Annotated in this window: 112 protein-coding genes, 1 tRNA gene and 1 riboswitch (1 of these 114 running past the window's edge); of the genes, 67 read left to right on the forward strand and 46 right to left on the reverse strand. The window is 56.5% G+C overall.

Annotated elements, in window-relative coordinates:
* The coding region (locus DSM25558_RS00005; protein ID WP_143239965.1) for an IS110 family transposase at positions 1–418 on the reverse strand (418 nt) is incomplete at its 3' end.
* 397 nt (positions 419–815) lie between these two features.
* Here DSM25558_RS00005 and DSM25558_RS00010 point away from each other — a divergent pair.
* The 6 genes from DSM25558_RS00010 (at position 816) to DSM25558_RS00035 (ending at position 7,592) form a co-directional block, all read left to right on the forward strand.
* Positions 816–2,012 carry a beta-ketoacyl-ACP synthase gene (locus DSM25558_RS00010; protein ID WP_077100589.1) on the forward strand — a complete coding sequence of 399 codons (1,197 nt, stop codon included), beginning with the start codon at positions 816–818 and terminating at the stop codon, positions 2,010–2,012.
* Positions 2,013–2,023: 11 nt separating this feature from the next.
* Positions 2,024–3,310 carry a beta-ketoacyl-ACP synthase gene (locus DSM25558_RS00015; protein WP_077100592.1) on the forward strand — a complete coding sequence of 429 codons (1,287 nt, stop codon included), beginning with the start codon at positions 2,024–2,026 and terminating at the stop codon, positions 3,308–3,310.
* Positions 3,311–3,364: 54 nt separating this feature from the next.
* Positions 3,365–4,393 (forward strand): zinc-binding dehydrogenase, encoded by a 1,029-nt coding sequence (locus tag DSM25558_RS00020; protein ID WP_077100594.1) that lies wholly within the window; start codon positions 3,365–3,367, stop codon positions 4,391–4,393.
* Positions 4,394–4,404: 11 nt separating this feature from the next.
* On the forward strand, positions 4,405–5,334 hold the full coding sequence (locus DSM25558_RS00025; RefSeq protein ID WP_077101392.1) for a lipid A biosynthesis lauroyl acyltransferase: 930 nt from the start codon (positions 4,405–4,407) through the stop codon (positions 5,332–5,334).
* 242 nt (positions 5,335–5,576) lie between these two features.
* Positions 5,577–6,269 (forward strand): hypothetical protein, encoded by a 693-nt coding sequence (locus tag DSM25558_RS00030; protein WP_077100596.1) that lies wholly within the window; start codon positions 5,577–5,579, stop codon positions 6,267–6,269.
* Positions 6,270–6,875: 606 nt separating this feature from the next.
* On the forward strand, positions 6,876–7,592 hold the full coding sequence (locus DSM25558_RS00035; RefSeq protein WP_077101394.1) for a PAS domain-containing protein: 717 nt from the start codon (positions 6,876–6,878) through the stop codon (positions 7,590–7,592).
* A gap of 4 nt (positions 7,593–7,596) precedes the next feature.
* On the opposite strand, the gene DSM25558_RS00040 is transcribed toward DSM25558_RS00035, so the two are convergent.
* Positions 7,597–8,400 (reverse strand): TSUP family transporter, encoded by an 804-nt coding sequence (locus tag DSM25558_RS00040; RefSeq protein WP_077101396.1) that lies wholly within the window; start codon positions 8,398–8,400, stop codon positions 7,597–7,599.
* Between the two features lie 176 nt (positions 8,401–8,576).
* On the opposite strand from DSM25558_RS00040, the gene DSM25558_RS00045 reads away from it, so the two are divergent.
* From DSM25558_RS00045 to DSM25558_RS00080, 8 genes are all read left to right on the forward strand, one after another.
* Entirely contained in the window at positions 8,577–9,536 is a 960-nt protein-coding gene (locus tag DSM25558_RS00045) for a nucleoside hydrolase (protein ID WP_077100598.1), read from the forward strand.
* A 247-nt stretch (positions 9,537–9,783) separates the two neighbouring features.
* Positions 9,784–11,004, forward strand: coding sequence for an LL-diaminopimelate aminotransferase (locus DSM25558_RS00050; RefSeq protein WP_077100601.1), 1,221 nt, complete (start codon positions 9,784–9,786; stop codon positions 11,002–11,004).
* A gap of 63 nt (positions 11,005–11,067) precedes the next feature.
* On the forward strand, positions 11,068–12,378 hold the full coding sequence (locus DSM25558_RS00055; RefSeq protein WP_077100603.1) for a homoserine dehydrogenase: 1,311 nt from the start codon (positions 11,068–11,070) through the stop codon (positions 12,376–12,378).
* A 162-nt stretch (positions 12,379–12,540) separates the two neighbouring features.
* Positions 12,541–12,915 carry a YciI family protein gene (locus tag DSM25558_RS00060; RefSeq protein ID WP_077100605.1) on the forward strand — a complete coding sequence of 125 codons (375 nt, stop codon included), beginning with the start codon at positions 12,541–12,543 and terminating at the stop codon, positions 12,913–12,915.
* Positions 12,912–14,159, forward strand: coding sequence for an RNA polymerase sigma factor (locus DSM25558_RS00065; RefSeq protein WP_077100607.1), 1,248 nt, complete (start codon positions 12,912–12,914; stop codon positions 14,157–14,159). The genes DSM25558_RS00060 and DSM25558_RS00065 overlap by 4 nt, the downstream gene beginning before the upstream one ends.
* An 89-nt stretch (positions 14,160–14,248) precedes the next feature.
* Complete coding sequence (locus tag DSM25558_RS00070; RefSeq protein WP_077101398.1) at positions 14,249–14,719, forward strand: SRPBCC family protein; 471 nt, start codon at positions 14,249–14,251, stop codon at positions 14,717–14,719.
* A 25-nt stretch (positions 14,720–14,744) separates the two neighbouring features.
* Positions 14,745–15,164: a DoxX family protein gene (locus DSM25558_RS00075; RefSeq protein WP_077100609.1), complete on the forward strand. Its 420-nt coding sequence runs from the start codon at positions 14,745–14,747 to the stop codon at positions 15,162–15,164.
* Positions 15,165–15,235: 71 nt separating this feature from the next.
* Positions 15,236–15,745 (forward strand): GNAT family N-acetyltransferase, encoded by a 510-nt coding sequence (locus DSM25558_RS00080; RefSeq protein ID WP_077100611.1) that lies wholly within the window; start codon positions 15,236–15,238, stop codon positions 15,743–15,745.
* On the opposite strand, the gene DSM25558_RS00085 is transcribed toward DSM25558_RS00080, so the two are convergent.
* Positions 15,727–16,059 (reverse strand): DUF1294 domain-containing protein, encoded by a 333-nt coding sequence (locus tag DSM25558_RS00085; RefSeq protein WP_077100613.1) that lies wholly within the window; start codon positions 16,057–16,059, stop codon positions 15,727–15,729. The genes DSM25558_RS00080 and DSM25558_RS00085 overlap by 19 nt on opposite strands.
* A 149-nt stretch (positions 16,060–16,208) precedes the next feature.
* Here DSM25558_RS00085 and gatB point away from each other — a divergent pair, with 149 nt between their 5' ends.
* The 5 genes from gatB (at position 16,209) to DSM25558_RS00110 (ending at position 19,826) form a co-directional block, all read left to right on the forward strand.
* A complete protein-coding gene (gatB, locus tag DSM25558_RS00090) occupies positions 16,209–17,711 on the forward strand; it encodes an Asp-tRNA(Asn)/Glu-tRNA(Gln) amidotransferase subunit GatB (RefSeq protein ID WP_077100615.1) in 1,503 nt (500 codons plus the stop codon).
* A gap of 70 nt (positions 17,712–17,781) precedes the next feature.
* Positions 17,782–18,279 (forward strand): GNAT family N-acetyltransferase, encoded by a 498-nt coding sequence (locus DSM25558_RS00095; protein WP_077100617.1) that lies wholly within the window; start codon positions 17,782–17,784, stop codon positions 18,277–18,279.
* Positions 18,276–18,749: a GNAT family N-acetyltransferase gene (locus DSM25558_RS00100; RefSeq protein ID WP_077100619.1), complete on the forward strand. Its 474-nt coding sequence runs from the start codon at positions 18,276–18,278 to the stop codon at positions 18,747–18,749. The genes DSM25558_RS00095 and DSM25558_RS00100 overlap by 4 nt, the downstream gene beginning before the upstream one ends.
* Positions 18,750–18,860: 111 nt before the next feature.
* Complete coding sequence (locus DSM25558_RS00105; RefSeq protein ID WP_067642723.1) at positions 18,861–19,259, forward strand: NADH:ubiquinone oxidoreductase subunit NDUFA12; 399 nt, start codon at positions 18,861–18,863, stop codon at positions 19,257–19,259.
* 129 nt (positions 19,260–19,388) lie between these two features.
* Positions 19,389–19,826, forward strand: a complete 438-nt coding sequence (locus DSM25558_RS00110) for a DUF2155 domain-containing protein (RefSeq protein ID WP_077100621.1) — start codon at positions 19,389–19,391, stop codon at positions 19,824–19,826.
* A 166-nt stretch (positions 19,827–19,992) separates the two neighbouring features.
* Here DSM25558_RS00110 and aat read toward each other — a convergent pair whose 3' ends face one another.
* From aat to DSM25558_RS00135, 5 genes are all read right to left on the reverse strand, one after another.
* Positions 19,993–20,604, reverse strand: coding sequence for a leucyl/phenylalanyl-tRNA--protein transferase (gene aat, locus DSM25558_RS00115; RefSeq protein WP_077100623.1), 612 nt, complete (start codon positions 20,602–20,604; stop codon positions 19,993–19,995).
* Between the two features lie 3 nt (positions 20,605–20,607).
* Positions 20,608–21,951, reverse strand: a complete 1,344-nt coding sequence (gene accC / locus DSM25558_RS00120) for an acetyl-CoA carboxylase biotin carboxylase subunit (RefSeq protein ID WP_077100625.1) — start codon at positions 21,949–21,951, stop codon at positions 20,608–20,610.
* Positions 21,952–21,962: 11 nt separating this feature from the next.
* Complete coding sequence (accB, locus tag DSM25558_RS00125; protein ID WP_077100627.1) at positions 21,963–22,442, reverse strand: acetyl-CoA carboxylase biotin carboxyl carrier protein; 480 nt, start codon at positions 22,440–22,442, stop codon at positions 21,963–21,965.
* Between the two features lie 26 nt (positions 22,443–22,468).
* Entirely contained in the window at positions 22,469–22,906 is a 438-nt protein-coding gene (aroQ, locus tag DSM25558_RS00130) for a type II 3-dehydroquinate dehydratase (protein ID WP_077100629.1), read from the reverse strand.
* Between the two features lie 180 nt (positions 22,907–23,086).
* Positions 23,087–23,854 carry a DsbA family protein gene (locus tag DSM25558_RS00135; RefSeq protein WP_077100631.1) on the reverse strand — a complete coding sequence of 256 codons (768 nt, stop codon included), beginning with the start codon at positions 23,852–23,854 and terminating at the stop codon, positions 23,087–23,089.
* 170 nt (positions 23,855–24,024) lie between these two features.
* Between DSM25558_RS00135 and DSM25558_RS00140 the strand changes: the two genes are divergently transcribed.
* The 4 genes from DSM25558_RS00140 (at position 24,025) to DSM25558_RS00155 (ending at position 27,502) form a co-directional block, all read left to right on the forward strand.
* The gene (locus tag DSM25558_RS00140) at positions 24,025–25,182 is read left to right on the forward strand and encodes a pyridoxal phosphate-dependent aminotransferase (protein WP_200800711.1); all 1,158 of its coding nucleotides are present in this window, start codon (positions 24,025–24,027) and stop codon (positions 25,180–25,182) included.
* A gap of 87 nt (positions 25,183–25,269) precedes the next feature.
* On the forward strand, positions 25,270–25,974 hold the full coding sequence (locus DSM25558_RS00145; protein WP_077100635.1) for an SDR family oxidoreductase: 705 nt from the start codon (positions 25,270–25,272) through the stop codon (positions 25,972–25,974).
* Between the two features lie 175 nt (positions 25,975–26,149).
* Entirely contained in the window at positions 26,150–26,527 is a 378-nt protein-coding gene (locus tag DSM25558_RS00150) for a response regulator (protein WP_077100637.1), read from the forward strand.
* Positions 26,528–26,665: 138 nt separating this feature from the next.
* Positions 26,666–27,502, forward strand: coding sequence for a response regulator (locus tag DSM25558_RS00155; protein WP_077100639.1), 837 nt, complete (start codon positions 26,666–26,668; stop codon positions 27,500–27,502).
* Between the two features lie 55 nt (positions 27,503–27,557).
* On the opposite strand, the gene DSM25558_RS00160 is transcribed toward DSM25558_RS00155, so the two are convergent.
* The 3 genes from DSM25558_RS00160 to DSM25558_RS00170 all read right to left on the reverse strand — a co-directional run bounded on the left by DSM25558_RS00160 (position 27,558) and on the right by DSM25558_RS00170 (position 30,040).
* The gene (locus DSM25558_RS00160; RefSeq protein WP_077100641.1) at positions 27,558–28,148 is read right to left on the reverse strand and encodes a carboxymuconolactone decarboxylase family protein; all 591 of its coding nucleotides are present in this window, start codon (positions 28,146–28,148) and stop codon (positions 27,558–27,560) included.
* 84 nt (positions 28,149–28,232) lie between these two features.
* Entirely contained in the window at positions 28,233–29,735 is a 1,503-nt protein-coding gene (locus tag DSM25558_RS00165; RefSeq protein ID WP_077101400.1) for a phospholipase D family protein, read from the reverse strand.
* Between the two features lie 113 nt (positions 29,736–29,848).
* Positions 29,849–30,040, reverse strand: a complete 192-nt coding sequence (locus DSM25558_RS00170) for a hypothetical protein (protein ID WP_244554079.1) — start codon at positions 30,038–30,040, stop codon at positions 29,849–29,851.
* Positions 30,041–30,140: 100 nt separating this feature from the next.
* Positions 30,141–30,322, forward strand: a riboswitch (cobalamin riboswitch).
* 73 nt (positions 30,323–30,395) lie between these two features.
* Here DSM25558_RS00170 and bluB point away from each other — a divergent pair.
* Positions 30,396–31,082 carry a 5,6-dimethylbenzimidazole synthase gene (bluB, locus tag DSM25558_RS00175; RefSeq protein ID WP_077100643.1) on the forward strand — a complete coding sequence of 229 codons (687 nt, stop codon included), beginning with the start codon at positions 30,396–30,398 and terminating at the stop codon, positions 31,080–31,082.
* 201 nt (positions 31,083–31,283) lie between these two features.
* Here bluB and DSM25558_RS00180 read toward each other — a convergent pair whose 3' ends face one another.
* Positions 31,284–32,444 (reverse strand): DUF2865 domain-containing protein, encoded by a 1,161-nt coding sequence (locus DSM25558_RS00180; RefSeq protein WP_244554080.1) that lies wholly within the window; start codon positions 32,442–32,444, stop codon positions 31,284–31,286.
* Positions 32,445–32,563: 119 nt separating this feature from the next.
* Positions 32,564–34,879, reverse strand: a complete 2,316-nt coding sequence (locus DSM25558_RS00185) for an NADP-dependent malic enzyme (RefSeq protein ID WP_077100656.1) — start codon at positions 34,877–34,879, stop codon at positions 32,564–32,566.
* Positions 34,880–35,095: 216 nt separating this feature from the next.
* Here DSM25558_RS00185 and DSM25558_RS00190 point away from each other — a divergent pair, with 216 nt between their 5' ends.
* Positions 35,096–35,923 carry a UDP-2,3-diacylglucosamine diphosphatase gene (locus DSM25558_RS00190; protein ID WP_077100658.1) on the forward strand — a complete coding sequence of 276 codons (828 nt, stop codon included), beginning with the start codon at positions 35,096–35,098 and terminating at the stop codon, positions 35,921–35,923.
* Between the two features lie 4 nt (positions 35,924–35,927).
* On the opposite strand, the gene dgcA is transcribed toward DSM25558_RS00190, so the two are convergent.
* Positions 35,928–36,911: an N-acetyl-D-Glu racemase DgcA gene (gene dgcA, locus DSM25558_RS00195; RefSeq protein WP_077100660.1), complete on the reverse strand. Its 984-nt coding sequence runs from the start codon at positions 36,909–36,911 to the stop codon at positions 35,928–35,930.
* Between the two features lie 143 nt (positions 36,912–37,054).
* Between dgcA and DSM25558_RS00200 the strand changes: the two genes are divergently transcribed.
* The 4 genes from DSM25558_RS00200 (at position 37,055) to DSM25558_RS00215 (ending at position 41,065) form a co-directional block, all read left to right on the forward strand.
* Positions 37,055–38,215, forward strand: coding sequence for an ABC transporter permease (locus tag DSM25558_RS00200; protein WP_077100662.1), 1,161 nt, complete (start codon positions 37,055–37,057; stop codon positions 38,213–38,215).
* Entirely contained in the window at positions 38,196–39,056 is an 861-nt protein-coding gene (locus tag DSM25558_RS00205; RefSeq protein WP_077100664.1) for an ABC transporter ATP-binding protein, read from the forward strand. Before DSM25558_RS00200 ends, DSM25558_RS00205 begins: the two co-directional genes overlap by 20 nt.
* A gap of 3 nt (positions 39,057–39,059) precedes the next feature.
* Positions 39,060–40,430, forward strand: a complete 1,371-nt coding sequence (locus DSM25558_RS00210; RefSeq protein WP_077100666.1) for an MlaD family protein — start codon at positions 39,060–39,062, stop codon at positions 40,428–40,430.
* Between the two features lie 71 nt (positions 40,431–40,501).
* Positions 40,502–41,065, forward strand: coding sequence for an ABC-type transport auxiliary lipoprotein family protein (locus tag DSM25558_RS00215; RefSeq protein ID WP_371479339.1), 564 nt, complete (start codon positions 40,502–40,504; stop codon positions 41,063–41,065).
* Between the two features lie 103 nt (positions 41,066–41,168).
* Here DSM25558_RS00215 and DSM25558_RS00220 read toward each other — a convergent pair whose 3' ends face one another.
* From DSM25558_RS00220 to DSM25558_RS00225, 3 genes are all read right to left on the reverse strand, one after another.
* Entirely contained in the window at positions 41,169–41,606 is a 438-nt protein-coding gene (locus DSM25558_RS00220; protein ID WP_077100670.1) for a PACE efflux transporter, read from the reverse strand.
* 178 nt (positions 41,607–41,784) lie between these two features.
* Positions 41,785–42,123 (reverse strand): hypothetical protein, encoded by a 339-nt coding sequence (locus DSM25558_RS29745; RefSeq protein ID WP_371479212.1) that lies wholly within the window; start codon positions 42,121–42,123, stop codon positions 41,785–41,787.
* On the reverse strand, positions 42,111–48,554 hold the full coding sequence (locus DSM25558_RS00225; RefSeq protein WP_371479214.1) for an apolipoprotein A-IV repeat region-like domain-containing protein: 6,444 nt from the start codon (positions 48,552–48,554) through the stop codon (positions 42,111–42,113). Before DSM25558_RS00225 ends, DSM25558_RS29745 begins: the two co-directional genes overlap by 13 nt.
* A 480-nt stretch (positions 48,555–49,034) precedes the next feature.
* On the opposite strand from DSM25558_RS00225, the gene DSM25558_RS00230 reads away from it, so the two are divergent.
* Together DSM25558_RS00230 and DSM25558_RS00235 are read left to right on the forward strand one after the other, a co-directional pair.
* Positions 49,035–49,403, forward strand: coding sequence for an Hpt domain-containing protein (locus tag DSM25558_RS00230; RefSeq protein WP_077100672.1), 369 nt, complete (start codon positions 49,035–49,037; stop codon positions 49,401–49,403).
* Between the two features lie 122 nt (positions 49,404–49,525).
* Positions 49,526–49,846: a 2Fe-2S iron-sulfur cluster-binding protein gene (locus tag DSM25558_RS00235; protein WP_077100674.1), complete on the forward strand. Its 321-nt coding sequence runs from the start codon at positions 49,526–49,528 to the stop codon at positions 49,844–49,846.
* Positions 49,847–50,130: 284 nt separating this feature from the next.
* On the opposite strand, the gene DSM25558_RS00240 is transcribed toward DSM25558_RS00235, so the two are convergent.
* Positions 50,131–50,757: a DUF922 domain-containing Zn-dependent protease gene (locus DSM25558_RS00240; RefSeq protein WP_077100676.1), complete on the reverse strand. Its 627-nt coding sequence runs from the start codon at positions 50,755–50,757 to the stop codon at positions 50,131–50,133.
* 248 nt (positions 50,758–51,005) lie between these two features.
* On the opposite strand from DSM25558_RS00240, the gene folP reads away from it, so the two are divergent.
* The 3 genes from folP to folK are packed head-to-tail and all read left to right on the forward strand — an operon-like array spanning position 51,006 to position 52,679.
* Positions 51,006–51,797, forward strand: coding sequence for a dihydropteroate synthase (folP, locus tag DSM25558_RS00245; RefSeq protein WP_083716251.1), 792 nt, complete (start codon positions 51,006–51,008; stop codon positions 51,795–51,797).
* Positions 51,794–52,159 (forward strand): dihydroneopterin aldolase, encoded by a 366-nt coding sequence (gene folB, locus DSM25558_RS00250; protein ID WP_077100680.1) that lies wholly within the window; start codon positions 51,794–51,796, stop codon positions 52,157–52,159. The genes folP and folB overlap by 4 nt, the downstream gene beginning before the upstream one ends.
* Positions 52,160–52,163: 4 nt before the next feature.
* Positions 52,164–52,679 carry a 2-amino-4-hydroxy-6-hydroxymethyldihydropteridine diphosphokinase gene (folK, locus tag DSM25558_RS00255; protein WP_077101406.1) on the forward strand — a complete coding sequence of 172 codons (516 nt, stop codon included), beginning with the start codon at positions 52,164–52,166 and terminating at the stop codon, positions 52,677–52,679.
* A gap of 15 nt (positions 52,680–52,694) precedes the next feature.
* Here the strand turns inward: folK and DSM25558_RS00260 are convergent, their stop codons facing one another.
* The 4 genes from DSM25558_RS00260 to DSM25558_RS00275 form a co-directional block, all read right to left on the reverse strand.
* The gene (locus DSM25558_RS00260) at positions 52,695–53,249 is read right to left on the reverse strand and encodes a hypothetical protein (RefSeq protein WP_077100682.1); all 555 of its coding nucleotides are present in this window, start codon (positions 53,247–53,249) and stop codon (positions 52,695–52,697) included.
* Between the two features lie 129 nt (positions 53,250–53,378).
* Entirely contained in the window at positions 53,379–54,452 is a 1,074-nt protein-coding gene (locus tag DSM25558_RS00265) for a YcjF family protein (protein ID WP_077100684.1), read from the reverse strand.
* Complete coding sequence (locus DSM25558_RS00270; protein WP_077100686.1) at positions 54,449–55,924, reverse strand: YcjX family GTP-binding protein; 1,476 nt, start codon at positions 55,922–55,924, stop codon at positions 54,449–54,451. The genes DSM25558_RS00265 and DSM25558_RS00270 overlap by 4 nt, the downstream gene beginning before the upstream one ends.
* Before the next feature lie 105 nt (positions 55,925–56,029).
* Positions 56,030–56,539: a SixA phosphatase family protein gene (locus DSM25558_RS00275; RefSeq protein ID WP_077100688.1), complete on the reverse strand. Its 510-nt coding sequence runs from the start codon at positions 56,537–56,539 to the stop codon at positions 56,030–56,032.
* 268 nt (positions 56,540–56,807) lie between these two features.
* Here DSM25558_RS00275 and dksA point away from each other — a divergent pair, with 268 nt between their 5' ends.
* On the forward strand, positions 56,808–57,227 hold the full coding sequence (gene dksA, locus DSM25558_RS00280) for an RNA polymerase-binding protein DksA (RefSeq protein WP_067644141.1): 420 nt from the start codon (positions 56,808–56,810) through the stop codon (positions 57,225–57,227).
* Positions 57,228–57,286: 59 nt separating this feature from the next.
* Here the strand turns inward: dksA and DSM25558_RS00285 are convergent, their stop codons facing one another.
* Both DSM25558_RS00285 and DSM25558_RS00290 read right to left on the reverse strand, forming a co-directional pair.
* On the reverse strand, positions 57,287–57,904 hold the full coding sequence (locus DSM25558_RS00285; protein ID WP_083716252.1) for a demethoxyubiquinone hydroxylase family protein: 618 nt from the start codon (positions 57,902–57,904) through the stop codon (positions 57,287–57,289).
* A gap of 124 nt (positions 57,905–58,028) precedes the next feature.
* Entirely contained in the window at positions 58,029–60,971 is a 2,943-nt protein-coding gene (locus tag DSM25558_RS00290) for an Rne/Rng family ribonuclease (protein ID WP_077100692.1), read from the reverse strand.
* A 761-nt stretch (positions 60,972–61,732) separates the two neighbouring features.
* Here DSM25558_RS00290 and DSM25558_RS00300 point away from each other — a divergent pair.
* From DSM25558_RS00300 to DSM25558_RS00315, 4 genes are all read left to right on the forward strand, one after another.
* Complete coding sequence (locus DSM25558_RS00300) at positions 61,733–62,890, forward strand: N-acetylmuramoyl-L-alanine amidase (RefSeq protein WP_244554088.1); 1,158 nt, start codon at positions 61,733–61,735, stop codon at positions 62,888–62,890.
* A gap of 333 nt (positions 62,891–63,223) precedes the next feature.
* On the forward strand, positions 63,224–65,659 hold the full coding sequence (locus DSM25558_RS00305; protein WP_077100694.1) for a penicillin-binding protein 1A: 2,436 nt from the start codon (positions 63,224–63,226) through the stop codon (positions 65,657–65,659).
* 111 nt (positions 65,660–65,770) lie between these two features.
* A protein-coding gene (gene prfB, locus DSM25558_RS00310; protein WP_181013690.1) for a peptide chain release factor 2 occupies positions 65,771–66,902 on the forward strand; the annotation gives its coding sequence in 2 pieces (ribosomal slippage) (positions 65,771–65,839 and positions 65,841–66,902; 1,131 coding nt in all).
* A gap of 75 nt (positions 66,903–66,977) precedes the next feature.
* Positions 66,978–67,448: an isochorismatase family protein gene (locus tag DSM25558_RS00315; protein ID WP_077100698.1), complete on the forward strand. Its 471-nt coding sequence runs from the start codon at positions 66,978–66,980 to the stop codon at positions 67,446–67,448.
* On the opposite strand, the gene DSM25558_RS00320 is transcribed toward DSM25558_RS00315, so the two are convergent.
* Positions 67,445–67,933 (reverse strand): hypothetical protein, encoded by a 489-nt coding sequence (locus DSM25558_RS00320; RefSeq protein ID WP_200800707.1) that lies wholly within the window; start codon positions 67,931–67,933, stop codon positions 67,445–67,447. The genes DSM25558_RS00315 and DSM25558_RS00320 overlap by 4 nt on opposite strands.
* An 11-nt stretch (positions 67,934–67,944) precedes the next feature.
* The gene (locus DSM25558_RS00325) at positions 67,945–68,718 is read right to left on the reverse strand and encodes an NAD kinase (RefSeq protein ID WP_077101412.1); all 774 of its coding nucleotides are present in this window, start codon (positions 68,716–68,718) and stop codon (positions 67,945–67,947) included.
* A 209-nt stretch (positions 68,719–68,927) separates the two neighbouring features.
* Here DSM25558_RS00325 and DSM25558_RS00330 point away from each other — a divergent pair, with 209 nt between their 5' ends.
* Together DSM25558_RS00330 and DSM25558_RS00335 are read left to right on the forward strand one after the other, a co-directional pair.
* On the forward strand, positions 68,928–69,839 hold the full coding sequence (locus DSM25558_RS00330; RefSeq protein ID WP_077100700.1) for a PhzF family phenazine biosynthesis protein: 912 nt from the start codon (positions 68,928–68,930) through the stop codon (positions 69,837–69,839).
* A 395-nt stretch (positions 69,840–70,234) separates the two neighbouring features.
* Entirely contained in the window at positions 70,235–70,483 is a 249-nt protein-coding gene (locus DSM25558_RS00335) for a hypothetical protein (protein ID WP_077100702.1), read from the forward strand.
* Positions 70,484–70,608: 125 nt separating this feature from the next.
* Here DSM25558_RS00335 and DSM25558_RS00340 read toward each other — a convergent pair whose 3' ends face one another.
* The 3 genes from DSM25558_RS00340 to DSM25558_RS00350 all read right to left on the reverse strand — a co-directional run bounded on the left by DSM25558_RS00340 (position 70,609) and on the right by DSM25558_RS00350 (position 71,711).
* Complete coding sequence (locus tag DSM25558_RS00340; protein WP_077100704.1) at positions 70,609–70,794, reverse strand: hypothetical protein; 186 nt, start codon at positions 70,792–70,794, stop codon at positions 70,609–70,611.
* A 290-nt stretch (positions 70,795–71,084) separates the two neighbouring features.
* Positions 71,085–71,228, reverse strand: a complete 144-nt coding sequence (locus DSM25558_RS00345) for a DUF1127 domain-containing protein (RefSeq protein WP_077100706.1) — start codon at positions 71,226–71,228, stop codon at positions 71,085–71,087.
* A gap of 336 nt (positions 71,229–71,564) precedes the next feature.
* The gene (locus DSM25558_RS00350; RefSeq protein ID WP_077101415.1) at positions 71,565–71,711 is read right to left on the reverse strand and encodes a DUF1127 domain-containing protein; all 147 of its coding nucleotides are present in this window, start codon (positions 71,709–71,711) and stop codon (positions 71,565–71,567) included.
* 499 nt (positions 71,712–72,210) lie between these two features.
* On the opposite strand from DSM25558_RS00350, the gene DSM25558_RS00355 reads away from it, so the two are divergent.
* The 3 genes from DSM25558_RS00355 to DSM25558_RS00365 all read left to right on the forward strand — a co-directional run bounded on the left by DSM25558_RS00355 (position 72,211) and on the right by DSM25558_RS00365 (position 75,080).
* Positions 72,211–72,295: transfer RNA gene (locus DSM25558_RS00355), tRNA-Leu, on the forward strand.
* A gap of 192 nt (positions 72,296–72,487) precedes the next feature.
* On the forward strand, positions 72,488–73,960 hold the full coding sequence (gene tig, locus DSM25558_RS00360; RefSeq protein WP_077100708.1) for a trigger factor: 1,473 nt from the start codon (positions 72,488–72,490) through the stop codon (positions 73,958–73,960).
* A 463-nt stretch (positions 73,961–74,423) separates the two neighbouring features.
* Entirely contained in the window at positions 74,424–75,080 is a 657-nt protein-coding gene (locus DSM25558_RS00365) for a hypothetical protein (protein WP_077100710.1), read from the forward strand.
* A 15-nt stretch (positions 75,081–75,095) separates the two neighbouring features.
* On the opposite strand, the gene sthA is transcribed toward DSM25558_RS00365, so the two are convergent.
* The 3 genes from sthA to DSM25558_RS00380 form a co-directional block, all read right to left on the reverse strand.
* A complete protein-coding gene (sthA, locus tag DSM25558_RS00370; protein WP_077100712.1) occupies positions 75,096–76,511 on the reverse strand; it encodes a Si-specific NAD(P)(+) transhydrogenase in 1,416 nt (471 codons plus the stop codon).
* Between the two features lie 245 nt (positions 76,512–76,756).
* The gene (locus DSM25558_RS00375; RefSeq protein WP_077100714.1) at positions 76,757–77,296 is read right to left on the reverse strand and encodes a DUF1003 domain-containing protein; all 540 of its coding nucleotides are present in this window, start codon (positions 77,294–77,296) and stop codon (positions 76,757–76,759) included.
* A 113-nt stretch (positions 77,297–77,409) separates the two neighbouring features.
* Complete coding sequence (locus DSM25558_RS00380) at positions 77,410–79,344, reverse strand: LTA synthase family protein (protein ID WP_077100716.1); 1,935 nt, start codon at positions 79,342–79,344, stop codon at positions 77,410–77,412.
* A 224-nt stretch (positions 79,345–79,568) separates the two neighbouring features.
* Here DSM25558_RS00380 and DSM25558_RS00385 point away from each other — a divergent pair, with 224 nt between their 5' ends.
* The gene (locus DSM25558_RS00385) at positions 79,569–81,248 is read left to right on the forward strand and encodes an NAD+ synthase (RefSeq protein ID WP_077100718.1); all 1,680 of its coding nucleotides are present in this window, start codon (positions 79,569–79,571) and stop codon (positions 81,246–81,248) included.
* A 40-nt stretch (positions 81,249–81,288) separates the two neighbouring features.
* Here DSM25558_RS00385 and DSM25558_RS00390 read toward each other — a convergent pair whose 3' ends face one another.
* The gene (locus tag DSM25558_RS00390; protein ID WP_077100720.1) at positions 81,289–81,666 is read right to left on the reverse strand and encodes a glyoxalase superfamily protein; all 378 of its coding nucleotides are present in this window, start codon (positions 81,664–81,666) and stop codon (positions 81,289–81,291) included.
* A gap of 186 nt (positions 81,667–81,852) precedes the next feature.
* Here DSM25558_RS00390 and DSM25558_RS00395 point away from each other — a divergent pair, with 186 nt between their 5' ends.
* Positions 81,853–82,680, forward strand: coding sequence for a TolB family protein (locus tag DSM25558_RS00395; protein WP_077100722.1), 828 nt, complete (start codon positions 81,853–81,855; stop codon positions 82,678–82,680).
* Between the two features lie 68 nt (positions 82,681–82,748).
* On the opposite strand, the gene DSM25558_RS28060 is transcribed toward DSM25558_RS00395, so the two are convergent.
* Positions 82,749–82,916, reverse strand: a complete 168-nt coding sequence (locus tag DSM25558_RS28060) for a Thivi_2564 family membrane protein (protein ID WP_103584017.1) — start codon at positions 82,914–82,916, stop codon at positions 82,749–82,751.
* 127 nt (positions 82,917–83,043) lie between these two features.
* On the opposite strand from DSM25558_RS28060, the gene DSM25558_RS00400 reads away from it, so the two are divergent.
* Positions 83,044–83,466, forward strand: a complete 423-nt coding sequence (locus tag DSM25558_RS00400; protein ID WP_077100725.1) for an OsmC family protein — start codon at positions 83,044–83,046, stop codon at positions 83,464–83,466.
* Here DSM25558_RS00400 and DSM25558_RS00405 read toward each other — a convergent pair whose 3' ends face one another.
* Genes DSM25558_RS00405 through DSM25558_RS00415 form a run of 3 tightly spaced genes read right to left on the reverse strand, consistent with a single transcriptional unit; the run spans position 83,467 to position 86,609 of the window.
* Positions 83,467–83,958, reverse strand: a complete 492-nt coding sequence (locus DSM25558_RS00405; protein WP_077100727.1) for a peptide deformylase — start codon at positions 83,956–83,958, stop codon at positions 83,467–83,469. It abuts the gene before it with no gap.
* A gap of 15 nt (positions 83,959–83,973) precedes the next feature.
* Positions 83,974–84,306 carry a hypothetical protein gene (locus DSM25558_RS00410; RefSeq protein ID WP_077100729.1) on the reverse strand — a complete coding sequence of 111 codons (333 nt, stop codon included), beginning with the start codon at positions 84,304–84,306 and terminating at the stop codon, positions 83,974–83,976.
* A complete protein-coding gene (locus DSM25558_RS00415; protein ID WP_077100731.1) occupies positions 84,303–86,609 on the reverse strand; it encodes an FdhF/YdeP family oxidoreductase in 2,307 nt (768 codons plus the stop codon). Before DSM25558_RS00415 ends, DSM25558_RS00410 begins: the two co-directional genes overlap by 4 nt.
* Positions 86,610–87,019: 410 nt before the next feature.
* Here DSM25558_RS00415 and DSM25558_RS00420 point away from each other — a divergent pair, with 410 nt between their 5' ends.
* The 3 genes from DSM25558_RS00420 to DSM25558_RS00430 all read left to right on the forward strand — a co-directional run bounded on the left by DSM25558_RS00420 (position 87,020) and on the right by DSM25558_RS00430 (position 90,908).
* Positions 87,020–88,783, forward strand: a complete 1,764-nt coding sequence (locus DSM25558_RS00420) for a peptidoglycan D,D-transpeptidase FtsI family protein (protein WP_077100733.1) — start codon at positions 87,020–87,022, stop codon at positions 88,781–88,783.
* A 202-nt stretch (positions 88,784–88,985) separates the two neighbouring features.
* Positions 88,986–90,356, forward strand: coding sequence for a magnesium transporter (gene mgtE, locus DSM25558_RS00425; protein ID WP_181951732.1), 1,371 nt, complete (start codon positions 88,986–88,988; stop codon positions 90,354–90,356).
* A 165-nt stretch (positions 90,357–90,521) separates the two neighbouring features.
* Complete coding sequence (locus DSM25558_RS00430; protein WP_077100736.1) at positions 90,522–90,908, forward strand: MerR family transcriptional regulator; 387 nt, start codon at positions 90,522–90,524, stop codon at positions 90,906–90,908.
* Here DSM25558_RS00430 and DSM25558_RS00435 read toward each other — a convergent pair whose 3' ends face one another.
* Positions 90,909–91,880: an acetyltransferase domain-containing protein gene (locus DSM25558_RS00435; RefSeq protein ID WP_077100738.1), complete on the reverse strand. Its 972-nt coding sequence runs from the start codon at positions 91,878–91,880 to the stop codon at positions 90,909–90,911.
* 72 nt (positions 91,881–91,952) lie between these two features.
* Positions 91,953–92,639, reverse strand: coding sequence for a DUF599 domain-containing protein (locus DSM25558_RS00440; protein ID WP_077100740.1), 687 nt, complete (start codon positions 92,637–92,639; stop codon positions 91,953–91,955).
* A gap of 526 nt (positions 92,640–93,165) precedes the next feature.
* Here DSM25558_RS00440 and cobU point away from each other — a divergent pair.
* On the forward strand, positions 93,166–93,690 hold the full coding sequence (gene cobU, locus DSM25558_RS00445; RefSeq protein ID WP_077101417.1) for a bifunctional adenosylcobinamide kinase/adenosylcobinamide-phosphate guanylyltransferase: 525 nt from the start codon (positions 93,166–93,168) through the stop codon (positions 93,688–93,690).
* A 64-nt stretch (positions 93,691–93,754) separates the two neighbouring features.
* Here cobU and DSM25558_RS00450 read toward each other — a convergent pair whose 3' ends face one another.
* Positions 93,755–94,156: an SRPBCC family protein gene (locus tag DSM25558_RS00450; RefSeq protein ID WP_077101419.1), complete on the reverse strand. Its 402-nt coding sequence runs from the start codon at positions 94,154–94,156 to the stop codon at positions 93,755–93,757.
* A gap of 172 nt (positions 94,157–94,328) precedes the next feature.
* Between DSM25558_RS00450 and gndA the strand changes: the two genes are divergently transcribed.
* The 11 genes from gndA to lipA all read left to right on the forward strand — a co-directional run bounded on the left by gndA (position 94,329) and on the right by lipA (position 104,337).
* Positions 94,329–95,759, forward strand: coding sequence for an NADP-dependent phosphogluconate dehydrogenase (gene gndA / locus DSM25558_RS00455; protein WP_077100742.1), 1,431 nt, complete (start codon positions 94,329–94,331; stop codon positions 95,757–95,759).
* A gap of 135 nt (positions 95,760–95,894) precedes the next feature.
* Positions 95,895–96,212 (forward strand): FtsB family cell division protein, encoded by a 318-nt coding sequence (locus DSM25558_RS00460; protein WP_077100744.1) that lies wholly within the window; start codon positions 95,895–95,897, stop codon positions 96,210–96,212.
* Between the two features lie 152 nt (positions 96,213–96,364).
* Positions 96,365–97,411, forward strand: a complete 1,047-nt coding sequence (gene pdhA, locus DSM25558_RS00465; protein ID WP_077100746.1) for a pyruvate dehydrogenase (acetyl-transferring) E1 component subunit alpha — start codon at positions 96,365–96,367, stop codon at positions 97,409–97,411.
* Between the two features lie 18 nt (positions 97,412–97,429).
* Positions 97,430–98,857 (forward strand): pyruvate dehydrogenase complex E1 component subunit beta, encoded by a 1,428-nt coding sequence (locus DSM25558_RS00470; protein WP_077100748.1) that lies wholly within the window; start codon positions 97,430–97,432, stop codon positions 98,855–98,857.
* 11 nt (positions 98,858–98,868) lie between these two features.
* On the forward strand, positions 98,869–99,156 hold the full coding sequence (locus tag DSM25558_RS00475; RefSeq protein ID WP_077100750.1) for a hypothetical protein: 288 nt from the start codon (positions 98,869–98,871) through the stop codon (positions 99,154–99,156).
* A 2-nt stretch (positions 99,157–99,158) separates the two neighbouring features.
* Positions 99,159–100,550 (forward strand): pyruvate dehydrogenase complex dihydrolipoamide acetyltransferase, encoded by a 1,392-nt coding sequence (locus DSM25558_RS00480; protein WP_077100752.1) that lies wholly within the window; start codon positions 99,159–99,161, stop codon positions 100,548–100,550.
* Between the two features lie 59 nt (positions 100,551–100,609).
* The gene (locus DSM25558_RS00485; protein ID WP_077100754.1) at positions 100,610–101,254 is read left to right on the forward strand and encodes an SGNH/GDSL hydrolase family protein; all 645 of its coding nucleotides are present in this window, start codon (positions 100,610–100,612) and stop codon (positions 101,252–101,254) included.
* 61 nt (positions 101,255–101,315) lie between these two features.
* Positions 101,316–102,761 (forward strand): dihydrolipoyl dehydrogenase, encoded by a 1,446-nt coding sequence (gene lpdA, locus DSM25558_RS00490; RefSeq protein ID WP_077100756.1) that lies wholly within the window; start codon positions 101,316–101,318, stop codon positions 102,759–102,761.
* 55 nt (positions 102,762–102,816) lie between these two features.
* Positions 102,817–103,071 carry a GlsB/YeaQ/YmgE family stress response membrane protein gene (locus DSM25558_RS00495; RefSeq protein WP_077100758.1) on the forward strand — a complete coding sequence of 85 codons (255 nt, stop codon included), beginning with the start codon at positions 102,817–102,819 and terminating at the stop codon, positions 103,069–103,071.
* Between the two features lie 15 nt (positions 103,072–103,086).
* Positions 103,087–103,335: a GlsB/YeaQ/YmgE family stress response membrane protein gene (locus tag DSM25558_RS00500; protein ID WP_042619429.1), complete on the forward strand. Its 249-nt coding sequence runs from the start codon at positions 103,087–103,089 to the stop codon at positions 103,333–103,335.
* A gap of 30 nt (positions 103,336–103,365) precedes the next feature.
* Positions 103,366–104,337, forward strand: a complete 972-nt coding sequence (lipA, locus tag DSM25558_RS00505) for a lipoyl synthase (RefSeq protein ID WP_077100760.1) — start codon at positions 103,366–103,368, stop codon at positions 104,335–104,337.
* A gap of 254 nt (positions 104,338–104,591) precedes the next feature.
* On the opposite strand, the gene DSM25558_RS00510 is transcribed toward lipA, so the two are convergent.
* The 3 genes from DSM25558_RS00510 to DSM25558_RS00520 form a co-directional block, all read right to left on the reverse strand.
* The gene (locus DSM25558_RS00510; RefSeq protein ID WP_077100762.1) at positions 104,592–105,524 is read right to left on the reverse strand and encodes a DMT family transporter; all 933 of its coding nucleotides are present in this window, start codon (positions 105,522–105,524) and stop codon (positions 104,592–104,594) included.
* A 62-nt stretch (positions 105,525–105,586) separates the two neighbouring features.
* Positions 105,587–106,327 carry a helix-turn-helix transcriptional regulator gene (locus DSM25558_RS00515; RefSeq protein WP_077101421.1) on the reverse strand — a complete coding sequence of 247 codons (741 nt, stop codon included), beginning with the start codon at positions 106,325–106,327 and terminating at the stop codon, positions 105,587–105,589.
* 100 nt (positions 106,328–106,427) lie between these two features.
* The gene (locus DSM25558_RS00520; RefSeq protein WP_045230436.1) at positions 106,428–106,610 is read right to left on the reverse strand and encodes a hypothetical protein; all 183 of its coding nucleotides are present in this window, start codon (positions 106,608–106,610) and stop codon (positions 106,428–106,430) included.
* 121 nt (positions 106,611–106,731) lie between these two features.
* Here DSM25558_RS00520 and DSM25558_RS00525 point away from each other — a divergent pair, with 121 nt between their 5' ends.
* Positions 106,732–107,301 carry a P-loop NTPase family protein gene (locus DSM25558_RS00525; RefSeq protein ID WP_077100765.1) on the forward strand — a complete coding sequence of 190 codons (570 nt, stop codon included), beginning with the start codon at positions 106,732–106,734 and terminating at the stop codon, positions 107,299–107,301.
* A gap of 9 nt (positions 107,302–107,310) precedes the next feature.
* The gene (locus DSM25558_RS00530; RefSeq protein ID WP_077100767.1) at positions 107,311–107,760 is read left to right on the forward strand and encodes a type II toxin-antitoxin system RatA family toxin; all 450 of its coding nucleotides are present in this window, start codon (positions 107,311–107,313) and stop codon (positions 107,758–107,760) included.
* Here DSM25558_RS00530 and DSM25558_RS00535 read toward each other — a convergent pair.
* Positions 107,748–108,251: a CinA family protein gene (locus tag DSM25558_RS00535; RefSeq protein ID WP_077100769.1), complete on the reverse strand. Its 504-nt coding sequence runs from the start codon at positions 108,249–108,251 to the stop codon at positions 107,748–107,750. The genes DSM25558_RS00530 and DSM25558_RS00535 overlap by 13 nt on opposite strands.
* Positions 108,248–109,435, reverse strand: a complete 1,188-nt coding sequence (locus tag DSM25558_RS00540; protein ID WP_077101423.1) for a bifunctional 2-C-methyl-D-erythritol 4-phosphate cytidylyltransferase/2-C-methyl-D-erythritol 2,4-cyclodiphosphate synthase — start codon at positions 109,433–109,435, stop codon at positions 108,248–108,250. The genes DSM25558_RS00535 and DSM25558_RS00540 overlap by 4 nt, the downstream gene beginning before the upstream one ends.
* Positions 109,436–109,674: 239 nt before the next feature.
* On the opposite strand from DSM25558_RS00540, the gene dusB reads away from it, so the two are divergent.
* Genes dusB through ntrC form a run of 3 tightly spaced genes read left to right on the forward strand, consistent with a single transcriptional unit; the run spans position 109,675 to position 113,284 of the window.
* Complete coding sequence (gene dusB / locus DSM25558_RS00545) at positions 109,675–110,691, forward strand: tRNA dihydrouridine synthase DusB (RefSeq protein ID WP_077100770.1); 1,017 nt, start codon at positions 109,675–109,677, stop codon at positions 110,689–110,691.
* The gene (locus tag DSM25558_RS00550) at positions 110,688–111,836 is read left to right on the forward strand and encodes a two-component system sensor histidine kinase NtrB (RefSeq protein ID WP_077100772.1); all 1,149 of its coding nucleotides are present in this window, start codon (positions 110,688–110,690) and stop codon (positions 111,834–111,836) included. The genes dusB and DSM25558_RS00550 overlap by 4 nt, the downstream gene beginning before the upstream one ends.
* Positions 111,833–113,284: a nitrogen regulation protein NR(I) gene (gene ntrC, locus DSM25558_RS00555; protein ID WP_067643079.1), complete on the forward strand. Its 1,452-nt coding sequence runs from the start codon at positions 111,833–111,835 to the stop codon at positions 113,282–113,284. The genes DSM25558_RS00550 and ntrC overlap by 4 nt, the downstream gene beginning before the upstream one ends.
* A gap of 87 nt (positions 113,285–113,371) precedes the next feature.
* Here ntrC and DSM25558_RS00560 read toward each other — a convergent pair whose 3' ends face one another.
* Positions 113,372–113,468, reverse strand: the 3' portion of a protein-coding gene (locus DSM25558_RS00560) for an enoyl ACP reductase FabMG family protein (protein WP_077100774.1). It continues 1,271 nt past the right edge of the window; 97 of the gene's 1,368 nt are visible here — the last part of the coding sequence; its start codon lies off the right edge, out of view — the gene reads right to left on this strand; the stop codon is at positions 113,372–113,374.

The raw sequence follows: 113,468 nt of genomic DNA on the forward strand, positions 1-113,468 counted from the left end.
ACGATACGATCATCTGTACGATCTGTCGCCTGCGGTCGACAAGGGCCGATAAAGCCTGGGTTTGCGCATCGCGCAGCGGTCGGATTTGCGGTTTCGTCGCCGTGACGAAGGCGGCAATCAGGGCTGCATCGATCGCATCGGTCTTGGCACGCCGACCGATGGCGTTGGCATAGGCGCGAACCTGCGCCGGGTTGACGACGATCACGCAGATGTCGCAGGCCGCAAGCTTTGCCACAGCCAGCGTTTCAAAACCACCCGTCGCCTCCAGCGCCACGAGATCGGCTTTCTCCGCCTTGAGGCGACGCGCAAGTTCTTCGATGCCATCATGGTCGTTCCCAACACAAAAGCTTGCACCAGAGGGTGAAACCGCAACGTCGAGACGCTCCTTCGACACGTCGATACCAACGATAATATCCATCTTATCCCATCCTTGCCTAATCGGGCTTTGCACGCGCAAGCGGCCCTGGCGACTGTTCGGGTTCGATGGAACGGCGGATGCACAACCGGGCTCTGCCACGGGCTTGGTGTCCCTAAGGGGCTTCGGTCTCACATCCGCCACCGCACAGGGCATTAAAACGCCAAAGGACGGTGAAGGGAAGTTACAAGGGGGGTAAACCACATCCACCATCGTACCATGAGCGAAAAGCCCCGTTTTTTCCCATGGACCTCTGAAAATCCATGAATTCCGCAGGCTGTTTGGGCCTTCGCCATTGCAAAGCCGCACCGCGAGCATTATTCCGCATGGCATGTGCGGTCAATTGATCGCTTTTGAAAGCTGGCCCGCCTCATCATGGGCAAGCGACGAAGGATGACGGATTATGAAGTCTGACAATGATGTGGTGATTACCGGGGTCGGTATCGTGACCTGTCATGGTGTTGGTATCGACGCCCATATTGCCCTGCTGTCGGCAAGCTCTGCGCCTGACGCGATTGTTGAGACGGAAAAGTTTGCGCCCTATCCGATCCATCCGCTGCCGGACATTGACTGGTCGAACCAGATTGGCCGCAAGGATCAGCGCCAGATGGAAAACTGGCAACGTCTCGGTGTCTTCGCTGCGGGTCTGGCGCTTGATGATGCCGGTCTGAAGGAAGACGCGGACGCCTGCGGCACCATGGACATGATCGTGGCTGCCGGTGGTGGCGAGCGGGATATCAATGTTGATACGTTGATAGTAGACGAAGGGCTGAAACGCAACGACCGCGAAGTGATGCTGAATGAAAAGCTGACCACCGAGCTTCGCCCGACACTGTTCCTGGCCCAGCTTTCCAACCTGATGGCCGGCAATATTTCCATTGTCCATAAGGTGACCGGTTCTTCGCGCACCTTCATGGGTGAAGAGGCGGCAGGTATTTCTGCTGTGGAGACGGCGTTTTACCGCATCCGTTCTGGCGAATCGAGCCACGCGCTGGTCGGCGGTGCGTTTGCAGCTGAAAGACCTGATATGACGCTGCTGTTCGAAGCCATCGGCGCACATGCGCAGGGTGAGTGGCAGCCGCTGTGGTCACGCGCAGACGGTAAGGGCGGTGGCATGATCACAGGCTCTGTGGGCGCATTCCTGGTGCTGGAATCCCGCAAGCGCGCAGAATCGCGTAGCGCGAAAATCTATGCGCGGATCGACGCCATCGAGGGTGATCGTGGTGCGCGTGAGGACGGCAAGTTCGAGCAGAGACTGGAGCGACTTCTGGCCCCGGCCAATGATTCGGCTGAAACCGTTATCTTCTCGGGCGCCAGCGGCTACGATGCCGTGACCGTTCGTGAGAAGGACGTGCTTCAAAAGGTATTGCCGAAGGCCGTTCTTCGAGGCTTTAGCGGTGTGACCGGCCATGGGCTGGAGGCGCAGTTTCCGCTGGGCCTGGCGCTCGCAGCCCTTGCGCTGAACAGCAATGCGAAAGTTCCGGCATTCGACAGTTCTGCTGAAAAGCCAATGACGTCAGTTGCCTCACAAGTGGTGGTGACGACGGTTGGCCATGTGCGTGGCGAAGGTGTCGCCGTGCTTTCCAACCACGCTTGAGGAGTAGACACATGGCATCCAGCAGTTTTAAGGATCACCTCGGTCGCCCTATCGTTGCCGTTACCGGCATGGGCATTCTCACCTCGCTCGGCCAAGGGCTAGAGGACAATTGGGCGGCGTTGACCTCCGGCAAATCCGGTATTCACAAGATCACCCGTTTCCCCACCGACAATCTTTCCACCAAGATTTGCGGCACGGTGGATTTCATCGACATTCCCAAGCCAAACTCCGTCGAGCGCTCCTTTGCCTTTGCCCGCGAAACAACCATCGAGGCTTTGGCGCAGGCTGGGATTTCGGGTGATTTCAACGGCCCGCTGTTTTTGGCCGCACCACCCATCGAGCCGGAATGGAGCGCCCGTTTCGAGTTGGGTGACCGTTCTCCACCTGCCGCAAAACCGGGCGATGCCTATGACCGCTTCATGGCGGCATTGCGCGAGCGTCCAGATCCGGCCTTCCAGGAAGCGGCATTGTTCGGCGCAATCTCAGAACGTCTCGCTGACCGCTTCGGTACGCGGGGCCTGCCGGTTACGCTGTCCACGGCCTGCGCTTCAGGCGCAACGGCTATCCAGCTGGGCGTCGAAGCCATCCGCCAAGGGCGCACGGACCGCGCGCTGACGGTTGCGACTGATGGCTCCGTCAGTGCAGAAGCGCTCATCCGCTTCTCGCTGCTCTCGGCGCTGTCCACGCAGAACGACCCGCCAGAAAAGGCGTCTAAGCCGTTCAGCAAGGATCGTGATGGTTTCGTAATTGCCGAAGGTGCAGCGACGCTGGTGCTCGAGTCACTTGAGGCTGCGGTTGCTCGTGGCGCAAAAATTCTGGGCATCATCAAGGGTGCTGGCGAAAAGGCCGATAGTTTCCACCGCACGCGCTCATCGCCAGACGGCGGTCCTGCGATTGCGACCATTCGTGCGGCCCTTGCCGATGCAGGCGTGGCCGAAGGCGATATCAATTACATCAACGCCCACGGCACCTCGACACCTGAAAACGACAAGATGGAATATGGCTCGATGCTCGCCGTGTTCGGCGAGGGGCTGAAATCCATTCCTGTATCATCCAACAAGTCGATGATCGGCCATACATTGACGGCAGCCGGTGCGGTGGAAGCGGTATTTTCGCTGCAAACCATGCTGACCGGCACCGTTCCACCGACCATCAACTACACCAATCCCGATCCGACGATTGCGCTGGACGTGGTGCCGAATGTAAAGCGTGATGCGGATGTTACCGCCGTGCTGTCCAACTCCTTCGGCTTCGGCGGACAGAACGCAAGCCTTGTCATGACGCGGGAACCGGCTTAATCGGTTCTCTTCCATCACAACAAAATAAACGCCTTCGGGCGAAGGACTACTATTATGCGCGCCTTGCAACTCGTAGATGACCGTAAGCTTGAGAGAGTAGAATTGCCTGAACCGGAAGCGCCAGCGCCCGGTGAAGTGACACTTCGGGTCAAGGCCGTCGCTCTCAACCACATCGATGTCTGGGGTTGGCGCGGCATGGCATTTGCCAAGCGCAAGATGCCATTGACCATCGGCGCGGAAGCATCCGGCGTGGTGGAGGCCATCGGCCCCGGCGTGTCCAATGTCCTGCCGGGCCAGCTCGTGTCGATCTACGGCGCGCGCACCTGTGGCCGTTGCCACCACTGCGTGGCGGGTCGCGATAACCTGTGCGAAAATGTGGGCGGTGTTCATGGTTTCCATCTGGATGGTTTTGCGCAGGAAAAGATCAATATTCCCGCCCGCCAGCTCGTTTTGGCACCGCCCGGTATCGACGCCGTTGCGGCAGCTCTTGCCCCTGTAACCTTCGGCACCGTCGAACATATGTTGTTCGATAATGCCAAGCTTCAGCCCGGCGAAACCATTCTCATTCATGCGGGCGGTTCGGGTATCGGCTCTGCAGCGATCCAACTCGCCAAGAAAATGGGCTGCATCGTCATAACTACGGTTGGTTCCGACGACAAGATCGAGCGGGCCAAGGCGCTGGGTGCCGATCACGTCATCAACTACCGCGTCGACCGTTTCGAAGGTGTGGTTCGCAAGTTGACGAAGAAGAAGGGCGTCGATGTCGTCTTTGAACATGTCGGCAAGGATACCTGGGCGGGCTCCATGTTCTGCCTCAAGCGCGGTGGACGTCTCGTGACCTGTGGCTCCACTTCGGGCGTTTCGGCGGAAATCAACCTGATGATGCTGTTCCAGCAGCAGTTGAAACTGCTGGGTTCCTTCGGTTGCCGTATGGAAAACATGGCAAATGCCATGCAGAAAATGGCGCGAGGCCTTGTGCATCCGGTCATCGATACCGAAGTAACCTTCGATACTATCGAGATGGCGCTGGAGCGGATGGAAAGCCGTCAGGTCTTCGGCAAAATCGTCCTGCGGATGGATTGATCCTTTTGAAAATGTTGATAACGCGCATTGTCCTGGCGTTCGAAAACTTTCGCCAGTGGCTGAATGCGACGATTGCGTTTAGCGTTCTGAACCTGTTGAAGCTCTTGCCCGCCGACCCTGCCATCCGGTTTGCGGACAGGCTTGCCCGCAAGATCGGCCCTAAAACGCCCCGCCATAAGCTGATGCTCTATAATCTCGAGCGCGCCTTTCCCGAAAAATCGGAAGCGGAGCGTATGGAGATTGCGCTGGACAGCTGGGGCAATATGGGGCGCCTGGCTGCGGAATATGTTTTCCTTGATCGCCTGTTCGATTTCGATCCGGCACAGGATAAGCCGGGTCGTGTCGAAGTCGTCGGCACAGAGACGTTTCTCGAACTAAGGGACAATCCGCGCCCCTTTATCGTGTTTACTGCGCATTCGGGTAACTTCGAACTGCTTCCAGTTGCAGGCTCGGCATTCGGGCTGGATGTGACGGTGTTGTTTCGTCCGCCTAACAATCCCTATGTCGCGAAACGCATTTTTGATTTCCGCAAGGAGCGCATGGGAAATCTCGTGCCGTCTCACGCCGGTTCATCATTTGCTCTGGCGCGGCAATTGGAAAAGGGTGGCGGCATTGGCGTTCTGGTTGACCAGAAATTTCGAAAAGGCCTGCCGACACAATTTTTCGGCAACGACGTGCTGACCAACCCGTTGCTGGCAAAGCTGGTGCGCCAGTTTGGCTGCGATGTATTTCCGGCCCGTTGCATTCGTCTGCCGGATAATCGCTACCGGCTGGAAATCGAGCCCAAGGTCGAGATACCGTTGAACGAAAAAGGCTCTGTCGATGTGCAGAAGACGGCACAACTGCTCAATGACAAGGTCGAGAGTTGGGTGCGAGAATATCCCGGACAATGGTTGTGGTATCACGACCGTTGGCATATCAAACGTCATATCAAGGACTAGAATAGGATCGTTGCGATCCCTTGAAAGCGATAACATCTCATGATTGTGAATGTATAATGTTCTTCACAATTTCTGGGATTTGTTAAAGCCGTCCTGCGTGTGTTAATTTATCTTGTGTAATGGCGGTGCTGTTTCTCGTTACGTCATTTTTTACGGTGATACCCTATAACGAGTCTCGTGCCGCTTGGCCGGAATGTATGTGAAAGTGCGAGTGGCGTACGATCATCCGGGGGAGAGTCGAGTTGAAAGCTTTGATTGACCTGTTTTGGCAACGATATTCGGAGCTGAAAGGTGCCGTGGATCGCAACGACGCCCCGAAAATTGCGATTCTTGATCGTGAGCTCGATGCCTTGCTTGAAAGCATAACGAGCAGAAAAACCAAGACCACGTCTGAGGTTCTCGAGCAGTTCCGCTTTGCGATCGATCTCCTCAATGAAGAGGCGGAGGACACAGGCTGCGTTCAACGCAATTCCGAACTCTTGCGTCGGTTGGTGGACAGGTACATCGGTGCCGGTCTGCCATATGATGGCGTGACGCCCGATGGCGAAGCTCCAAGCTGGAGCCCTTACGTCATTCTGGACGAAGACCGGTTGGACGATCTGGATGAACGCGTCTTTGTGGTATCGCCTGGATATCGGATCAACTACACCAATGCCATCAATGCGCTATGCTACGAGGCGAAAACCAACGATCTCGTTGGTCGGCATATTGCCGAATTCATCGGCATACATCATTTCCAGCAAGCACTGCGTGAAAAGCTTGACGCATGCTTTAAAGGGCAGGCCGCAAAGTACACCTATGCGGAAGACATCGATGGGCACACAGTGGTGCGCTCCTATGAAATGTCGCCTTGTTACTCCCCGTCCTACAAACTCGTTGGCGCAATTATAATCGTAAAAGAACTGGCTGACCGTCGTCATCGGGCCGTCGCATAAGGCAGTCTGGGTATTCCAGTCTCCAACAGATCACTTTGTCCGCTACCGTACCATGTCTTTTGACATGCCAGAAATACGATAGGCTGGGGGTTCGATGTCGATCTTTTTCGGCGTTGCGACGGGGTTTCGAAACGCAGTATTTATCTGGCCAAGTCTGAACTCTGTTCAAGATCACCTTTATTCATCGAAGAAAAACAGATGTATAGCGCCGCGTATCTACGTTTATTGTAAACGATTACATCTTTGTTATTTGCAGTATTGATGAGTTCCATTTGCTGCGTCTTGGGGTTTAATGGCGTAACGGCAGAGTGATAATCATATAACAAATGTTAATGACCTACGCACGGATAGGTTAAATCTTGTGTATTGACGGAATGGACAACGATAGTGTTCATATCTCAGGATGATGTAGTTTCATGGGTAGCTCATATTCGCATCATAGATGTCTCTTTGGGCTCACCGATGCGGTCCGTGGACCCAAAGTTGAAATGATCCGAGCCTGCTTCGGTAACGGCTTTTGAAAGAAGGAAGTTTTCCTGATTGTGTCCGGCTACGTTGATGGACCTTGTCAGAATGGAAAACTTGTGTGATGAAATGGAGGCTCCATTGATTGGGCTCTTCGACGCTTTTTCGCTGAAATGCACACAGTTGAAACAGGCTGTGGCCGGTGGTCATGACGATCTTGTGCGTGTGCTGGATCGAGAACTTCAGCCGATGATCGCGGGTATCTTGTCATACAGGGCAGAAACCCGCGAGGAAGTGCATATGCAGTTGCAGTTCCTCAACAGTTTGATCCGCGACGAGGCTGAGGATAAGTCAAGCGTTACGCGCCGTAGTGCCGATATGTCGATGCTGATCGATCGTTATTTCCCGAATTCGGGCGGCAACAGTGATCGCATCCAACGCCCGACATTACGTCCGGCTGATGAGAACGCCGTATTCGAGATGCCGAACCAGCCACTGTTCAATGAGGCTGTGCTGGATAGTTTGCCGGATCGCATTGGCGTCGTCACCAAGGATTATCGCTATCTGTATGCCAATCAGGCGAACGCGCAGTATTTGAACCGCACCGCGCTATCCATGATTGGCTGTCATGTTTCGGAGTTTGTGGGGGAGGAAAGCTTCAGGACCATGGCCCAGCCAGCGTTCGAAAAATGCTTTCACGGTCATAAGGTCGACTACATCCACAAAGGACGCCGCGATTCCGGTAGTTTCACAACGCGTTGCCGCATGACGCCATTGCGGGGTGGAAACAATAAGATTGTTGGCGCTGTCATCGTTCTCCAGAGCGTTGATGAAGTCGTGGCCGTGAATTGCAGTTGAAGGCCTAGCCGCCCGCAAGACTTACGAAGAATGAGCCCACCGCAGAGGCAGCACCGGCGTCCAGAAGAAGTTTCGTCGCCATTGCCAGGCACGAGATCACCAGCAGAGGCCGAATGATTTTTGCGCCATTGTTCATGGCAAGCCGCGAACCCATCTGTGCGCCCAGAAACTGCCCCAAACCCATGACCAGTCCCAGCTTCCATAGGATTGCGCCGCTGAGTGTGAAGACGAGGAAGCCGCCAAAGTTCGAGCCGAGGTTGAGAAGCTTGGTGTGAGCCGTTGCCTTCAACATACCGAAGCCCGCCAAGCCGACAAATGCCAACATGTAAAACGAACCGGCCCCTGGCCCGAAAATGCCATCGTAGAAACCCACCAGTGGAACGACGGTCAGGCCGAATACGAAGGGCCTTACGCGTTGGTGACTATCCAGATCGCTGAGGTTGGGTTTGAAGGCAAAATACAGGGCTATCGCGATCAGCAAAAACGGCATGATGGCCCGCAGAACATCAGGCGGCACGAAGGACGCAGTCAAGGCCCCAAAGATACCGCCTAAGAGCGCCATCATTGCCATGGGAAATTGTTTTTTCAGATCCACATGGCCTCGACGCGCATAGGCGATCGTGGCTGATGCCGAGCCGAACTGCGCTTGCAATTTGTTCGTTCCCAGAGCCTCAAGCGGTGGAACGCCGAGGATGAGCATGGCGGGGATGACGATCAACCCGCCACCACCGGCAATCGAATCCACAAAGCCCGCGAAAATGGCGACGAGAAAAAGAATAACAAAAAGCTGAAGAGCGACATCGTGCACGGGGAGCATTCCAGGAGGGCGGTGATGACGCCGCTTCTCTCACCGAATTATGCGTGTTGCAACGGTTTTCGTGTCTTGCGTCGAGGGCATTGCGTGGATTGTGCGTCCGTTTATGGTGCATTCGCTGTTTCGTCGTTCGTGGGCGATTCTGCTCTAGATGAATTTGAGGACATGGCATGCATAAGGTAATTTTCGACACTGACCCCGGTATCGACGACGCAATGGCGCTGCTGTTTCTGCATCGCCACCCGGATATCGATCTGGTCGGTGTCACGACGGTTTTCGGCAATGCGCCGCTCGATATTACCACCCGCAATGCGCTGTTCCTCAAGCAGCAATGGGGCATGACGGCACCTGTGGCCAGAGGTGCAGGCGTCACGTTCGATCCGTCCCGCCCGGAAGGCCATTGGCCGACCTTTATCCATGGTGAAGACGGCCTGGGCAACATCGGTGTTCCCGATAAGATCGATCTGCCGCTGGATCCGCGCCCGGCGCATCACTTCATTATCGATACCGTCAAAGCAAACCCGGGTGAGGTGACGCTGATCGCCGTTGGCCGCATGACGAACCTAGCCTTGGCGCTGCGGGAAGACCCCGATTTCGCGACTTTGGTCAAGCAGGTCATCATCATGGGTGGTGCTTTCGAGATCAACGGCAATGTCAGCCCCGCCGCGGAGGCCAATATTCACGGCGACCCGGAAGCCGCAGATGTTGTGTTCACCGCGCCGTGGCGCGTTACCGTCGTTGGCCTCGATGTGACGACGCGCACGGTCATGACATCGAAGTTTATGGATGAGATGGCGAAGGAGGGCGGGGCACCCGTCCAGCTTCTGTCGGATTTGTCGCAGTTCTACATCGAGTTTTATAATCAGCGTACCGGCGATGGCATGGTGGTGCATGACGCTTGCGCCTGCGTCTACCTGACCAACCCCGAACTTTTCGAAACCCGCAGCGGTGCGATTCGCGTCGTGTGCGGCGGTATTGCCGATGGCCAGACAATCCAGAAGCCGGACGGTGTCGGTTTTCCGCCCGGAAACTGGGATGGGCATCCGAGCCAGCTCGTCTGTACCAATATCCAGCCTGATCGTGTGCTTTCGGTCATCCGTTCGACAATTGTGCATGGCGAGCGCGGCTGATTGGCCGCGCGCGCTGCCAAACGCGGCGTCTTGCCTTGCATTTTTGAAAAAACTCGCGTTATGCAGGTTTTGTAAAGCCGCGCTGATTTTCCGGGCTACGACCGCTTGCGGAAAACCAATTCGTGTTTTTCAGCACATGCGTTACACTTAAATGATACGGGTCCGATGTGTTCGTGTCGGCTGTATTTGAAACCAAAAAACGAACGTTATGTGAGCCGCTAATTTGGCTCATTTCCACGAGGAAAAGATGGAAGAGTTTCACAAGGTCAAGCGTCTGCCGCAATACGTGTTCGAACAGGTCAACCGTTTGAAAGCGAGCGCGCGAGCGGGCGGAGCCGACATTATCGACCTTGGCATGGGCAATCCCGACCTTCCGACACCGAAGGCCATTGTCGATAAGCTGTGCGAAGTGGTTCAGGATCCACGCACACACCGTTACTCGTCCTCCAAGGGCATTCCTGGTCTTCGCCGTGCGCAGGCAGGCTATTACGCCCGCCGTTTCGGCGTGAAGCTCAACCCCGATACACAGGTTGTCGCCACGCTGGGCTCCAAGGAAGGCTTCGCCAATATGGCGCAGGCCATCACGGCACCGGGCGATGTGATCCTTTGCCCGAACCCGACCTATCCGATCCACGCTTTCGGATTCCTGATGGCTGGCGGTGTTATTCGCTCAATGAATGTCGAGCCGGACGAAACCTTCTTCGGCCCGCTGGAGCGCGCCGTGCGCCACTCCATTCCCAAGCCGCTTGCGCTGATCATCAACTACCCATCGAACCCAACGGCGCACGTCGCATCGCTGGATTTCTACCGGGATATCATTGCCTTCGCCAAGAAGCATGATCTGATCGTGCTGTCGGACCTTGCCTATTCTGAAATCTATTTCGACGACGCCAACCCGCCTCCTTCCGTTCTGGAAGTGCCGGGTGCTATGGACGTCGCGGTAGAATTCACCTCCATGTCCAAGACCTTTTCCATGCCCGGCTGGCGCATGGGCTTCGCAGTCGGCAACGAGCGGCTGATTTCGGCCCTGACGCGTGTGAAATCCTACCTGGATTACGGCGCATTCACGCCTATTCAGGTTGCGGCCACCCACGCTTTGAACGGCGATGGTTCCGATATCGCCGAAGTGCGTAGCGTCTATCGTCGCCGTCGTGATGTCATGGTTGATACGTTCGGAAAGGCCGGTTTCGAGGTTCCACCTCCAGCGGCCACCATGTTCGCATGGGCAAAAATTCCGGAAAAATTCCGCCACCTCGGCTCTCTGGAGTTTTCTAAACTCCTCGTGGAGAAGGCCGATATTGCCGTCGCTCCCGGCGTCGGCTTTGGCGAAATGGGCGACGATTACGTTCGCCTTGCGCTCGTTGAAAACGAGCACCGAATTCGCCAGGCAGCGCGCAATTTGAAGCGCTTCCTGTCGACAGCGGACGATACGTTGCACAACGTCGTTTCGCTCAACGCCCATCGTTAAGGGCACCCAACCGGGTGGCCGTTTCCGGCCACCTCTTCACGTCAGCAAATCAGGAATATACCAATGGCAGATTCATTGAGAATCGGCATAGCGGGACTCGGCACTGTCGGCTCTTCGCTCGTGCGCATCCTCCAGCAGAGAAGCAACGAACTTGCAATTACCTGCGGACGCGCAATTGAGATTATTGCAGTCAGCGCACGCGATCGTTCGCGTGATCGCGGTCTTGATCTCAAGGGTATTACCTGGTTTGACACGCCTGAGGAGATGGCGGCAAAAGCCGAAATCGACGTTTTTGTAGAGCTGGTCGGCGGTGCCTCTGGTACCGCGGAAAAGGCCGTGCGTGCCGCGCTGTCGCGGGGTCTGCATGTGGTGACAGCCAACAAGGCGTTGCTTGCCAAACACGGCGTTGAGCTTGCCATTCTCGCGGAAGAAAGAGGCGCGCTGCTGAACTTCGAAGCAGCAGTCGCCGGTGGCATTCCCATCATCAAGGCGCTGCGTGAGTCGCTGACCGGCAACCATGTGTCGCGCATCTACGGCATCATGAACGGCACCTGCAATTACATTCTGACCAAGATGGAGAAGGAAGGCTTGTCCTTCGAGGCGTGCCTCAAAGAAGCCCAGCGCCTCGGTTACGCCGAAGCCGATCCGGCCTTCGATATCGAGGGCAATGATACGGCTCATAAGCTTGCAATCCTCACCACGCTTGCGTTTGGGTCCAAGATTGCAGCTGACGACATCTATCTCGAAGGTATCTCCAATATCTCGATCGAGGATATTCAGGCAGCTGCCGATCTCGGTTACCGCATAAAGCTGCTGGGCGTGGCGCAGGTCACGGAATCAGGCATCGAACAGCGTGTACATCCGACCATGGTACCGCTGGATTCGGTCATCGCGCAGGTCGACGGCGTGACCAACGCTGTTGCCGTCGAATCGGACATTCTCGGTGAATTGTTGATGGTTGGACCCGGCGCAGGTGGCAATGCCACGGCGTCCGCTGTGCTGGGTGACATCGCCGATATCGCCAAAAGCCGCCCAGGCGTGCAGCAGGTACCAGTCCTCGGTCGCCCGGCGAAGTCGCTGACCGAATACCGTCGTGCCAAGATGAAGAGCCACGAAGGCGGGTACTTCATTCGCCTGACGGTGAAGGACAAGGCAGGCGTGTTTGCCAGCATCGCAACGCGCATGGCGGAAAACAACATCTCGCTGGAATCCATCGTCCAGCATTCGCGTGTTCCCGTCGAGGGTGGTGCGCAGACGATCATTCTCGTTACCCACGCGACGATGGAAGACGCCATCCGCAAGGCCGTCAAAGGCATCAAGAGCGAAAAATATCTGGTGAACGAACCGCAGGTTATCCGCATCGAACGCACCTGATTGTCTGATTTCACGATCTGACATGGAAGCCATCGGCGGCAGCGTAGGTGGCTTTTTTGTATTGTTTGCTCCGCATCTGCCATCAGCACCTCTCAAAAAAACTACTGCACCTTGTCGGCAGGCGCGTTACTTCTTCGTCTTAGAACGGAGAAGGAGAGTGAGATGCATTACGCCATTCTGTGTTACGCCGATGAGGAAGCTGTCTTCGCCTGGTCCAAGGAGGAGGAAGAGGGTGTCATGGCCAAGCTTTATACGGTGCAGGAACCGCTGGCCAAGGCTGGCAAGCTGGGACCGACCGGACGGCTGATGCCGACCACGACCGCCACGACCGTTCGCAAGGGCAAGCAGGAGCCGTTGGTGCTGGACGGTCCCTTTGCCGAGACCAAGGAAGTGCTGCTGGGTTTTTACACCGTGGATGTCGAAAATCTGGATGAGGCAGTCGATTTCGCCAAGCAACTGTCCGCTGCCAATCCGGGCTCGACATCTTACGAAATTCGGCCGTTCTACGTCTTCCATCCCACAGGTGCGCCCACATGACAGATATCGCATGGATCGACCTTGCGTTGACGGCGGCGCGACCGCAGGCGCTGGGGGCATTGCTGCGTTATTTCCGCGATCTGGACACAGCGGAGGAAGCCTTTCAGGAGGCCTGCCTGCGCGCGGTGCGGACTTGGCCAGAGAAAGGCCCGCCACGCGATCCGGCAGCATGGTTGATCTTTGTCGGGCGCAACAGCGGTGTGGATGCCATTCGCAAAAATTCGAAATCCGTGCCCTTGCCGGAAGAGGATGTCCTGTCCGATCTCTCCGACGCGGAAGCCGATATGGCAGAGCGGTTGGACAATTCCCACTACCGCGATGACATTCTGCGGCTGATGTTCGTCTGCTGCCATCCGGATTTGCCGGCAACGCAGCAGATCGCGCTTGCACTGCGCATCGTCGCTGGCCTTAGTGTCACGCAGATCGCCCGCGCGTTTCTGGTGACGGACGCCGCGATGGAGCAGCGCATTACCCGCGCCAAAGGGCGTGTCGCCAAAGCCGGTGTACCCTTCGAAAACCCGACCGCATGGGAGCGGCAGGAGCGTTTGGACAAGGTTTGCGCCATGCTCTATCTCGTGTTCAACGAAGGCTATTCGTCGGCTATTTCGAACCCGGACAGCATGACGATGTGCGAAGAGGCGATCCGCCTTGCCCGCATTCTGTTGCGCATATTCCCATCCGAAACTGAGATCATGGGGCTTCTGACGCTGATGTTGTTGCAGCATTCGCGTCGCAATACTCGTTTTTTACCGGATGGTGACATCATTCTGCTGGAAGATCAGAACCGCGACGGCTGGGACCGGCAGATCATCGATGAAGCGCTGGCGCTGCTGGACAAGGCGATGCGCCACCGCAAACCCGGCCCTTACCAGCTTCAGGCAGCGATTGCGGCTCTGCATGCGCGGGCAGTGACCGCGAAGGACACGGACTGGTTCGGCATCGACATTTTGTATCAGGCGCTGGAGCATCTCCAGCCATCACCCGTCGTCACGCTAAACCGTGCTGTCGCCGTTTCGAAAATGGATGGACCGGAGGCGGCTCTCGATGTGCTTCAGACGCTGGATGGAAAGCTGGACGCCTATTTCTACTATCACGGCGTTCGTGGTGGGCTATTGATGCAGGCGGGCAGGGCGGCTGAAGCCCGCGAAGCCTTCGACCGGGCCATCGCCCTTGCCAATACGCCGGCCGAAGCCGCGCATATCCGCCAACAGCTGGACAAGCTTACGCTGGAAAATACGAAATAATTTTCAAACACGTGTCGGGTGGTTGTCTGCTCAGACGTCCTTGCAGCATCATCACAGAGATGAACCAAACCAAGCGAAAGGAAACGACCATGAACAATCATCACGGTGCCCACGATCTGGTTCTCATACGCGAATTCAATGCTCCGCGTGAAAAGCTCTACGAAGCGTGGACCGACCCTAAACTGTTGAAGCAATGGTTCTGCCCCAAGCCCTGGGGTGTGTCCCATGCCGAACTGGATCTGCGTGCCGGTGGGGCAAGCCTCATCGTCATGGCTGGTCCCAATGGCGAAGTGGTTGAAAACCGTGGCGTCTATCTGGAGGTCATTGCCAATGAAAAACTGGTCTTCACCGATGCTTATACTAGCGCTTGGGTGCCTGCCGAAAAACCGTTCATGACCGGCATCGTTCTGTTCGAAGACATGGGTGACGGCCGCACCAAATATACCGCGATTGCCCGGCACTGGACGGCAGAAGACAAGACGGCCCATGAAGCGATGGGCTTCCACGAAGGTTGGGGAATGGCCGCTGACCAGCTGGCTGCCCTGGTTGCAACGCTCTGACGCGAAGATGAGAGGGAATCAGCTTATGCCTTACGCTGCTGTTTCAATGTCTCGGCCGCGCTGGCAGAGACTGACAGGGTCCGTCATGAGCGGTCTTGTCGTGGCTTTTCTGATCTTTGACGGTGCCATCAAACTCGCGCCCATTGCGCCGGTGACGGAAACGATGGTTGCGCTTGGATATTCAGGCGACGCATCGCTGGCGCGTGGCCTTGGCATCATGACGCTGGTTATCGCGCTTCTTTATGCCATTCCACGTACATCCGTGCTCGGCGCAATTTTGATGACGGGGCTGCTGGGCGGCGCAATCGCAACCCATTTGCGCGTCGGAAGTCCGCTGTTCACCCATATGTTCTTCGGCGTCTATCTTGGGCTGCTGGCATGGGGCGGGCTCTATCTGCGGTCTGAAGCGCTGAGACGTCTCATTCCATTGCGCGGCAACCACTAGGCTGTAAATGAGGGTGTGCTGGTCGAATCACGCTCCCGGTGCTTTATTTGCGGAAGTTACGGAGACGTTGTTTGATCAGTATTCGCCCGGCGAGAGAAGGAGACGCAGCGGTGCTCGCGGCCATCGGTCTGCGGGCGTGGGCAAACGCGACATCGGCTCTGGGAGTGACGGAAGAGTTGCGTGAAAATGCGCGGGCCGCATTTGAGAATTTCACGCATTCATCGAGGCTTGCCATCACTGTGGCTGAGGTGGATGGCGCAATTGCCGGCTGGGCTGCTCGCGAACATTTCGATGAGACGATTACCGATTTCTGGATAGACCGGATCTATCAGCGCCAAGGCGTCGGTACTGCGCTTTTAAGCGAGATCGAGCGGCAGATCGTGGACCGCGGTTTTCCGGTCGGTATGCTGGAAAGCCATGCCCAGAACCATCAGGCGGTCTCGTTTTTTCGCAAACATGGATACGCCGTCAGTTGGTTTTCCATGAAATATTCGGCAAAGCTGGACCGCGACGTGCAATCCATGGGTCTTCAAAAGCAGCTGGTGACAATGGAAACAGGCGGTTATGGCTTCGGTTTCTGAGCCATCGCTTCCAGAAGCACAAGCGTCGTTTGTGGCCATTGCGGCATGATGACGAGGGAGAGACCAATCCCGATGTGTAGGACGATGATGAAGAGCAAATAACTGCGGAAAGGCTCTTTTCGCGTTTTGTGGCGCAGCAAACGTTGCGCAAGAACTGCACCTGCGCTGCCGCCCAGAAAGGCCAGCCAAAGCAGGGTACTTTTGCTGACACGCCATTCGCCATTCCTGGCGGCCTCCTTATCCCACCAATAGATGAGAAAAACGAGAAGGTTGAAGGCAAGATATGTGGCGACGGCCAGAGCAAGTGTAATCATGATTCTATTAAAATTCAGAATTGTAAAAAAACATTTTCAACCTTGCCGAAAATTCTGGTCTTCATGCCTTTGACGCGACAAGCCTTGCGCCACGGTGCCAATTGTTCTACCTCACTATAGATAGAAATTCCGTATATTAAGAGCTTGATATGACCCTTGTAGACGTGCGCACACCAGACCCGAAACGCTTCATTCCCGGCGCGACCGGCGATTGGGAAATCGTCATCGGCATGGAGGTTCACGCCCAGGTTCTCTCCAATTCCAAGCTGTTTTCCGGCGCGTCCACCACCTTCGGCAATGCCCCGAACTCCAACGTTTCGCTGGTGGATGCAGCTATGCCTGGCATGCTGCCTGTGATCAACGAGGAATGCGTGGCGCAGGCGGTGCGTACCGGTTTAGGCCTGAAGGCGCAGATCAACAAGCGCTCGATCTTCGACCGCAAGAACTATTTCTACCCTGATCTGCCGCAGGGCTACCAGATTTCGCAGTTCAAGGATCCTATCGTCGGTGAGGGTCAGATCGTCATTTCGCTGGGGCCGGATCGTCAGGGCAATTTCGAAGATATCGAAATCGGCATCGAGCGGCTGCATCTGGAACAGGATGCCGGCAAGTCGATGCACGACCAGCACCCGACCATGTCCTATGTGGACCTGAACCGTTCCGGTGTGGCGCTGATGGAAATCGTGTCGAAACCGGACATGCGCTCTTCCGATGAAGCCAAGGCTTACATGACCAAGCTGCGCTCCATCGTGCGCTATCTCGGTACCTGCGATGGAAACATGGACGAAGGTTCGATGCGCGCCGACGTCAACGTCTCCGTGCGCAAGCCGGGCGAGGCTTTCGGCACCCGTTGCGAAATCAAGAACGTCAACTCTATCCGCTTCATCGGTCAGGCCATCGAATACGAAGCCCGTCGCCAGATCGCCATTCTGGAAGACGGTGGCTCGATCGATCAGGAAACTCGCCTGTTCGATCCCGGCAAAGGCGAGACGCGGTCCATGCGCTCCAAGGAAGATGCGCATGACTATCGCTATTTCCCGGACCCGGATCTGCTGCCTCTGGAATTCGACGATGCCTTCATCGAACGGATGAGCAAGGATTTGCCGGAGCTACCTGATGACAAGAAGGCACGTTTCGTCAGCGAACTCGGCTTGTCGGTCTATGATGCATCGATCCTCGTGTCGGAAAAGGCGATTGCCGACTATTACGAACTGGTCGCCAATGGCCGCGATGGCAAGATTGCCGCCAACTGGGTGATCAACGATCTGCTCGGCGCGCTGAACAAAGCCAGTAAGGGTATCGAAGAGACACCGGTTTCCGCCGATCAGCTCGGCGGCATCATCGACCTTATCAAGGCCAACACCATCTCCGGCAAGATCGCCAAGGACCTGTTCGAAATCGTCTGGAACGAGGGCGGCAGCCCTGCTGAGATTGTCGAAAGCCGCGGCATGAAACAGGTCACGGATACGGGTGCGATCGAAAAGGCCGTGGACGAGATCATCGCTGCCAACCCGGATCAGGTCGAGAAGGTCAAGGCAAAGCCGACACTCGCTGGCTGGTTCGTCGGTCAGGTCATGAAAGCCACAGGTGGTAAGGCCAACCCGCAGGCGGTTCAGGAATTGGTCAAGGCGAAGTTGGGTATTGAAGAGTAAGCTCTCCTATCGGTGACGTCGAAGCCGGGATTGCTCCCGGCTTTTCTATTTCAAGACTAAGGGGAAAATCGTGTTCTTCATTCGCACCGCCAGTGAGCGTGATATCGAGCCGGTGAGGGCGCTGTTGGCCCGGACTTGGCATGCCACCTATGATTCGATCTACGGTGCGCAGCGGGTTAGTCAGTTGATTACCGAGTGGCATTCTCCCTCGGCCATGAAAGAGCGCGTCCAGAAAAAGGGTGGCGAGTTTCTGGTGGCTGACGATGGTAAACGCATCGGTGGCATGGGCTATGCGGCGATGTCGAGCAAGATGCCGAAGACGGCTTTGCTTCACCAGCTTTACATCGACCCGCATTTTCAGCGACAGGGCGTTGGGCGCGATATTTTTGCTGAGCTCGAAACGTGCTTTCCCGACGCTGACATCATGCGCCTTGAGGTCGAGCCTAAAAATACTGTTGCCGTCGCTTTTTACGAAGGTCTGGGCTTTACCGAGGTTGGGCATGTTGAGCGCATGGCAGGTGTTGAAGGTCTGCCCGGCATCGCGATGGAAAAGACGTTGGCCCGATGAGTGCGACACTCGAAAACCTGGTTATTCGATGCGCACGGGAGAGTGATCTGCCCGCGCTCGCAGCCATGTTCGCCGCTGACGAGCTCGGTGGTCACGGCGATACGACCGACGTTTCGGCACTGCCGGATTACCTCGCGGCGTTTCGTGCCATCGAACAATCATCCAACGAGACGCTCTATGTTGCGGAGCTGGATGGTGAGGTCGTCGGGACTTTCCAGACGGTGATTCTCACCAAGCTCGTCGGTCGTGGCGCAACCTCAATGAAGATAGAAGCGGTGCAGACCCGTGATGACATGCGCGGTCGCGGCATTGGTGCGATCATGATCCGTTATTGCATCGACGACGCTCAAAAACGCGGTGTCAAAAACATCCAGTTGATATCGAACATGATGCGGGTCGATGCGCACCGGTTTTACGACCGTCTCGGCTTCGAGAAGCGCCATTTCGGTTTCAGCATGGCACTGAAATAGCTGCTGGTGGCAGGGGAAATACTGGACAATTGACGCATGGAGCGGCATAAGCTTGTGCTGTGCTGCGCAATCCAAATCGCCGCAGTGCATTCAAGCCCCGAGGAATGGATAATGAAGACTCTCCTGACGCAAATCTTCACCTGGTGGAACGGCCAGACGATCGGAACGCGCTTTCACACATGGCGTTTTGGAAAGAAGGTTGGACAGGACGAGTTGGGTAACACCTATTATGAAGGTGGCACCACATCTTGGGGCATGCCGCGTCGTTGGGTCATCTATAATGGTTACGCGGACGCATCCGCGATCACGCCCGGCTGGCATGGCTGGATGCACTACCGCACGGACGTTCCGCCAAGCCAGGAAAGCTACACGGCGCGCGAATGGGAAAAGCCGCATCTGCCGAACATGACCGGTTCGTCCAAGGCCTACCGCCCGCAAGGCTCGCTCGCTGTTCCCGGTGAGCGCCCACGCGTGACCGGTGACTACGACGCCTGGACACCCGGCAACTGATTGCGTTTGGGTGGCGCGTGCCAGGGCCTTTCTATGTGCCGACACACCACCCGTTTTCGCCACATTCCGCCTGTAGGCGTTGAACCCTCGCCGGATTGGCGCGGGAAATCTTTCTGGAGACGGTTCGATATGGGAAAATTCACGCGAGAAACTTCTTTGCGTGCACTGGCTGTGGCTTTTGTTGCGCTGTTGCCCATGACCGGCTTCGTCTCCTCCGCCTCTGCTGCCCGCATCGAGAACCGCGTGGCGGTTTTTTCCGGTATCGACAAGATCACTGGTCGCATCACCTCATTCGACGTGTACCTGAACGAGACGGTCCAGTTCGGCGCGCTTCAGGTGACTCCGAAGGTCTGCTATTCGCGTGACGATACCGAAGCGCAGAAGATCGACGCATTTATCGAAGTCGATGAAATTACCCTCGACCGCAAGATCAAGCGCATCTTCACCGGCTGGATGTTTGCTGATAGCCCCGGCCTGAACGCCGTCGAGCACCCGATTTATGACGTGTGGCTGACCGGCTGCAAGCAGGAATCGGATGTGCCTGCGCCAGCGTCGGCCAGCAAGTAACTCTATGTTTTCCCTCATTCCTTTGCTCGTCACAGGAATCTAGCCAGCTCAAGTCCTTGGGCTGAGGGGAATGTTCTGTCGCGCAGACGCGCGACGACTGGATTCCTGTCACAAGGACAGGAATGAGGTAATCGTGGACGTATTGCCTAGTCACGAGCGTCCGCTGCTAAAAATCCACGTTCCCAACTTCGACAGCCCGCTCGAGCATCTTCGCATACTCAACCTTCGGCACATCGATCGCGCCAAATGTCTTCAGATGCTCCGTGGTGAACTGCGTGTCGAGGAGCGTGAAACCTTTTGCCCGCAGATGCTCGACCAGATGGACGAGGCAGATCTTCGAGGCATTGGTCCGTCTGGAAAACATGCTTTCGCCAAAGAAGGCAGAACCCAGCGATACGCCATAGAGACCACCTACAAGCTCGTCGCCGTCCCAGGCTTCGACACTGTGAGCTTGGCCAATCTCGTGGAGTTCGACATAGAGCTTTCGGATCGTCTGATTGATCCAGGTGCTGGGACGATCCGGTGCTTCTGCCGCGCAACCCGCCATGACACCTTCGAAATCCGTATCAAAGCGTATGTCAAACGGATGCTTGCGGATGGCTTTGGCCAGACTTTTGGAAACGTGAAAATCATCAAGCGGGATTATGCCGCGCATTTCGGGTTCGACCCAGAAAAGCTCCGGGTCATCAGCCGAATCGGCCATGGGAAACAGGCCGATGGAGTAGGCGCGCAGCAGAATATCGACGTTAATGTCGCTATCTCTGCCGCGCCGTCCCATCTCTTACTTCGCGTCGCCGGCCAGATATTTTTCCAGCCAGTGGATGTCGTAGTCACCCTTCAGAATGTCTTCGTTTTGCAGAAGATCCTGAAACAGCGGCAGGGTGGTCTTGATACCGTCCACGACGAACTCGTCGAGCGCGCGGCGAAGGCGGCGAATGCATTCGTCACGGTTACGGCCATGCACGATCAGCTTGCCGATCATGCTGTCGTAGTAAGGCGGGATCTTGTAGCCCTGATAGGCACCGGAATCCACGCGAACGCCGAGGCCACCTGGTGTGTGGAAGTAGGTCAGCGTACCCGGAGACGGCACGAATGTGCGCGGGTCTTCGGCGTTGATGCGGCATTCGATGGCGTGGCCACTGAACTTCACCTCATCCTGCGTGACCGAAAGGCCCTGACCGGATGCAACGCGTATCTGCTCCTGTACGAGGTCCATGCCGGTGATGGCTTCCGTGACCGGATGCTCCACCTGAAGACGGGTGTTCATTTCGATGAAATAGAACTCGCCGTTTTCGTACAGAAACTCGATTGTGCCAGCACCGCGATATTTCAGCTTGCGCATGGCATCGGCGCAGATTTCGCCGATCTTCATGCGCTGCTCTACGGTCAACGCTGGCGAGTTGGCTTCTTCCAGAACTTTCTGGTGACGGCGTTGCAACGAGCAATCACGTTCACCCAGATGGATGGCCTTGCCTTCACCATCGCCAAACACCTGTACTTCGATGTGGCGTGGCTTGCTGAGGTATTTTTCCATGTAGACGGCGTCGTTGCCGAAGGCAGCAAGCGCTTCGGAACGGGCCGTGGAAACGGCTTCTTCGACTTCCGATTCGTCTTTCGCGACCTTCATGCCACGTCCACCGCCGCCAGCGGTTGCCTTGATCAGAACCGGGAAACCGATCTTGCGAGCGATTTCCAGCGCGTTCTCAGGCTTCACTTCGCCATCCGAGCCGGGAACGACGGGAATTCCGAGTTCCAGCGCGGTCTGCTTGGCGGTGATCTTGTCGCCCATGATGCGGATGTGATCGGCGGTCGGACCGATGAAGGTGATGCCGTGTGCGTCGAGAATATCAGCGAACTTGGCATTTTCCGACAGGAAACCGTAGCCAGGGTGAACGGCATCCGCACCGGTGATTTCGCAGGCTGCAACGATCTGGTGGATGTTGAGGTAGCTGTCACGCGAAGGCGGCGGGCCGATGCAGACGCTTTCATCGGCAAGGCGCACATGCATGGCATCTGCGTCCGCCGTGGAATGCACGGCGACCGTTGGAATGCCGAGTTCCTTGGCGGCGCGCAGCACGCGAAGGGCAATTTCGCCGCGATTGGCGATGAGGATCTTGGATACCATGTAATTCGCCCTTATTCGATGACCACGAGGGCTTCACCATACTCTACGGGCTGAGAATCGTTGACGATGATTTCCGTAACCTTGCCGGACTTTGGTGCCGGGATCTGGTTCATGGTCTTCATGGCTTCAACGATCAGAAGCGTCTGGCCTTCCTTGACGGTTGCGCCGACTTCAACGAAAGGACGCGCACCTGGAGCGGACGACAGGTAGACCGTTCCGACCATTGGCGACGTCACCGTGTTGGCCGGGTTGCGGGCAGGGGCCGCAGGTGCTGCCGTGCCAGGTGCGACTGCTGGGGTCGCGGCGGCTGCAGGAGCAGGGGCGTATTGTGGGGCGGGAGCCGTTGCGTAAACCGGCGCAGGCGCTGCACGAGAAACGCGAATACGCAGATCGTCCTGCTCGACTTCGATCTCGGAAAGGTCGGTGTCGTTGAGAATGTTCGCGAGGTCGCGGATCAGTTCCTTGTCGATACCGTGTTTCTTTTCAGACATGACAAACCCTATTCTGATTGTTTCTTTTATGCCGTGATATTCTTCAAAGCGTTGAGCGCCATGATGTAGCCGTATGGTCCGAAGCCACAGACCATTCCCTTTGCGGCGGGCGCTATCATCGATTTATGGCGGAATTCTTCACGGGCGTGGATGTTGGAAATATGCACTTCCACGACCGGAACTGAAATGGCTCTGATAGCATCATGAAGAGCGATCGACGTGTGGCCGTAGGCACCAGGATTGATGATGACACCGATGGCGCGTTCACCAGCCTCGTGCATGAGGTCGACGAGCGCGCCCTCATGGTTGGACTGATGGCACTCGACCACAAAACCAAGCTCTTCGCCCGCCTTGATGCAGTCGTTCTCGATGTCTTTCAGCGTCTTGCCGCCATAAATGCCCGGCTCACGTTTTCCCAACATGTTGAGATTGGGTCCGTTGAGGACAAAAATCGTGTTGCTCATTCGAAAGTTCCGCCAGAAAATCAGCGCCACCTATAGACCGCACAACCGCGAAGGAAAAGCCCCGAAGCGCTCAAAGCAGGGATTGTCCTTAATCTTCTGGGGTTTGAGGATGTTTTTCGGTGGATTTCCCTTCTCGGAGAACGTGACTGGCGTTTCCACGAATGAGAGAGCGGCATGTCATTACGAGCAAGTCGCCTTACCGCAGGCGCGCATGTTGGCGATCTTCTCCTTTAGCGGGGTTGTGCCGACTGCGCCGAAAATGGCTTCGTTGCCTATGACGTATGAGGGGGTGCCGGTGATGCCGAGGTTGGTGGCGAGCTGGTAGGCTTCCTTGACCTGGGCGTCGTTGGGGTTCGCAGCCATGGATTTGCGAATATCGGCTTCCTTGATTCCTAACGATTCTGCGACTTCGATGGCGCTTGCCTCGTTGGCGCGGCCCGTGCTTCCCAGCAGTGTGCGCTGGAATTCCGGATATTTTTCAGGTGCCAGGAGTTTGACGGCATTGGAAACCTTATGGGCCTCGAGTGATTCCGGCCCGAGAATCGGGAACTCCTTCAGAACGAAGCGGACGTTTTTGTCGGTTTTCAAGATGGCGTCGACGTCGCTCATGGCGCGTTTGCAATAGCCGCAGTTGTAGTCGAAGAACTCGACCAGCGTCACATCACCATTCGGGTTGCCCAGCGACAGATCGTATTTGGACTGGAAGATGGTTTTCTGGTTGTCCGCTACTGCCTCGGCGGCCTTGGCATTGCGCGTGTCATATTGCTTGCGCTCCAGGGCTTCCTGAACCTCAAGCATGATCTCCGGGTTCTCGATTAGGTACTCCTTGATGAAAGCGCCGAATTCTTTTTTCTGCTGGTCATCCAGTGCATGGGCGGGCAGGGACACGAAAACCGTGGATAGGGCCGTCAGGCAGGAAAAAGCCGTGGATTTAAGGGAAAGTGCCATGTCGGTCCTCATTGTTTTGTTGCAGAGTGGTGATTCCGTTGTCCCACGCAATTACCCTAATTTAATGCGATTGCCATATCGCATAATAAGTTTGCCGATTGCGATCTCGCCATTGTGAAAACCGCAATAATACGGCAAATCTCCGACAGTTTGATAGAAAGAGCATGCTTTTGATAACGTTGTCCAAGCGAAGCGCGGTCGAGCCATTCCATGCGATGGATATTTTGGCAGAAGCAAACCGTCTGAGACAAGCGGGACGACCGGTGATATCCATGGCTGTGGGCCAGCCGTCGCACCCCGCGCCCAAGGCGGCTCTGGATGCGGCCAACGAAGCACTGAGACACGGACGTGTCGGCTACACCGATGCGCTGGGCCTGCGTGATCTGCGGGAAGCCATTGCCTCCAGTTACCGCCTTCGCCACGGTACTATCATCGATCCCGCCCGCATTGCGGTGACGACGGGGTCTTCGGCGGCCTTCAATCTGGCATTCCTTGCTCTGTTCGATCCCGGCGATGCCGTGGCGATTGCACGGCCTGGATATCCGGCATACCGCAATATTTTGAAGGCGCTCGGTCTTCACGTCGTGGAGGTGCCGGTTACTGCGGAAACCGGATATACGCTCACGCCTGCAAGCCTTGAGCGCGCAGAGACCAAAGCCGGGCGCAAGTTGAAGGGCGTGCTTCTGGCAAGTCCCGCCAACCCGACGGGTACGGTGACGGGTCGCGAAGCGCTGAAGCGGCTGGTGAATTATTGCGACAGCCGCAACATCGCGTTCATTTCGGACGAAATCTATCACGGGCTGACATTCGTCGGCGAGGAGACGAGTGCCGCCGAAATCAGCGAGAACGTCGTCGTTATCAATTCGTTTTCGAAGTATTATTGCATGACTGGCTGGCGCATAGGCTGGATGGTGCTGCCTGAAATGCTGATACGACCGGTCGAATGTCTTGCGCAGAGCCTGTATATTTCAGCGCCTGAGCTTTCGCAGCTTGCCGCCAAGGCAGCCTTTTCCGCAGAAGACGAACTCGATGTCTACAAGGAAAGCTACCGCACCAACCGCGATTTTCTGATGAGCCGCCTCCCTGAAATGGGGCTGCCTTTGGCGTCACCCATGGACGGCGCGTTTTACGCTTATGTGGATACCAGTCGCTATTCGAATGACAGCATGGATTTTGCCAAGCGGATGCTGGCGGAAATCGATGTTGCGGCGACGCCGGGGCTGGATTTCGACCCGTTGGAGGGTCACCGCGCGCTGCGGTTTTCCTATGCCGGTTCCGTGTCCGATATTGCCGAGGCGGTCGGCCGGATCGGCGGCTGGCTGAAATAAAGCTGTCATCTTCCATCAATGATTTTGGTTCGAACTTGCCCATGAAACCGGTTAGGTTCGAACTTCAAGCATCATGGGAGCAAAACGATGTCGACAGAAAAAGTAGCAGTGGTGACGGCGGGTGGAAGCGGCATGGGCGCTGCGGTGGCAAAACGTCTGGCCGCAGATGGCTATAAGGTGGCGATCCTGTCATCCTCCGGCAAGGGTGAGGCGCTGGCCGCAGAGCTTGGCGGCATCGGTGTGACAGGTTCTAACCAATCCGTTGACGATCTCCAGAGACTTGCCGATCTGACGCTCGAAAAGTTCGGCCGGATCGACGTGCTGGTCAATAGCGCCGGTCACGGCCCGCGCGCGCAGATTCTAGAGATAACCGACGAGCAATGGCACACGGGTCTCGATGTGTATCTGCTGAACGTCATCCGCCCGACACGGATCATAACACCGACGATGGTGTCGCAAAAATCCGGTGCCATCATCAATATTTCCACCGCCTGGGCGTTCGAGCCAAGCGAGATGTTTCCGACCTCTGCCGTATTTAGGGCGGGGCTCGCCGCCTACACCAAGATTTTCTCGGATACCTACGCGCCAGACAATGTGCGCATGAACAATGTTCTGCCGGGCTGGATAGACAGCCTGCCTGCAACGGACGCTCGCCGCGACATGGTACCGATGCAACGTTACGGCAAAAGCGAGGAAATCGCGGCAACCGTCGCATTTCTGGCGTCTGAAGGGGCCGGTTATATTACCGGCCAGAACCTGCGGGTGGATGGTGGCCTAACCCGTTCTGTGTGAGCGTTCTTCCTTTGCAAAACGAATGACAGGTTCATATGCGATTCTCATTTATCCCGTGGAGAAGTGCTGATTCCACTCGCGAGAAAGGAACTTGCATGGCTGCGTGGCGTTGTTCAATCCAAGGTCAAAAGTTTTCACAAACACGACGCTTGGATGTAAAAGCAGGTAACCAGTCATGGGACAACGCAACGCATACGCCAGACAAGTGGTCCTCGTCGTTGAAGACGACCCTCTCTTACGCATGATGGCGGTCGATCTCGTAGAAGATGCAGGTTTTGACGCCATAGAGGCTTGCGGTGCCGATGAGGCAATGGAAATTCTCGACAGCCGTCCAGATATCGACGTGCTGTTCACGGACATCGACATGCCCGGAAGCATGAATGGCGTCGGACTGGCAAATTGGGCCTACAGGGCTCACACCCCATTAGGCATCGTGCTGACGTCCGGGCACCAGAACCCGTCAGAAGACGTCTTGCCGGAACGCAGCGTGTTTTTTCCCAAGCCCTATGACTTTACGAAGGTCGTAGATACGTTGCGAATGATGACAGTGTGATTTGCTTCGCATTGCGGAGCAAGATTGTGGTTTGCGAATAAGTAACCATAGTTCATACACTGTTTTCTCAATTAATTATTCTGAAAATATCAGCGGTTATAGTCGCTCTCAAAGCTTTATGGGGTATTTGGGGGCACTATGAATTTTCTGGGAATTACGGGCATGCAGTATTCTGGCGTGCCATTTCACGACATAAGAATATTGCTGGCCGAAGACTCGAACGTCTTTACCCAGATGATCGGCGCTCGTCTCAAGGAGTTGCTTGGACTGTCTGTCGAAGTCTGCCGCAATTTCGAGGAGTTGCAGGAATGCTACGAGCGTTCCTCGGAAGAGGTGACATTGGCCATCTCCAACATCAATCTTCCCGGTGCAGAAAATGGTGAAGCGCTGGAATATCTCGTCGATCTCTCCATTCCTACGATCGTCTTTACCAGCACGTTCCATGAAGACACGCGCGAGAAGCTGATCACCAAGGAAGTGGTCGACTATATTCTCAAGGATAACGTGTTTGCTGTGGATATGCTGACGGAATCGGTCTGCCGCTTCCTGACCAACCACCGCCACCATGTGCTGATCGTGGATGACAGCCCGACCGCGCGTGCACTGCTCTCCAGCCGTCTGAAGCGCTACAATTTCCGCGTCAGCCTTGCCGATAATGGCGCAAAGGCGCTTGATATTCTCAAGAACAATCGTGATATCGGTCTTGTCGTGACTGACTACAACATGCCTGACATCGATGGCTTCGAGTTGACGCGCCGGATTCGCACCATGCGCGGTTCACATGAACTGCGTATCATCGGTGTCTCGTCTTCGACCAACCGCCTTCTGTCGGCGCGATTCCTGAAGGCTGGCGGCAACGACTTCATGTTGCGACCCTTCATTGATGAAGAATTTTACTGCCGTGTTAATCAGAACCTAGACACGCTGGTGCAGATTCAAGCGGCCAAATTGGTCGCCAGCAAGGCCGCCGCTTAACATTGATGAGGCGGTGGCGTTCTCTTGATGCCGCCGCCATCATCCTCATTCGCCGTCAGGCTTCTTGTTCTACAGGGCGACCCATGGCCAGCTTTTGCGCAAGGTCTGGACCCAGCTTCTCCACATAGGTCTGGTCGGGCGACGTGCCGAGCGCGTCGAGCGTTTTGGAAAAGAAGCAACGGGCGGCAGCCGCTGCCACGATATCGAAAATTTCCGCATCGGTCAGAGCGTGGGTTTTCAACGCGTCGATGTCAGCTTGCGTGATTGAGGTCGCGTCTCGCACCACTTTGGTCGCGAAGATCATGATGGCGCGTTCCTGCTCGTTCAAAGGCGCATCATCCGCACCCTCAACGATGGCTTCCAGTTCGTTACCAGATACGCCGTCCCGCACCAGCACAGCGCCATGGGCCAGCATGCAGTAGGACGAGCGAAGTTCGCGCGCTGCAGCAAGCGTTACCAGTTCATAACGTCTAGGCTCGATATTGCCGCGCAGGCTGACGAGAAGCGCGCTCCAGCTTTCCATCACCTCGGGGCGGTGGCCGAATGCAAGATACATATTCGGGAGATATCCGTAAGTGTCCTTGGCACCGCGATACATTTCCGCAATCTTGCGGCTGGCGGTCGGCTCTGGCGGGGCGATAAACATGGGCTTCTCCTGCATTTCAACTCTTTCTGAAATGCGTGAGCAGCCGATTGGATCAGTTCAGCAGTCGCTTTTTCTGCAAAAACATCAAAGCTGCGATTCCAGAGGCAGCAATCCCATCGCGATTACCAGTGCACGGCGACTAAAGCTGGCATAGGGTTCGTGTGTATAATGGCGTGGTTCGCCTTTCACCAACCCTGTCCATACCAAACGCCGCCGCTCGTTCAGCGTCAGTTCGAAACTCATTTGTCGGCTGATTTCGTCCGCAAAGATGTCGTCCATCGCTGTGACGAGGCCAGGCGATGAAAACAGGACGCCCATCTCTGTGTTCAACGACATGGAGCGCGGATCGAAGTTCAGCGAACCGATAAAACCAATTTCCCCATCTCGTGTGAAGGCCTTGGTGTGCAGGCTCGCTTGGCCTGAGCCTCTCAGCGAGAAGGATTTGTGCTGGTCTGCAAGCGAGCGCAACTCATGAATCTTCACATTATTGACCAGCAACGGTCTGCGATAACGCGAGTACCCGGCGTGAACTGCGGCCACATCGGTCGCGGCCAGGGAATTCGTGAGGACGTTGACGGATACGCCCTCCGCAGACAAACGCGAAAGCGTTTCGACGCCTTTCTGGCCAGGAATGAAGTAGGGCGAGGTGATCTTGAGCTGTCGCTTTGCGTCTTCCATGATGGGAAGCAGGGTTTCCATCAGAAAATTATGACCGCTCCTGCGCTTTCCTGCCGCCTTTTCCGGTGGATCTGCTACCACTTGGGCGCTTTCGACCCAGTGAAGATTGTCCGACATCAGGAATTGGCCAGAGTAATGCTGGCTTTCCACCTGCTCGAGATAGGGCCGTGCCGCTTCGCCGGAGGCCAGAAAGTCCATACGGCGGCGAAGTTTTGTAAGCTTGCTGGGCCTGCGAGACAGCAGCGACTTGACGGGAACGGCGACGGCGCTGTTCCAGTAATCGTCGAAAATCTCCTCAGCTTCCGCCACACATTGACCGTAGGCGATGACATCGAAATCCCGGAAATTCGCCTGTTCCGCAGCGTCGAAATAGGCGTCGCCGACGTTGCGCCCGCCGACGATCAGAACCCGGCCATCCGCGATCCACGCCTTGTTGTGCATACGCCGGTTCACGCTGCGAAACCGGAACACCATCTCTATGCCGCGCCTGAAGACGTTCTCACGCGCCTTGGTAGGGTTGAACAGGCGCAGTTCGATATCGGGATGGCTATCTATGGCATGGAAGGCACGGTCGGAGATGGACACGCCAAGATCATCCAGCAGCAAGCGCACTCGTACGCCGCGGTCGGCAGCCGCTATCACCTCACGCATGACGAGCTGGCCGGTCAGATCAGCATTCCACATGTAGTACATGAGGTCGAGACTACGCCCAGCCGCTCGCGCTGAGCCGACCCTTGCGGCAAAAGCGCCGACATTCGACTGAATTAGGGAGAGGGCGTTGGGCTCGGCGTGATCACGATGAATGTCTGCCCAATGGCGATCCAGCGGTGTTTTGTCATCTTCTTTGGGCAGAGCAGCCGATGCGATCTTGATGATGATTTTGTCACGATGACGCGTAGCCAATGCCATACCCGCGACGATGGCGAGCACGATAAGAATCGCAATAGCGACGGTGGCATTCACAGCGATGGTATCACCCGCATCTTTTCATTGAATAAGTATGGTCAGATATCTGGTCTGGATCAATGGATTTCAATGCTTCGCTTGTCGGCCTCTTCCTTGATGATGTCTTCTACGAGCTGTCGCTTCAGGGCCGGGTCGCCCAACATGTAGTCTTCTGCGATTTCAAAAATGGATTTTGGGTTCTCGGTTTTCTTCAGCGTATCGAGATCCTGTCCGATGCGTTGGCGAAGTTCGGCATAATTGTCCATCATGTGTCCTCCATTGTGCAGGGAGAATGCGGTAACGGGGTGGAGGGTTCCGGTATCAATTGGCAAATGACACGGGATTGTCTTGCTTCTTCGCGTTTGCCTCGCGATAACGCCTGTATCAGGTGCCTGCCTTGCGGCGGGAGAATCGGGAACGCGGTGAAATTCCGCGACGTGCCCAACGCTGTAAGGTGGACGCGTGTTGCCATAGGCCACTGAGAAATCGGGAAGGCGGCAACATGCGAGCGAAGCCAAGTCAGAAGACCGGCCTGATGCAATGGACCGACCGCATGGACAGCGCAAGGTTTTTCGAGATGCTGGGCGCACACGTCTCCGGCCTCGGCATTGTTGGGGATTGACGATGCGACCTGATGACCTACAGCGTGGGCTTGTGCCAGCGCATGAATTTTCTGACGACCATAAGAGCGCCGTCTACCGCGCCATCGAAACCCGCCGCGACGTGCGGGACCAGTTTCTGGCCGAGCCCTTGTCCGATGCGCTGGTAGAAAAGCTTCTGAGGGCTGCCCATGCGGCGCCGTCTGTCGGCTTCATGCAGCCATGGAATTTTACACTCGTGACCGATGAAGCTGTGAGGCAGGGCGCGTGGGAGGCATTTTCCCGCGCCAATGCGGAGGCGGCGGACATGTTCGGGGAGGACCAGCAGGTTCTTTACCGCAGCCTGAAACTCGAAGGCATCCGCAAGGCACCGCTATCGATCTGCGTGACCTGCGACCCGACGCGGGGCGGCGATGTGGTGCTGGGGCGAACCCACAATCCGCGCATGGATGTCTACTCCACCGTCTGCGCCATACAGAATCTGTGGCTGGCGGCGAGGGCCGAAGGCATCGGCGTCGGGTGGGTCAGCATTTTCCACGACACCGATATCCGGGATATCCTCGCCATTCCCGAGTACATCGAGATCGTTGCGTGGCTGTGCGTCGGCAAGGTCGATATGCTCTATGGCGAACCGGAACTAGCGGTCAAAGGATGGCGGCAGAGGCTGCCGTTGGAAGAGCTCGTGTTTCGGGATCGTTGGGGTACACGGTAAGATATTCTGCGGTGTTTCTGATGTCATGGCCGCCTCATTCCTGTGCTTGTCACAGGAATCCAGTCAGCCCAAGTCCTTGGGTTGAACAGGGTCTTTCGCCGCGCAGACGCGCGTTAGCTGGATCCCTGTGATAAGCACAGGGATGAGGAGAGGTAGGAGTGTGCATTCCCGTAAAACCGCCTCACCCTTACGGACGATGTTCTACTGTTGCTGCGGCTGTGCGCCCTTCAAAGCCGGATTTTTCAGATCGATGCGGCTCGTTTCGGCGGGCAGGAACTGCGGGCCGACGATGCGGACCTTGCTATTGTTGGGATCGTAATCCCGCTCAGGAACAGGCTCTGCCTTCTCCACCGGTTTCGGCTCCGCAGGCTTGATGTCTGCGGGTTTCGGTATTGTGTCACTCTTCGGTGACGTAATAGTCGTGATGCTCGACATGTCCTGTGACGGGGTGGATTGTGGTGCTTTTGCCTGATCTTCCTGCTTTTTCATCTCGTCGTGATAGGCGGCCATGTTGCAGCTGCAGGATGGCGGGCGGCTGGTGCTTGGGCTGTTGCGGTAGGCAAAGGCTGTTGGCATGGAGGCGTAGGGTTGGCCGGTTTTGGCGGATACCATGTCCGAACTTTCCTGGCCTTCAAGCGAATGGTAGAACAGTTCGGTCTGGGTGCCAGGGCACATGCGCTCGCATTGAGCGGCCTGAGCGCGGAAATCCAGCGGCGTAGCATTCGAGGAAATCGGGAAGAACGCGCCGTCGCAGGTTCTCACGCAGAGAGTTCTGAGGCCACCTTGCATGGGCATATCGGGCGAGGGGCGGTAGTCCTGATTGTCTGGGTTATCGAAGGGATCCGCCGTCCCGCCCATATTCTGATCTTGCGATGGGTCAGTCGAGGTGAAGGATGGTGGTTGCTCATCGAAGCAACCTTGCGCATCCAGTGCCGCCATGATGCGTTCGTGGTTGTCCTGTGCATTATCATCGCGCTGCGAGGCCAGCATGCGGTCTCGATCTTCCGAAATCATGTCGCGATCGGATTCAGCCTGAACCAGCGCATCGCCGATTTCGCCGCAGAGCTCAGCATTGGGATTGCCATAGACGATGACGCTGCCCGAGGAGCAGCCGTAGCCGCGCATATCGTTCTTGATCCGGCGAATGAGAATATTCTGTTGCGCTAGCGCATTGGCGTATCGCCGCACCTCGGCGGTGTTGCCGATCATGCGGGTTGGCTGGGTGAGCTGCTGGCGCAGCCCGTCACAGACGGCACTGGCCTGCGCCGACAGGGGCGCTGCCAGCATGAGAGTGATAAATGTGCCGATCAAACGGCGGCGGCGCGGGATCAATGGTCCGTCCGTTTCCTGCCCTGCCATCATGCAGGTCATATCCTGTTGATCATCGTCCGCGGGATGCGAAGCATGTCTATGCGTTCAGGATAACATAAGCCCGTGCCGCAAAGCGGCAAGGGCCAGTTCAAAATTACGTTAACCCGGCCTTACACCGAAGGGTGTGAAGCCTGAACCGTTGCAAGGGCTGCCATGTTGACCACGCCACGCGATGTCACCGTTGGTGACAGGATGTGGACGGGCAGGGCCGAGCCGAGCAGGATTGGGCCGACATGCAGGCCTTCGGTCATGGTGCGGACAACGCCGAGCGTGATGTTGGCCGAATCGAGGTTCGGGAACACCAGAAGATTGGCTTCGCCCGACAAGGCGCTGTTGGGCATGGCGCGCTTGCGCAGGATTTCAGACAGGGCAGAGCCACCCTGCATTTCGCCATCGATTTCCAGTTCCGGTGCGGCACCACGCACGATCTGAAGCGCACGGCGCATCTTGCGGGCGCTCTCCGAATCGCGCGAACCGAAATTCGAATGGCTGACCAGAGCGATCTTTGGCGTGATACCGAAACGCTTGATTTCCTTAGAGGCCAGTATCGCAAGTTCGGCCAGATCTTCCGCCGTCGGCTCGTAATTGACGAAGGTGTCGGTCAGGAAGATCGCGCCTTGCTGGGTAATCAGCAAGCTGAGGCCGCCGAATGTGTGGGCACCCTCGCGTTTGCCGATGATCTGGTTCACGTCGCGCAGATGGCGGTCGAAGCGACCTTCGAGACCGCAGATCAGGGCATCTGCTTCACCACGCTTGACGGACAACGCGCCGATGACGGTGCTGTTGGTGCGCACGATGGTGCGGGCTGCTTCCGGGTTGATACCGGCGCGGCCGACGAGCGCGAAGTAGTCATCGACATATTCACGGTAGCGCGGATCATCCTCGGGATTGACCACGGCAAAATCTGCATTCGGGCGAATGCGAAGGCCGAACCGCTTCAAGCGGGTCTCGATGATCTGCGGACGGCCGATGAGGATTGGAACGCCAGTGCCTTCTTCCAGCAGCACCTGTGCTGCGCGAAGCACGCGCTCATCTTCGCCTTCGGCAAAGATGATACGCTTCTTTTCCGCCGTCTTTGCCAGGTTGAAGATCGGCTTCATGATGAAGCCGGAGCGCCAGACGAAGCGGTTCAACTGGTCGAGATAGGCATCGAAATCGGTAATCGGGCGAGCGGCCACGCCGCTTGCGGCAGCGGCGCGCGCAACGGCTGGCGCAATGCGCAGAATGAGACGCGGGTCGAATGGCGACGGGATGAGATAATTGGGGCCGAAGACGGGCGTCTCTTCGCTATAGGCTTTTGCCGCGACTTCGGAGACTTCCTCACGCGCCAATTCTGCAATGGCGTGAACGGCGGCCATCTTCATTTCTTCATTGATGGTGGTTGCGCCGCAATCCAGTGCGCCCCTGAAAATATAGGGGAAGCACAGCACGTTGTTGACCTGGTTCGGGAAGTCGGAACGGCCCGTGCAGATCATAGCGTCCGGGCGGGCCTGACGGGCCAGTTCCGGCATGATTTCAGGATTGGGGTTTGCCAGCGCCAGAATGAGCGGCTTTTCTGCCATGCGGGCCAGAAGTTCAGGCTTCAGCACACCCGCAGCGGACAGGCCGAGGAAGACATCGGCACCATCGATGGTTTCGTTCAGGGCGCGCTTGTCCGTCTTTTGCGCGTAAACTTCCTTCCACTCGTCCATCAGGCTGTTGCGGCCATCATAAACGAGGCCTTCGATATCGTGGACCCAGATGTTTTCGCGCTTGGCACCGAGAACGACGAGCAGGTTAAGGCAGGCAAGCGCTGCGGCACCTGCGCCTGATGCAACGATCTTGACGTTGGACAGCGATTTGCCAGCAAGCTCCAGCGCATTGGTGACGGCAGCGGCGACGATGATGGCGGTGCCATGCTGGTCGTCGTGGAACACGGGAATGTTCATCTTTTCGCGAAGCTGGCGCTCCACTTCGAAACATTCCGGTGCCTTGATGTCTTCAAGGTTGATGCCGCCGAAGGTCGGCTCCAGTGCCGAGATGGTGGAGACCATGTCGTTGATGCCGGGGGCATCGATTTCGATATCGAAAACGTCGATGCCAGCGAATTTCTTGAACAGCACCGCTTTGCCTTCCATGACAGGCTTGGAGGCGAGAGGGCCGATATTGCCAAGGCCAAGAACGGCAGTGCCGTTGGAAATGACGGCAACCAGATTAGCCCTCGCGGTATATTCAGCGGCCATTTCCGGGTTTTCATGAATGGCGAGGCAGGGGGCAGCAACACCAGGGGAATAAGCCAGCGCCAGATCGCGCTGGTTTCCAAGAGGTTTGGATGCCTGAATTTCCAGTTTTCCGGGGCGCGGATAGCGGTGGTAGAAAAGTGCCTGTTCTTCCAGATCCGCATTGGCGTTTTTGTCTTGCGTCTTGCCCGTGTCCTGAGAACTCATTCTATCACCGCTTATTTCAAGTTTATTGGAGGCCTTTGCATACAACAATCGGCAGGTGCGTACAGCCGTTTATTTTACCTGCGCAGCTCAAAATCGGTACTTTCGATACTGCTTAAAACGAGAGTTTCCTTCAGAAACGGCTCGCTGTCATCTTGCTGAAACACGAGTCTGGTTTTGCAGAGGATGAAAGTTGCCGAGACAAGGGGGAAGAATTCCATGGCCGCGCAAACCGAAGCCAGACAGTTCAGAACACTTTTCATTTCCGACGTGCATCTTGGCTCCAAAGCGGCCAAGACGGATTTCCTTCTGGATTTCCTGCGCTACCATGAAGCCGATACGATTATCCTCGTTGGCGATATCATCGATGGCTGGCGCCTGCGCCGTAACTGGTACTGGCCGCAAGGCTGCAACGATGTGGTTCAGAAGCTGCTGCGCAAAGCCCGCAAGGGTACACGCATCGTCTACATACCCGGCAACCACGACGAATTCCTGCGGGAGTTCCCGGGCACGCACTTCGGCGGTATCGAAGTGGCAGAGCGGATGATCCATGAAGCGGCCGACGGCAAGAAATATCTTGTCATCCACGGTGACGAGTTCGACGTCGTGGTTCGCAACGCCCGTCTTCTCGCCTATCTCGGTGACTGGGCTTATGATGCGGCAATTGCCATCAACGTGCTGCTGGCTGCCGTTCGCCGCCGCATCGGTTTGCCCTACTGGTCGTTTTCTGCCTGGGCAAAGCTGCAGGTGAAGCACGCCGTCAACTTCATTGGTGAGTTCCAGCGTGTGGTGGCGGATGAAGCGCGCCGCAACAATGTCGATGGTGTCATCTGTGGCCACATTCATCATGCTGTCATGGAGGACATGGACGGCATCCGCTACATCAATACCGGTGACTGGGTGGAAAGCTGCACGGCGGTTGCCGAAAATGCCGACGGAACCTTCGAGCTGATCACATGGATGAAGTCCGACGATCAGGTCGAGACTTCGGTGCGTGAACTCGAACCGGTGAATATCGCTGGATTGCTCAGTAGGCAGGCGGCCTGATTTTTCAGCCCCATAGTTCCGGCTCTGGCGGGTGAACGAGCGATCCTTCATACCGCAGGCCCGGAACTCGGTCCCGCGCGAGCAATAGCGGTCCGTCGAGATCGGCATAGGCGGTATCCTGCGCCAGCATCATCGCGGGTGCCATGCCAAGCGAGGTGCCGAGCATGCAGCCCACCATGATGGTATAGCCCAGCCGCTCCGCTTCCTGTTTCATGACGAGTGCCTCCGTCAAGCCGCCGGTCTTGTCCAGCTTGATGTTGATGGCGTCGTAACGGTCTCGTAATGCAGCAAGATCGGCTGTCAGATGCACGCTTTCATCGGCGCAGATTGCGACCGGTCTTTTGATGCGCGCCAGAATGGCATCCTTGCCGACGGGCAAGGGTTGTTCGATCAGGGCGATGTTCAGCTCTTTCGCCACGGCGAAATGATGCTCGATGTTCTGGTCCGTCCAACCTTCGTTGGCATCGACGATAATGGTTGCCTGTGGTGCAGCAGCACGAACGGCGCGCAGGCGCGCTTCATCGTCTTGCGTACCTGTCTTGATCTTCAGAAGGGGACGCTTGGCGTTCTCGGCAGCTTTGGCAGCCATGACGTCAGGCTCGCCCAAAGAAATCGTATAGGCGGTGACGATAGGCTTGGGTGGCACTGCCAGAACCTTGGACGCGACGCTTGTGCCTGAAAGCTTCGCCTCCAGATCCCACAACGCGCAATCGACCGCGTTGCGGGCAGCACCTGGCTTCATCAGGTGCTGCAATTGCGACCGGTCGATTCCATTAGATACAGCGTTCGACACTGCGCGTATGTCTGCCAGAACGCCGTCGATTGATTCGCCATAACGGGTGTAAGGCACGCATTCACCGACACCTCTGACGCCATTTTCGGTAATCGAGCAGGCGACGACCACCACTTCCGTGCGGCTTCCGCGGGAAATGGTGAAGCTGCCCGCAACCGGGAAGACTTCAGCTGTGGCTTCGAGGTAACGGCCCATCGAAATTACCCTTTAGTTGGATGTAAAACACGGTAACTGACAATAAATCTACGGAATCGAGCCGGATGTCTGTGGCTTGGTGATCCGTCAATCGATATGAATCGTTACGGAATCTTTAATAAGCTGCATTCGCTTGGAGCAAGATGCAAGAACCTGAAGTACGGCAACCGGCGCAACCGGCAGCGATATCGGCCGATAACGACGCGAAGGGCGGCTCTGCGCGTTACGTTCTGACGGGCTCATGGCGCAATGCCAACGTCAGTTCGGTTCTCGGCGACATTGAAAAAATCGAGAAATCCGGTGCCAACGGTTCGATCATGGTCGATCTGTCTGGTGTCGACAACATCGATACGACAGGCGCGTGGCTGTTGCAGCGCATGCGTCACAGGCTCGAAAAAGCCGGTGGGCAGGTGGCATTCGAGGGCAATGAGCAGGTTGAGGGGATCATAACTTCTCTGCCGGACGAAGCGCCTCTGCCACCGAAAGACACGACCAAACACAGTCTGAGCGAACGCATCTTCTCGCCTGTCGGCAAGAATGTCGTTCAGGCAGGCGCGGATTTTTTGGCAGGCATGTATATTCTGGGCTCCGCCGTGCGTGGTGCGCAGATGAAGCTGGGGCGAGGGCGCGGCGTTTCGCCAGCGGCCATCGTCAACCAGATCGACCATATGGGCGTTCGTGCCGTTCCTATCATTTTGCTGATGTCGTTTCTGATCGGCGCGATCATTGCCCAGCAGGGTGCGTTCCAGCTGCGGTATTTCGGTGCTGAGGTCTTCGTGGTCGACCTTGTCGGCATTTTGCAATTGCGTGAAATCGGCGTGCTGTTGACCGCCATCATGATCGCTGGCCGTTCGGGAAGTGCGATCACCGCCGAAATCGGCTCGATGAAAATGCGCGAGGAAATCGACGCGCTGAAGGTCATCGGCCTCAACCCTGTTGGTGTACTGGTGTTTCCGCGCCTCGTAGCGCTGACGATTGCGTTGCCGCTTCTGACCATTATCGCAAACTTTGCCGCGCTGTTCGGGGCTGCCGTGGTATCGCTGCTCTATTCCGGCATCACATTCGAGGTCTTCCTCGCCCGTCTGCATTCCGCCGTGGAAATTTCCACCATCGCGTCCGGCATGATCAAAGCACCCTTCATGGCGCTGATTATCGGCATCGTGGCGGCGGTCGAGGGCATGAAGGTGGGCGGTAGTGCCGAATCTCTCGGTCAGCACGTCACATCTTCAGTGGTGAAATCCATTTTTGTCGTGATCCTGGTCGATGGCGTCTTCGCCATCTTCTATGCAGCCATCGATTTTTAAGGAGAGGCTGTTGCAGGATCAGCAAACAACGAAAAGCAAAAACAAGGATCGTGAGGTCGTCCTCTCGGTTGAAGGCGCGACCGTCGCGTTCGGGGACAAGGTTGTTCTCGACAATCTCGATCTCGATGTCTACCGCGGTGAAATTCTTGGCTTCATCGGTCCTTCGGGTGCTGGAAAGTCCGTGCTGATGCGCGCAATCTTGCGCCTGCTTCCCCGCCAGGGCGGCACGATCAAGATTCTCGGAACCGATTATGACAAGGCGACGGACGAAGAGCGCATGGGGCTCGACACCCGCCTTGGTGTGCTGTTCCAGCAGGGTGCGCTGTTTTCCGGCCTGACGGTGAAGGAGAACATTCAGCTGCCGATGCGCGAATATCTCGATCTTCCGCAGTCGTTGATGGATGAACTCGCCGCTTTGAAGATCGAGATGGTTGGCCTGGCAGCAGATGCCGCTGACAAGTATCCGTCCGAACTGTCGGGCGGCATGATCAAGCGCGCAGCCTTGGCCCGGGCATTGTCTCTCGATCCTGATCTTGTTTTTCTGGACGAGCCGACATCGGGTCTCGATCCCATCGGTGCCGCGGAATTTGATATGCTGATCGCACGTCTACGCGATTCGCTGGGTCTGACCGTCTATATGGTGACGCACGATCTCGACAGTCTGTTTTCGGTCTGTGACCGCATCGCCGTTCTGGGCAACAACAAAGTTGCCGTTGAAGGCACGCTCGAGGAAATGTTCGAAAGCGACGATCCTTGGGTTCAATCATATTTCCGCGGAAAGCGGGCACGCGCCGTCGTCCTTCCAGACGGCACGCAACACATTCCGGGGAGTGACGGGTAAGTCATGGAAACCAAGGCAAACTACACCATTGTGGGAATTTTCACGCTGATCGTGATCGCTGCCGCTTTCGGTTTCGTCTACTGGATGGCCGAATTCGGGCGCGGTGGACCGACCTCACAGCTGACGATCCGCATTCCGGGCTCCGCAAACGGGCTTTCGGTCGGCTCTCCAGTACGCTTCAACGGCATTCCCGTTGGTACCGTGCGCGGTCTTTCAATCGACCGTGATGACCCGGCCTATTCTATTGCATTTACCGAAGTGCAGGCCGATGCCCCTGTGTTTCCGTCTACGCGTGCGGTGTTGGAAATTCAGGGCCTGACGGGCGCTGCCTATATCGAGCTTTCCGGTGGTCGCAACAATGAAGAGCGCATTTTGCAAAAGGCGTTCGACACCGGTGTCCCTGCGGAATTGACGGCCGATCTTTCCAGCGTCACCAACCTTCTGGCAACGGCCGACAAGATATTGAAACGCGCCGATGGTGCCATCGGAGAGCTTCAGGGCTTTGTGCAGGACGCGCGTGGGCCGTTGACCCAGACTGTTCGTAACGCCGAGAAGTTCTCAGATGCGCTGGCGTCGAATTCCGACGGTATCGAAAACTTTCTGGAAAGCCTGAGCTCTCTTTCGACAACGGTGCAATCCGTTTCCGTTCGTCTGGACGGCACGCTGACGGCAGTCGAGGGACTGGTGAAGTCCGTGGATGCGGAAAAGATCGATTCAATCCTGACCAATGTCGACAAGGTGACGTCTGATGTTGCCGAATCCTCGGGTGGTATCCAGGACGTTGTGGCAACTGTCCAGCGCACGTCGCGCAATTTCGAGCAGGCGAGTTCCGAAGTTCAGACTGTCGTGAAGCGCGCGGACCAGTTGCTTGCGTCGGTTGATGCAGGCAAGGTCAGCAACGCCGTGGAAGACGTAGCTGCGGCAACGTCCGATGTTCGCCAGGCGATCTCGACCTTCCGTCAGATTGCGGATGATGTCGGAACACGGCGCCCGGATATCGACCAGGCAATCGCTGATTTCACCGATATGTCGCGCAAGCTGAATGCGGCTTCCACCCGCGTCGATGGTATTCTTGCGAAAGTTGATGGTCTGTTGGGAACCGATGATGCGAATTCGCTTTTCTCAAAGGCGCGTGAAACATTGGCGTCCTTCAAGGCCGTTGCTGACAATATCAACATGCGCGTTGGTCCTATCGCCGACAATCTGGCACGGTTCTCAAGTTCAGGTCTGAAAGATCTCCAGACGCTGATTGGGACGACACGCCAGACGGTCGACAATCTGAACAACACGATCACAAATTTCGATCGCGATCCGCAGCGCCTGATCTTCGGCGGCGAGAACGTGAAACAGTATGACGGCCGGACAAGGCGTTGACGGGGGGTAGGACATTGAAGGTTTCGCTGATGCGCTGGCAGGGTTTTGCCCCAGCCCCGACCAAAATTGTAATGATGCTGCCATTGATGGCTGGCCTGCTGGCCGGTTGCGGTAGTGCCAAAAACGATACGTTTGATCTGTCCGTATCTTCAGGCACAGTCACGCAGACGCCATCGTTCCGCTCACGCCAGTTGCTTATCGCTGAGCCAACCGCTCTGAAGGCGCTGGACAGCGAGAACATCGTTGTGCGGCTATCCGGCTCCGAAGTGCAGTATCTCGGCAATTCGCAGTGGAGCGACCGCCTGCCACGTATGGTCCAGTCCAAGCTGGTCGAAGCTTTCGAAGACACCGGCAAGCTGGGCGGCGTCGGTCGTCCGGGGCAGGGGCTGGCGATCGATTATCAGGTCGTGACCGACATCCGCGCCTTCGAAGTCGATACCGCCAAGAACCTTGCGACCATCGAAATATCGGTGAAGTTGCTGAACGACAAGAATGGTACCGTTAAAGCCCAGGAAGTCTTCCGTTCAACAGCGCGCGTTAGCGGCTCTGGCAGCGCGAATTTCGTCAAGGCGCTGGACAGCGCGTTCGCATCGACATCCCGAGAGATCGTCGCCTGGACGCTGCGTTCGCTCTAAGCGCTTGAAGACAAAAACAAACGCCGTGCGTTGAAAGACGCACGGCGTTTTGATTCGTGGCGAGGTTTTGCCGCCCCCGCAGTTCAGAAGCTCTGGACGCTCGCTATTTCGCTGCTTCCTCTGCCTGCCATTCTGGCAATGGAAACAGCCTGTCATAGCACCAGTTGAAAACAAAAGCGTAGACCACGTAGAAGAGTGCGAACGACACGTCCATGATCAGCGCATGCGTGAAGCTGACATTAAGATACCAGGCAATGAAGGGCATGAGGACGATCAGAAGGCCCAACTCGAACAGTACGGCATGTAACACACGTATGGCTGTGGTTTTCTGTGTCGTGCGTCTCACACGCTGCATGACGTGATCGAAGCCGAGATTGTAAAGATAATTCCAGGCCGTTGCCACTGTGGCGCTGACGACGCCAACGACGCCAATGTCTTCACTCGGCATGTCGAAAACAAAGGCACCCAGCGGGATGATGAGGATAAGACCGATGACTTCAAAGCTGAGCGCGTGACGAATACGGTCGGCGATGGTGCGCATGGGGTACTCCCGTAAAAAGCCGGGCCGTCCCGTCTGCTGTAGCCTGAATGGCCGAGGTCGTCCTCGCAACCCCCATATAAAAGCTGGGTCGGTTTTCTTCAAGCCTGCGGTCTCACCATAAAAGAAAAAGCCCTCCCGGTGAAACCGGAAGGGCTGATTTTCGCGAATGCGACAGCTTTTAGCTGAAGCGTCCTGCCGCATGGGCAAGCATGGTGTAGACCTTGCCCGTATCCGAGGTAAGGTAAGACTGAGTAACCGTGCGGTCACGATCGGTTCTGGCGACGTCGGCTAGCAGCTTTTCGAAGTCCGAGATGTAGCGATCAACTGCGGTCCGGAACTCCGTCTCGCGCTCGTACTTTCGCTTGATCTCGTCAAACGTCTGCTGGCCCTTCAGCGTGTAGAGGCGGCGCGTGAACACGTCGCGTTCGCCGCGCTGGTAGCGTCCCCATAGTTCCACCGAAGCGTCGTGATCGATGGCGCGGGCGATATCCACCGATAGCGAGTTCAGCGACTCCACGACATGGCGTGGGTTGCGGTTATCCGTGGCGCGGGTCTGTGGCTCTTGAGGAGCACGCGGTGTCTGTACCGGTTGCCCCGCCGTATCCTGACCGTCACGCGAGGCACCCCGCAGGAGATCACTGATCCAGCCGCCGCCTTCTTCGCGGGCTGTGCAGGTGCGGCAAAACCAGCCTGTGGCGGAACGGCGCGGGTTTCTACTGGCACCGTGTTGCGGATAACGGGCGCAGAAGCAACGACCGGGGCTGCTGGCTGCGGCTGCGGGGCTGGGCGGGCAGCGACAGGTGCAGGCGCGATAACCGGTGCAGATACCTGCGCTGGCTGCTCGCGCGTCTCGGCGCGTGGCTGTTGCTGCGGCAGCTGAACGGGGGCAGGTTTGGTAGCGGCGATGGCGCGGGCTGCCGGTTCGGAAATTTCCAGCTGTTGTGTGGAGCGATCGACGAGTTGAGAAATATCCTGCAATGCCTTGATCTGCTCGGAAACCGCACGGCGCATGGCGGCAGCACTTTCCTTTGCTTCTTCCGGCAGGTCGAAGGCACCGCGCTTCAGTTCTGCACGGGTCGAATCCAGTTCCTTGCGGATATCGAAGCTGGAGCGACGAATCTCATCCGTGGCACCGGCAAAGCGGCTGACCGCTTCTTCGACGGCTTCGCGCAATGTTTCGCGCATGACCGCAGCGGCCGCGCTGGATTTGTCCGTGGCGCTTCCAAGCAGCTTGTCGACATCCGAAAGCGAAGAGGCGACGCCGCCGCGAAGACGGTTGACCAGCTCGTCGGAATATTTCTGCGCGTTTGCCATCGTTCCTTCAATCGACCGGCTGGCATCCTGACCGGCGGATAGCAATGCGCCACGCATATTCTGCGCTGCCAACTGTGCTCTCTGCTCGGTTTCATCCAGCGAATGGCCGATCTGCTCGAAAGTGGAGCCGAGATTTTCGCGAAGGTTGCCAGCAACGTTTGCTGAGCGCTGTTCTGCTTCAGCCAAGGTCTGCTCGACCACGCCCATGACGCCGCGCATCGAGGTTTCGATCTCTTCGGAGCGGGTCAGGAGGCCGACAGAGAGTGTCCGCAGCGCTTCCTGGCGTTCGTCCAGCGTGCCGACAAGGCTGGTCTGGGCGGCGCTGAGCAATTCGGAGGCTTGCGACAGAACAGTCGAATGTTCTTCGAAGCGCCCAACGATGCCTGCGACCTGCGACAGTGTCTGACTGGAGATATTCGACAGGCGATCGATCTTGCCTTCCAGCAAACGGCTGGAGCTGGAAACCATGTCGGCTGCGCGGGATGCGGATTCGGAGAAGCTGGACGCGGCATTGTTGAGCGAGTGGTCTGCCGCACTGAGTTCCTTAGACGCGCGAACGACTGCGACGTTGAGACTGTCGACAGCGTCGGACACGACATTCGCCATGCCGGAGTGGGTTTCCGACAGCTTAGCCGTGCTCTGGCGCGTGACCTCTACAAGCCTGTCGGCTGCGTCATTGCCAGCCTTGGCATAATCGCCGATGGCCTGTTCCACGAGCTGCGCCATGCCGCTGTTGCTTTCGGCCAGCAGGTTTGCGCTCTGCTGTGCAGCTGTGACGATCTTTTCGGCGGCGTTCTGACCAATCGTCGCGTATTCGTTGACGATTGGCTTGGCTTTTTCTTCGATGAGGCGGGACAGTTCCGCAGAACGGCTTGCCAGCATCGAGTTGAGTTCGCGGGTGCGGGTATCGAGCGTCGAGCGAATGGACTCGCCGCGCGCATCGAGTGAGCTTTCAACGCCGGAGAGCGTTTCGGAAATAGCGCCAACCTGCGTACGGACGATGGCCTCGGCCTCGGCCACCTTGTTGACGATGGCATTGCCTGCTTCCGAGAAGGTTTGAGCGACGGCTGCGGCCTGGCCGGAGAGACGTCCCTGTGCATCCGAAATGCGGCCGACGATTTCATTCGAACGCTGCTCGATGGCACTGGCAAATTCGTCATTGCGTGCCTTTACCTGATCGGCAAATTCCGAGCCGGTTTTGGCCAGACGCTCGGCCGAACGGTTGGCTTCGCCATCCATCGTTTCTGCGGCATTGACAACGGCGTCACGCAAGCTGACGGCGAGGCCTGTCGCTTTGCCTTCGATGGTGCGGTTGACGTTTTCGAGGCCGATGTTCAGCGCGCGATCCATGGTGCCGAGGCGTTCGTCGATGCGGGCTGTGCCGCTGTCGAAGACGCCTGCGATACGCTGCGTTGCGTCGTCGCTGGTACGAACGAAAATCTCCGTCTTGCCGTCCAGGGTCTCGGAAATCTTGCGGCTGGCATCTTCAATGGATGTGTTGACGTTACCGAGATCGGTCTGGATTCGGGTCTGCAAATCGCCAATATTGTTCTCAAGACGCGCACCTGTCTCATCGAGACGCGTGGACACCTGGCTGACAGACTGCTCAACGCGCGAGGACAGGGCATCAGCGGCACTGCCGATCTCACGGGCTGCATCGCCCATCTTGAGGACGACGTCACTGGCGCTGTTGCGAAGGCGCTCTTCCAGGTTGGCACCGCTGGTGTCTATGGTCTGCTGAAGCGCTTCCTGCTGTGTTTCGAGAGACATTTCCAGCATGCTGGCGCTCGAAGCGATCGTAGTGCCGATGGACATTGCCTGTTCGGACAGGAGGTCGCTCATACGGTCCTGAGCAGCGCCGAGCGTGTCGCTCAGCGCGCCATGGTGCTGGTCGAGCGTCGTGCGAAGCTGCTCGTGCGAGGAAACCAGATTGTTTTCCATGCGCGATACACCGCTCTCCATCGTGTCGGAGAAGCGGCCTGCGCCACCTTCGATCGCGGTTTCGATGCGGGTCGCGGCAGTGGCGACAGTCTGTTCGATCAGGTCGCCGTTGCGCTCGACTGTTCTGGTAATGGCATTGGCCTGAACACCGAGCATGGTGTCGAGACGAAGGTGACCGACAGAAAGTGCCTCATCGATGGTTGCAGCGGTCGATGCCAAGCGCTGTTCAGCTCCTGTGACTGACTGGGTGATAGCCGCGGTGCGATTGTCCAGCGTTTCGGTCATACGCTCTTCAGCACCAGATATCGCCATGTCGATAGCCATGGTGCGGCTGTCGAGTGCGTCCGCGATGCGTTCTTCCACGCCGGAAACGGCGTTGGCGAGGGCAACGGTACGACTGTCCAGCGTATCGGCAATGCGTCCCTCAACGCCGGAGACGGCACTGGTGAGCGCAATCGTGCGGCTGTCCATGGTTTCGGCAAGACGCTCCTCGGCAGAGGAGAAAGCCATGTCGATGGCCATGGTACGGCTGTCGAGCGTGTCTGCGATGCGCTCTTCGACACCGGAAACAACGCTGTTGAGCGCTGCCGTTCTGCTGTCGAGCGTTTCGGAAATACGGTTTTCAACGCCTGATACAACGGTGTTGAGCGCAGCTGTTCTGGAGTCCAGTGTCTCCGCGATGCGTTCTTCCGCACCAGAGAAAGCCATGTCGATGGCCATGGTGCGGCTGTCGAGTGTGTCGGCAAGGCGTTCTTCAACGCCGGAAACGACGCTGTTGAGGGCGGCTGTTCTGCTGTCCAAGGTTTCAGCGATACGATGTTCTACTCCGGAAACGACCGTGGAAAGTGCTGCTGTGCGCGAGTCCAGAGTTTCTGCGATGCGCTCTTCCGCACCCGAGAAGGCCATATCGATGGCCATTGTACGGCTGTCGAGCGTGTCGGCAAGGCGTTCTTCGACGCCGGAAACGACGCTGTTGAGTGCGCTCGTGCGGCTATCCATGGTTTCGGCAAGACGCTCCTCCGCAGTGGAGAATGCCATGTCGATGGCCATGGTACGGCTGTCCATCGTGTCTGCGATCCGCTCTTCAACACCGGAAACGACGCTGCTCAGGGCGGCAGTGCGGCTATCAAGCGTTTCGGCAATGCGGTCTTCAACGCCGCTGACGACGCTTGTCAGTGCCGTTGTGCCATTTTGAATGGTGTCGGAGATGCGGCTTTCGACGCCTGACACAACCGTGTTGAGTGCGGCGGCTCTGGAGTCAAGCGTTTCCACCAGACGGTCTTCGGCGCTTGAGAATGCCATGTCGATGGCCATGGTGCGGCTATCGAGCGTATCTGCGATCCGCTCTTCCACACCGGAAACGGCACTGGTCAGTGCGCCAGTACGGCTGTCGATCGTTTCGGCAAGACGTTCTTCCGCCGTCGAAAATGCCATGTCGAGCGCCATTGTGCGGCTGTCGAGGGCATCAGCGATGCGTTCTTCCACGCCGGAGACGACACTGCTGAGAGCCGAGGTCCGGCTATCCAGAGTTTCAGCAATGCGTGTTTCGGCACCCGATACGACATTGGCGAGAGCAGCTGTTCTGCTTTCCAGCGTGTCAGCAATACGGTCTTCCACACCGGCAACGGCGTGGTGGATCGCGGCTGTGCGGACATCCAGCGTATCGGCCAGACGTTCCTCGACGCCCGAAACGGCACCGGTGATGGCAGCGGCACGGCTGTCGAGGGTTTCGGTCAGGCGACGCTCGACATCGGCGACGATGCTGTTGATGGCGGCTGCGCGCTCATCGAGCAGCGCTGCCAGATGTTCGGCGGAGCCAGAGACGGAACCGGTGATGCTTTCCGTGCGGCTGGCCAGCGCGCTGTCGAAACGTTCCTGGCTGGCAGAGAGCGCGCTGAACAGGGCGTTGCTGCGTTCCTGGAAGACGGCATCGATATTCTGATGAGTGGTGCTGAATGCGCCGGTAATTTCCGCCGTGCGCGCGCCGATGGCGTCGCTGAGATCACGGGTGTGGTTTTCGAGCGTGCTTTCCAGCATTTCCTGGCTTGTGCCAAGTGCAGTCGCCAGCGCAAAGGACTGATCGGTAAGGGCGGTGCTGAGGCGTTCGATACCGGAATTCAGCGTGCCATCGATGCTGTCGGTACCACCCGCAACGGTTTCGTTGATGCGGGCAAGGCTTTCCATCAGCTTGCTGTCGAGGCTACCTGCGCGTTGGTCGAAGGCGCTGGTGAACTCTGCCACGCGCTCATCGAAGGCGGAGTTGACGAGGCCAACCGTGGTCTGAAGCTTTTCTTCGAACAGACCTGAACGCAGATCGAGATCCATGATCGCGTCATCGGCAGAGCTTTGCAGGTTCTGGCGGAAGGACAGGCCTTTTTCTTCGAGCGTGGTCGTCAGCTTGTCTAGAACATTATCCAGCGAGCCGCCAATGATGGCCTGGCCGCGATCAATGTTCTGACCCAGTTCAAGTGTGCGCTTGGATAGCGTATCGTTGAGAAGGCGGGTGCGCTCCTCAAGCGTTTTGTTGAGGTTTTCCGTGCCCGTGCTGATATTGGAAGCCTGTGTGGCGAACTGGTCCAGAAGCAGGCGACCGCGATCATCCAGCGTCGTGCTGAGATCATGCAGGCGCAGATCGAATTCGTTCGAAATGGCAGCGCCGGAAGAATTTAGTGCCTTGAGAAGATTGTCGGTCTTGGAGGCAATGAGGCTACCCATCGCTTCCGACGACACGCGCGACTTTTCGAGCAGCGCGGCAGACCGTGTGTCGATCAACGACGCGAAGGCTTCACCGCTGGTTGCCAGACGCATGGAAAGCTCTTCACCGACGATGGAGAGCTCTTCCTTGATCTGGTCCTGCGCGCCCATGATGGACGAGCGAATGCGCTCTGCGTGATTGATGATGGCGTCGCGCTCTGCGCTCAGTTCTTCAACGAGGCTGCGGACGCGGGTTTCATTATCGGCATAGCTGCGCTCGAGAGCGTTCACTTCGGAATGAACTAGCGTTTCGAGCTCAGTTGCGCGGGCAATGGTGCGCTCGATGCCATCGTTCATGGCGGACACTTCGCGACGAACGGCCTGACCGACGGACATTATGCGTTCAGACGCGATGGTTTCCGGTTCTGCAAGACGAAGGGCGACTTCGGCCATGGAGCGGGCAGCGTTACGCAGATCGCGGGCGCGTGCCATCATAAGAGCGAAGGCGAAGAACAGCATGATTGGAACGATGACGCCGACGATGATCGCCATGACGCCGGGAACGGCAAACAGCTCCGCAATGGAGCTGACATTCCAGAGCAGGTTTCCGTAGAGGACATGCGCGAGGCCGACACCGGCAATGGCCCACAAAACAGAAACAATGCTCGCATTGCGCAGCGCACCGGTGACGGAGCCGGCGTCCAGCGATTTCAGGATCATGGCGGGGCTGCGCTTGGAGCCGTCATTGGCAGCTTCGAGAGATGGCGATCTCGGTGCTTGCTCGGCAGCGGCAGGTCGTTGTTGCTGTGGCGGTTCTGCGGGGCGTGCTTTTTCTCTTTCAGGCGCTCTTGGCTTTTCTGGCACTCTGGCCTCCGCAGACTTTGGAGTGGACCTCTTGCGAGGCTCCGGCTGGGTTTCGTACGCGCCGAGTTGCAAGGCATCTTCAAGTGCCTGAAACGCAGTCTCGTCAATCGAGTCGCTGATCTTATTGTTCGCCATGCGGTTACGCCTCGTTACATATACGCCCGGCCTCATGCCGTGCATCCCGTCGCCGCCTGCTCAGGGATATCCGCCATCATGCCTCAAGACACGATACCTTGCGGGTATATAGTGCCTCGTTTCTTACCAATTCCCTGAGAGCCGGTCTTCAGGCACCCAGACAAATCACATTTACGCACCGAAATTCACGTAACCGGACTGAGGTCATGCGAGACGGCAGTACCGTAGTGACACATTCGAGACTTTTAAACAATTAAGCCACAAGAGAGCATTGGCCAAGTGGCGGTTTGTTAACAGTTTTTAAACTCTGGCAGCAGGCCAAACGCCTTGTTTCATATAAGCTTACCATAAATTAACCATAGCGGAAGATTTCCACGGTTCCCGTGCCCCATTTTCATCTCATCCTAGGCTTATCTGCTTAGAAGCAGCACATATGTGCCTCAAAACAAGAAACATGACCCAACCGAGGAAACTTTCAAAATGGCAGCGGTGAGTATAGCATTTGATGCCCCAGACAATTTCGGCGGTGCATCGCAGATGAGCAGCAAGCCCATAGACTTCGCCCATCTGGCGCGCCAGACCATGGGTGACAAGGAACTGGAGATCGAAATCCTCCAGCTTTTCACACGCAATGCGCGTACCTTGCTGCACGACCTCGCCTCTGTCAACGAAATTGAGATGAAGGGCGTCGCGCATCGTCTCAAGGGTTCCGCAGATGCCGTGGGCGCTTTTCAGGTGGCGGCGGCAGCCGAAGCCATTGAAAATGGCAGTCGTGATGTGGCAGCCCTTTCCAAGGTAGCGACGACGGTTATCGAAGCTGAGAATTTCATTCTGAAGCTCTGCCGCTAGTCTTATCTGCACAAATCTTTTCAGGCCGGTTTCGCTTGGCAACCGCATTCACGGGTTGCCAAGCGGGGCCGGTCTTTCTATTTGTTTAGAAACATTCTCAACACGTTCCTGGATTGCCTGACATGACAAAACTGACCATCGTTGCCTTCGACGGCACGCAGCATGAGCTTGATGTGAGCAACGGCTCCACAGTCATGGAAGTTGCTGTCCGCAGTTCCATCCCTGGTATCGACGCCGAATGCGGTGGTGCCTGTGCCTGCGCGACCTGTCATGTCTATGTCGATGACGCATGGTCGGAGCGGGTCGGCCCGCCCGAACCCATGGAAGAGGACATGCTGGATTTCGCCTTCGATGTTCGCCCCACATCGCGGCTTTCCTGTCAGATCAAGATGTCGGATGCGCTGGATGGTTTGGTCGTACACGTACCGGAACGTCAGGGCTGATCGGCACCAGTCAGCTCTTCTCAGCCACAAAAAGCCTCGCCTTCCGTTTTGCGGAACAAGCGAGGCGAGGTGGGCACATCACCAGCAGGCGACGGAGGAAACGTCTGCGGTTCTAGACGCGCCGGGGGAGAGCCGACAAGGGAACTCAAGCACACTGCATGGGTCTCGGGTATTTCCACATGCGATGATACGCGAGTCGCGGCACTCCATCCACGACTAGAACTCAATGATCATTATCCGACGAACGGCCCTGGCTTACGCGACATGGCGTTAGTGAGGGCACATCACCTGTTTGATGTGTTCTGCTGAATGCGGTATTTCAGCAAGCGGGTCATACGGGCATCGAAATTCTTCGATTCCACGACGTCGAAACGAAATTGGTCCTTGTCATGCGCGGCCATCACAGCCTGTGTGGTCTTGGTGACAAGCGCCTGCATTTCCTCACATTCCGCCTGCGGGCGAAGGGATTGCAATCGCTTTTCCAGAGTGCGCGCATAGGTGCGGGCGATCTCCGCATGCCGCTCCTCGTGACGTTTGATATCGGCGGACAAAGTATCCCAGATCAGGCCAAGCTCTGCGCTGGTCCGACGACGGTTCGTCCATCTGGGTAACAGAATTTTCGTGTTCAACGTCACCTTGACGGTTCCTACCCCGCATTTTCCATTCTGTTCGACATAGGTCAACTCGCCACCAAACTTGATTTCGGTGGCACCCGGATGACGCGCGCCAGTGGATTTTGTCATCGGCCCGTGGTGGGAAAGCTCGCGATCCAGATCTTCAGCCGTGCGTCCACCGACCTTGAAATAAGAGAAGGATTTGCTCAGCACGGTTTCGGCGCTGGCATTGAGTGGTACTGACAGCAAAAGAGCACCTGCTATCACGGCGCAAAGCATGCGGGAGAGGTGCTTCATTTGCCGGCCTTCCAGTTGAACTTGAAAGGTGATTGCGCCATAGAGCCAATGCTTCCACTATGCGCACAAGGCTCTGCCAAAATCGGTTCCGGTTTTAAGGTCTGTGGTGCAGGCGGAGTAAAGACGATATAAATAGCGGGCACTCCGTTATTCCGGAAAAGGCGTGATGTTACGTGATAACAGCCAGTGACAATGTGTGGCAAGTCGCGCATCGGCGTTCCCTGAAACTTGATGGGGATGGCCTTATTATGGCTATCGTCAACGCCACACCGGACTCGTTTTCCGACGGCGGACGGTATCTGGCTGCCGATCAGGCCGTCTCGCATGCTTTTTCCTGCATAGAGGGCGGTGCCAATATCATCGATATAGGCGGCGAATCGACCCGGCCGGGTGCGGCTGTCGTGAGCGAGCAGGAAGAGCAGGACCGAGTCCTGCCAATTATCGAGAGACTGTCTGCTGCGACGGACGCCTTGATATCTGTTGACACTTACCGCGCGTCGACGGCAAAGCTGGCCGTGGAGGCGGGTGCCCATATCGTCAATGATGTTTACGGCCTTCAAAAAGATGCCGGGATGGCAGACGTGGTTGCCAAAACCGGGGCAGGGGTTTGCATTATGCATACCGGGCGCGAGCGGCAAAAACTACCAGATGTCATTGATGACCAGTTTGCCTTTCTCAACCGCTCGCTCGACATCGCGAAAGATGCCGGTATTTCCCGCAATGCCATTATGCTTGATCCCGGCTTTGGTTTTGCCAAGGACACGGATGAAAATGTTCTGCTGATGTCGCGTTTCGATGAGCTTTCCCGCTTCGGCCTGCCTATTCTGGCGGGAACGTCGCGCAAGCGTTTTATCGGCGCTCTGACGGAGCACGATGAGGCGGAAGACCGCGACGTCGGAACTGCCGCTACCACTGCAATACTTCGTCTAGCGGGAGCGATCGTTTTTCGTGTACACAATGTGGCGATGACCAAAGACGCTCTGGCCATTGCCGACGCCGTTCTGAGACAAAAGAAAAATAATGGGGAAGGGCGATCATGAGCCTGTATACGATAGTGTTGAAGAACTGTTCGTTTTTCGCCCGTCATGGCCTGCTGGAGCAGGAGGAAGCGCTGGGTCAGCGGTTTTTCGTAGATGCGGAAATGGACGTCGAAGCCGGAAACGCGCTGGAAACGGATAACATCGAAAACACCGTTGATTATGGCGTGGCCTTTGCGGTGATCGAGAAGATCGTCGTCGGCCAGCGTCGCTATCTGATCGAGGCCTTGGCGAACGACATCGCAACCGCACTGCGCAAACGTTATCCACAAATCGTGCGGGTCAAGATCACCGTGCGCAAACCATCGGCACCCGTACCGGGTATTCTCGACTACGCACAGGTGAGCGTCGAACAGCATGGCTGATGGCATGACCCTTGCGGCGCTGGGTTTGGGTGGCAATATCGGCGATCCGCCCGCTTCGATGGCGCAGGCGCTCAACAGCTTTGCAAATCACGAGAATTGTCGCCTGTTGGCTGTCTCTCGGCTTTACAGCACACCGCCATGGGGAAAGATGGATCAAGCCGATTTCTTCAATTGCTGCGCAATTGTCGAAACCTCGCTTGCGGCAGAGGGGCTGCTCGACCTTTGCCTGGATATCGAACGCGGCATGAAGCGGGTGCGCCGCGAGCGCTGGGGGCCGCGCACCATCGACATTGATGTGCTGACATACGGTCAGGAAACGATCCAGACCGAGCGCGTCGAAATTCCGCACCCACGCATGACGGAGCGGGCTTTCGTACTGATGCCACTGGCTGACATCGCACCGCAGATGGTGGTCAATGGCAGGCAGGTTGCCGACTGGTTGGAAGAAGCCGACAATACAGGCATCCGGATCGCAAACAAAAAACGGGAGTGGTGGACACTCCCGTTCTCAAGCGAATGATTTTGTAGGGAAGCCTTACGGCTTGATCGATCCAACTGCCATCTGATCGACATTGCGCGCCAGCGTCAGGCCGATGACCGGAACCATCTGATCCGCAACCTTGACGGAAATGGTGATGTTCATCGAGGTATTGTTGGTGACGCGGGCCACCATTGCACCGTTCAGCTTGGCGCGATTGATGCCGACGACGACCTTATCGCCGCTAACCTGACCGGATACGATATCCAGTCCCTTGCCCTCGGAGCCATCGAGGAACTTGCCCTCATAGCTGTTGCCCTTCTTGGCGATGACGGCGGACATTGGTTGCTTGAACACGCCAACGCGGCAGGTGCCGCCCAGCTTGATGCCGGTTTCCTTGTCGCCCAGCGGTTCGCCGGTAAGGTCGCAGGTGAATTTCGTGCCCTTGTATTTTCCGGCCACGATTTCGCCTGGACCAGACCATACGCCAGCAACGGAGCCAAAGAAGACGTCATCGCGAGAAGCGGCCTGAACGTCGGAAACTGCAAGTCCGCCGCTGACGGACATAACGGCGGCAAGTCCGCCCAGTAGCGAAAAGAAGCGCGAATACATGATACTTTCCCTGGCGAAATGGTCGCTTTGTGTAGGGTCAATCTATGTCGCGAATGGTTAATGCTTGGTTTATTTGGCCGAGATTAGCTTAGCCGATCGTAACCTTTTGACATGGGGAAGTCCTATGTTTCAGGGCTTCTCATCAGTTTTACGGCTCGTCAAATCAGGTGTGAGGTCGGAGACGAAGTCGCTGATGCCGGGCCGTTTCAACGCTCTGAAGGGCAGCGGACGGCATAGATCCATGGCCGCGATGCCGATTCGCGCCGTCATCAAACCGTTGATGACGCCTTCACCCAGCCGCGCCGAAAGCCGAGACGCAATGCCGTGGCCCAGCACCTGCTGGGCGAGCCCATCACCCACCGCAATCGACCCTGTGACAGCCAGATGCGCAATGACATCTCGCAACAGCCGCAGCATGCCAAGTGTACCAGGCCGACCGCCGTAGAGTTCTGCCATGGTGCGCACCAGTCTTGTGACCTCAAACAGGACATAGGCAAGATCGACGACGGCACGTGGGCTGACGGCGGTAACGACCGAGACGCGCTTGGAGGAATTCATGATCAGCGCGCGCGCCTGACGGTCAAGCGGGCTCAACAGCTCGCGCTCCGCAAGCTCGATGAGGTGCGGACCGTCGATCACATCGTTTTCCGTATCTTTCAGCGCGGCACGACCCTTTGCGGTTTCAGCCCGGTGCGAGAGCACGGCGTTCAGTCGCACGATGACGGCCCGCGCAGCGGAAGATTTCTTCTCCAGCGCCGCTTTTTCCGCATCTGATTTCAGCGACTGGACGGCGTTCAACCGCATGATGCCGATGGCCTCCCGTGCCACCAGCGCAAAAACCGCAAAAACGGCGATCGCAAGCGCGACGCTGGCCGTATAACCCAGCCAGTCCGAGCGTGAAAACAGATCGCGAATGAGCTGGTCGGCCCAAAGTCCGAAGGCAAGCGAGAACAGTACACCAACAGCGCCTATCGCCAGTTTGCCGAAGGAAAACCGGCGTTTGCGCGGAGCCGCGACGGGCAGCGCAGCCTTGTCGATTTCTTCTGGAGCCAGAAACGGGTCTTCCTCATCCGGCGTCATCGAAATATCCGCGTCGAATCTACGCGGTGATCGCTTGATATCAGTTTGCTGAGTGGGCGATGGTTCGCTTTCCAGCGTAAAGGCCGCTGGGCGTCGGTTGGGCGTGCTGATGTCGTCTTTCATGCGAGTTTATCTCCAAACAGAAACTGCATGGCGCGGTCCAGCCGGATGTGCGGAACGGACAGCTTGATGCCGCCGCTTGTTTCTTCCAGCTTGGGTGGACGGAAACGGACGACGTTCACATCTGGCAGGTCAGCCTTGTGACCTTCGGCATCCAGTGCACGAAACAAGGGTTCCGGGTCTTCCGGCAGGTCACCGGGGAAAATGGCGGTCGTGCGATTGCCATCGAAGATTTCACCATTGATCTTCTCACCCGCAATCGGCGTTCCGACGATGACGGGAAGCGAGTGGCCATCCTGGCGGACGCTGGCCTCTTTGGTGGCACGCACGGAGGCCAGCGCCATGACCTCGATGCCCGCACCGCTCATGCCGATGGTGGTGATGGCGCGGTCCACGAGGCGTCTCGTCAGGCTTTCAAGGCGATCATGGCTTTCGTGGTGTAGATGGTCTGCCTTCGTTGCAGCAACCAGCACCTTGTCGATGCGACGGCGCACCAGAGACGACAGCAAGCTGTTCTTGCCTGGTCGGAAACACGCCAGAACGTCACCCAGCGCCCGCTCAAGGTCCTGCACCGCCTCTGGGCCGCGATTGACGGCTTGCAGCGCATCGATCAGCACGATCTGGCGATCCAGCCGCGCAAAATGCTCGCGGAAAAACGGTTTCACGACGATGGACTTATAGGCTTCGTAACGCCGCTCCATCATTGCTCTAAGCGAGCCCTTCGGTGCTTTGACGTCGCTCGTAACAGGCAAGGGCGAGAAGGTGAGGGCAGGTGAGCCGTCCAGATCACCCGGCATCAGGAAGCGACCGGGTGGCAAAGTGGAAAGCGAGCGCTCATCGGATTTACAGGCGCGTAGATAGGCAGCAAAACTTTCCGCCAGACGTCGCGCCGTCATCTCGTTGCCTGGGCCGTCAATATCCACGGAGGTGGCGATTTCGAGCCATTCACGCGCAAGCTCTGCGCGCACGCCCTGGGTGGCAAGCGAAAGCGTATTATCGCTGAAGGTTTTGTAGTCCTGCGTCAGAAGCGGAAGATCAAGCAGCCATTCGCCGGGGTAATCAACGATATCGATGGCGAGACGACCGGAGGAAAACCACCGGCCCCAGCCGCTGGCGCTCTGGTAATCCAGCGTGATGCGCAATTCGGATATGGCACGCGTTGAATCCGGCCAGATGCGGTCGCGCACCAGCGCCTGAATATGGTCTTCGTACTGAAAGCGCGGAATCGCATCATCCGGCTGCGGTTCCAGCCGCACGTTGGATACTCTGCCGGAGCGAAGCGCCTCGAAAAGAGGAAGGCGGCCGCCATTCAGCAGATTGTGAACCAATGAAGAGATGAAGACCGTTTTGCCCGCGCGCGAAAGCCCGGTTACGCCCAGCCGTAGAGTCGGGTTGGTCAAGGCGCTGGCGCGATCTGTGAGATTGTCTATGGCAATCAATGCGCTATCGGTGACAGACGTAAGGGATGGCGACAATGAACGTTTCCCACAAAATATTTCGTTTCATGAAAATATATAGGTCTGACGTCTGCTTAAAAAAGAAGCGGGCCATGGAAAGTTTTCATTGGGCGACGTCCGGCCTTATGGGCTGAGGAATTCGAGCATCTGCCATTCGGCGACGTTACCATTGCCGTCCACCTTTGCCTCCAGGACGGCAAGGCCCGCGGTGGGAAAGCCGGATGGCAACAGGCTTTCCATTTTCCGCTGTCCTAGAAATGCCTCCGCAACAGCATCCAGCGTCGGGTTATGGCCAATCAGCATGACGGAATGGCTTGGTGATTGCGCAGCGATCAATGCCTGATAGGTTTCCGGCTGGGCGTTGTACATCTCATCGACATAGATGATGTCGAAGGCGTCGTTGAACGCGCGCCGTACCGACTGCGCCGTTTCGCGGCAACGCGTTGCTGTCGAGCTCAATACGACATCGGGGAGATAGCCCCTGTCCGCTGCACGCGCGCCGACAACTTCGATCTCAGCATAGCCCACGTCATCCAGACGCCTGTCGAAGTCCCGCTCACTGCCAGCCGGCCAAGCCGCGCGTGCATGTCGAATCAGATAGATCCGGAAGGGTGGAGGTTGGAGCACTGGCATTTCCGGAGCATCCCATGCAGGTGTAAACATCGTTGGCAAGCTTTACAGGAACAGGCGGCGGCACCGCAAGTGGAGCCCTGTATAACCAAGTTCTTATAACGTGATTGAAGAAATAATCCGTGATTCGGGAATAAAGCATAAAAAATAACCATTTAGGTGAATTTTGTGACAGATTTAAAAATGCCTAAAAACTGTTTTGCGGACTTGAATGGGCGTATGGCATTGGAGTATACCCGCGCCATATGAGATGTTCTTCGAGGAGAATCGCGTGAGTGAGAAGATCGATCTTAGCAATTATGTGCTCTCGGAAAGCGATGAGTTCATGAATGCCAACCAGAAGGCCTATTTCAGGGCGAAGCTGGTCGGCTGGAGGAACGACATTCTGAGAGAAGCGCGCGAGACGCTGGGTCATCTCGCGGAAGAAAGCGCCAATCATCCGGATCTTGCCGACAGGGCATCATCCGAGACAGACCGCGCCATCGAGCTTCGCGCGCGCGACCGCCAGAGAAAGCTGATCTCGAAAATCGATGCAGCGCTCCAGCGGATCGACGAAGGCACATACGGCTACTGTGAAGAGACAGGCGAGCCGATCGGCATCAAAAGACTGGACGCCCGCCCAATCGCAACTTTGTCCATCGAAGCCCAGGAACGTCACGAGCGCCGCGAAAAGGTATATCGCGACGAGTGAGCGGCTCATGAGCCGATAAGATTAGAATTTTAAAGCCGTGTTGGAAACGACGCGGCTTTTCAGTTTGTGCCGCTTGAGGCGGATTTGAGACAGCGCCTTATGGTGTTTCTGTCCTTCGCCATCTCGGCGCGCATCCAGCTGGAATCGCCCCATGTGGACAGCCAGATCATGAGATCGACGAGTCTGCTGATGATGGGAAAAATGATGGCATGTGGAATCCCCTGTGCGTTCTGGTTATTTTCCGCTTCCCGCAAATGCGCCAGCTCCTGTTCCTGTATTGAGGTGATGAGAGCGTGTAGCCCGTGATCGCGGGTTTTGAGAAACGTCAGTTGATCTTCCAAATGCCTGTGTACCGTACTCTCGACGGCTTCTGTACATATCCACACGACGTTGCGCCCACAAAGTGCGGTCGCCAGACCCAGCACGTAGCCACCAAGGCTCCAGAGCGACATGATACGGCAAGGTTTAGCCGCTCGTATCGGCATTTCTTCACGAAACAAACGACAGTGATCGATTTCGTCAACGCGCATGTCTTCAAGTTTGGGCACGATGTCGGGGTAAAGAAAACGAGCGACCGATATCTGGGCACCGTAAATTCGAATCGCGCCGAACTCGCCTGCGTGATTGACCTTTAGAATACGACGAATGGTTATAATCGGATCGCGGTTCTCAGGCATTGACCTACTTACCCATATGTTTGCACTGCGTTGCATTCCAAGTGATGCCAGGCAAGACCACTCCAAACAAAAGAGGCCCCGCTAACGGAGCCTCTCATTATATATTCACATCAACGACAGCTTCTTAGAAGAAGCCGCGTCTTTGCCACCAGCCGCCCTTGCGGGGCTTGGACTGATCGCCGCCTTCGGCATCTTCGCCGGATGGGGAGGTGACGACGGGCTCCGACGATGACACTTTGTCACCGCGGTTGGCACGGGCAGGCTTAGTCGTTTCAGCTGCGTCGTTTCCGAGATCGGCAGAGGCTTCGCCAGCTTCTTCGACCGCAACGTCTGCGACGGTTACTTCAACGACGACGGGCTCTACCGTTTCAACAGGGGCAGGAGCGGCAGGCTGGGTCGGAACAGCAGCAGCGGGTGCTACGGGTTCCTCCGTCACTGTTTCCTTGGCCTTGCGGGTCCGGCGTGGCTTCTTCGGCTTTTCCGTTTCTTCCACGGTCGGCGTCGGTGCTTCGGCTTCAACTGCTTCGACAACAGCGGGTTCTTCGACACCCTCTATCGCAGCGGCAGCAGCGCCATCTTCAACACCCTCGGATGTTTCAGGCTCGGAGCCATCCTCTTCGATGATGTTGCCGTTTTCATCGCGATTGCGACGTCCGCCACGTTTGCCACGGCGACGGCGCTTACGCTTGCCATCGTCGGATGTCGTGCTGTCGCCTGTTTCCGGTGTCGAGGTTGATGTCTCTTCATCGGAATCTGCTTCTGCATCATCATCCTGATCGTCAGACGATGTATCGTCTTCCGTATCACCGTTTGCCTCGGCGCCGTTCTGGCCGCCGTTCTTACCCCGACGACGACGACGACGCTTGCGCTTGCGTTTGCCATCTTCACCGGTATCGGCCTGTGCGGGACGAGCTTCGGTCTTCTCGGCCTTTACAACGACTTCTTCCTCATCTTCTTCCTCATCGGCTTCGATGATGATGTCATCTTCCTCTTCCTCGAAATCAGGAAGCATCTGGATGAGGCTTTCGATCTTGACCGGATTTTCGACCGGCTCACCGCGATCGATCGCGAAGTGCTGTGCACCAACGCTCTCATCGGCTGCGATGATGATGGCAACGCCGAAGCGGGCTTCATAATCGACAATCGTCGCGCGCTTGTGGTTGAGCAGATAGAGCGCCGTGTCAGGTGTGCAACGAACGGTAATGTTATGCGTGGTGTTGCGCAGCAGATATTCTTCCACGCCGCGCAGAACATGCAGCGCGATGGAGGATTCGGAGCGAACATGGCCCGTGCCGCCGCAATGTGAGCAGACCTGGGTCGTGGATTCCAGAACGGATGCGCGAATGCGCTGACGCGACATTTCCAGAAGGCCGAAATGCGAGATACGGCCGACCTGAATGCGGGCGCGGTCGTTCTTCAGGCAATCCTTGAGCTTCTTTTCGACGGAGCGGTTGTTGCGCTTCTCTTCCATGTCGATGAAGTCGACGACGACGAGACCGGCAAGGTCGCGAAGACGCAGCTGGCGTGCCACTTCTTCGGCGGCTTCCAGGTTTGTCTGAACAGCGGTTTCTTCGATGGAGTGTTCGCGGGTCGAACGACCGGAGTTCACGTCGATGGCAACCAGCGCTTCTGTCTGGTTGATGATGAGGTAGCCACCGGACTTCAACGTCACCTGAGGCTGCAACATACGGTCGAGCTGGGCTTCGATGCCCGAACGCGAGAATATCGGGTGAATGTCGCGGTAAGGCTGAACCACCTTTGCATGGCTCGGCATCAGCATTTTCATGAAGTCTTTCGCTTCACGATAGCCTTCTTCGCCGGACACGATGATTTCGCTGATGTCCTTGTTGTAGAGATCGCGGATCGAACGCTTGATCAGCGATCCCTCTTCGTAAACGAGGCAAGGTGCCGTGGAGTTCAGCGTCAGCGTGCGAACGTTTTCCCACAGGCGCATCAGATATTCGAAGTCGCGCTTGATTTCGACGCGGGTGCGGTTGGCACCGGCGGTACGAAGGATCACGCCCATACCCTGCGGCACTTCCAGATCGCGTGCGATTTCCTTCAGACGCTTGCGGTCCGTCGGCTGGGTGATCTTGCGGGAAATACCGCCGCCACGCGCCGTGTTCGGCATCAGAACGGAATAACGACCCGCGAGCGACAGGTATGTCGTCAGCGCGGCACCCTTGTTGCCACGTTCTTCCTTGGCAACCTGTACCAGAAGAATCTGGCGGCGCTTGATCACTTCCTGAATGCGGTACTGCTTGCGTGGCTTGCGTGAAACGCGGTCTGGAACTTCTTCCATCGCATCTTCGGCACCGACGGATTCGATGACTTCCTTTTCGTGATGATCGTCATCATCGTCGTCGTCATCATTATCGCGACGTCCAAGGCCTTCGACTTCTTCCGAAATCGTATCGGTGTCGACCATGGCAGCCATTTCGCCGCCCTTGCTGCCATCGTCTTCCGAGCTCTCGTCAGAAGCGGCTGCATCGGCGGAAACATCGTCTGTCTTTTTCTTCGTGCGGGGACGACGAACGCGCTTCTTCGGCTTTTCGTCTTCGGCTGGAACGTCCTCAGCCACGGCTTCGACAGCCTCGACTTCGGTTTCCACCGGTTCTACCGCAGTTTCAGTGGTTACGGCTTCTTCAACGGTCGTTTCCGCTGCTGTTGCCGCAACGATACCGATATCGGGTTGATCGACCTGCGAGAGATCGACCGCCGACGATGTTGGCTCGTTTGGCGCGTCATTGGCGGACTCGAAGTCGTCGTTGCGACGGTGATCTTCAGCTTCGGCTCTTAGAAGGGCCTGCCGGTCTGCCAGAGGGATCTGATAATAGTCAGGATGGATTTCTGCAAAGGCGAGAAAGCCGTGGCGATTGCCGCCGTAATCCACGAAAGCTGCCTGGAGAGAAGGCTCCACGCGGGTGACTTTGGCAAGATAGATATTGCCACGAATTTGTTTCTTGTGTTCCGACTCGAAATCGAATTCTTCAATTCGATTTCCACGGACTACAACAACGCGCGTCTCCTCTTCATGGGACGCGTCGATAAGCATTTTGTCTGCCATGTAAGCTGTGCTCCTCGGCGCAGCCTTGTCATATACGAGAGCAGGCCCGCCGCGAGGACAGGCCTTTCATCTATTTTCAAGGGTGTGCCGGAAATGAAGTTTCTTGCCCGGCGTCTGTTAACTGGCAGCATCCGGATAACTGGCAAAGCATGATGCCTGCTCTTGGTATCCGGTTGATTTGAAAGCTGCTGCAACGACATCATTGGCCAAGCGAGAACGACTTTAATAAATAGACCCCGTAAGGTCCGATGAAAATGCTCTCTTCGAGCGCGCGGTGGCATGCCACCGGGTATTGTTCCAGCCACGGCCGGAATTGATCCAGTTTCAGGAGAAAAATGCAGCGACGGCAGATGATTGCCCGAATTTACAGCGCCAGCGTCTTTGTCGATTGGCAGCCGGCGGGCATCTATCCCGTCAACACTTTTAACCCTCATTCACGTTGTATGTTTTATCCGTCATAATAGCAATAGGGTGGCTAAATATGCCATATCATTGGTGGAATTTCGCAATTAAGAATTGCTTCACCAAGGGCTGCGATTGTTGCGCGGCAGTGCAAATCAGGCCATTCTGTCGGGTAGAAATGACGGAATTTGGCTGAAACGCGCAGCTTGTTCTGTTAAAAGACGATAAATACGGAAACGACCTTGGCGACCATCAAAACATCGATCGACGGCATGAACGTGTCACAAATTTGGATTTCGATTGCACGAATCAGCCGCATTTTCGCCTTGGCGTTGCTGGCTGTGCTGGCGGGCTTTGAAATGAGCCATGCCAATGAACAGGCACCGACGCTCGTCGCGACCAAAGCACGCATTATCGGCGATGAAGCTCGCACGCGCATCGTCATGGAGTTCAATCAGGAACCTGAATTCGAGGTCCACTATCTGGATTCGCCAGCGCGCATCGTCGTTGATTTTCCAGCCGTTGGCTTTTCCTTTCCAACCAGCGATCTCGCCCCGACCGGGCTTTTCAGCGATATCCGCTTCGGCAGCATGGGTGAGGGGAGTGCGCGCCTCGTGCTGACAGCAAAGAAGCCTGCGCAGGTGGTGATTGCTGAAAGCAAGTCGGATGACGGCGGCAAGACTTTCCGGTTCGTGCTGGATACGGAAATGGCGACGAAGCAGAAATTCGCCGATCTGTTGAAGAATCAGAGTTGGCAGGCTCTTGCACCCGCAACGACTGCCTCGGTAACGACGGATGTTATGCCAAAAACCTCCCGTCAGTCCGAGTTCGTCATCGCCGTGGATGCGGGCCACGGCGGAATCGATGCAGGTGCCAAGGGTGCGGTCTCTGGAACGGACGAAAAGGTCATCACGCTGACCTTCGCCAAGCAACTGGCCGACCGCCTCAACAAGATTGCGGGCGTCAAAGCATTCCTCACCAGAGATGATGATACGTTTCTGGCGCTCTCGGAGCGTGTGACATTGGCCCGCCAGCAAAATGCCAATCTCTTCATTTCCGTTCATGCCGACACATTGAAACAAAAGGGCATTCGCGGGGCAACGGTCTACACGATTTCCGATCGTGCCTCTGACAGAATGGCGCAGGCTCTGGCCGAGCGCGAGAACCTGTCGGACCAGATTGCGGGCGTGGCCGTGCAGCATGAAAGGCCGGAGGTGGCCGACATTCTGCTCGATTTGACCCGGCGTGAGACGCAGGCCTTTTCCGTGACGCTGGCAGAAAACATCGTGAAATCCTTCGAAGGGCAGGTCGGCCTCATCAATAATCCCCATCGCTACGCAGGCTTTCAGGTGCTGCGCGCCCATGATGTGCCGTCCGTTCTTCTGGAGCTCGGTTTCCTGTCCAATCCGGACGATGAAAAACTGTTGCTGGACGAAACATGGCGCGCAAAAGTTGCCGACACGCTCGCCACTGCCGTGACGCGGTATAGGGAGCAAGCTTTGGCTAACGGTGGCTGACGGAACTACGTCGCTTCCGCATCACTGACACGAGCTGTGACATCCATGCGCCCTTCGCTTGAAAAGCGATCAACTCTTGTGCAGCCTGGCGAGTAAATGGTGCCGGAGCCCTATTTTACTCACATTCCACACGTTATTCGGAGACGAGATTCGATGGTTAGGGCTGCTTCTTTTCATTGAGCAGAAGAGGTGGTTCGCGATAACATATCGGAGAATGCCTCTATTGGCAGCTTGTCATCGATGAAGCGGTGTGCAAAACGGCACGCTATATGCAAGAATGTGCGCATAACTGCGGGCGCAACCCTTCGCGATTCGAAGTATCGGTAGCTTAATATGATCAGACTTATTGGATATTTCTTCGGCTTGGCCAGCATGCTGTTCCTTGTGGTGGCTGGTGGTGTTGCCATCTATTTGGTGACGATCACGAAGGATCTCCCCGACTACGCAGTCCTGAGCAGTTACGAGCCCCCGGTGACGACCCGCATTCACGCCGGTAACGGTGCGTTGATGGCGGAATATGCCAAGCAGCGCCGTCTGTTCCTGCCGATCCAGGCAGTCCCTGACCGCGTGAAGGCTGCATTTCTGTCTGCCGAAGACAAAAACTTCTATCAGCACCCCGGCATCGACGTAACCGGCTTCGCCCGCGCGGCCGTTGCTTTCGTGACGGGTGGCCCGACCCAGGGTGGTTCGACCATCACCCAGCAGGTTGCCAAGAACTTCCTTTTGACCAACGAACAGACGATGGAGCGCAAGGCCAAGGAAGCCGTTTTGTCGTTCCGCATCGAGCAGGCCTACAGCAAGGACAAGATCCTCGAACTTTATCTAAACGAGATTTTCTTCGGCCTGAATTCCTACGGTATCGCCAGTGCTGCGCTGACCTATTTCAACAAGTCCGTCACCGAGCTTACGATTGCCGAAACGGCCTATCTTGCCGCCCTGCCAAAGGGTCCGGCGAACTATCACCCGCTGCGTCGCGAAAAGGCAGCTGTCGAGCGCCGTAACTGGGTCATCGACCGCATGGCGGAGAATGGCTACATCACGCAAGCCGATGCTGCGGATGCCAAGACCCAGCCGCTGGGCGTGAATATCCGCACCGGCGGGGCACGCCTTGCGGCATCGGATTACTTCTCCGAAGAAGCGCGCCGCCAGATCGTTGAGAAATACGGCGAAAAGGCATTGCTGGAAGGCGGCCTTTCGGTTCGCACCTCATTTGATCCAGATATCCAGATGGAAGCCCGCAAGGCGCTTCAAGACGGTCTTCTCGACTATGACGAGCGCCGTGGTTTTCATGGAGCGATTGATCAGGTCGATACCTCTGGAGACTGGGTTGCAGCGCTGTTGAAGCTGAGACCGCTCCGCGACGTGCCTGAGTGGAAAATGGCCGTCGTTTTGTCTGCAACAGCCGACGGCGTCGATATTGGACTTCGGCCGGATGGCGATGCGGAAAATCCTGATCTGCGCAGCCGTGGCCGCATCAAGCCCGAAAACATGAAATGGGCCTACCGCGATGCCAAGGGCCAGCGCGCGACTGCCAAGTCACCTGCCACTGTTTTGAAGGCTGGAGACGTTGTTTACGTTGAGCCTTTGTCTGCAAAGGGCGATGATTATCGCCTTCGCCAGCCTCCAAAGGTGCAGGGTGGCATGGTGGTCATGGACCCGCATACCGGCCGTGTTCTGGCGATGGTCGGCGGTTTCTCCTACGGTCAGTCGGAGTTCAACCGCGCAACGCAGGCCATGCGTCAGCCAGGGTCTTCGTTCAAGCCGTTTATTTATGCAGCTGCTTTGGACAATGGCTATACGCCGGCGTCCGTGGTCATGGATGCACCTCTGGAAGTCGTTTCCGGCGGACAGGTCTGGCGCCCTCAGAACTACGGCGGGGAAGTGGCTGGCCCATCCACACTTCGTCTCGGCATCGAAAAATCCCGTAACCTCATGACTGTGCGGCTTGCACAGGATATGGGCATGAACCTGGTGGCTGAATATGCGGAGCGCTTCGGCATCTACGATAAGATGCCACCGCTTCTGGCCATGTCGCTCGGTTCGGGTGAAACCACCGTGATGCGGATGGTCTCTGCCTATTCGGTGATCGCGAATGGCGGTAAGCAGATCAATCCGACCGTGATCGACCGCATTCAGGACCGTTACGGTAAGACGATCTTCCGCCATGAAGAGCGCGGCTGCGAGAGCTGCAATGCGCCAAGCTGGCAGAACCAGGACGAGCCGACGATTGTCGATAACCGTGAGCAGGTTCTCGATCCTATGACGGCCTATCAGACCACATCCATGCTTCAGGGTGTTGTTCAGCGGGGCACGGCAGCGGGCAAGATCAAGGTCGATCTGCCGGTTGCGGGCAAGACTGGCACAACAAACGATGAAAAGGACGCCTGGTTCGTGGGCTACACGCCTGATCTGGTCGCGGGTCTTTACATCGGCTTCGACAGCCCGGCACCGCTGGGACGTGGTGGCACCGGCGGATCGCTGGCGGCACCCATCTTTGGCGAGTTCATTGCCCAAGCTGCAAAGCATCTGCCGCAGAGCAAGTTCATCGTGCCTGATGGAATGCAGTTCGTGGCCGTCAACCGCAAGACCGGTATGGCCGCAAACGAAGGCGAGCCTGACACCATCATGGAAGCTTTCAAGCCTGGTACGGGTCCGGCCAGCAGCTTCTCGGTTATCGGCATGGATGGTGCGATGTCTCAGGAAGATATTTTGCGCGCTTCGCCGCAGGCTCAGCAGGCCATTACGGGCGGCGGCGGCGGCCTCTATTAAATTCAATTGATGGAAAGGCGAGGGGCGCGGTCTTTACATCCGCGCCCCTCGCATTTATTCAGCCATCCAGTTTCAAGCCTAGTTTATCAATGAAAGCGAAGTATCTGCGAAATGCGCAATGAGATCGTGAACGTCGTCGACGAAATCAAGCAGGCCATAAGCCTGCTGAGGAGGCATCTTTGACTGGGACCAGGCGATAAGACGACTGGACTGGTTGAATAACAAGGCCGAGGATCCCAACCTCTGGAATGACGCCACTGAGGCCCAGAAGCTGATGCGTGAGCGCCAGCAGCTTGATGAATCGATCAATGGTGTGAAGCTGCTCGAACAGCAGGTCAACGACAACATCGAGTTGATCGAAATGGGAGAGGCCGAAGACGATGCTGACATCGTCAAGGAAGCCGAGGATGCGTTGAAGGCGCTGAGAAACGAAGCCAACCGCCGTCAGGTGGAAGCGATGCTCTCTGGCGAAGCCGATAGCAATGATACCTATGTCGAAGTGCATTCGGGTGCCGGCGGTACCGAAAGCCAGGACTGGGCCAACATGCTGCTGCGCATGTACACCCGTTGGGCCGAGCGCCAAGGCTACAAGGTCGAAATCCTTGAAATTCACGATGGTGAAGAAGCCGGTATCAAATCAGCGACCATTCTGGTCAAGGGCCACAATGCCTTTGGTTGGATGAAGACGGAATCAGGCGTGCACCGCCTCGTGCGTATTTCGCCTTACGACAGCAATGCGCGTCGTCATACATCGTTCTCCTCCATCTGGGTCTATCCGGTGGTCGATGATTCGATCCAGATCGATATCAACGAAAGCGATTGCCGCATCGATACCTATCGCTCCTCGGGTGCCGGTGGACAGCACGTCAACACCACGGACTCGGCGGTGCGTATCACGCATATTCCAAGCGGCATTGCGGTTGCCTGCCAGCAGGAGCGTTCCCAGCATAAGAACCGCGCCAAGGCGTGGGAAATGCTGCGTTCGCGTCTTTATGAGGCCGAGTTGATGAAGCGGGAAGCCGCGGCGAATGCGCAGGCTGCCTCCAAATCTGATATCGGCTGGGGTCACCAGATCCGTTCCTACGTGTTGCAGCCTTACCAGTTGGTCAAGGATTTGCGCACCGGCGTTGAAAGCACGGCTCCAGGCAACGTGCTGGATGGCGAGTTGAACGAATTCATGGAAGCAGCCCTTGCCCACCGCATCAGCGGTGGCGCGGATGTCGAGGTTGCCGATATCGACTGATCCCCCGGGAAACGTTGGTAAAAGATTGGCCTCTCGCAATAGGTTTGCGGGAGGCTTTTTGTTTTGGAGGTGAGCGTGAAGCAGGTGCTTTATATTGTCGACGTGCAACCGAGTTTCAGCCCGCCGGCCCAGCTCGTCACTGAGATCACGGCCCTTGCTAGGCAATTACCGAGCGTTGCCAGCGTCGAGCGACACGATGAAAGCATCACGCCGTTCGAGCGTCAGCTTGGCTGGAAGCCGGGACCATCAGACGATTCTCTCGTTCCCGCAGATCGCATTTTCATCAAACACGGTTATGCACCGCCGAAAGAGGCTGTGGACTATCTGCTCTCGCTGAATTTCGACAGGGTGCTGGTTTGCGGTATTCAAGCCGACACCTGCGTTCTCGCTGCCGGATTTTCTTTCTTCGACGCCGGATTACAGCCAACACTCGTTCCATGGTTGACGGTTGGCTCGAGCCTAGACCGTTCCGGCGCGCTGGGTGCACGTCTCTGGCAACATCATTTTGGTGCCGTGCTTGGTAGTCCTGAGGACTTGCGCCTTTAATTCGAGGCTTTTTCGATCTTCATATCACCCAACTCGTCAATCAGAACCGTCCAGGCATCTGCTTCTTTCTGGGTAGGGTTAGTTTTGAGATGGACGGTTACGAAAAGGCCGGGAACATCAGATGCGCCGGATGAGCTTTCTGGCCTGATGTCTGTGACGTAGGCCTTCATCTGGGTAAATTCTTCCAGTTCCACCGTCTCCACGAGGCTTGGGCCGTTCGCGGTATAGGCAAGCTGTTGCAGATAAATCTTCGCCGTGCCATCTCCCTGACGAACAGCAACGACCTTGTAATATCCGCGAGTCGGCTCGCTGCTGTTCGTCTGCGGGGCTGTCGCGCCTTCTGGCATCTTGGCCGTCTGTTCCCACATTCCGCTGCTCGCAACGAAAATCACCGAGGCGGGCAGGGCATCGATGTCGGATGTCTGCGCCTGTGCACAACAGATGCTGGCGGCGAGGAATGTCGTGGCGAGGAGCGTTTTAATCATCATCATCTTCATCAATTCGAGAATTGTTCGGCAAGCACCCTATCCGACCATGACCGGTCCGGATCCGACAGGATTTTTGCGGTTCTATCCTTGGATTGCGCAATCCGCACCATTTGCACCGATTTGACCTCGATGTGGTCAGCCACGGCGTTAACGGGGCGTTTTTCACTCTCAAGAACGTGGATATCGACCGTTACCTTATTCGGCAACAGCGCACCACGCCAGCGGCGGGGGCGAAAGGCGCTGACAGGCGTGAGTGCCAGCAAAGGCGATTCGAGCGGCAGAATAGGACCATGGGCGGAAAAGTTGTAGGCGGTCGACCCGGCAGGCGTTGCCACCATCATGCCATCGCATATCAGTTCTTCCAGCCGCGTCTTTCCATCCACATCCACTCTCAGCTTGGCGGCCTGATGCGACTGACGGAACAGGCTGACCTCGTTCATGGCAAGGGCGGTGAATTCCTCGCCATTGGCATCGATAGCCGTCATGCGCAAAGGGTGGAATTCATTTGCGGTCGCCTTGGCCACGCGCTCGGCCAAACCCTCGACCCGGTAATCATTCATCAGAAAGCCGACTGAACCGCGGTTCATGCCATAGATGCGCTTGCCGGAATTCATCGTTTCATTCAGCACCTGCAACATGAACCCGTCACCACCCAGAACGATGATGACGCCAGCCTCTTCGAAAGAGGTATTCCCATATTGCTTGATGAGCGTGTCTCGCGCAGCTTGCGCTTCATCGGTGGTCGAAGCTACGAAACATAGATGATCAGTTGAACGCGACATGCCGTCACCCCTGTTGACGGTCTGTGGTACATGAAGAAGTCCGGTCAGGACAAGCTCTTTCACAGGAGCGTGCATCGGCAGGCCTCACCCCAGGCCTTCGCTGCGGCAAAGTCCACAGCTTCTTGGCGGCACCTGATGAATCGGGGTTGCGGAGGCCGGTGAGGTCGGGCAGTTTGCGGAAACCAACATCGATGCGGAAGGTGTGAGGCGTGGCGATAAGTTACAGTATCTACGATGTTTTCACGCGCCAAAAGCTGGCTGGCAACCCGCTGGCCGTAATGTTCGGTGCAGATGGCCTCGACGATGCCACGATGCTGGCCATCGCCCGGGAAATGAACCTCTCGGAAACGGTCTTCGTCAGAAAATCCGATAATCCCGCCTATGCAGCGTCATTGCGCATTTTCACACCCGCATCCGAATTGCCCTTTGCCGGTCACCCGACGGTCGGTGCTGCCATCGCGATCGCGGAGCGCAATCATACAGACGGTGAGGCCGACATGGTCTCGGTGCTGGAGGAGCTGGTCGGACCGGTGCGCTGCGCCATTCGCATTCGCCCCGGCGAAGCAAGCTTTGCCGAATTTGATTTGCCGAGAAAATCCGCGCGTGTGAGCCTGCCGCTCGACCATGCTCAGATTGCCGATGCCATCGGTTTGGCAGAGTCACAGCTTGGTTTCGAAAATCACGTCCCGTCGATATGGACAGCTGGCGTTCCGTTTTTGGCTATACCGGTGCAGAACCTCTCTGCAATGCAGGAGGTGGATTTCGATCCGACATTATGGCTGAAGCTGGCCCCCTTGGTGGAAGGCCGCTTGGTCTCGGCTTATCTTTACTGTCGAGGCGGCGTCAATCACGCAGCGAAGTTTCATACGAGGATGTTTTCGCCCAGCATGGGCATATCGGAAGACCCGGCCACTGGCGCTGCCGCGGCAGCTTTTTCCGGTGCCATCCATCATTTCGATAGTCTGGCGGATGGGCATTACCCAATCCTGATCGAGCAAGGCGTCGAAATGGGCAGACCTTCCCATATCCATCTCAACATGGATGTTAAGGAAAGAGAGATTGCCCGGGCTCGAATCGGCGGTCATGCCATACGTGTCGCAACCGGCACCTTCGATATTTAAAGCCTTCCACAGCCATCAACGGGTCGAGTAACGGGCTTGTGAAGGTCCGTTAACGATTTTCGGCGGCGAATCTTAACCTTTGGCCCTCTGTCAAGGAACTAAAGCGCTCACCTTCCGTTAATTTCGCGAAGGAGAAGTGGAATGAAGTCGCAAAACAGTTCCGATAGCAGACGCACGATAGAGGCGGCCAATAATACATCGGCCTCTACATACAAACCTCTAATCATACCGCTGAGAGGAACGTATGTTGCGATGATATTTCGCCGCTCACTCCAGAGTAGACTTGATATGAGAAAGAATTAGCCCGATTTCGTAGTCGGCCAATCCTTAAGAACGATTTCAAATGACGCACATAAATAGCAATGTTGCTAATATACAAACGAAGGGAGAATGACATGAAGGCAGTTCTCATCATCGCAGCCATGGTTGGCATCTCCGCATCAGCGGCACTCGCCGATCCCATTGTTCAGCCGTCTATCAATACGTCGATTCCTGTCGACCGCGAGTTCAAAACCGCCAGCATCGCCATGCCGACCGAGCAGGCACAAAAGCCGGTTCTGGTTCTGAAAAAGACTAACCGCTTGCCCGGCAACACCGAAACAGCGACCGCTTCCCCACAGTCAGCACTCGCCCGCATGCAGTGAAACAATGCCAAATATTGTCACAAAACATCCCGTGCGGAAAAACTCCGGCACGGGATTTTTTGTGACATTTGACAGCTTGCTTTGAGTGTTTAATCACAACGCCATGCGCCTCTGGCTGCTCTTGGCTAGCTGTCGAGCCGTAGTGACAATTGCCTGCCGCCATTTTTCTTCAAAATATAAACCGGCTTTGCTGTCATATATTCCGTTCGTCTCTGCAATTCGCGGCGGCGCTCAAGCGCTCTTTCACGAAGGCTGCGAGACTGGGCAACCAGGGTTAGGGCCTGCTCAATGGTTTTATCTGCTGCTGGCATTGCTGCAACTCCATTTGTTCACTTTATGTTCTAATATTTAGGTGTTCTTGTCAAGCGAATCAAGTGGTTTAGTTGCGCAAGGGAAAATTATGGAAAAATGCGGATGATGCCTGATAGCCTGGGATCATCTCAGCAGACATTTCAATCTGGTTCGATCATGCCTAAAACTGGCGACGAGGTTATGCTCACCCCAGAATCAAAAACGGCGCACAAGGCGCCGTTTTTATTTCCTGTCGCTCGGTCACCCGCGTCCATGGGAGGTCGGTCAGCAGGGTGACGTTTTACGCCGATTAGCGGAACGAACGGGAAGCTACGTTGCGGATGTCGTAACGTGTCAGGCCGATGTCGCTGAGCGTCTGGCTGGACAGGCTGCCCAGTTCGTTCAGAGTGCGGCGGTAAGAGATCCAGTTCTTTGCGATGCGGATAGGGTTCATGGTCGTTTCCTCAATCTTTGTTGTCTTTGATTTCTGAACTTGTTTGCCGAGGCCAGTTGCCTACGCTCTCTGCTGTTGATGTGTATATACATATGCAGAGTGCTGATGTGGAGTGCAGATTTTAGGCGACTGCCATGCATTTGTGCAATGCGTCGGCTAATTTTGCATCTTTTGACGGATGCTGGGTATTTTTTAGGCTGAATGAGAAATCGCGAAATAACCGAGGTGAAGATTGAGAAATCACCTGCAAAACAAAGAAAAAGGCCCGGAGCCGAAGCTCGAGACCTTTTTAAGAATTATGCCAACGAGGCGGAAAAACCGCCCGTGGTTTATATATTAGACGCCAACAGCAGTGCGTGCAACGCGACGGATGTCGCTACGGCCGATGCCGAGGTCAGTCAGTTCGCGGTCGCTCATGCGGCCAAGTTCGGTAACTGTCTGACGATACTTGCGCCAGTTGTTCAGCGAGCGAGTGATGTTCATGATCGTGTCCTTTTCGTTTGCGGCGCCGCTTGGGTCAGCGCTCAACTCATTTCCTGATGCTGAATATAATCGGTTTAACAGGAACAAAAACAGACAATGAAGTATGCCACCTATGCGCTGATTGCATGGCAATCGTTAATTTCAGGCTAAGTTTGTTAAGGATTGCATAATTGCGCGGCATTTTATTCCCTTTCACATGTGCGTTTTCTTCTTATGGGAGTATTTTTTCCAGGTGCAATCAGATTTCGGCACTTCATTGCGGTGTAAGCGGTTTGGTCTGATTCCTATAATTGCGCATTTGCGAGCGTAGATCGAAGGACGCATTCGATGCTTAAACGCGTGTTGATGACGTCAAATAGGTCGTCCGCCCGGCGAAACAGCGTGAAATAGCATCGTAAAACCGTCATTTTTCCTTTGCGCTCTCGGAAACGGGTGATATAGAGACGCGCGCTCCAGAAGGCCTCATGTGCCAGATGTTGTTTATGCAGGATTCAAGAGCGCGGGTATGGCGGAATTGGTAGACGCACCAGATTTAGGTTCTGGCGACGAGAGTTGTGGGGGTTCGAGTCCCTCTACCCGCACCACATGAATCGCCGAGAGGTATGCGTGATGCTTTTGCTTCGCCGCCTCTCTGGCTCAAGCGCAGTTTTTGCTCGGCAAAATGCTTGTGCACGCAGTTTATATAGCCACGGCCGGTGAATTTAGATTCCGGCGCTGTGCTCGAAAGTGAACCAACGGCTGTCTGAGCACCGCCGCCATGATGTGAAGGTATTAAAATGCAGGTTATCGAAACGCTCGCTGAAGGGCTGAAGCGCGAAATCAAGGTCGTTATTCCGGCTGCCGATATGAAGTCTCGCCTTGACGAGCGCCTGGCCGACGCCAAGGACAAGGTTCGCATCAACGGTTTCCGCCCGGGCAAGGTGCCTATGGCGCATCTCAAGAAGATGTATGGCAAGTCCATCATGGCAGACCTCGTCAACGAACTGGTTCGTGACAAGCCTTCAGAAATCATTTCCGGCCGTGGCGAAAAGTCCGCAACGCAGCCAGCAATCTCGATGACGGAAGATCAGGACGAAGCTGAAAAGATCCTGGCCGCCGAAAGCGATCTGGAATTCACGCTTGCCTATGAAGTCATTCCGGCAATCGAGCTGAAGTCCAACGCAGGCATCAAGGTTGTCCGCGAAGTCGTTGAAGTGACTGAAGAGGAAATCAACGAGCAGATCCTCAAGATCGCCGAAAACGCTCGTACCTACGAAACCAAGAAGGGCAAGGCCGCTGAAGGCGACCGCGTCACCATGAACTACCTCGGCAAGGTCGATGGCGAAGCCTTTGATGGCGGCGCTGCTGAAGATGCGGAACTCGTAATCGGCTCCGGCCGCTTCATTCCTGGCTTCGAAGACCAGCTCGTTGGCGTCAAGGCTGGCGATGAGAAGGCCATCACCGTTACGTTCCCGACTGAATATCCTGCGGCCAACCTCGCTGGCAAGGAAGCCGTGTTCGACATCACCGTCAAGGAAGTCGCTTCCGCAGCGGACGTTGAAATCAACGACGAACTGGCAACGAAGCTTGGTCTCGAATCGGCTGAAAAGCTGAAGGAAATCGTTCGCGGTCAGATCGAAAGCCAGTACACGAACGTCACTCGCCAGAAGGTGAAGCGTCAGATTCTTGATCAGCTGGACGAAGTCTACCAGTTCGAAACACCGGCCGGTCTGGTTGATGCCGAATTCGACAACATCTGGCGCCAGATCAACACCGATCTTGCCCAGTCCGGCAAGACCTTCGCTGATGAAGACACGACAGAAGAAGAAGCTCGCGAAGAATACCGCAAGCTGGCTGAACGTCGCGTTCGTCTCGGCCTCGTTCTCTCCGAAATCGGTGAGAAGGCTGGCGTTGAAGTCACTGAAGAAGAAATGCAGCGTGCACTTTTCGCACAGCTTCAGCAGTTCCCAGGCCAGCAGAAGGAAATCCTCGATTTCTTCCGCAACACGCCAGGCGCTTCCGCTTCGCTTCGCGCTCCAATCTTCGAAGAGAAGGTCATCGACAAGCTTCTCGAAGAAATCTCTGTAACGGACAAGACCGTTACGAAGGAAGAGCTTTTGGCTGACGACGCCGAAGAAGGCGAAAAGGCTGACAAGAAGCCTGCCAAAAAGAAGGCTGCTGCAAAGGCCGACGCTGCGGAAGGCGAAGAAGCCGCTCCGAAGAAGAAGGCTCCTGCAAAGAAAAAGGCCGCTGAAGGCGACGCTGAGTAAGATTTTCTCTGTACACATTTTCGAAAGGCCGTGGCATTCGCTGCGGCCTTTTGCGTTTGTGGCGTCTGTTAACCTCTGTAACGTTTTGATCACATTGCAGCGCACAATGCCTTTTTGCCGCATTTGCTCTTGTTCATCTACCGTTCATCTGGCACTCTTGGGTCATCGATTTGCTGTGTATCGCATAGAGCAAATCCGCTGCGCGACACGTGCGGCCCGGCATAAAGCCTCTAGTTTCAGCTCTGCATCTGGCGTCGCCTTCGTGGTCCGTACGCCCGGTGATCTTTGACGCGCATGTTGAAATAATGAATGTTTCGGCAATAGGCGAGCGTTGAAGCACAGGCGTGATTGCGTCATCGAAAAACTCAATGCGGTTGCTTCTCTGGAGCAATCGTCGATAGCCAAACAAGGCGGACCGTCTCTCCCAAGGGCGGTGCGCTTTATGAAAGCTTGAGGAAGAGACATGTTTTTAAGAACGAAACACGGCACCCTCATTGCCGCCATCGCCGTCGGCTTGTCATCGGGGCTGGCGCATGCGCAGGAGAAGGGCCTCATCTGGGCTCCTGCAAAGAATTCCGACCAGTCCTATTCGGCACGCATTGGTGCGAAACTGCCCACCGATACGCCCATTCGCGCCGGTCTGGAAATGGGCATGAATGCGTCTGAGGGCGGTGCGCTGGTGGATACGCCGGTGAAATTCTGGGGCAACGTCACACTGTTGTCGTCCAACCTGCCGGGTGCGAAGGTTGCGGGTGATATCGCCGTGCTGATGAATGCTCTGACCGGTTCAAGCGCCTGGACGATGACAACGTCTCAGAAACGCATCGCGACATCGGAGTTCGATCTTGAATCGAACCGCAACATGACGGTGCGCTATGATGGAACCGCACAGCAGTGGAGCGGGCTCGACGTCTCGCAATCACTGCGTCTGACGCGCTCTGCTACCGGCACGGCGTTCGTCCTGACAGGTGCCAGCCGTGATACCTTTGATGATTTCACGTCCAATGTCGGTCTGGAACAGAAGCTCGGTGAAAATCTCACCGTATCAGGCAATCTCGACCAAGGTTATCAGGACCGCTTTCGGCCCTCCGTCAGCGCCCGCTACAACATTCGTTGGTAGGGGCGCTGGAGAATCCTACTCGGTCGCGTTCTCGTTCTTGATGTCGCCCATCCGGTTCCAGGCATCGAGGCCGGCAATCTTGTAGGCTTCGGCAAGCGTGGGATAGTTGAAGGTATTTTCCACAAAATACTCGACCGTGCCTTTGAGGTTGAGAACCGCCTGTCCGATGTGGACGAGCTCAGTCGCACCTTCACCAACGATATGAACGCCCAAAAGCCTGCGTGTCTTCAGCGAGAAGATCAGCTTCAGCAGGCCGGTATCGAGGCCCATGATGTGGCCGCGTGAGGTTTCGCGGAAGCGGGCGATACCGCATTCATAGGCGATACCGCGTTCCTTCATTTCCTCTTCGGTCAGGCCGCAGGTGGAGATTTCCGGCACGGCGTAGATACCATAAGGAAAATACTTCTGCGGTTCCATGCCGATGGCACCCACTGCAACGCGCGCAGCAATCCGCCCCTGTTCCATGGAGGTGGAGGCAAGGCTTGGAAAGCCGATCACGTCGCCTGCCGCAAAGATGCCGGGGACCGACGTCTCGAAGGTTTCCGGGTTGACGGTCAAGCGGCCGCGATTGTCTGCCGTCAGACCTGCGGCGGCGAGGTTGAGCGTGTCCGTGGCGCCCATTCGGCCAGCGGCGAACAGCACCATCTCCGTTGTGAGCGTCCGTCCACTATCCAGCGTCAGCATGACCTTGCCTTCTGGCGTATGCTCGACCTTGTCGGCCTTTTGGCCGAGAAGCAGCTTCATGTTGCGGTCACGCAGCTGATAGGTGAAGTCCTCTACGATTTCCTTGTCGATGAAATCCAGCATCGTCGGTTTCGGATCGATGATGGTGACGGCAGTATCAAGCGCACTGAAGATCGTGGCATATTCGATGCCGATAACGCCTGCACCGATGACCACCATGGAACGGGGCAGTTTTTGCAGTTCCAAAATCTCGTCGCTGTCGATCACCGTTTTACCATCGAACGGCATATAGTCCGGGCGGAAGGGGCGGGTGCCGACTGCGAGCAGGATGCTCTTGCCCTTGACGAGAACGACTTCGCCATCGTCCTTGGCGATCTCCATCGTGTCGGAGGTGACGAAAGCTGCCTTGCCGCGAATATGGGTAACGCGGTTGCGCGCGAATTGGTGCTCCAGCACCTCGACCTCATGATCGAGCGTGATGAGCAGGCGGCGCCGCAGATCTTCCGCGCTGATTTCCTGCTTCACACGGTAGGAGCGGCCATAAAAGCCACGCTCGCGCCAACCGGAAAGGTTGAGTGCTGTTTCGCGCATGGTCTTGGACGGAATGGTGCCGGTGTGAACCGATACGCCACCGACACGACTGCCTTTTTCGATGACCAGGACTGTTTTATCCAGCTTGGCGGCTTGGATGGCAGCGCGTCTGCCAGCGGGACCACTGCCGACAACAACAAGATCATATTGGTTCATGAAAAAGACCTCGGAACAGAAATTCGATTTCCGGACTGAATGGTTCCAGCGCGGAGGCGTCGCTGCTCGGAAAAGCGTGATGCCATTCTGATACGGAAGTGATTCCCGCGTCGCTGCACCAAGAGTGCAATGCAACAAATGCCCGCGTCAATCTGTAGCGGAAGAATCTGACGGATTCGTAACCAATGCAGAAAAAGGCGCAAAATGAATATCGATTTACGAAAGAACTGTTGCGCGTGTGCAAGTCACGGCACGTCGGGTCGGTTATCCCGGCGTGTGTGAAGCTTTGCGATCTCTTCTCGCAGCGCCACGAGCTCTGCAAGCACCTTCACGTCGATCTTTTCGTGCAGGGACAGGACCTCGAGTTCCGACTTGAGATTGACCTCGTAATCCTTGGCCGCTTCGAAACGGTCGCGCGTGCCCTGGCGGTTCTGCGACATCATGATGATGGGTGCCTGAATGGCCGCCAGCATGGAGAGGATGAGATTGAGGAAGACGAAGGGGTAGGGGTCGAAAGCCTGCGTCGTCATCACCACCGTATTGATGATGGCCCAGACCACCAAAAACACCAAGAAGCTGATGATGAAGCCCCAGGAGCCGCCAACGCGGGCGATGCCGTCTGCAAGCCGCTCTCCGAATGTGGAGTTCTTTGAAAAGGCGGCGTTCGTATCTGTCGAAATGAGTTTCCGCTGATGCGCGACGTCGAGAATGCGGCGCTCCACCTCTCCGATCTCTTTGGACGATCTTTTGAAATGAGAAGCGATGTAATCGGGGATAGCGGGCATTCTTCGATCTCCAGCCAAGGCTCGGAGCCGCCCGGTACGACGGTCCGATGTTCTTGACGAGTAACCGGCACCAATACCGAATTCAAACGAATTCGGTATTGTGATCATCGCGATCAGCTGGATGGCTGAGCCGGATTGACCCAGGAAAACCCTGGAAAGAAACGGTCCTTGCCGAATTGTTTGCCAAACATCATATCGAATTGAAGCTGGCGATATTCGTTGATGGCAGAGGGCACCGACATTGAGCCCGTTGCCCAGTCCGGCACGGCTGAGCCATCCTTTTCCATCAGCATGTGCCGGTCGATGACGGAGTAAGATGCCTGCACCTTGCCGAGAATACCGGTGTAGAAGGGATCATCGAAACCGGCTGTCTTCAGGACATGGTAAGGCAGCAGAGATGGGCTGATCGTTCCGATCCTGTTGTGCAGACCGGTCTTCGAAGACCACACGACCAGCGGCGTCTCATGTTCTTTTTTCATAGTGTCCAAGGGCGCGCGGCGGGTCGCGACCATATCGGCCATGTGACCGCTTTCCACATAGACCTGACCCAGCGGCGGCAGATGATCACCGAAGAGAACAATCACCGTATCGCGCTCGCGGTTCTTCGCCCATTCGATCAGGCGGGCAAAATTGTCATCCGCTTCCGATACGCCCTGGGTGTAGGTGGCGAGTGCGTCGGTTGCGCCTTCCGAGAGGGAGCCGTTGACCGAAACGGTGTTGGCTGCATAGCGGTTCGGCTCGTAGGGCCCATGTCCCTGAAGGGTGACACTGAAAAGAAACAACGGACTTTCCGCTGCATCGACCGTTTGCATGATCTCCGATGTCAGAGCTTCATCCGACGCGAAGATGCCGCGCTTTTCCATGGCGGGGAGCGTTTCTTCCGATCGAAACTCTTCGAAACCGAAGGATTTGTAGACTTCGCGGCGGTTCCAGAACCATTCCTGAAACGGATGGATGGCAATGGCAGAGTAGCCTTCGTTCCGGAAGAAGGTGGCAAGCGATGGCACTGGCTGGCGCACATATTGCTGATAGGGGATGCTGCCATAGGGCAGGAAGGCGTTGGAAAAACCCGTCAGCGCTTCGAACTCCACATTGGCCGTCATGCCGCCGAATTCGGGAGAGAAGACGTGGCCCGATTGCCTGCTTCGAATTGTCGGCATGGGGTCTCGGGAAAGCGAGACATTGGGCAACCTTGTCGGGTCCCATAGCGATTCGCTCATGATCATGATGACATCAGGCAGGGTGCTGTAATTGACGGCATAGGCCGAGCCATCCGAGACGATGTCGGAAATGGTATTTTCACTGTAGCCTGCTGGGGCCGACACCTTGGCCATGGGAATGTTGAACGCAAGCGCCATCAGGAACCCATTCTGGCGGTAGTTTTCCTTCTGGTCCCACATCATCGGAATAATGTTCAGCCGATCTCGCATCCACGAATTCTGCGAATAGTCCATCAACGAGCCGAGGCCAACCAAAGGCGGAATTACCAGCGCCAGCCGCAAGACGCGCTGTGTTCGCCCGATGACGGGTGCATGATCACGGCAAAAACGCCACAACAGAACGGCCGAGGCAGCAGCCATGATAAGGCCGATCACAAGCGCAACAGCCGTTAACGGCTGGGCTTTCAGCATTGCCGGCAAAAGCTGCAAAATCTGGCGACCGAACAGAAGGTCGGAGGGATAAAGCGGGTCGGAAAGGTACAGTTGTTTCTGATGAGACATAAAGGCCGGCACCAGAAGGATAGGTGCAGCAATGAGTATCGATTGGTAATGCCTGCCAAGAACGGCATCGAGCGCCAGCAGAACCAGTACCACTGCAACCAGCGTCGTGATGCCGGGGCGGGTGGTAGAGGTGAGGAATGTGCCGACATCATGCAGCGAGCCGCGCGCGATCCACTCGGTGCAGACAATCAGCAAAAGCGCTACGAGCGTCAGGTTGAGAAGGGGACGTACATCGCCCAGAAATCTGGTAAGGTTCCATCTGGAAGGGCGTGAAAGAACGAGTTTCGTTCTTCCGGCGGCCGTTATCTTGGGCACCGAATTCCGCAATATCTTAAACTCCGGCAGTCTGTAATACGCCCCGTGAATCGGGTGTCATGAGGATGTCACGTAACTGTCACATAAGCGCAGTGAATGCGATATGAACTGTGCAGAATTCAAAGGTAGCCGAATAACCATTGCGTGAGGCGACTGTCGCTTCAAGGCCGCCATTTTTTGAAGCGAGTTTAACGGCCTGCGTTGCGCGGCGTGCGCAGCCACGGTAAATGAGAGTCATGAGCCAAGTACACACCAATCCCAATGTTTTGCGAATTGCCGTCGGGCAGTTCAATCCCACCGTCGGCGATGTCGCGGGCAACCTTGCCAAGGCCCGCGAAGCGCGTGCCGATGCGGCGGCGCAGGGCGCTGACCTGCTGCTTTTGACGGAGCTTTTCATTTCCGGTTATCCGCCGGAAGATTTGGTCCTGAAGCCATCCTTCCTGAAATCCTGCCTGAAAGCGGTGGAGGAACTGGCAGCCGAGACCGCCGATGGCGGTCCCGGTGTCATCATTGGTTTCCCGCGCCAGGGCGAGACGGGTCGGCACAATTCCGTTGCTCTTCTGGATGGCGGCAAGATCACGGCGCTACGCGACAAAGTGGATTTGCCGAATTACGGCGAGTTCGACGAAAAGCGCGTTTTTGCCGAAGGTTCGATTTCCGGCCCCTATAATTTCCGGGGTGTTCGCATCGGCATCCCGATCTGCGAAGAAATCTGGAACGATCTGGGCGTCTGCGAAACGCTGGCCGAAAGCGGTGCGGAAATTCTGTTGGTGCCGAATGGCTCGCCCTATTATCGCGGCAAGGTGGATGTGCGCCATCAGGTAGCACTGCGACAGGTCATCGAAAGCGGCCTGCCGCTGGTTTTCGCCAACCAGGTCGGCGGTCAGGACGAGCTTGTTTTCGACGGCGCAAGCTTCGCCTTCAATGCAGACAAGACACTGGCCTTCCAGATGAGCCAGTTCGAGAACACCCTTGCAGTGGTGGACTGGAAGCGCACGGAAAAAGGCTGGCATTGCAGTGAGGGACCCTTCTCGCAAATCCCCGAGGGTGAGGAGGCAGATTACCGCGCCTGCATGCTGGGCTTCCGCGATTATGTGAACAAGAATGGCTTCAAGAGCGTGGTTCTTGGCCTTTCCGGCGGTATCGACTCAGCCATCTGCGCGGCGATTGCCGTCGATGCGCTGGGCGAGGAGCGGGTACGCTGCATCATGCTGCCCTATCGCTATACGTCGGAAGACTCATTCAAAGACGCGGCAGATTGCGCCAAGGCACTGGGTTGCCGTTACGACATCGTCCCGATTGCCGAGCCCGTGGATGGCTTTCTGTCTTCACTGGCCGAAATGTTCGAAGGAACCGAAGAGGGCATCACCGAAGAGAACCTGCAAAGCCGCGCCCGCGGAACCATTCTCATGGCGATCTCCAACAAGTTCGGCTCCATGGTGGTCACAACAGGCAACAAATCGGAAATGTCCGTGGGTTACGCCACGCTGTACGGCGACATGAATGGCGGCTTCAATCCCATCAAAGACCTCTACAAGATGCAGGTCTATGCGATCTCTGCCTGGAGAAACAGTCACGTGCCGCCAACGGCACTTGGCCCTTCCGGCGAGGTCATTCCTGCCAACATCATTTCGAAAGCACCATCCGCAGAACTGCGCCCCAACCAGACCGATCAGGATTCGTTGCCGCCATATCCGGCGCTCGACGATATTCTAGAGTGCTTGGTGGAACTGGAAATGTCGGTGGAAGAGATCGTCGCACGCGGCCACGATATCGCAACCGTCCATCGCATCGAGCATCTGCTTTATCTGGCCGAATACAAACGCCGCCAGTCCGCGCCGGGTGTGAAGATCACCAAAAAGAACTTCGGTCGCGACCGGCGCTATCCCATCACCAACCGCTTCAGGGATCGGTAGAGGGAAAAGCGGCGCGGAACAGACCGCGCCGCCCGCATGCCTAGATGACTTGGCCCACATCGATCCGGTTTCCGTCCGGGTCTTCGAAAACGAATGCGCGCAGGCCGTAGTCCTTGTTTTCCAGTCTTTTGATAATGCGTAATCCATAGTCGCTGCAAAGGCGGTGGAGCTCATCCACATTGTTCACCAGCATATGCGCGACATTGAAGGACGCGGATTTGTAAGCTGGCTGCAACGTCAGATGCAACTCTGCCTCATCCCGCTTCAAGATCATGAAACCCACCGGGTCTCCGTTCTCAAACGTCTTTTGAAAGCCAAGCACCTTGGCATAAAAATCATGAGCTTTTTGGATATTTTTGACGGGAAGCATGGGTGCCACTCGGCCAAACCGAATGGTTTGATCAGCGATGGTCGTCATCGCGAGACCTCAATATTGGGAAAAGCCAGATCAGAGAATACGGGCGGTGCCGCAACGCTGCTGTCTTCCGTTTTTAAATTTGCAGGACGGTGCCTACGACAATAGGATCATAACCACGGTCTTAGCTGATGCAAATGAAATATGGCTTCTCAGCCTGTCCAGGATTGAAATGCAGTGGGAGGTACGATGCGCAGTTCCGTTGAAATCTTCAACATCCGCACCCGGGAAAACCGGGTTGTCTGGCAAACGCCGGAACTGTTCGAGGCACCCAACTGGTCACCGGATGGATCGTATCTTTTGCTGAACAGCGAGGGCTTGCTCTACCGCCTGTCACTGACTGGTGATGCGGCTATCGAAACGGTCTATACCGGTTTTGCGACGGAGTGCAACAACGACCACGGCATTTCGCCGGATGGTTCGCTCTACGCTATTTCCGATAAGGTAGAGTTCGGCAAAAGCACGATCTATCTGCTGCCTTCTGAAGGTGGTGCACCGAGGCTGATGACGCATAACTTGCCATCTTACTGGCATGGCTGGTCTCCCGATGGCAAAACTTTTGCCTATTGCGGCATTCGCGATCAGGTCTTCGACATCTACTCGATGGACATCGAGACGGCGACCGAGACACGCTTGACCCATGGTGAGGGGCGCAATGACGGGCCGGATTACTCCGCGGATGGGCAGTGGATTTATTTCAATTCCAGCCGCACGGGCGTAATGCAGATCTGGCGTGTGCGGGTGGATGGCTCGGCTGTCGAGCGCGTGACGGATAGCCCATATGGCGACTGGTTTCCGCATCCGTCACCTAGGGGTGACAAGGTAGTTTTCGTTTCCTATGACGCCGATGTCTTCGATCATCCACGTGATCTGAATGTGCGCGTGCGCATGATGGATACGGATGGTGGCAATGTGGAAACGTTGTTCGAATTGTTCGGCGGGCAGGGGACGATGAACTCGCCCAACTGGTCACCTGGCGGCGATGAGTTCGCCTATGTCAGATATTTCCCGGTCTAATCCACATACAAAAAGCCCGACCTCGATTTGAAACCGGGTCGGGCTTTTTTGTATATATGTCGGATCGATTAAAAGACCGCGAGGTACTTCAGCAGCGAAATAATACCGATGATGATGACGATAACCTGGGCGATCTGCTTCGCGCTGCCAGCAACCGGCAAACGGTTGATCAGCCAAAGAATGAGTACGATGACCAGAAATGTGATCAGAATGCTAACGAGTGTACCTGTAACCATGTGTCCCAGCTCCTATTTATAAATCTGTAACGGTCGATCACCGTTCCGTGAGTAAAAGCACAAGCTGGTATTTTGGTTCCATTGTGCAAAATGTAATTTTTGAGAATTCGAAATCAGGAATATTGGCGTGAGCGAAATCAGGGTGAAAAAGCGCGAGACTGGTGCCACCGCAACATTGGGGCGCAACGGCCATCCGCAGATCGCAACGCCGACTGGCGGTCAACTCGCCGTCGTTACAGCTGCGTCTGACCCGGGCTTCAATCCGCTGGACCTGCTCTACTCCTCGCTCGCCGCCTGCCTGGTGCTGAGCGCCCGCATCGCCGCCAGCCGCTTAGGCGTGCTGGACCGTTTCGAGAGCGTGGAGGCACGTGTTACTGGCGAGAAGTCCGAGGGCGAACCAGCGCGGATAACGCATTTCGACATGCGCCTGAAGATCACGGGCGATTTTGATGCAGAGACGAAGCAGGCCATCGCGCACATGGCTGAGGACATTTGCACCGTCAGCAACACGCTGCGCGGCGATGCTGCGTTCAATCTCTCGGTCGAATAATCAGCGCTGCGCCTTTTCCCATTTTCGAATGAGGCGATCGCGTTTGAGTTTCGACAGGCGTTTCAGCCAGAACATGCCGTCCAGCTGATCGATCTCATGCTGGATGCAGATGGCGTGAAAGCCCTCTGCCTGCTCTTCATGCCACTGACCGGAGACATCCTGAAAGCGCAGCGTCACTTTGGATGGGCGCTCTACTTCTTCGATAAAGCCCGGCATGGATACACTGCCTTCCATATGCCGCATGGTCTCACTGGACGTTTCCAGAATCTCCGGATTGACATAGGTCCTGACTTCACCCGGTTTCAGTTCCAGCACGAAGAGACGTTGGAGAATGCCGACATGCGCGGCGGTAATCCCGACGCCGGGGGCTGCGCGCATCGTCTCCAGCAGATCCTGTGCAAGCTGCGCCAGTTCAGGTCCAAACTCGGTGACAGGTTCGCAATGGGAGCCAAGTGCCGGATGCGGATAGGACACGATAGAACGAATTGCCATGGGGACGTTCCAATTCTATTCCGCTGAGAGCGAGCGTTTCAGCAGGCTTTCGGAAGAGGAGAGCGCAACAACCGATGCCTCATCCGTCAGTTCCACCCATGTCCGCTGAGTGCGGGCATCGCGCTTGACGATGGTGAGCATGCGGCCCGACAACGCGTTGATTTCTCGCAGAACCAGCGCATGGGCAATGCCGAGCTTGTTGGATAGGCTGCGGCTATCGGTGCCGATGCCCAGATGAATGGCTGCAACAAGCGCGGCCCCGGTGGCGTCGATCGCAACCGGGGCCGTTTGGCTGATCTGTTCCGCCACGGCCAGAAAGCGCGCGGCGGATTGATCTTCATCCGTCAAGCGGCCTCTGCCTCTGTGCGCAGGCGAACCGAAACCAGAACGGATTTCGACGTCGGCGTGAAGCTGCCTTCGCCATAGCTGTGCAGCGGCACTAGAACGTTCAGCTCAGGGTAATATCCGCCGACGCTGCCCTCTGGAATGTTGTAAGGCACGAGGCGGAAGTTCGCGGCGATACGCTCGACGCCATCGCCATATTCACCGATGACGTCCACGCGCTGCTTGGCATGTGCGCCCAGCGCTTCCATGTCCTTCGGATTCATGAAAATCACCTGCCGCTCGCCATAGACGCCGCGATAACGGTCATCCATGCCGTAGATCGTGGTGTTGTATTGGTCGTGGCTGCGGAAGGTCTGCAGAACGAAGATGCCATGTTTGGAGAGCGCTTCCTGGTGCTCCGTCTTTTCCGGCAGCGCACCCGTGAAAAAGGTGGCCTTCTTGGCAGGCGTATTCCATTCACGTTCCGCTGCTGCATTGCGCAGGTGGAAACCACGCGGGACGCGCACACGCTCGTTGAACTCATGGAAACCCGGTAGAACGCGCGAGATCATATCGCGAATGAGGTCGTAATCATCGGCGAGTTCGTTCCACTGCACGCGTTCGTTGCCAAGCGTCGCATGAGCGATACCGGCGACGATGGCAATTTCCGAGCGCAGTTCCGGCGAGGCAGGCTCGTTGATGCCACCCGAACCGTGCACCATGCTCATGGAATCTTCCACGGTCACGATTTGTGGCTTGCCCTGCGAATTGCGGTCGATTTCGGTGCGGCCAAGACAAGGCAAGATGAAAGATGTTTCACCCGGCACCAGATGCGAATGGTTCAGCTTGGTGGCAATGTTGACCGTCAGCTTCTGCTTTTCAAACGCCTTGATGATCAGCGGGCTGTCCGGTGTTGCACGCAGGAAGTTACCGCCGAGTGCGATGAAGGCCTGCGCCTTGCCGTCCAGCATGGCGCTGATGGCTTCCACCGTGTTGTGACCGCGATTGCGCGGCATCGGCACGCCAAGTTCCTTTTCCAACGCATCGAGCAGGGCAGGTGGCGCCTTTTCATCGATACCAACAGTGCGGTCACCCTGCACGTTGGAGTGACCACGCACCGGGCAGAGACCCGCGCCGGGGCGGCCGATATTGCCGCGCAGTAGCATGAAGTTTGTGATCTCGCGGATGGTGATGACCGAATGCTTGTGCTGGGTGATGCCCATTGCCCAAGTGGCGATCACCGCATTCGAGGCCATATAGATGCTGGCGGCTTCCTCGATCTGTTCGCGGGTTAGGCCGGACTGGTCGAGAATGGTTTCCCAACTGGTGGCCTCGACAGCCGCGCGATATGCCTCGAACTCCACGGCGTGTTCAGCGAGAAAGTCGTAGTCGATAATGGCAGGCTTGCCAGCGGCGCGGGCTGCGTCATCGGCGGCAAAAACAGCCTTGCTCATGCCGCGAACGGCGGCCATGTCGCCACCCTGGCGCGGCTGGTAGTAGTTGGTGGCAATCTTGGTGTTGCCGCCGGTGATCATTTCGATCTTGTCCTGCGGGTCGGTAAAGCGTTCCAGACCCTTTTCGCGGATAGGATTGAACACGGCAATCCGCGCGCCACGAATGGCGGCACGGCGCAAATCACCCAGCATGCGTGGATGGTTGGTGCCTGGGTTCTGGCCGATGACGAAAATCGCATCTGCCTTCTCGAAGTCCTCCAGCAGAACCGTGCCCTTGCCGACGCCCACGGAGGCTTTCAGGCCGACGCCGCTCGCCTCATGGCACATGTTGGAGCAGTCAGGGAAGTTGTTGGTGCCGTAAAGGCGTACCATCAACTGATAGAGGAACGCTGCTTCGTTGGATGCGCGGCCGGATGTGTAGAATTCGGCGCGATCAGGACTATCGAGGCTTCTCAGAACCTCGCCGATTTCGGCAAACGCATCATCCCAGCTGACAGGCAGATATTTGTCGGTTGCCCTGTCGTAACGCAGCGGATCGGTCAGACGCCCCTGTTTTTCCAGATTGTAATCCGACCATGTGCGAAGCTCGGAAACCTTATGGCTGGCAAAAAAATCCGGCGGAACGCGTGCTTCGGTCGCTTCCCACGCAACGGCCTTCACGCCATTTTCGCAGAACTCGAAAGATGAACCATGCTCTGGATCACCCCAGGCGCAACCGGGACAATCGAAACCATCGGGCTGGTTGGCCTTCAACAGGGCTCGAGCACCGGAAATGGGCGCGCCCGATTCCAGAAGGCGCTTTCCCACGCTCTTGAGTGCGCCCCAGCCGCCAGCAGCGCTGGAAGCCTTACCGATGAAATCCATCTTGCCCATTGAAAGGTCTCTTTCTGATCTAATTCTTATCTTGCCGCGCGGCTCCGGTGCCATCCAGAGCGATTGTTATTGCAGCATTTTGTTCCAGATTCCCGGATAACCACCATATGTCAACTCGTAACTGCATAAGGGCCAGGCGATGTCGATCAATTCAACGAGAATGCTTGATCATTTATTGAAATAAAAACGGCTGCTGGCGGTCATCGGTTAACCTGAACGCGCCTTCCAAATTAACCTTGCCAGTTCAAACACTGCTGCACAAAGCACGGGGTTAATCTTTTGTTTACGGATTATTTGCAACTTTAAATACATCACGCGTCTTGGTTTTAGCGCGAAAAAATACTGCATATATTTTTATTAATCGACGGCTGAACAGTCGAGTTCTACCGTCCTGACTTGGATCGTTCGGAATGACACTGATGTCATTTGCAGTGCGGCTGCGAAGCCGTGCGCATTTTTCCCTGAAACAAAAACATGCCAGAAGCGGGCACATTATCGCCACGTCTGGCTTGCGCCGGCGTCGGTCACGCCATCGTCTTGGAATGATGATGGTCGCTTTCATGGCGATGTACGTCACCGTTGCTATACGGCTGGTCCACTATGGGTTGAAGGAACCGGAGTTGACACAGACGATTGGCAACAATCGCCCCGTCCTGGCATCGCGACCCGATATTCTCGACCGAAATGGCGAAGTTCTGGCGACAGATCTGGAGATGATGTCTCTTTATGCCGAGCCCCGACGTATCGTCGATGCGGATGAGGCTGTGGAAAAGTTGAATACCGTCATAGCGGGCCTCGACTGGGCCGAGACCCATAAACGTCTGCGGTCCGATTCCGGTTTCCAATGGTTGAAACGACAGATCACGCCACGCCAGCAGGCCGCCATTCTGGAACTCGGAATACCCGGCATCGGCTTTCGGCCTGAAAAGCGGCGCTTCTATCCCGGTGGGCCGACGGCGTCCCACATCGTGGGGCATGTGAATGTCGATAATCAGGGCCTTGCAGGCATGGAGCGATATCTCGACCAGCAAGGTTTCACCGCCCTTCGAGACGCAGGAATGACCGCTGATGTGCCGCTGGAACCGGTGCGCCTCTCCATTGATCTAAGGGTGCAAAACATTGTGCGCGATGCGATATCCAGGGCGATGCGCGACTATCAGGCCGAAGCGGCCGGAGCTGTGGTTCTGGATGTCACGACCGGTGAGATTCTGGCAATGGCATCCGTTCCGGATTACGACCCCAATGAACCATCCCGAACCTTGCCCGATGGCAGAATTGACAAGGAATACGAGAAGGGCTGGTTCAACCGTATGAGCAATGCGACGTTTGAGATGGGCTCGACGTTCAAGAGTTTCACGCTTGCCATGGGGCTGGACGCGGGCAAGATCACGCTCAGTTCCGTTGTCGACGCATCGCAACCCATTCGCATGGGCGGCTTCACGATCAAGGATTTTCGCGGACAGAACCGTCCGCTGACCATTCCAGAAGTGTTCCAGTATTCCTCCAATATCGGCACAGCGGCGGTGGCTGATAAGGTGGGCGTTGAAGGCCATCAGGCATTCCTGACCAAGCTCGGACTGCTGTCGAAAATGGATACGGAAATGCCGGGAGTGGCAACGCCCACGCAGCCCCGCAACTGGCGCAAGATCAACTCCGTGACCATCTCCTTCGGGCATGGCGTCGCGACGACGCCGTTGCAGACGGCTGTAGCTGCGGCAGCGTTGATGAACGGCGGCTATCTGATCTCTCCAACGTTTATTCCGCGCACCCCTGAAGCAACGAAAGTGTTTGCAAAGCAGGTCATACAAACGAAGACCAGTGCGGATATGCGTTACCTCTTCAACTGGAATGGGCAGAACGGTTCGGGCCGCTCAGCGCAGGTGGCTGGTTTCAATGTCGGTGGAAAAACCGGAACGGCTGATAAGGTCATCAATGGGCGATACGCCAAGGACATGAACTTCAACGCATTTCTGGCCAGCTTTCCCATGGACAAACCGCAATATGTGGTTTTATCGATCATCGATGCGCCGCTGACAGGAGAAAAAGGCGGTCGGCAAGCGGCCTTCACGGCAGCCCCGATCGTACGGGAAATCATTGCTAGGGCAGGGGCGATGCTGGGCGTTCGCCCCCGGTTCGGACCGCCTGAGAAGCCGCAACTCATCATCGACTATTGAGGCGTTTCGGCAACGAAGATGCTCGTTCCATCCTAATTCTTTTGCAACTTCTTTTATCCTATCCTGTTGTTGACATTGTGCTTTTAAAAGCCATTCTCCTGCGTTTTCGCGAAGCAGGGCACTCAGCCGGAAAAAGGGGCGCAAGTTGACACAAGCCGACGATGATCATCGCGCACCTGACCATGTCAAAAGACCGGAAGTGATGGCCGACATCTATGCCGAGGACGGTTCGATCCGTTCCGACTTTCTGGCGATGGTGGGCGCGAGCATCGCGGATCGCGATGTGCTGTTCCTGCGCGAAAACGTTGCCCGCTTGCACGAATCCGAACTCGGTGACCTGCTCGAATCGATCCTGCCCGAACAGCGCCACGCGATGGTGCGCCTGCTGGGTTCCGACTTCGACATGACTGCGTTGACCGAGGTGGACGAAGCCATCCGCCTCGACATCGTTGATCAGATGCCGAACGATCAGATCGCCGCCGGTATCGGCGAGATGGATTCGGACGACGCCGTCTACATTCTTGAAGACATGGATCGCGAAGACCGCGAAGACATTCTTGCGCAGATGCCGTTTACGGAGCGCGTGCGACTGCTGCGCGCCCTGGATTATCCGGAAAGCTCCGCCGGTCGCCGTATGCAGACCGAGTTCGTCGCGGTGCCGCCATTCTGGACCGTCGGCCAGACAATCGATTACATGCGCGAAGAAGAGGAGTTGCCGGAATCTTTCTCGCAAATCTTCGTCATCGATCCGACATTCAAGCTGGTCGGCGCACTGGATCTCGACCGCCTGCTACGCTCCAAGCGGCAGGTGAAGATCGAAACGATCATGCACGAGACGAACCATCCCATCGCTGCCGAGATGGACCAGGAAGAGGCGGCACAACTTTTCGAGCAATATGACCTTTTGTCGGCCGCCGTGGTGGATGATAACGGCCGGCTGGTCGGTGTTCTCACCATCGATGACGTGGTGGACGTCATGCAGGAAGAGGCGGAGGAGGATCTGCTACGCCTCGGTGGTGTCGGCGACGAAGAGCTATCCGACTCGATTGCGGTCACCTCACGGTCACGTGTGCCTTGGCTGGCGGTCAATCTGATCACGGCATTCATGGCCGCTTCCGTCATCGGCCTGTTTGACGCAACGATCGAGCAGATCGTGGCACTGGCTGTTCTGATGCCGATTGTTGCCGGGATGGGCGGCAACGCAGGCTCCCAGACCATGACCGTGTCGGTGCGCGCGCTCGCAACGAAAAACCTTGATATTCACAACGCCGCCCGCATCATTCGACGCGAAGCAGGTGTCGGGCTGCTGAACGGTGCGCTGTTTGGCTGCGCAATCGGCATCATAGCCGGTCTGTGGTTTCAGGATGTCAATCTGGGCGGCATCATCGCAACGGCAATGCTGATCAACATGTTTGCAGCCGCCATCGCTGGCATCATCATTCCGTTGTTGCTGGATAAATACGGCGCAGACCCCGCCGTCTCCTCCGCTGTCTTCGTGACCGCTGTTACCGACATCGTCGGTTTCTTTTCGTTTCTCGGTCTCGCAACGTGGTGGTTCGGCGTTCCGATCTGATCGCTTGAAAATTGACTTTTACGTTAAGGTCAATCATATTGCTTTTCATGAAGATTTGGGTGTGAAGCGTCAGCCGCTTCGTCATTCTATCTTGTTGTTCGAGCAACGGATATTCCGAAAACTGTCTGTCTGTTTCGGTCCGATGCTCCAGAATCGGATGAAGCCTTGAATAAATATTACAGCATTACGGAATTGACGCGCGAATTCGGGGTTTCCACCCGTACCCTTCGTTTTTATGAGGACGAAGGCCTGATTCACCCTGAGCGCCGTGGCCGCACGAGGCTTTTCCGTACGGCTGACCGTCGGCTTATTCAGGAAATATTGCGCGGCCGTCGTATCGGCTTCACCATCGCTGAAATTCGCGAGATCATCCAGGTCTACAAGGAGCCGCCCGGCGAGTCGGGGCAGCTTGAACTTATGATGAAGAAGGTTGACGAGAAGCGTGCCGATCTGCGCCAGAAGCGCAAGGACATCGAGGAAACTCTTTTAGAACTCGATAATGTCGAAGAAGCCTGTCTGACGCGCCTCGCCGAAATCGGCGTCGGCACGTAATCACCTCTGAATCTCTGCTGAACATTGCGAAGCGATCTCGCCGATCTTGGTCTGCTGGTCAGGCAGCAACGCATTCGCCATCATCGGGTCGAACAAGTTTTCGGACTGGAGCTTTTCCAGCGTGCATCCACAGAAGACCTGGCACAGCTCCAACCCGTTTTGCTGCTGCATGCAACTCGCTTCGCAGCTTTTCTTGTAAGCTTCGACCTGATCGATAGGTGGCGGTGGCACTATGAGTGAGGCAAGATAAACGATGCCGATCAGCACAGGCTGGTGAATGATATAAAACAGCAGGCTGTGACGGCCGAACAGAGCAAGGATGTTCCGTTTCGCGCTCGGCTTTCTGAAGCGATCCAGCCAGCCGCGCGGCGTGACGACTTGCGAAACCGCCAGCCCGAGAAGAAATGGTGCGAGAAACGGTAGGATCGGTACGTAATCGTTGGAGCGCGGCGGCACGGTAGACAGGCCAATCCATGACAACCAGATGGGGTTGAAGGCATCCGAGCTCAGATAGATTGGTGCCAGCAGAGCAGCTGCGGCGCATAGCAATGTGATGACGGCGGGAAGCCGCAGGAAGAGCAGCCCGATGAGGCTTGCGGCGGCGATGTTGTGCAGAATTCCAAAGAATATCCAGCCGTCGGGTACCGCAAAGAAGGTTGCGACGGAGATCAGAAGAGCGGCACCCGCCACCATCGCGAAGCGCTTGCCGAACGATGGCCAGTAAACGCCACGCCGGTGCGCCAAATACAGGCTGAAGCCCGCAAGAAACAGGAATGAGCTGGCAATTCCCCGCGCATAGAGCCGCCACCACCCTTGCGTTGCCGTGCCGGGATCGAGATAGGCGAACATCTCCAGATCCCAGGTGAAATGATAGCTGGCCATGGCGATGAGCGCGATGCCACGGAGTGTATCCAGCGCACCGATACGGCCTTTGCCCTGTGTTGCCGTTGCGTTTGCCGGGGCGTCACTCATTCATCCGTCCTTTACAACGGTTACAGTCTGGTGCCAGCGCTTCGCCTGCGAAGTGCGGCAATTTCATGGCAATCAGAAATCGTCCATGATGGCGCGCCGCGCTTCGGAGAAGAACTGCCGTCGTAGCAGCGCCACCGTAATGATGACCGTCGATGCCATGAAGACGTAAGGGCTGATGAACCAGCCGAGATAACCGATGGACAGGAAGATGGTTCTAAGGCCGTCGTTGAAATTTTTGGCGGCAATGATGTTCATGCGAATAACGGTTTCCGCCGCATGTTCCGCCGCTTCCCGGTTGGCATTTGCCTCGTGCAGCATCGGCATCCCACCAAAAAGAATGGTGCAATAGTTGAACAGGCGATAAGACCAACCGAACTTGAAGAAGGCGTAGCCGAACAGGCAGGTGAGCCCGATGACCTTGATCTCGAATGCGGTGCGGCCTCCATATTGCACGAACGGCATATCGCGAAAGACCGATTCCACCCGGTCTGTCGCGCCCAGAAGCGCAAAACACCCGCCAATGGCAAGGATGGAGGTGGAGGCGAAGAAGGCGGTTCCATTTTGCAGCCCGGCCATGATCTGGGTGTCGATCATTTTCAAATCACGTGTCAGCGAGTTGTATATCCACTTGCGGCGCCGCTCAGCCATGGCTTGGTTGAGGCTGGTGCGTGAGAAGGGCGTCGTTGCCGTCGTAACGTAGGTATAGGATGTCCAAAGCACGACGAAAACGACGAGAGCTACATAATCGATGATCGTCATAATGGCTGTCTCACCCTTGTCCTGTCTGTTCCGAATCTCCCCGCCCAATATTGATGCGATTTGGATGCATGGCAATTGGCTGAAAAAATCGGTTGTAGGCCGTTTTAATTGTAGATGCTAACCATCCGGTAATACTCTGCCTCTATGACTTTCTGTGCACGCCGGATTGAAGTTTTGCGTACCGGTGTTGCCTTTGCCTTTTATGTTCTGGAAGGCGTTCAATACCGCGTATGCGCTTGGGTGCATCGCGGTTTTTGCTTTTGGTAATTTGACAAGAGCACTCCATAGACCTATTTTCATCAAGACGATCCGGCGCTTTTGTATCGGGTAACTTTACCGACATGTCCGCATTCAGTGGGCGGGTAACCGAACTCCGATACACTATCGCGACAGCATGGCATGATTGACCGGGAGAACGCCTCCATATCTACGAATCGTTCTCTTTTCATGCAGATCGCTTCAAGGCTTGCGAGACCAATCGCAAAGGCTGCCGGATCGTCTCTCATAACATTCTATGGTCATTCTCATGTCTGACGCATCACGCGCGGTACTCGTGCTGGGCGGCGCAAGATCTGGCAAGTCGGTCTTCGCCGAAAATTTGGTTCTATCGACTGAGGGAGCCGCGCATTATATTGCAACCGGCCGCGCCTGGGACGACGAGATGAAAGACCGCATTTCTCATCACCGCGAGCGGCGAGGGGATGTCTGGTCAACACATGAAGAGCCGCTGGCTCTCACCGATATGTTGCATCGGTTGGACCAGCCAGGCAGCATCGTTCTTGTCGATTGCCTGACGCTTTGGGTCACGAACCTGATGATGGAAGAGGGGCGTGATGTCGAATCCGCCTTTGCTCCTTTGGTTGAGCATGCTGCAACTGCGCGGGCGAAGATCGTTTTCGTTTCCAACGAGGTTGGGCTTGGCATCGTGCCTGAAAATCGTATGGCGCGGCAGTTTAGAGACCATGCGGGACGGTTGCACCAGCAGATCGCGGCGGTGGCGCGGGAGGTGTATTTTATTGCAGCGGGCTTGCCCTTGAAGATGAAGGGGTAGGTTGGCAACTTTGCCTGATGCGGTCTCCCATCATCCTGTATGCGATGCGAAATCCATCGGTAGCTTATGCTCTCTCCAATATCTCTTTCAGCGTCTTCAAATCCGCCAGCACCGCCGCTGCATCACGGTCGAAGTCCGCATCGCTCATGCCTGGAAGCTGCATCAGCGTAAATGCGACCTCAGCTCCGTCGCCATTGGGTGTGACGCGCAAGGCATTATAGACTTCCAGCCCATCCGGCAGAACAACGACGTGGTCGATAACACCGAAATCGTTCCGCTCTGCAAACCTGACGCTGATAGCACCGAGGCCTCCTGACGCGATCCAGTCATCACCGTCTTGCGTCAATCCACTCGCAAGACCTGCGGCCCATTCCGGCATTCGTGATGGATCGGCTGCATAGGCATAAACCTCTTTCCACGGACGTGTGATCGAGAGGTGAACGATGCGCGACGTCATGGTGATCATTGTGGCCTCCTTATTGTACGTGCCTGCGCGGACGATGGCGACAGGTCGCATGCGCTCGTCGCAAAGTTGATTTGCGTCATCAAAATATAATCGTTTCAGTTCGCGCTAGCCTTGCCGTTTTCATATTAGAGTGCCACAACATCGCCGTTAAAAGCAATTTGGAGATACATCCGTGGAACAGGCAGAAATCGGTTTGATCGGTCTTGGCGTAATGGGGTCCAACCTCGCGCTCAACATCGCAGAAAAAGGCAACAAGATTGCTGTTTTCAACCGAACCCCGGAAGTCACGAAGAAATTCTATGCCGATGCAGGCGAATTGCAGGGCCAGATCATTCCCTGCGAAACCATCGAGGAATTCATCGCAGCCATCCGCCCGCCGCGCCCGATCATCATCATGATCAAGGCTGGCGATCCCGTCGATCAGCAGATGGAAATCCTCAAGCCCCATCTCGAAAACGGCGACATCATGATCGATGCCGGCAATGCGAATTTCCGCGATACGATCCGCCGCTTCGACACGCTCAAGGATACCGACCTGACCTTTATCGGCATGGGCGTTTCCGGCGGTGAAGAAGGCGCGCGTCACGGCCCGTCCATCATGGTCGGCGGCACGGAAGAGAGCTGGAAGCGCGTTGAGAAGGTTCTGACCTCCATCTCCGCGAAGTACGACAACGACCCATGCGTTGCTTGGCTGGGCAATGATGGCGCAGGCCACTTCGTCAAAACCATCCACAACGGCATCGAATATGCCGACATGCAGATGATCGCCGAAATCTACGGCATTCTGCGTGATGGCCTGAAGCTGAGCGCTGCGGAAATCGCTGATGTGTTCGGTGAATGGAACAAGGGTCGCCTGAACTCCTACCTCATCGAAATCACCGAAAAGGTTCTGCGCGCCGCAGACCCGATCACCGGCAAGCCGATGGTCGATCTCATTCTGGACAAGGCTGGCCAGAAGGGTACCGGCAAGTGGTCCGTCATCGAAGCGCAGAATATGGGCGTTGCCGCCACAGCCATCGAAGCTGCCGTTGCCGCGCGCATTCTGTCTTCGCAGAAGGCTGAGCGCGAATCTGCCGAAGCCATTCTCGGCCTGCCAAAGGTGCTTCCTGCACCCGCCGATAAAAAGGCTTTCATCGACGATCTGGAAAACGCGCTTCTCGCCGCAAAGATCGGTGCCTATGCGCAGGGCTTTGCCGTGATGGCAGCGGCCTCCAAAGAGTTCGGCTGGGACCTGCCGATGCCGACCATTGCCCGCATCTGGCGCGCTGGCTGCATCATCCGTTCGCAGTTCCTAGATGAAATCACATCTGCCTTTACAAAGGACCCGCATGTTGCGAACCTGATCGTCACGCCTGCTTTCTCGCAGATGGTGAAAGATACCGACGCTCCGCTTCGCAATGTCGTGTCGCACGCCGTTCTCTCGGGCCTGCCGGTTCCGGCTCTGGCTTCCGCACTCGGCTACTTCGATGCCTATCGTCGCGCGCGTGGCAGTGCCAACCTCATTCAGGCACAACGCGATTTCTTCGGCGCGCATGGTTTTGAGCGCACCGATGGCGTGGACAAGCCGCACGGCCCATGGGGCAGCGGCCTCGACAGCTTCTAAGGTTGAAACTGAAAGGCCCGCGTCATGCGGGCCTTTTTTTGTGCGTTGCGGTCGCGGGCGCGTTAAGGTCAACGGATGGTTAAACAAATGCGGCTATGGTGATGCCAGTAACGCGTTTGAAGGCTGTTTCAGAGTATGTGGACCAAGCATCACAAGAAAAGACGTTTTGGCCGTCTGGTCGTCCCGGCCATCACGGTCGCCTTTCTTTCCTATTTCGGTTATCATTCCATCCACGGCGACTTCGGGCTTCAGGCAACTGAGCGGCTGGAGCGCCAGCGAATTGCCCGAACTGCTGACCTCGCGAAGCTGACAAAGACACGTGTCGCGCTGGAGCGGCAGGTGGAATTGATGAGTGATGGCTCGCTCGAGCGCGACATGATCGATGAAATCTCGCGTTATCAGCTCAATATGTCGCGTGCAGACGAAATCGTCATCATGAACACATATTTCTGATTAATCTAATTTCAGTTAATCGACTTTTTTAATTTATTCACAGCGACTTAGGGCGAATATGAGCCATGCGTTTATGGCATTGCTGCTTCGCATTTTCTTGCATATGGTGCAGCCCGATCCAAGCATTCTAATGGCAACTCAGGGAGGGATGTATGGCACCGCGAAAAACCGCGACCGTATCCGGCCGCAAGACCACGGCAAAAACAGCCGCCAAGGAATTTACCGGCAAGAACACGCCGGACTTTGGTAAAGACGAAGAGCTGCACGCGTATCGCGAGATGTTGCTGATCCGTCGATTCGAGGAGAAGGCCGGCCAGCTTTACGGCATGGGCTTTATCGGCGGTTTCTGTCATCTCTACATCGGACAGGAAGCTGTCGTTGTCGGCATGAACATGTCGCAGAAGGAAGGCGATCAGGTCATTACCGCTTACCGTGACCACGGCCACATGCTGGCTGCTGGCATGAGCGCGCGCGGCGTTATGGCCGAGTTGACCGGACGTAGCGGCGGCTTGTCCAAGGGCAAAGGCGGCTCCATGCACATGTTCTCCAAGGAAAAGCATTTCTACGGCGGACACGGCATCGTCGGCGCGCAGGTTTCTCTCGGAACCGGTCTTGCCTTCGCCAACAAATATCGCGGCAATGACAGCGTATCCATCGCTTATTTCGGTGATGGCGCGGCCAACCAGGGCCAGGTCTACGAGAGCTTCAACATGGCGGCTCTGTGGAAACTTCCCATCATCTACATTGTCGAAAACAACCATTATGCCATGGGTACGTCCACGGCACGCGCTACGGCGCAGTCCAACTACTCACTGCGCGGTTCCGGTTTCGGCATCCCCGGCATGCAGGTGGATGGCATGGATGTCCGCGCTGTCAAGGCTGCGGCGGACGAAGCGCTCGAGCATTGCCGTTCCGGCAAGGGCCCGATCATTCTGGAAATGCTGACCTATCGTTATCGTGGTCACTCCATGTCCGACCCGGCGAAATACCGTTCCAAAGACGAAGTGCAGAAAATGCGCGCGGAACATGACCCAATCGAGCAGGTGAAGGCACGACTCATTGAACAGGGTTGGGCCACTGAGGACGAACTCAAGGCAATCGACAAGGATGTCCGTGACGTCGTTGCCGATAGCGCGGAGTTTGCTCAGAACGATCCGGAGCCGGATGTATCCGAGCTCTACACCGACATTCTGCTCTGATTTGGGAAGGGAGATAACATGCCTATAGAAATTCTCATGCCCGCCCTTTCCCCAACCATGGAGGAAGGCACGCTTTCCAAGTGGCTGAAGAAAGAGGGCGACAAGGTTGTTGCTGGCGACGCGATTGCCGAAATCGAAACCGATAAGGCGACGATGGAAGTCGAAGCCGTGGACGAAGGCACGATCGGCAAGCTGCTGATCGAAGCCGGCACCGAAGGCGTCAAGGTCAACACCGCCATTGCCGTGCTGCTTCAGGACGGCGAAAGCGCTGACGATCTGTCCGCTTCTTCCGCACCTAAGAAAGAAGAGCCGAAGGCAGACGCTGCCAATTCCGGATCGGACGCTGCTGGCGGCAAGACCCGTGAAGCCAGCGAAGAGCCTTCCGCTGCCAAGGAAGCTGCAAAGGTTCCAGCCGCACCGAAGATCGAAGTTGCTGCTGACCCGGATATTCCAGAAGGCACCGAGTTCGTGACGCAGACGGTGCGCGAAGCGCTTCGTGATGCGATGGCAGAAGAAATGCGCTCTGACGAAAACGTCTTCGTCATGGGCGAAGAAGTTGCCGAATATCAGGGCGCCTACAAGATTACGCAGGGCCTGTTGCAGGAATTCGGTGCCAAGCGCGTTATCGATACGCCAATCACCGAACACGGCTTTGCTGGTATCGGCGTCGGTGCGGCGATGACGGGTCTGCGTCCCATCGTCGAGTTCATGACGTTCAACTTCGCCATGCAGGCAATCGACCAGATCGTCAACTCTGCTGCCAAGACACTTTATATGTCTGGTGGTCAGATGGGCGCACCTATGGTGTTCCGTGGTCCATCGGGCGCCGCTGCCCGCGTTGGCGCACAGCACTCGCAGTGTTACGCCGCATGGTACAGCCATATTCCGGGCCTCAAGGTCATCATGCCGTACACGGCTGCTGACGCCAAGGGTCTGCTCAAGGCCGCGATCCGCGATCCGAACCCGGTCGTCTTCCTTGAAAACGAAATTCTGTACGGCCAGAGCTTCGAAGTGCCGAAGATGGATGATTTCGTGCTGCCAATAGGCAAGGCACGCATCCACCGCAAGGGCAAGGACGCGACCATCGTGTCCTTCGGTATCGGCATGACTTACGCAATCAAGGCCATTGCCGAGCTCGAGAAGGAAGGCATCGATGTCGAACTGATCGACCTGCGCACCATCCGTCCGATGGACCTGCCGACGGTGATCGAATCGGTCAAGAAGACGGGTCGTCTGGTGACCGTGGAAGAAGGCTTCCCGCAGTCATCGGTCGGTGACTTCATTTCCAACAGCGTTCAGCGCGCCGCATTCGATTATCTCGATGCGCCGATCCTGACGATTGCTGGCAAGGACGTACCGATGCCTTATGCTGCGAACCTCGAAAAGCTGGCTTTGCCGAACGTCGACGAAGTCATTCAGGCCGTTAAAACCGTCTGCTACAAGTGAAGGAGGAAAGTGTGAGTAAAATCAAACAAATCCTCCCAGCGACAGAAAACTGGTACCGGGTTTTAGGGTCTAAAGATGCGCCGCAGTTCGAGCGCGTGATCTTTTGGGCTATTGTCAATGACGGTGAAGGTGATGTCGTAGTCGGTGTTCCGCGTGAGAATATTGGCGTTATCGGTGCCGTTAGCGAATGGCTTAGCGATGTTGCTGGATATATCGAAATTGAGCCGTCGCAGGTCAGTTGGTTAGCGGAACATCCTGAAGAGTTGGAACAATATAATCTCGTTTGGGGGGAGGGCTAGTCATGCCTATCAACATCACAATGCCTGCCCTTTCGCCAACGATGGAAGAGGGAAATCTCACCAAGTGGCTCGTCAAGGAAGGCGATAAGGTTGGTCCCGGCGATGTGATTGCCGAGATCGAGACCGACAAGGCGACCATGGAAGTGGAAGCCGTGGATGAGGGCATCGTTGCCAAGCTGGTCGTTCCAGCTGGTTCCGAGGCCGTCAAGGTCAATGCCGTGATCGCGATCCTCGCTGCCGAAGGCGAAGACGTGGCGGAAGCTGCCAAGGGCGGCGATGCCGCACCTGCAAAGGCTGAGGCCAAGGCCGAAGCTCCGAAGCAGGAAGCCGCAAAGGCTGAGGCACCGAAGGAAGAAAAGACGGAGGCTGCTCCCGCCAAGGCCGAAAAGCCGGTTGCAGATCAGGGTCCGGCACCTTCTACGCCTGCACCTGTCTCCAAGGATGGTGAGCGCATCTTCGCGTCGCCACTCGCTCGTCGTCTGGCAAAGGAAGCAGGTCTTGATCTTTCCGCCGTGTCCGGCTCAGGCCCGCATGGTCGTATCGTCAAGACTGACGTCGAGAAGGCAGCTGCTTCCGGCGGTGCCAAGGCCGCTCCGGCTGCTGCTCAGTCCGCTGGTGCTTCTGCTCCGGCCCCTGCCAAGGGTCCTTCGGACGAAAACGTCCTCAAGCTGTTTGCGGAAGGATCTTACGAGCTTCTGCCGCATGACGGCATGCGCAAGACGATTGCGTCGCGTTTGACGGAATCGACGCAGACGGTGCCTTCCTACACGGTCTCGATGGAATGCGAACTCGATGCGATGCTGAAGCTGCGCGCCGAGATCAATGCATCCGCACCGGTGAAGAAGACGGAAAAGGGCGAGGTTCCAGCCTTCAAGCTTTCCGTCAACGACTTCATCATCAAGGCTATGGCGCTTGCACTGCGTGATGTTCCGATGGCCAATGCCTCCTGGACGTCGACGGCCCGTGTTCTGCACAAGCACGCCGATGTCGGCGTTGCCGTGTCGATCCCGGATGGTCTGATCACGCCAATCGTGCGCAATGCCGAGACGAAGACGCTGTCTGCAATCTCCAACGAGGTCAAGGATCTCGCCAAGCGCGCCCGTGACAAGAAGCTGAAGCCGGAAGAATACCAGGGCGGCACCACATCGGTGTCCAACCTCGGCATGTTCGGCGTCTCCTCCTTCACCTCGATCGTCAACCTGCCGCAGGCATCCATCGTGTCGATCGGCGCTGGCGTCGAGAAGCCGGTCGTGCGTGGCGGCAAGATCGAAGTGGGCACGGTCATGACCGCAACCTTCGCCTTCGACCACCGCGTCATCGATGGCGCGCTCGGTGCAGAACTCGCATCTGCCTTCAAGCGCTACATCGAAAACCCGATGGGCATGCTGGTGTAAAAAATGCGGAGCCGAAAGCCGGATAACGGTTTTCGGCTCGCTCCATCAAGGGGGTGGACATGACGAAAACCGTTCTTTGCTATGGCGACAGTCTGACATGGGGTTTCGACGCCGAAAATCTTGGGCGTCATGCCTTTGAAGACCGCTGGCCGAGCGTTTTGCAAAAGGCGCTGGGAACGGATGTGAATGTCATTGCCGAGGGGCTGAACGGCAGAACCACGGCTTACGACGATCATCTGGCTGATTGCGACCGCAATGGCGCACGCATCTTGCCGACGCTGCTGCACAGTCACGCCCCACTCGATCTCGTCATCATCATGCTGGGCACGAATGATCTGAAACGCGGTATCGGTAGCGGCAACGCTGTGGGTGCGGTGAAGGGTGTGGAGCGGCTTATCAATCTGGTGCGCAGCCACGTCTGGTCGTTCGATGACGAGCAGCCGGAAATTCTGATCGTGTCTGCACCGCATATCTGCGAAACGGGCAATGAGACGTTCGCGGCCATGTATGTCGGCGCCATCGAGCAGTCGCAGATGATGGGCTCGCTTTATCGCGATCTGGCTGATGACAAGGGTTGCGGCTTTTTCGACGCCGCCTCCGTTGCGGTGACGACACCGGTTGATGGCGTTCATCTGGATGCTGAAAACACACGTGCGATTGGTCGCGGGCTGGAGCCTGTGGTGCGCATGATGCTGGGACTTTGAAGATAATCGTTTGACGGAGCGGCGCGAAGTCGCCGTCAAAAAGATAAAGGCAGGAAATAGAATGGCTCAATCCTACGACGTCATCGTCATTGGCTCCGGTCCGGGCGGCTACATCGCCGCGATCCGCGCTGCGCAGCTCGGGCTGAAGGTCGCTTGCGTCGAGCGCGAACATCTCGCTGGCATCTGCTCGAACTGGGGCTGTATCCCGACCAAGGCGCTTCTGCGAACAGCCGACGTGATGCACACGGCCACCCACGCGAAGGATTACGGTCTGACGCTGGAAGGCTCGATCAAGCCGGATGTGAAGGCCATCGTTGCGCGTTCGCGTGGCATTGCGGCGCGCATGAACAATGGCGTCGGCTTCCTGTTCAAGAAGAATAAGGTCGATATCATCTGGGGAGAAGCCAAGATCACCAAGCCGGGCGAAATCGTCGTCGGCAAGTCCACCAAGCCCGTCGTGCAGCCGCAAGGTCCCGTACCGAAGAACACGCTGGGCGAGGGCACCTATACGGCCAAGCACATCATCGTCGCCACCGGTGCACGTCCGCGCGCGCTGCCAGGCATCGAGCCAGATGGCAAGCTGATCTGGACCTATTTCGAGGCCATGAAGCCGGAAGAACTGCCGAAGTCGCTGCTCGTTATGGGTTCGGGTGCCATCGGCATCGAATTCGCAAGCTTCTATCGCACGATGGGCGTTGACGTGACCGTGGTCGAAATCATGAGCCAGGTCATGCCGGTCGAAGACGCGGAAATTTCCGCCTTCGCCAGGAAGCAGTTCGAAAAGCAGGGCATCAAGATCCATCTGGAAGCCAAGGTTGCCAAGGTCGAAAAGGGTGCCAACTCGGTCACCGCCACGATCGAGAAGAAGGATGGTTCTTCCGAGAAGATCACTGCGGATCGCATGATCTCCGCCGTTGGCGTTCAGGCCAATATCGAGAATATCGGCCTTGAGGCCGCCGGCGTAAAGACCGACCGCGGCTTCATCGTCATCGATGGTTACGGCAAGACCAACGTGCCGGGCATCTATGCCATCGGCGACGTTGCCGGTGGTCCGCTGCTCGCCCATAAGGCCGAGCATGAAGCTGTCGTCTGCGTCGAGAAGATCGCCGGTCTGCCGAATGTTCATGCGACGGACAAAAGCAAGATTCCGGGCTGCACCTATTGCAATCCGCAGGTTGCCTCTGTCGGCCTGACGGAAGCCAAGGCCAAGGAACAGGGCCGCGACATCCGCGTCGGCCGGTTCTCCTTCGCCGCCAACGGCAAGGCCGTGGCGCTGGGTGAAGATCAGGGCATGGTGAAGACTATTTTCGACAAGAAGACCGGCGAGCTGATCGGCGCGCATATGGTGGGTGCGGAAGTGACCGAACTCATTCAGGGCTTCGTCGTTGCCATGAACCTGGAAACGACCGAAGAAGAGCTGATGCACACGATCTTCCCGCATCCGACACTGTCGGAATCGATGAAGGAAAGTGTGCTGGACGCCTATGGGCGTGCGCTCAACGCTTGATAAATGCCTTGGTCACTCCCTATCTCTAAGGGAGTGATGTTTAAGGAGATCAATAATGTCGATTGTCACGGAAGCCTGGGTTGTTTTTCTGCTGATCGGCCTCGTTGCCGGTTTTCTTGCAAGCCTCGTCGTTGGCGGTGGTGGCTTGATCGGGTGCCTGTTGAGCGGTGTGATCGGCGCATTCGTCGGCGGTTATCTGTTCAACGCACTCGGCATATCGCTGGGCATTGAAAACGCACTGGTGGTGCAGATCATTCATGCGACGGTGGGTGCCATCATCGTGACGCTCATCGCAAGACTGATCGCCTGACGGAAGGGATGACGGATGGAAAGTGTAGGCTGGATAGCGGCAATCATCATCGGCGGTTTGGCTGGCTGGCTTGCGGGCAAGCTCATGGATATGCGCTTCGGCATCTTCATGAACATCGTGCTAGGCATTGTTGGCTCGGTCGTGGCGGTCGCCGTGCTGCGCACATTCGACGTGTTCGTGCAGGACAGCAGGCTCGGATATTTCGTCACATCTTTCTTGGGCGCAAGCCTTCTGTTATTCCTCGCCAAGCTGGTCAGGCGTTAAACCGTTCAAAGCGGTAGAAGCAGGTTTCTAATGGTCACTATTCTCGACAGGACAGCATTGGACGAAAAGCGCATCCGCCACCCGGAAAAGGCGCATCGTCCCGACACCGAAGTCATGCGCAAGCCGGAATGGATTCGCGTCAAAGCGCCAACCTCCAAAGGCTATCACGAGACGCGCGAACTGGTGCGCAGCCACAAGCTGGTGACGGTATGTGAAGAGGCTGGCTGTCCAAATATTGGCGAATGCTGGGAAAAGAAGCACGCGACCTTCATGATCATGGGTGAAATCTGCACCCGCGCCTGCGCATTCTGCAACGTCTCGACCGGCAAGCCGAACGCGCTCGATATGTTCGAGCCCGAAAATGTCGCCAAGGCCGTCAAGCAGATGGGCCTGTCCCACGTCGTCATCACCTCTGTGGACCGTGACGATCTGGCCGATGGTGGTGCTGAACATTTCGAAAAGGTGATCTGGGCCATCCGCGCATCGTCGCCCAACACGACCATCGAAATCCTGACGCCAGACTTTTTGAAGAAGCCCGGTGCGCTGGAACGCGTCGTGGCCGCCAAGCCCGACGTCTTCAACCACAATATGGAAACCGTGCCTGGCAACTACCTGACCGTTCGTCCCGGTGCCCGTTACTTCCACTCCGTGCGCCTGTTGCAGCGCGTGAAGGAACTGGACCCAACCATGTTCACCAAGTCAGGCATCATGGTTGGCTTGGGTGAAGAGCGCAACGAAGTGCTTCAGCTTATGGACGACCTGCGCACTGCAGACGTCGACTTCCTGACCATCGGCCAGTACCTCCAGCCGACCCGCAAGCACCACAAGGTCGAAGCCTATGTGACGCCGGAAGAGTTCAAGTCCTACGAGACGATTGCCTACACAAAGGGCTTCCTGATGGTCTCGTCCAGCCCGCTGACGCGCTCGTCGCATCATGCGGGCGATGACTTCGAGCGGTTGCGTGCCAACCGGGAGAAGAAGCTGCTGGCTGCGGCTGAGTGAGCACTAGTCGCTCGAAGGTGCTATGCTGGCAGTCTTTTGAGAGTTATGGGGTCTTGAGCACAACGGAGCAACCCTCATCCTGAGGTGCCCCAAAGGGGCCTCGAAGGACGTGGGTTGCGGGCAGAAAGGTCGAATTCTTGGCCTGGATGCTTCGAGGCTTTGGCCTGCGGCCAAAGCACCTCAGCATGAGGGGGAGTATGCCGCGCGCTCCCAGAAGAAGATGATTGTCGGCAACTCACTGGCCTATCACAATATCACCCATGCACCTTCACTGGCCGATGCGCCTGCATGCACAACAGCACACTGACTACAACAGACACAATCGCCGCGCTCTCGATCAGCGTCGGCCCACGCTGTTCCCACACAAATCCGTAGAGCAACGCAAATAGCGTTTCGAACAGGATCATTTGCCCCACCATGGTTAGCGGCAGCAGGCGGCTCATGCGGTTCCACAGTGCGTTGCCGAGGATGGAGGCGGAGATGCCGAGGCCGATGGCGACGGATGTGAACTGCAGCCAGTCCGAACCACTGTGAACATCCGCGGTGAAGCCGAAGGCGGGGATGGCGAGTAGTAGGGCGAGAGCGCCGGTCACGACGCCCGTCATCAGGTTCCACTCGTCGGCGCTGACATCGTGCAGGCGCGTCAGCCAGCGGGCATTGCCGACAGCAAAGGCTGTCCAGGAAGCGAGCGCGCCGAGAGCGCAGGCGAGGCCGATGAGCCGCGTCAGGTCGAACCCGTCTTGGCCCTGCGATAGCGACTGCCAGGAAACGCCGAATATGCCGATTGCCCCGAAGAGCAGCGACGGCCAAAGTCGTTTCAGCGACACCGCTCCATGGTCGCGGCTGCCGATGATGGTGACGGCCACGGGCAGGAAGCCGATGATGATAGACGTAAAGGCGACGCCGCTGAGCTGCACGGCTGTCGAGATCAGGACATAATAGACAATATTGCCGATGAGGCTCAGCCAACCGAGCGCGATCCATTCCGCCTTGCCGAAGCGTGCCGCGACACGGCGAATTTTAGGGCCGATCAGGATCAGCGCGAAGACGCCGTAGGTCAGGTACCGCGCGGTTGAAAGCTGCAAGGGCGTGAAGCCGTCAGGAATCAGCTTCGGAGCCAGAAAAATCCCGCCCCAGAGTGCGCCCGCCAGCATGCCGTAAAATACGCCCAGTCCGGTCTTGTTCATGTGATGTCCATTCGTTGCCCGGCGCTATCTGCCACGGCGGCGATGGGCTGTCTTGACATAAACTACTGCGGCCGACCTGAACATTCGCGGCGGTAAGCGGCGGGTGTCGTGCCTTTGGCGCGTTTCATGGCGCGGGTGAGGGCGGTCTGATCGGAAAAGCCGGCTTTATCGGCAATCTCCGCAATCGGTAAAGGAGAGTTGGCAAGAAGCGCACATATCTTTTTCATGCGGATATCAGCGAGCCAGCTGTGTGGCGTCTTATCGAACTGTTCGCGGAAAATGGCATGCAGGCGGCTGACGCTGATATCGGCATGGTTTGCCATGCGCTCCAGGCTCCATGGCATCAAGGGCTCAATCTCAACGAGCGCTTTCATAACGGAAAGTCTGGAAACGACATCTGGATTTTCGTCTGCAAGGCTCGCGATCAGGATTGGCACCCATGCTTCGCACGCTTTTGCGTTTTTTTCACCGGCCTGCGTCAGGCTGCGCATATAGTGCGTGAGCCTAGTCGTTCGTGGGTTGAGATCGATAAAGGGTTTCGAAGAGAACTTGTCGAGGATTTGCCCACCCAACATTCGCTCGTCCAAATCCACCACCAGCGAGCGGTTCAGTCCGGCACTTTTCTGGGTATGGGAAGTGTTTTTGTGAACGAGTACGCCTTTTAAAGGCGATAATCTCTCCTGAAGCCCGCAGACATCGATTTCGAGCTGTCCGGCAACGGGAAGAACGATTTGCACGAAGGCGTGACGTTCGTTGGGGGTCTCATCACGATAGGACCGCAGATCGACAGACACGGTTTGCATGCGATCATCCTCCTTGTCCCCAAAAACGAAATATGGCCGCGTCGCGGCCACTCATTATCTTGATGATCTCATGTCAGAAGGCAAGCCGCCAGCCACTATCTCAGGCTTCGGCTTCCTGCTTTACGGTCGATTCGCCACGCTTGCGCTTGCGTAGAACCGGCTTGTTCTCCCGCGCCTCACACTTGGCGACATCGATAAGATAGGCCAGCATGGGCATGCTGTTCATCGAAGCAAGCTGTTTTGCGGATTCCAGAAGGTTGATGATGTTGGCAAAGTCGTCCATCGTATCACTCGGCTGTTCGGTTGCATCCCAAGGCTGCAATCACTATTGCAGTTAAATAGCGCCGAGCCCCGCTTGGTTGCAATAGTCAATTTCTGCAAACTGCTATGCAAGGGTGTAGAGGATGAATGTCATCGACGATATTGGGCAGGCCGCATCTCTGGTCTCCAAAGCATCTCGTATCATGGTCGTCGGTTCTTCAGGCGGTGGGAAAACAACGCTATCACGAGGAATCGCCCAAAGGTTCGGCCTCACGCATATTTCTATGGACAAAGAATTCTTCTGGTTGCCCGACTGGGTGGCGAGAGAACGCGGGGAGCAACGTCAGATGATTGCAGCCGCGGTCCAGCATGATAGTTGGATCATGGATGGCAGCAACCCGTCGAGCTTCGATTTGCGGCTTCCAAGAACAGACCTCGTTATATGGGTGCGTATATCGCGGATTGTCTGCGTTTGGAGTGTCTTTAAAAGAGTGGCGAAGAGCTATGGCCAGACCAGGCCGGACATGGCACCGGGTTGTGCGGAGCAATGGCCGGACAAGGAATTCCTCAGCTACATCTGGAACTTCGAGAAGCGGCACGCGCCGGTATTCCTGCGTAATTTCGAACTTTACGGACCGCAAGTGCCAATATTTCAGGTGAAATCCAGAGCGCAGGCGCGTCAGCTTCTTGATCTTGTTCGCGCCGCGCATTAACTGCGCCTCATGCCACAATTTGAAACGCGCCGCCCCGTCAAACATTCTCCCGAACGGATGTATAATCTCGTTGCCGATGTGGAGAAGTATCCCGAATTTCTGCCGCTTTGCGATGGCTTGACCGTTCGTTCCAGAAAAGAACGGGAGACCAAGACCCTGCTGGTGGCGGATATGACCGTGGGTTACAAGGCCATTCGCGAAACCTTCACGACTCAGGTTCTGCTGAAACCAGAGGAATCGGCCATTGATGTGAAGTATCTGGATGGGCCGTTCAAATATCTCGACAATCGCTGGCGTTTTGAGCCCACCGAAGACGGTGGCTGCTCGGTTTATTTCTTCATCGATTACGAGTTCAAAAGCCGCCTTCTGGGCGCGCTTATGGGCTCCATGTTTGACCGTGCCTTCCGCATGTTTGCCGAGGCCTTCGAGGCGCGTGCGGACAAGATTTATACGGATTGAGACAACTCGATCAGCATCTCCAATGCAGTCTTGACCGTCGCCAGCCGAACCTGATCGCGTCCAATATCGCCATACCGCATTTCATGGTGAAGCACGTGCCCGTCGCGCCGTTTCGCCGCAAGATGCACAAGACCGACAGGTTTGCCAGCTGAGCCGCCGCCCGGTCCTGCAATTCCCGTAACCGCCACGGACAGATTCGCCCGCGACCTGAAAAGCGCGCCGTGTGCCATTTGCAGCGCTGTCTCTTTGGAAACGGCACCGAAGGTTTCCAGCGTTGCCGTTGTGACGCCCAACATGTCCATCTTGGCATCATTGGTATATGTCACGAAGCCACGGTCCACCACGGCAGACGACCCTGAAATCTCCGTCAGCGCACCCGCGATCAGCCCACCGGTACAGCTTTCCGCTGTCGAAAGCATATGTCCCCGGTCGGTGAAGTCCCGCACGATTTTCAGCGCCAGTACCTCTATATCCGGTGGAAATATGCTCATGCGGGTCTCCGCTGGTAGACGACGGTTGCGGTGGCGATAGCCGCAATGCCCTCACGGCGCCCGACGAAACCGATGGTTTCGTTGGTGGTTGCCTTCACCGAGCAGCGGTCGAGCGAGATGTCTAGAATATCCGCGAGATTTTCGCGCATGGCCTGACGGTGCGGCCCAACGCGTGGCGCCTCGGCAATCAGCGAAATGTCCGCGTTCATGATCGTGCCGCCATTGCCACGAACTACCTTTGCTGCATGTTCGAGAAAGATACGCGATGCGGCACCCTTCCATTGCGGATCGGAAGGCGGGAAATGATCGCCAATGTCACCGGCACCGCAGGTGGCCAGCAGCGCATCGGTCAAAGCGTGCAGCGCGACATCCGCGTCAGAGTGGCCCAGCAGCGTCTGATCATGCGGAATGAAGATGCCGCAAAGCGTCACGCCATCGCCTGCTACCAGTTGGTGGACGTCGTAACCATTGCCGGTTCGCACATCTGGCAAACTGGCAGAAAGCTTTTCATCGGCCATGGTGATATCCCGTTTCAAAGTCAGTTTTACGTTGTCGACAAGGCCGTCCACCAGCATGACCGGGGTGCCCGCCCACTCTGAAATCGCGGCGTCATCCGTGAAATCCGTGCGATCGGAGGATGCCGCTGCCCTATGGGCTGCCAGAATGGATGCGTAATCGAAGGACTGCGGCGTCTGTGCTGCGTAAAGATCGCTTCTCGACACCGTTTCACTGACGAAACCTTCCTTGCCGCGCTTCAGCGTATCGGTAACGGCAATAGCGGGAAGAACGGCTTTCGCGCCTGCCGACAACGCATCGGCAATACGCTGCAACAGGTCAACGTCGATGAAGGGCCTCACGCCATCGTGGATCATCACATGCGTAATGTCTCGGCTTTGTAGTGCTTCCAACCCTGCTAGAACGGATTGTTGACGAGTCGCGCCCCCGATAACCGAGGTAATCCGATCCTCTGCATTGAGACGCCCAAGGATAGGTTCGAATAGGGCGTGATCATCAGCGTGGATGACAACGACGATGGGCGCGTCCTTCCGCCAGTCCAGGAATTTCTCAAGCGTATGCTCGATCACCGGCCTGCCACCGATAGGACGGTATTGTTTGGGGCCTTCTTCCGGTGAGCCTGCGCGCTCTCCGCGCCCTGCCGCAACAATGACGATACCGATTTTCATATTCAGTTCCTGCATTGAACCTATGCCGTTTGTGCATCTCTTCAAAGGTTTACAGCGTTGCTCTATCGTTTTAGAAAACGAATGGCCAGCGGCAAAGGGTCTGTCGACGTTACGATGCCGCCTTTGAGGCTTGCCATCCGTTACAAACAAGAAATCATAAAAAACAAGCGAACATGTCAGTGAAAGTGCTTGGCAAGTGCGCAAACGCTGTCTAAAAATAATGCAATAATAAGAAATGCATGAAAGATCACCATTTGGCTCTTCCGGCGCTGTCAGACCCTTTCGACATTGGTCCCGTTACCATTCGTAACCGGGCGGTGCTCGCACCTATGTCTGGCGTTACAGATATGCCGTTCCGCAAGCTCGCTTGGCGGTTTGGTGCGGGCCTTGTCGTCACCGAAATGGTGGCGAGTAGGGAGCTGGTCGCCAACCGGGGCGAATCCTGGGCGCGGCTGAAGAATGCTGGCATGGTTCCGCATATGGTTCAGCTTGCCGGGCGCGAAGCGCACTGGATGGCAGAGGCGGCAAAGATTTCGGCGGATAATGGCGCTGGCATCATCGATATCAATATGGGGTGTCCGGCCAAGAAGGTGACCGGTGGTTACTCCGGCTCTGCCTTGATGCGCGAACCCGACCATGCCTTGAGCCTCATCGAAGCTACCGTCAAAGCAGTGGATGTTCCAGTCACGCTGAAGATGCGGCTGGGATGGGATGATGCGTCCATCAACGCGCCGGAAATTGCGGCGCGGGCGCAGGCTGCCGGTGTGCAGCTTATCACCATTCATGGCCGCACGCGTATGCAGTTTTACGAGGGACGCGCGAACTGGGATGCGATCAAGGCCGTGCGCGATGTCATCTCCGTGCCGCTGATTGCCAATGGCGATGTCGAGACATCAGCGGATGCTTCGGACATCCTGCGTCGCTCGGGTGCTGATGCCGTCATGGTGGGGCGAGGTGCGCAAGGGCAGCCGTGGTTACCAGCCGTTCTGGCCGGTCATGCGCCGCCAAAGACTGAAGAGATCGCCGACATTGCAGTCGAACATTACGAATTGATGCTGGAATTTTACGGCATTGAAGCCGGGCTTCGTCACGCGCGCAAACATCTTGGATGGTATCTGGATCGATTTGCGCCTGACATGAAGACAGATGACAAGGTTGACATCATGACATCCAAAAACACCGGGCAGGTGATAGCGCTGCTGCGCTCCGCCCTGCAACAGGGTGCGGAAAACTCTGCCGCGAGGAGGGCCGCATGAGTGACAAATTCGCCCCTCCCGGCGGCAACAATGTGCTTGCCATGGCCGTTCTCAATGCGGTGCAGAACCCTGTTATCCTGGTGGATAGCGAAGGCTTCATCGCTTTTGCGAACTGGGAGGCCGAGGCCTTTTTCGGGGCGAGCGCTACCCATCTGGCGCGCTACCGCATCTCCACATTCATTCCCTTCGGAAGCCCTTTGCTGGCCCTGATCGATCAGGTGCGCGAGCGCCGGGCACCCGTCAATGAATACCGGGTCGATCTGTCGTCGCCGCGATTGGGTCAGGATAAGCTGGTCGATCTCTATGTTGCGCCTGTGGTAAGCGAACCGGGTTCGGTCGTGGTGGTCTTTCAGGAGCGCTCCATGGCTGACAAGATTGACCGCCAGCTGACCCATCGTGCCGCAGCCCGTTCCGTTACCGGTCTTGCGTCGATGCTGGCGCATGAAATCAAGAACCCGCTTTCTGGCATACGCGGCGCCGCTCAGTTGCTGGAAACATCCGTTCCAGATGAGGACCGGGCGCTGACGCGTTTGATCTGCGATGAGACGGACCGCATTGTATCGTTGGTCGACCGCATGGAGATATTCTCCGACGAGCGCCCCGTGGACCGCATGCCGATCAACATCCACTCCGTGCTGGATCACGTGAAGGCGGTGGCGAAAGCCGGTTTTGCCCGCAATATCAAGATCAGCGAAAACTACGATCCGTCCCTGCCTCCTGTTTATGCCAACCGCGATCAGCTGGTGCAGGTGTTCCTGAATCTGGTGAAGAATGCCGCAGAAGCCGTGGGCAATCAGCAGGATGGCGAGGTCATTCTCACGACGGCTTATCGCCCCGGCATTCGTTTATCCGTGGCGGGCACGCGTGAGCGTATTTCACTGCCGCTGGAGTTTTGCGTGCATGACAATGGTCCGGGTGTGCCGCCGGATCTCGTGCCGCATCTTTTCGACCCGTTCATTACCACCAAGACCAACGGTTCCGGCCTCGGTCTTGCTCTCGTCGCCAAACTCATCGGTGCGCATGGCGGCATCGTGGAGTGCGACAGCCAAAACCATCGCACGACATTCCGCGTATTGATGCCCGTTTCGCCCGAGGTAGCGGCCGAAGACAGCATTTTGCCGAACCCGACAGGATCTAAACGATGACAGCAACGATTCTCGTGGCCGATGATGACGCGGCCATCCGCACCGTGCTCAACCAAGCCCTCAGCCGGGCCGGTTACGATGTGCGCATTACATCCAATGCAGCAACGCTTTGGCGCTGGGTGTCTGCGGGTGAGGGCGATCTCGTCGTGACCGACGTGGTGATGCCGGATGAAAACGCGTTCGACCTTTTGCCGCGTATCAAGAAGGCGCGGCCAGACCTCCCCGTTTTGGTGATGAGCGCGCAGAACACTTTCATGACGGCGATCAAGGCATCCGAAAAAGGTGCCTATGACTATCTGCCCAAACCTTTCGACCTGACGGAGTTGATCGCCATCATCGGTCGTGCGCTATCCGAGCCAAAGCGCAAGCCGGCCAAGCTTGATGACGACATGCAGGATGGCATGCCACTGGTCGGTCGCTCTGCCGCCATGCAGGAAATCTACCGTGTACTAGCACGTCTGATGCAGACCGATCTGACACTGATGATCACAGGCGAATCCGGCACGGGTAAGGAACTGGTGGCGCGGGCGCTGCACGATTACGGCAAGCGCCGCAACGGTCCTTTCGTTGCGATCAACATGGCCGCCATTCCGCGTGACCTGATCGAATCGGAACTGTTCGGCCACGAGAAGGGTGCCTTCACCGGTGCCCAGAACCGATCGACGGGTCGGTTCGAACAGGCCGAGGGCGGCACACTGTTTCTGGACGAAATCGGCGATATGCCGATGGATGCCCAGACCAGGCTCCTGCGGGTTTTGCAGCAAGGGGAATATACCACAGTTGGTGGACGTACCCCAATCCGCACCGATGTGCGCATTGTCGCTGCGACCAACAAGGATTTGAAGACCTCGATCAATCAGGGTCTGTTCCGTGAAGACTTGTATTACCGTTTGAACGTCGTTCCATTGCGCCTGCCACCCTTGCGTGACCGGGCGGAAGACATTCCAGACCTTGTTCGCCATTTCATCCAGACAGGCGAAAAAGAGGGCCTCGAGGGCAAGCGTTTTGAGACCGAGGCGCTGGAATTGATGAAAGCCTATGCATGGCCGGGCAACGTGCGTGAGCTGGAAAACCTGATCCGCCGTTTGATGGCGCTGTATCCACAGGAAGTCATCACGCGCGAGATCATCGACCAGGAACTTCAGTCGGATGTTCCCGATAGCCCAATCGACCGCACAGCCGTGCGCAACGGCTCGCTGACGATCTCGCAGGCCGTTGAAGAAAACATGCGGGATTATTTCTCTGGCTTCGGTGAAAACCTGCCGCCGCCCGGTCTTTATGATCGTGTTTTGCGCGAGATGGAGTATCCGCTGATTCTGGCCGCGCTGACAGCAACAAGGGGCAACCAGATCAAAGCGGCAGATCTTCTGGGGCTGAACCGAAATACCCTGCGCAAGAAAATCCGCGAGCTTGGCGTATCCGTCTATCGCAGTTCACGAACCGCATAGGACACAGCAGAGTTCAAGACATGCAAAAAGCCACCCGTAAATGCGGGTGGCTTTTTTATGAGTAAAGCTTTGAGAAAGGCGGCGACTTTAAGCCACGGCGGTCTGTCTTGCGACCGAATTGTCGGCAGCGCGCGTCTGATCTTCATGCAAAGCGTTCAGGCAGCGCGCGACGATATCGTGGTTG

The organism is Agrobacterium sp. DSM 25558 (assembly GCF_900100825.1).
Taxonomy (GTDB): domain Bacteria; phylum Pseudomonadota; class Alphaproteobacteria; order Rhizobiales; family Rhizobiaceae; genus Agrobacterium.

Excerpts from the sequence above, each read along its gene's own strand:
- DSM25558_RS00015 (WP_077100592.1), top strand. The coding sequence starts at position 2,024 with ATGGCATCCAGCAGTTTTAAGGATCACCTCGGTCGCCCTATCGTTGCC.
- DSM25558_RS00020 (WP_077100594.1), top strand. The coding sequence starts at position 3,365 with ATGCGCGCCTTGCAACTCGTAGATGACCGTAAGCTTGAGAGAGTAGAA.
- DSM25558_RS00025 (WP_077101392.1), top strand. The coding sequence starts at position 4,405 with ATGTTGATAACGCGCATTGTCCTGGCGTTCGAAAACTTTCGCCAGTGG.
- DSM25558_RS00045 (WP_077100598.1), top strand. The coding sequence starts at position 8,577 with ATGCATAAGGTAATTTTCGACACTGACCCCGGTATCGACGACGCAATG.
- DSM25558_RS00050 (WP_077100601.1), top strand. The coding sequence starts at position 9,784 with ATGGAAGAGTTTCACAAGGTCAAGCGTCTGCCGCAATACGTGTTCGAA.
- DSM25558_RS00055 (WP_077100603.1), top strand. The coding sequence starts at position 11,068 with ATGGCAGATTCATTGAGAATCGGCATAGCGGGACTCGGCACTGTCGGC.
- DSM25558_RS00060 (WP_077100605.1), top strand. The coding sequence starts at position 12,541 with ATGCATTACGCCATTCTGTGTTACGCCGATGAGGAAGCTGTCTTCGCC.
- DSM25558_RS00065 (WP_077100607.1), top strand. The coding sequence starts at position 12,912 with ATGACAGATATCGCATGGATCGACCTTGCGTTGACGGCGGCGCGACCG.
- DSM25558_RS00070 (WP_077101398.1), top strand. The coding sequence starts at position 14,249 with ATGAACAATCATCACGGTGCCCACGATCTGGTTCTCATACGCGAATTC.
- DSM25558_RS00075 (WP_077100609.1), top strand. The coding sequence starts at position 14,745 with ATGCCTTACGCTGCTGTTTCAATGTCTCGGCCGCGCTGGCAGAGACTG.
- DSM25558_RS00085 (WP_077100613.1), bottom strand. The coding sequence starts at position 16,059 with ATGATTACACTTGCTCTGGCCGTCGCCACATATCTTGCCTTCAACCTT.
- gatB (WP_077100615.1), top strand. The coding sequence starts at position 16,209 with ATGACCCTTGTAGACGTGCGCACACCAGACCCGAAACGCTTCATTCCC.
- DSM25558_RS00100 (WP_077100619.1), top strand. The coding sequence starts at position 18,276 with ATGAGTGCGACACTCGAAAACCTGGTTATTCGATGCGCACGGGAGAGT.
- DSM25558_RS00105 (WP_067642723.1), top strand. The coding sequence starts at position 18,861 with ATGAAGACTCTCCTGACGCAAATCTTCACCTGGTGGAACGGCCAGACG.
- DSM25558_RS00110 (WP_077100621.1), top strand. The coding sequence starts at position 19,389 with ATGGGAAAATTCACGCGAGAAACTTCTTTGCGTGCACTGGCTGTGGCT.
- aat (WP_077100623.1), bottom strand. The coding sequence starts at position 20,604 with ATGGGACGGCGCGGCAGAGATAGCGACATTAACGTCGATATTCTGCTG.
- accC (WP_077100625.1), bottom strand. The coding sequence starts at position 21,951 with ATGGTATCCAAGATCCTCATCGCCAATCGCGGCGAAATTGCCCTTCGC.
- accB (WP_077100627.1), bottom strand. The coding sequence starts at position 22,442 with ATGTCTGAAAAGAAACACGGTATCGACAAGGAACTGATCCGCGACCTC.
- aroQ (WP_077100629.1), bottom strand. The coding sequence starts at position 22,906 with ATGAGCAACACGATTTTTGTCCTCAACGGACCCAATCTCAACATGTTG.
- DSM25558_RS00135 (WP_077100631.1), bottom strand. The coding sequence starts at position 23,854 with ATGGCACTTTCCCTTAAATCCACGGCTTTTTCCTGCCTGACGGCCCTA.
- DSM25558_RS00145 (WP_077100635.1), top strand. The coding sequence starts at position 25,270 with ATGTCGACAGAAAAAGTAGCAGTGGTGACGGCGGGTGGAAGCGGCATG.
- DSM25558_RS00150 (WP_077100637.1), top strand. The coding sequence starts at position 26,150 with ATGGGACAACGCAACGCATACGCCAGACAAGTGGTCCTCGTCGTTGAA.
- DSM25558_RS00155 (WP_077100639.1), top strand. The coding sequence starts at position 26,666 with ATGAATTTTCTGGGAATTACGGGCATGCAGTATTCTGGCGTGCCATTT.
- DSM25558_RS00160 (WP_077100641.1), bottom strand. The coding sequence starts at position 28,148 with ATGTTTATCGCCCCGCCAGAGCCGACCGCCAGCCGCAAGATTGCGGAA.
- DSM25558_RS00165 (WP_077101400.1), bottom strand. The coding sequence starts at position 29,735 with ATGGCATTGGCTACGCGTCATCGTGACAAAATCATCATCAAGATCGCA.
- DSM25558_RS00170 (WP_244554079.1), bottom strand. The coding sequence starts at position 30,040 with ATGATGGACAATTATGCCGAACTTCGCCAACGCATCGGACAGGATCTC.
- bluB (WP_077100643.1), top strand. The coding sequence starts at position 30,396 with ATGCGACCTGATGACCTACAGCGTGGGCTTGTGCCAGCGCATGAATTT.
- DSM25558_RS00180 (WP_244554080.1), bottom strand. The coding sequence starts at position 32,444 with ATGATGGCAGGGCAGGAAACGGACGGACCATTGATCCCGCGCCGCCGC.
- DSM25558_RS00185 (WP_077100656.1), bottom strand. The coding sequence starts at position 34,879 with ATGAGTTCTCAGGACACGGGCAAGACGCAAGACAAAAACGCCAATGCG.
- DSM25558_RS00190 (WP_077100658.1), top strand. The coding sequence starts at position 35,096 with ATGGCCGCGCAAACCGAAGCCAGACAGTTCAGAACACTTTTCATTTCC.
- dgcA (WP_077100660.1), bottom strand. The coding sequence starts at position 36,911 with ATGGGCCGTTACCTCGAAGCCACAGCTGAAGTCTTCCCGGTTGCGGGC.
- DSM25558_RS00200 (WP_077100662.1), top strand. The coding sequence starts at position 37,055 with ATGCAAGAACCTGAAGTACGGCAACCGGCGCAACCGGCAGCGATATCG.
- DSM25558_RS00205 (WP_077100664.1), top strand. The coding sequence starts at position 38,196 with ATGCAGCCATCGATTTTTAAGGAGAGGCTGTTGCAGGATCAGCAAACA.
- DSM25558_RS00210 (WP_077100666.1), top strand. The coding sequence starts at position 39,060 with ATGGAAACCAAGGCAAACTACACCATTGTGGGAATTTTCACGCTGATC.
- DSM25558_RS00215 (WP_371479339.1), top strand. The coding sequence starts at position 40,502 with ATGATGCTGCCATTGATGGCTGGCCTGCTGGCCGGTTGCGGTAGTGCC.
- DSM25558_RS00220 (WP_077100670.1), bottom strand. The coding sequence starts at position 41,606 with ATGCGCACCATCGCCGACCGTATTCGTCACGCGCTCAGCTTTGAAGTC.
- DSM25558_RS00225 (WP_371479214.1), bottom strand. The coding sequence starts at position 48,554 with ATGGCGAACAATAAGATCAGCGACTCGATTGACGAGACTGCGTTTCAG.
- DSM25558_RS00230 (WP_077100672.1), top strand. The coding sequence starts at position 49,035 with ATGGCAGCGGTGAGTATAGCATTTGATGCCCCAGACAATTTCGGCGGT.
- DSM25558_RS00235 (WP_077100674.1), top strand. The coding sequence starts at position 49,526 with ATGACAAAACTGACCATCGTTGCCTTCGACGGCACGCAGCATGAGCTT.
- DSM25558_RS00240 (WP_077100676.1), bottom strand. The coding sequence starts at position 50,757 with ATGAAGCACCTCTCCCGCATGCTTTGCGCCGTGATAGCAGGTGCTCTT.
- folP (WP_083716251.1), top strand. The coding sequence starts at position 51,006 with ATGGCTATCGTCAACGCCACACCGGACTCGTTTTCCGACGGCGGACGG.
- folB (WP_077100680.1), top strand. The coding sequence starts at position 51,794 with ATGAGCCTGTATACGATAGTGTTGAAGAACTGTTCGTTTTTCGCCCGT.
- folK (WP_077101406.1), top strand. The coding sequence starts at position 52,164 with ATGACCCTTGCGGCGCTGGGTTTGGGTGGCAATATCGGCGATCCGCCC.
- DSM25558_RS00260 (WP_077100682.1), bottom strand. The coding sequence starts at position 53,249 with ATGTATTCGCGCTTCTTTTCGCTACTGGGCGGACTTGCCGCCGTTATG.
- DSM25558_RS00265 (WP_077100684.1), bottom strand. The coding sequence starts at position 54,452 with ATGAAAGACGACATCAGCACGCCCAACCGACGCCCAGCGGCCTTTACG.
- DSM25558_RS00275 (WP_077100688.1), bottom strand. The coding sequence starts at position 56,539 with ATGCCAGTGCTCCAACCTCCACCCTTCCGGATCTATCTGATTCGACAT.
- DSM25558_RS00285 (WP_083716252.1), bottom strand. The coding sequence starts at position 57,904 with ATGCCTGAGAACCGCGATCCGATTATAACCATTCGTCGTATTCTAAAG.
- DSM25558_RS00290 (WP_077100692.1), bottom strand. The coding sequence starts at position 60,971 with ATGGCAGACAAAATGCTTATCGACGCGTCCCATGAAGAGGAGACGCGC.
- DSM25558_RS00300 (WP_244554088.1), top strand. The coding sequence starts at position 61,733 with ATGAGCCATGCCAATGAACAGGCACCGACGCTCGTCGCGACCAAAGCA.
- DSM25558_RS00305 (WP_077100694.1), top strand. The coding sequence starts at position 63,224 with ATGATCAGACTTATTGGATATTTCTTCGGCTTGGCCAGCATGCTGTTC.
- DSM25558_RS00320 (WP_200800707.1), bottom strand. The coding sequence starts at position 67,933 with ATGATTAAAACGCTCCTCGCCACGACATTCCTCGCCGCCAGCATCTGT.
- DSM25558_RS00325 (WP_077101412.1), bottom strand. The coding sequence starts at position 68,718 with ATGTCGCGTTCAACTGATCATCTATGTTTCGTAGCTTCGACCACCGAT.
- DSM25558_RS00335 (WP_077100702.1), top strand. The coding sequence starts at position 70,235 with ATGAAGGCAGTTCTCATCATCGCAGCCATGGTTGGCATCTCCGCATCA.
- DSM25558_RS00340 (WP_077100704.1), bottom strand. The coding sequence starts at position 70,794 with ATGCCAGCAGCAGATAAAACCATTGAGCAGGCCCTAACCCTGGTTGCC.
- DSM25558_RS00345 (WP_077100706.1), bottom strand. The coding sequence starts at position 71,228 with ATGAACCCTATCCGCATCGCAAAGAACTGGATCTCTTACCGCCGCACT.
- DSM25558_RS00350 (WP_077101415.1), bottom strand. The coding sequence starts at position 71,711 with ATGAACATCACTCGCTCGCTGAACAACTGGCGCAAGTATCGTCAGACA.
- tig (WP_077100708.1), top strand. The coding sequence starts at position 72,488 with ATGCAGGTTATCGAAACGCTCGCTGAAGGGCTGAAGCGCGAAATCAAG.
- DSM25558_RS00365 (WP_077100710.1), top strand. The coding sequence starts at position 74,424 with ATGTTTTTAAGAACGAAACACGGCACCCTCATTGCCGCCATCGCCGTC.
- sthA (WP_077100712.1), bottom strand. The coding sequence starts at position 76,511 with ATGAACCAATATGATCTTGTTGTTGTCGGCAGTGGTCCCGCTGGCAGA.
- DSM25558_RS00375 (WP_077100714.1), bottom strand. The coding sequence starts at position 77,296 with ATGCCCGCTATCCCCGATTACATCGCTTCTCATTTCAAAAGATCGTCC.
- DSM25558_RS00385 (WP_077100718.1), top strand. The coding sequence starts at position 79,569 with ATGAGCCAAGTACACACCAATCCCAATGTTTTGCGAATTGCCGTCGGG.
- DSM25558_RS00390 (WP_077100720.1), bottom strand. The coding sequence starts at position 81,666 with ATGACGACCATCGCTGATCAAACCATTCGGTTTGGCCGAGTGGCACCC.
- DSM25558_RS00395 (WP_077100722.1), top strand. The coding sequence starts at position 81,853 with ATGCGCAGTTCCGTTGAAATCTTCAACATCCGCACCCGGGAAAACCGG.
- DSM25558_RS28060 (WP_103584017.1), bottom strand. The coding sequence starts at position 82,916 with ATGGTTACAGGTACACTCGTTAGCATTCTGATCACATTTCTGGTCATC.
- DSM25558_RS00405 (WP_077100727.1), bottom strand. The coding sequence starts at position 83,958 with ATGGCAATTCGTTCTATCGTGTCCTATCCGCATCCGGCACTTGGCTCC.
- DSM25558_RS00415 (WP_077100731.1), bottom strand. The coding sequence starts at position 86,609 with ATGGGCAAGATGGATTTCATCGGTAAGGCTTCCAGCGCTGCTGGCGGC.
- DSM25558_RS00420 (WP_077100733.1), top strand. The coding sequence starts at position 87,020 with ATGACACTGATGTCATTTGCAGTGCGGCTGCGAAGCCGTGCGCATTTT.
- mgtE (WP_181951732.1), top strand. The coding sequence starts at position 88,986 with ATGGCCGACATCTATGCCGAGGACGGTTCGATCCGTTCCGACTTTCTG.
- DSM25558_RS00435 (WP_077100738.1), bottom strand. The coding sequence starts at position 91,880 with ATGAGTGACGCCCCGGCAAACGCAACGGCAACACAGGGCAAAGGCCGT.
- DSM25558_RS00440 (WP_077100740.1), bottom strand. The coding sequence starts at position 92,639 with ATGACGATCATCGATTATGTAGCTCTCGTCGTTTTCGTCGTGCTTTGG.
- cobU (WP_077101417.1), top strand. The coding sequence starts at position 93,166 with ATGTCTGACGCATCACGCGCGGTACTCGTGCTGGGCGGCGCAAGATCT.
- DSM25558_RS00450 (WP_077101419.1), bottom strand. The coding sequence starts at position 94,156 with ATGATCACCATGACGTCGCGCATCGTTCACCTCTCGATCACACGTCCG.
- DSM25558_RS00460 (WP_077100744.1), top strand. The coding sequence starts at position 95,895 with ATGTGGACCAAGCATCACAAGAAAAGACGTTTTGGCCGTCTGGTCGTC.
- pdhA (WP_077100746.1), top strand. The coding sequence starts at position 96,365 with ATGGCACCGCGAAAAACCGCGACCGTATCCGGCCGCAAGACCACGGCA.
- DSM25558_RS00470 (WP_077100748.1), top strand. The coding sequence starts at position 97,430 with ATGCCTATAGAAATTCTCATGCCCGCCCTTTCCCCAACCATGGAGGAA.
- DSM25558_RS00480 (WP_077100752.1), top strand. The coding sequence starts at position 99,159 with ATGCCTATCAACATCACAATGCCTGCCCTTTCGCCAACGATGGAAGAG.
- DSM25558_RS00485 (WP_077100754.1), top strand. The coding sequence starts at position 100,610 with ATGACGAAAACCGTTCTTTGCTATGGCGACAGTCTGACATGGGGTTTC.
- lpdA (WP_077100756.1), top strand. The coding sequence starts at position 101,316 with ATGGCTCAATCCTACGACGTCATCGTCATTGGCTCCGGTCCGGGCGGC.
- DSM25558_RS00495 (WP_077100758.1), top strand. The coding sequence starts at position 102,817 with ATGTCGATTGTCACGGAAGCCTGGGTTGTTTTTCTGCTGATCGGCCTC.
- DSM25558_RS00500 (WP_042619429.1), top strand. The coding sequence starts at position 103,087 with ATGGAAAGTGTAGGCTGGATAGCGGCAATCATCATCGGCGGTTTGGCT.
- lipA (WP_077100760.1), top strand. The coding sequence starts at position 103,366 with ATGGTCACTATTCTCGACAGGACAGCATTGGACGAAAAGCGCATCCGC.
- DSM25558_RS00510 (WP_077100762.1), bottom strand. The coding sequence starts at position 105,524 with ATGAACAAGACCGGACTGGGCGTATTTTACGGCATGCTGGCGGGCGCA.
- DSM25558_RS00515 (WP_077101421.1), bottom strand. The coding sequence starts at position 106,327 with ATGCAAACCGTGTCTGTCGATCTGCGGTCCTATCGTGATGAGACCCCC.
- DSM25558_RS00520 (WP_045230436.1), bottom strand. The coding sequence starts at position 106,610 with ATGGACGACTTTGCCAACATCATCAACCTTCTGGAATCCGCAAAACAG.
- DSM25558_RS00525 (WP_077100765.1), top strand. The coding sequence starts at position 106,732 with ATGAATGTCATCGACGATATTGGGCAGGCCGCATCTCTGGTCTCCAAA.
- DSM25558_RS00530 (WP_077100767.1), top strand. The coding sequence starts at position 107,311 with ATGCCACAATTTGAAACGCGCCGCCCCGTCAAACATTCTCCCGAACGG.
- DSM25558_RS00535 (WP_077100769.1), bottom strand. The coding sequence starts at position 108,251 with ATGAGCATATTTCCACCGGATATAGAGGTACTGGCGCTGAAAATCGTG.
- DSM25558_RS00540 (WP_077101423.1), bottom strand. The coding sequence starts at position 109,435 with ATGAAAATCGGTATCGTCATTGTTGCGGCAGGGCGCGGAGAGCGCGCA.
- dusB (WP_077100770.1), top strand. The coding sequence starts at position 109,675 with ATGAAAGATCACCATTTGGCTCTTCCGGCGCTGTCAGACCCTTTCGAC.
- DSM25558_RS00550 (WP_077100772.1), top strand. The coding sequence starts at position 110,688 with ATGAGTGACAAATTCGCCCCTCCCGGCGGCAACAATGTGCTTGCCATG.
- ntrC (WP_067643079.1), top strand. The coding sequence starts at position 111,833 with ATGACAGCAACGATTCTCGTGGCCGATGATGACGCGGCCATCCGCACC.